An 89,207-nucleotide genomic window follows, 5' to 3' on the forward strand; every position below is an offset into this window, starting at 1 on the left:
ATTCCTTCATCTATTACATGAATGATGACACCATCATCATTTATTTCTTTTATGTGAATTGAAATTTCCCCACCATTTGGCATAGCTTCGATTGAATTTTGCAAAATATTAATAAATACTTGTTTCAATTGATTTTCTGAGCATTCAATAATTATATCTTTGTCATCCGTAAATAGTTCAACTTGAATATTTGTCATAATTGCTTTTGTATTCATTAACGATACGACATTTTTAAAAATTTGATAAATATTTTTCTTTTCTGTATTTATCTCATCTGTTTTAGCGATTGATAGAAATTCTTGTAGGATTGCTTCTATCCTTTCAATTTCAGAAAGCATAAGATCAAAATATCTTTCTTGATCTTCTTTATTAATTTGGAATAACTGTATAAAACCTTTAATTACAGTTAAAGGATTTCTTACTTCATGAGCCACGCCAGCTGCTAATTGACCAATTGCTGCAAGCGTATCTGATTTGTTTAACAATTCTTCTGTCTTTTTTCGCTCTGTAATGTCGCGTACAATAATCATAATTTTATCACGTAATAATGGTAAGCACCTAGCTTCAAAGAAATCAATACTTCCATTAAGTGTGAGTGGATATTCTACAATTACATTCGTTCCTTTTTCCTTCACTTGATTAATGGCTTCCTGAAACTGCTGCGCTACTGAAGATGGTAATACTTCGTAAAACTTTTTTCCCATAAAAGCTTCTGCGGGTACGTAAAACTTCGTAGGAGATCCTGCCTTGTAATCAATAATCGTGCCATCATCTTCTGTTAAGAAACATAAATCTGGTAAAGCTTTAAAAATTAATTCCAGTTCAGATGTTTGTTGTTTTAACTGCTCTTCTATCGCTTTTAAATGCGTAATATCTACACCAACAGCCCAATAACTATATCCTGTTACAGGAAACTGTTCTGATATATTCGACCACATTATTGTTTTGATTTCACCATTTTTACATGTTAAGTGCATTTCCCAATCTCTGAAATTTTTTCCACAAGTTAAAAATTTCTTTTGTATTTGATGGCGATAATTATGATCAGGATACAATAATTGCAGTGCATTTGGATTTCCAATTATTTCTTCAGCGGTATAACCTGTTACGATTTCACATTCTCGGTTCCACAAAACAAAATCTCCATTATAATCAAGCGCATCGACCATAACAGGCATATTTTGTAAAATCGTATGTAGTTCCTCCTCTTTCCGAGAAAGCAACGTTGTATTTTTACTTTGAAATACCTTTATTGCACCATCTAAAATTAAACTTGAGAGCATTTCAAAGTATTTTTGACAACTGAAAATTTCACTTTTTTTGGACCATACAACAAAAGATCCTAAATGTTGATTGTATAAGAAAATGGGGATTTCAATCTTTGGAAGTTTACTCTTTTTTATCTCATTCATTCCGAATGAAAAAACACACTCTTTTTCAGCATCAAGAAGTTGATGTGATATGTTAGTTAATTTATAAAATTGTTCTGCCATGGTTTCTATTGTACTCACATCAATAAGTTCCATTAGCCGCGAATTCATTCTTTGTTCACCTCAATATGTAAAATTAATACAAATCTAAAATTCATACTTCTCCATTATACGAAGAAAGCTAGTGTAGGTATATAGCTGTAGAATAATTATTCGAACAAATTTTATTTTTCAATTAAAACAAGAAAAGAATATATTTCGTTCATTCCTCATTTATTGTCTAGGTAACTTGAATTCCTCCTTACATTCACTGAATTTTCACTTGAGAGTCATACGCGTTACTAATAGCGGTATAAACATGCAATAAGTATAAAGTTCATAAAATATTCACAATTTTTATGAAAAATATACACATTTATTCCAATATATTCTATATAATGAAATGTAATAAGGCTTCTATGAATCTCATAGAATACCTTACCCCTAATAAAAAAGAAAAAAGAATCCATTTGGATTCTTTTTTCTTTTTTTTAATTACATTACATATTTATATAAAGCATGTGCCACACCATGTTCTTCATTTGATAACGTTTCGTATTTACACATTTCTTTTATTTCTTCAACTGCATTTCCCATTGCAATTGATATATTCGCTTTTTCCATCATAGAAACATCGTTTAGTCCATCACCTATCGCTACAGTGTTTTCAACCGGAATATTAAGATGTTCTGCTAAAGTATATAATCCATTCCCTTTTTGAGCATCTCGATGATTAATCTCTAAATTGTGCCAATATGAAGATGTAATTGCTAAATCCGTATTATGAAGAAATGTTTCTTTTAGTTTTTTTAATTTCTCAATATCATAAGAAAATGGTAATAGTTTATGCACATGTATATCTGTTTCTACAATTGGTTTACAACTTTCCGCACTATGAAACGCTGTATGCTCAAGATATAATGCTGCGATTGTTTCTAACTCTTTCAAGTCGAAATTTTCTTTTGAATTCTTCACATACTCAATTTCATTACGTACACTCTCTACTCCATAATCCGGTACATACACACCTTTATCAGTATAAAGCTGATAGTATAAACCATTCTCTTCAAGATATTCTACGATTTCAAGTGCCTGCATATTTTGAATTGGATATCTCTTCATCATTTTTTTATCTTTATATATAAGAGCCCCATTTTCCGCAATGATTGGACACTCTAAATTAACTTCTAACAATAATCGCTCAATGTCAACAATAGAACGTCCTGTACAAATTGCTACAACATGGCCAGCTTCTTGACATGTTCGAATTGCTTCTGCATTTTCTTTACTTATCATTTTATTCCCCGAAAGAAGAGTTCCATCTAAATCAATTGCGATTAATTTCATTATTTCTTCACCACTTTCTATAAATACACGAGTTCTAATTAATTATTAGGTATCGTTTTCATACAATCCTCGTGAGGTACTTCTTATTTATAATTTATGAAAAGCGTTTCAGGTCAGGAAATAATTAAAAATAAAATCCAAAGCTTTTCTTTTTAAAAAAGCTTTGGATTTTAAACTATGAATTATAACTAATGTATTTTGTCTCACACATGTACACATTTTTTTCTTCAGTTGGGATATATACTTTAAACTTTTCTAACCGTTTTCCATAGACATGAATCGTAATAACGCTTTCATTTTTGCTAATTTCAAGAATATGACAATCCGCTGGTGGAATTACTTTATCTGTTTCTCCTTCTCCCAAATAAAGATTTCCTGTATGTGTTAAATAAACAAGTGAATTTCCAAGTTGTTTCGTTTGTATAAAGTTCTGCACCATAACCCTTCCTGAAAAAACGCCTTCTACTCCCCATGAGCCGTCATGATCATGTAAAGGTGTAGATTGTCCATCTTTCCATACGAGAGCTAGTACTTCAAAACGTTTGAGCGGATCTTCATACAATAAATGTCGTGCATATTGAGTCAAATTGGCCTTCTGTTTATCTAACGGAAGCCATGTTTTCTTTTCTAAAAGTTCTTCTAGTAACTTTTCAATGCCACACACTATTTCTTCTTCAAATAAACCGTTTTCCATAAGATCTGTAACACCTTTAATAAACTTTTGAAATGATTTACTTCTATTACAAGTCAACATAAGAATCCTCCTCTACGTTTTATACAATTCCATATTAAGGTGATTACCGAAAACTCACAATTGAGAAACAAAAAACAAGATGCAAATGTATGCACCTTGTTAAGATTTTTATTTGGCTTTCAATCGAATAGGTAAGTATTTTAATGTTTGTTCATTTTCTAATATACATTTTTCTAAACAGAAAGATGGAGATAGCTCTATTTTTTCAAAAACATTTATAAAGGTAGTTAATGCAATCTCAGCTTCTAAACGTGCAAGTGGTGCTCCTAAGCAAAAGTGAGGGCCTTTCCCAAAGGTTAAATGCTTTTCATTTCCTGTTCGATGTACATTAAATTGAGAGGCTTGTGAAAATTTTTTCTCATCTAAATTCGCTGCACTAACCCACGCAACAATCATCTGATCCTTTTTCATTAAAGGACCAAATATATTTGTATCCTCTGTAATCCTCCGGGCCAATGTAACAGGAAAGCGATAGCGTAATACTTCCTCAATCGCTTTTGAAATTAAGTTAGGTTCTTTTCTTAACTCTTCATAAATTCCAGGTGAATCTACTAAAAAGCAATAAAAGCTATTAATAATTAAATTTGTAGTGGTTTCATTCCCAGCCGCTAGTAAACCTAATGAAAAGGTTACAATTTCCTCATCGGTTAATCTTTCGCCTTCATATTCAGCTCGAATTAAATCAGATATGATATCATCGGTTAAATGATATCTCTTTTCCTGAACAATCGGTAAAAGGTATGCTTTGAATTCATTTAATGCTATCCCTTTCTCGGCATCCAGATCATTAAACTTTTCTTTACTATACGGCATAAATAAAATATCAGACCATTCTTTAATTTTTTTACGATCTGTTGTTGGGACTCCTAATAAATCAGAAATAACAGTAACAGGTAAAGGTGCAGCAAATTGTTCAACGATATTAACTTCACTACATTTTTCGATATGTTGTACAAGTTCATCTGCGATAGCCTGTATTTGAGGTTTCCACTGTTCTAAACTTCTTGGAGTAAATGCCTTAGAAACAATGGAACGTACATTGCGATGTTCTGGTGGATCTGTAGAGTTTATATTTATTCTAGTTTCTAAAGGAGGGATTGAGAATTGTCTGCGCTCCCTTCTACTTGAAAATAAGCGATAATCTGATAAAACACGATTTACATCATCATATAAAAAAACATTCCATACATCCTGCTCTTCATCATAATGAACTGGGTGATTATCCCTCATCAAACGATACCATTCATATGGATTCCATAATTCTTCTTTTGTTTTCAGCTTTGAAATTTCGTGAACTAAAATAACATTTTCAGGTGAAGCCATAGTTCTTTCCTCCCTTTTCTTTTACAATAAAAGTGATAGGTCGGCAGTCCAAAGTTGTATAAACTATCATATGTTATTTTAACATATACCAAAGGGGATTTTTCATTAGAGAACTTGAGAAATATATAAGGGGGATTTTTATGTACGTTGACATTTTACTACTAGCAGAATTAACGACAGGACCAAAACATGGATATGAAATTAAAAAAAATGTTCAAAATCGTTTAGGTGAAAATTTCGAATTAAATCACAACATGCTTTATCCAGCCCTTCGGCGCTTTGAAAATATGGGTGCTATAACGAAAAAAATACATAAACAAGTCGGAAAACCAAACCGAAATATGTACGATATAACAGAAACAGGAGAAGAAATTTTTTCTGAAATGTTACGAGAGTTTCCCGAAAAACTTGCGACAAACAATACAGAATTTCTTGTTCGTATTGCGCTATTTGAAAAACTTGACTATGAGGATAGAAAAGAGATTTTGACTGTACGTCAAAACGTACTACATAATCAGCTTACTGCTATTCAGTCTCTAGATGTTACCTCATCTTTTATTACTGAAGTCATTGAATTTAGTAAATCACGAATTGAACATGAATTGAGTTGGATTACATCACTTATGAAAAAAATATGAAAAAATAACAAGAAAAGTTAAAAACAATGAATGAAAATGATATTTATTATCAATACTATAATTAATAAAAGGGCAACCACGATTTGGCTACCCTTCAAACATTTACACTTCTGGATCGAAAGTTTTGCAATCTGTTTCTTCCGTTGTAGATGCATGTTTACCTTTATGACTTACTACGTAAATTGCCTCTGCACTACATTTATTACCGTTCGCCCAAAATTTACAGTTATTCACTTCACATAAAACGTCTTGTGCCATAGTATCACACCTCCTTATTCTATTATCATTAACAAAATTCGGAGGTATGATACTCTTTGTCATCCATTTTTTATTCCCTTTTTAGCTTTCTTAATGGTTCAATATCTCCTCGTACAATCACATCTATATTTTCAGTTATTTTTTCAATGTCAAAATGCCACCATTGAATTTGTAATAATTCTTCTATTATTTCATTTGAAAATCTCTCTTTTATTTTATTTGCTGGATTTCCACCAACAATTGTATATGGTGCGACGTCTCTAGTCACAACAGATTTAGCTGCAATAATTGCACCATCTCCTATTTTTATTCCGGGCATAATAGTTGTGTCCATACCAATCCAAACGTCATTTCCTATAACCGTATCGCCTTTGTAAGGTAAATCAGACAAACTAGGTGTATACTTCTCCCACCCATTTCCAAAGATATTAAATGGATATGCCGAAAATCCATCCATCCGATGATTCGCTCCGTTCATAATAAAGTTAACTCCAGATGCAATACAACAAAACTTTCCAATAGTAAGGCGATCCCCAAGAAATTCATAATGATGTAATATTCGATTTTCAAATGTTTCTCCATCTTTCGCATCATAATAAGAATAGTCACCAACAAGTATATTAGCCTTTGTTATTGTATTTTTTATAAATTGAACGTTTTGATTTCCTTCAATAGGGTATTTAACATTTGGATTAGGATTCATTTTGTACAGCACTTCCTTTACCACTTATTTCACTTTCTACCGCTATTACTGGCTTTAAATTGTATATAGGTAAAATAAACAATAATCCAATTATAAAAAGTAAAGCCGTCCCTTCATACATCATACTTAATGAAAACATCTCTTTTAATGAGCCAGCTATACTCATCGTTACTACCATTGAACCGGTAAATAGCGGACTTAAAATACCATTTACACGACCTATAAAATCGGTATCGCTATTTTGAATAATAAGCGTATTAATACCAATTTGGATACAAGGAAGAGCTAAGCCACTAAAAAGCTGAGCTGTAAGTGTCACCCATAAATTTGTAGAATATCCTATAATGCCAATACCAATTGCTTGACCAAGCATACCGATAATTAACATCTTTTGCGGAGCAACGTTTTTCGCAAATACCATTGCTAATGCTCCGCCAACAATCATACCCGCACCATTTACTGTTAGTAGCCACTGTAAACTCTCTTTTGATAATCCTAGCTGCTCAGTCACAATAAATATACCTAATGGTTGAATTAATCCTATACCTAGTCCTGCAGCCATAAAGCAAAGCCCTAGCAAAGTTAATGCTTTTTTCTTTTTGACATACTTAATACCATCCTTCATCTCCTGCAGCAGAGTGATATCTTTCTTTTCTACGTCGTTTTCAAGATCTTTCGGAAGAAATAACAATACAACTGCCGCAAGTAAAAACGAGATACCTGTTATGATGATTGAAATATAAATTCCAAAACTATGAAAGATAAATGTCCCTAGAATTGGTCCTAATACCATAAATATTGCAAATATCGTTTGATATATAGACATCGCTAATTGAATTTGTTCCGTTGATAAATGTTGTTTAAACAACTTCATTCCAGATGGTTGTGAAAACTGTGAAAGGATTGCAGAGATGAGTGTCACAAAAAACACAATTTTCCACGTTCCAAACATAAGCGTAATTAAGACAGCGAATACTGAAATGGAACTTAACGTTTCACACCATATCATTGTCTTCTTTGGCTTCCACCTATCAGCAAAGGTACCGCCAATAAATGAAAAAATAAAAATTGGAGCGAATTCAGCAACTGAAATCATGGAAATAGCAAAAGCATCACCTTTTGTCATTTCCATTACATATAGTAATACCGCAAAGTTTCGAACCCATATTCCTATTTGTAAAAATAATGCTGATGCTAAAATCCCTTGTACAAACCGATTTTTTAATACTTGTGATACCCCATTATTTTGTTTCGTTACTACATTTGTCGACATAAAAAAGCCTCCTATTTCATGTTCTGAACAGGAGGCAGCACAAATCATATAAAAAGACTATATATTCGCAGAGCGAAATACATCCCTTTTCTATAAATGTACAGACTAATCCTATTCAGAAGAATATTTCGTTTTTTAACGAAGATCTCTTACAAATAGAATTAGTTGATCATTGGGATGTCTTCACCCTTCCGTTTCGAATTTAAATAACACATACATACTCTATGTAAATCATTTTCGATGTATGCATGTCTACTTTTAACTATTCTAGAAAGTTAAAGGCAATTCCTCTAAAGAACGCATTAAATAATTACCTTGCCATTTAATTTCTTCACGATTCCCTTTTATTTTTAGTTCAGGCATTCGATTAAACAAAGTAGTAATAGCAATCTTTGCTTCTAACCTCGCAAGTGGAGCTCCTAAGCAGAAATGGCTACCATGACCAAAGGCAATGTGACGGTTGTTCTCCCGTGTAATATCAAATATTTCTGGATTTTCAAATACTGTTTCATCACGGTTCGCTGAAGCCAATGCAATAATAACCATATCTCCTTTCTGTATTGTTTGATGGTGAATTTGAAAAGGTTCCGCTGCCCATCTTGCAGTTGTAACCTCAACTGGAGAATAATAACGCAATCCTTCCTCAATAGCCGAATCAATTAGTTTTGGATTATCTTTTAATAACTGTAATTGATTTGGATTTTCAAGAAGTGCTAATACCGTATTTGTAATTAAATTCACTGTCGTCTCATGTCCTGCGACAATTAATAGCATTATCATTGAATATAGTTCCCGAGCGCTAAGTTTATGCCCTTCACTCTCTGCAAGTATTAAAGCACTCACCAAGTCTTCTTTTGGCTCTTTTCGTTTAATATCAACTAAATATTGAAGATATGTAATAAACTCAGATAGTTGTTTTTCGGTCTCTTTTATTTCTTCAGGTGTTTCTGGTGATGCAATAACAGCATGAGACCAAATTCTAAATTTCGCTTGATCTTCTTTTGGAATACCGAGCATCTCACTTATTACAATAATTGGTAATGGAAATGAATAATCATCCACAAGATTTAATGTACCTTTTCGCTCTATATCACTTATCAAATCATCTGCTATTCTCTCAATTCTTCCGTCTAATTGTGCAATCATCTTCGGTGTAAAAGCTTTTTGAACTAAAGATCGTAAACGACTGTGGTTAGGTGGATCTGAATTTAGCATATGTGTTGTTAAGTGGTCACTATTATCAACGGAAAGATACATGTTCTTTATATCTTGAGAAAACACATTTGTCCAATCTTTTTTTAAACGATTATCTTTTAAAAGTGGCAGAGCATCTTCATATCTAGTAATGAGCCATTCTTTACCGATTTCAACTTGGTTTACAAATAATATAGGTTGTTTTTTTCGCGATTCTTTATAAATTTCATACGCATCTTCTTTAAACTGAGCTGAAGCTAAATTAATGCCATCCTCTATGCTTAACCCAACTTTGTTTTTCATTGACATTGTATCCCCTCACTCTCATTTGTTTTTGAAAACCAACCAACATATGCATTATACTCTAATAAAAACGTGAAAATTGTAAATTTTTAATCAAAATCTTACTTCGTATATTGAAAAATAAAAAAGTGAGAGAGTACAATCGTTTTACTCTCCCACTTCTCTTTATGCGAAGCACATAAAATTACTAATTTGTTGATAGCGATAACTTACTTTACGACGACGACCACCTTGCCAAGTGTAACCTGATACTCCGCTTCTTCTCACTTCAGTCGGAAAGAACCATAAATCCCTTCCAAAAGGTCCAGGACGATGTAAACGTAAATAGCCCCATCTTCCTAAACAGTTACACATCCATGATTTCATATTGCCTGGTTGTGCTGGAGAAGCAAATGTAGACGGTAACGATGGCGCTTGTGACGGTGGTGGTGACGTTGGAGCATCCTCCGCATCATCTGGTCTGTAATCTTCTTGTTCAATATCTCTCACTTCATTTGTAGGTTCATACCCGTAGTTTTGTGGATTATAATACATCGCTTGATCATATGGATAATTTTGTTGGTTATACATATTAATAAATCACCTTCTTTTCATTCATTACCTTTAACATTCATATGTGATATGCCCTCTCTGGGAAGCTTATGTATAGCCCAAATTCAACTTAAAAAGCTCGTATTATTAAAAATACGAGCCTTTCAAAAATAGAATTTGTTTATTGTTTCCTTAACTTCACACTATAAAAACGCATTTCATCTAACGAACCTTCAAATTCAAATACTTCTTGTTTAATTAATTGTTTCAAGCGATATTCTAAGAAAGTATCTCCAACCAATTGTTCAACAAGACCAAGTGCTTCACCAATTACTCTAGGAGCTTTGAGGAACTCTCGATTAGCACCCACACTTTTCGCACATTCAATTATAAATTGATCAAAATAATCTTCTTGTACAGAATGCACTTCATTTTCTTCCCACACTCTTAAACATTCTATGCTTTTCGATAATCTATCCCACTCATGTTCAAAATTCATTCGCTTCTCTTCAGTTAAATAAAGTAACTTTGCAAAACTTTTTTGGAATAGAGCTAAACTTTCAGGTGGTAATTCTCCCGTTCCACGAATATCATACTCTTGTTTCAATATTTCTCTACTTGCTTCAGACGTATTAATAACTCGAATGTTTTTCTTATCCTTTAATTGTGCCATCACAAAATTTAGGCCTACATGTTCATGTGCATTATCAGCCTTCCAAATTGTAATAGGCGTTTCAACAGGAATAGTATGTAGTTCTTCTATAGTTGCTATAAATCTTGATAAATATTCTTCTTCAAAATAACTATCATAAGCAGTTAAGTTATTTATTAACCACTTCTGTCTTGCTAGTTGCCCCTCATTCGTATGCAACCTATATATCGGTCCAATTGAAAAGAATTCCGAAAAAGCAACAACACTCTCTTCAAATAATTCTTCTTGACTTAACATATATTTTAAGCAACCAGCCGTTGAATCATCAAAAGCAATATGTACGTGCGTACTTTCTTTTACATTCCTTTTATAAGTAGGATTACTTGTTAATTGTTTCGGAATATCCATCAAATTTTTAATTGTATCTTCACTATAGTTTTCTTCTAATAAATTTAACTGTATGAGAATACTTTGAAGTAAATCTTTAGCCTCATCTTCGTACATATCCTCTACAGCATTTTTAATTTTATCTATCACACAAATCCCTCTATTCATTTCAAAAATAACGTAGATTATAGTGTATCATTTTAGTATAGTTCTTTAAAGTCAAATCCAGATTGCTACAGCAATCTGGATTTTCAACAAAAGCTCTCCTTATATTTTTGAATTGCTAAATATTTTTTCTTTGAAAATCCTTGTATCTAAATGTATAATTATATAAAAACAAAAATATAGGAGCTATATTTATGGATAAAGTACTTACAAATTATAAACATTACTTAAAAAATTGGAGATTTATATTTATTTGCATACTACCTGCTATTGCCTTATTCGTTACTTTCGATGTCATCTTTGAACTACTGTTTCATCAAAATTTCTACTTATCTAACTTAATTTCTGCTATCATATTATTTTTAATATTTATTAACGTTAAAGATAAATTTAAAATTAAAGGCTAAAAAAACACTATTTCAAAATAGCCCTTTATTATTGCATCCTACTATAAAATAAGGCTCGTAGTAGATTTTCATAAAAAATAAGAGCACCCTGCAATTGGATGCTCTTATGTGATTAGAGGTTTTTTCTGAGTATTAAGTAGGACACGAAGATCTTGTCCTACTACATAATATATGCTTGTACTTATTATTTCGTGCATGTATTAAGCACCATGTTCAGGTACTTAATATATGCATAGTCATTGCTAAAAAATCTACTCAAAAATTCACTGCAGAATTTCATAATTATAAATTAAAAAACATCCTCAATGGATGTTTTTTATCTAACGATTTTAAGCTTCCATAAACTTAGCCGGTACACCAATTTTTTCAACTACAGAAGATATATTAGTAGGATTAATCATTACATTTTCAATACATACTAATTTATTTTCTAATATCCCATTCTCTGTAGTAATAAGTTCTTCAAACCGATCTAAAGTCATTAAGAATTTGTGTTCACTTCCACCATTCATACTAACTTTTACATACTTCATAGTGTCACCGCCTTTCATAATAATTTACATTTCGACAAGAAGGCGCTTACATCCTTTTTATTTACTCTTAGATTTCTAACGTTTACATATATTTTGAGAAAAGAAACTACTATTATTTACTCACAAAATTATTGCTAATAAGAAAGATAAAGATAACAATACACAAAGTGGAATATATAAACCGGTATCCATTCTAGCAAAGTGCGTATCTTTTTGTCGTTTAAAGATACCAAAATAATTAAACTCACCAATTACTCTAATAGAAAAGACGATCATACAAATCCAGGAACCGACTTGAATAATAACACTAGGAACTGCAAAATGAACAATTTTTGCTTGTTGCAACAAAATTATTGCTGCCATACTTAATAATAATGCAATGAACAATGTCATTCCGGCGCGAGGTGTAAACGCCTTTTCCCCTGATTTAGTTGGAATAACACTATTTGTCCCCCAATTACCTCCGAAAGCCCAATATACATGTAAAAAGCTAACTAAGAATAATATACAAGCAGATATATATGTAATGATAAGCATTTTATCCTCCCCTTATTTCATTTTGGTTCCCACCTATAAAATATGCTGTTCCCCCCACATTAGCAACCTTCATTTAATTACATAAAAAAAACCGTAATGCTTTATCAATATTAAGATAAGTCATTACGGGGCTATTAAACTTCATTATGCATTATACCTATTTCTTCGGCGTTCCATCCTTGTTTGACCTTGAACTGCATTTTCTTTGTATGGATCTATTTGCTCTGTCATTTCATATGTTGCAACTGGTTCTTCGTACTTATACTCATGGTTCTTTTCTGCCATTTTACTTTTAGATTCTTTCCCACCAAACTTAACTAGTTTCATCTTTAATTTCGGCAATCTTGGAAGTCGAATCTTAATTGATAATCTTTTGCGTTTCTTTTTTGGTCCAAGTAGACTTATATTTTCTTTATTATTATCTTTCTCTTTGCGGTGAATGAACATCGCAAGTAATCCTCCTAATACAAGTCCTCCAATTAATAGTAATATATATACATAATGGCTTGTCATTAAACTCGTTATGCGTTCAAGTATGACTAACGACTGTACTTCTTTTATATCCCATAGTAAAGCGGCCCATAATGAGAATAAGCCCAAAGTCAGTCCATATGTACGAAAACGGAATAAACATGGAATTAACGCGACACATGCAGCAATTTTTGCATTTGTTATGATTGAACTTGTTGAAATATCCTGATGCCAAATAACTAACAGTAATGTTATAAATGGCGCATACGCTATCCAGCTGCATATACGTGAATACATCTTTTTAGCAAAATAACTACCGAAACTAGTAAAAAATAATAGCCCTCCAATATATATAGATTGTTCTAGAGGGATTTGCTTTGTAAGTCCTGCAATTGGAAAGAGGCTGCTCAATAGCATTAAGAGCACATCTAATTTCTTCACAATTCCCCATTCCTTTCAAATTTTTTCAATTAATAAAAATCTTTTTTCCATATGATATAGTTTTTGTATTTCTAAAAAACATATTAATCCTGTCTGCACATAAAGTAAATATGCAAACGAAAAGATACTTGACAAAGGATATCCTTATTTACATAAAAAAATGACAAATCCTGATCGATATAACGAGCAGGATTTGTTTACTAGTATTTAAAGTAGAGTAATTGAATCTTTCTTTTCTACCTTTACTACATCTACATCCAATTCATCATCAAATTCTTTAAACTCTCTTGCATCTATGTCAGTAATATAAGCCTTTATTACTTTTTCCATATGTACGGAATATGTCATGTGTACATTCTTTTTCGAAAGCATACTAGAATTACAGCACATGTAATGTATCATTTTAGCGATATAATCCCTTTCTACAGGTTTTACACCCAATGGTAAAATTTCAAGTATATATCGCTGAAAAATCCCACTACAATTAAGTGGATATTCACCAGTGCTATAATACATCCCTTTTTGATCTGCATATAAGCCAATGCTATCTAGAGCATCATCAGATTCTATTACACCGTAACTTGGTACATCAAAACCTGTATTTATTCTAATAATATTTAAATTTGGAACCTTTAACACCTCTGGAACAATATCAGGTAAAATATCTATATTAATTTCTTTATTTTGTAACTCTTTTATCCAATATTTTCTCAAATTTGCATCTACAATGAAGTAAACTTGTTCATTTTGTTCTTTTGCATATTGTACAATTTCCATTAATGTTTCGAAAACATATTGTTTAAAAAGAGCCCCCATATCATTTCTCTTTGATGGTTGTGGTAAAAATGCATTATGTTTATTTATATTTAATAATACGTAATCAATCGTTTGCCACTCTGTACTCCCATATAATTTATATAAAATTTCTTTTCCTTTTATTTTTGAAAAAATAGGTAAGAAATCGAATTTCGATATTCGTTCAATTGATAAACTAACATATGTACAAGGTAAATTTATCTTATTCCAACTACGCCTCAAAAATCCTTTTTGTTCTAATAGACTAAAAATACTATTTACAATTGTTTTACGAGATACATTTTGTCCTATAAATAAATTAATAAATGTTGAAATACGGTTTGTTCGTGCAAATCCCTCTCTAATGATTTGTTTTGGATCAATTTTTTCGCGTCCATCACAATTCTTCATCGCGATTAATGCTAATGTCGCATCACTGCGCTTACCCGCGGTAGCATAGACAGCTTTCTTAACATCATCTACAAGATTTGTTTTATATTTTTGGCAATATTGCATTTTATATGGATTTTGTAACACCTTTTCAATATTGTATCTCACAATCTTTAATAACACTGGAAAATCTGTATTCAATACATAAGAATTTTCACCAACTTTAGTCAAAACAATTTTGCTATCAAGTAATGCTTGTTCTATTTCCAGCGCTATATTTTCAGACCAAACTTCTAATGTTAATGTCTCTAATCCTTTTGGTGCAAATAAAGGAAATAATTCATTTTTGTTATTTGTTGCTACCTTTTTACATTCTGGAAGTATTGTGAAATAAGAGAATTTACACTGAAATTCTTTAAATAAATACTCTCTTTCCTTTACTGTTATACCCGGTTCTATTTTAGTACCTTGAACTTTATAAATTCTCTCATTGTATGGAAATAACACCCTTTTATTTTCTCCTACAATATAATCTTTCGGATATTGGAGAATATGGTCTAAATCCACCTCTCCTCCTATTTGAAAATCATCTTTTAAATTTCTAAATATCTTAATCCATTTCATGCCGGTTGTAGCTTGTTGTATTTTTAGTTTTACAAACCGTATTTTTTTATTATTTGACGCAAACTCTGAGGTAGAAATCAATATCATGCCTCGTTTCCGTCTTAAAAGTAAAGGAATATCTGGGTGATTATATTCTTGATAAAATCTTCGAATCCCTATTGAAATATTTAATAATGGAGCGTTCTCACCACCGCGGGTTATGCATTCGAATCGATATACATAGGAGAAAAAATCTTGTGTTTTTTCATCTTTTATCGGCCCTGACATCGCCTCACAAATATTTTGTGATCTAAGAGGGGAAAAATAGATTTCTTCTTCATTTGTATTTTTTAAATATATAGGACGCTCACAAAAAATATGTGAGATTAAAGCGGGCACCCACTTAGAATACGTTTCTTTATCATGTAGTACTGGCAAATTAGAAATCAAATCGGATTGCCATTCATATTTTGGTGGTTCTACTAATCTATTTGGTTTCCAATCATGAATAATCTCATACCAACTTTGAAAAATATAATCGAGCTGATCTTGTCTAATAGGTTCTTTCGATACAATCCATGGTGTATTTTCATTTAATACGTACGGGTTATGCTGAATAAACAATATATCCGAAAACATATCATACAATCTTTCATTCAAACGTTTCAACTTACTCGTTAATAAAAATGTCTTATAATGTATCTCTACGATGTCCAGCCATTCAATAGGAAAGTATATAAATGATACCTTTTCATTTAAAAGGGGTTCTACTATATTTTCAAATGTTAGCAGCCTTAATTTTTTCATAAAATGATTCCTTCCTTTCTTCAGTTGTATTGATTATCAAAAAGCTAGAACAATAGTTACTTAATCTAATCCATTTAAACCAAGTATTTAAAAGAAACGTAAAAACTGTTTATCTACATAAATTATTATCAAACCGACTCTTTTAAAAATTCAAAGTAATTATCATGTATAACACCTCTATTATATTTGTATTTCAATACATTCGAATTATACATTACATCTAATGCATTGTACTTATCATTTACAATAACTTTACAAAAAAACCAAAAAAGAACACCTTAATTCGGTGCCCTTTTTACAAATATCAACCTTTATGTAATTGAACATATAGATAACAGTAATCCCCAAAATGAAATTGCTCCTAGTAAACCTACTACAACTCCTGTTAAACAAATACAATCAGCAAGACAAATAGAAGACTGCGATAATGGAACAAATGACCTACTTGTACTCGAACCATATTGTTTTATTTTCTCATAATTCTCATCTAACATTAGATGTAAACATGTTACACCATCCTCAATAGTATGTAGAGGTTCTTTTTCTAATCGCTCCAATAATTTACTATCAAAAGCAACTGATAGAGGATACTGCTTATCTAATTTCATATTTTGATAAATTAGTTGCAAACGAGATAATATATTGTTTTTCTTCTTTTCAGATGTTACTGTACATTTCATTTTATTAAATTCATTTAATAACAGTGTCAATTCATCTCTTTTTCCGTATAAATCTTTAGCTATTTTTCTCTTTAGTTTATACGAATGGATAATAGATTTTAGTTCAATCATATTCATACACTTCCTAATTACATATTATTTACCCGATTATTTTATAGATAAACAGTACTTTTTAATCTTATTTAAATTACACTCAAGCAACTTATTTTACTATCGATTAACATTACATTAACCTTACAAGGTTGTAATAAAATCATTAGCTAGAAGGAAGCAATGCCCAAACTAGACAGATATTTAATGATAAAACCATAAGAAAAAAACAATGATTAGATTTTAAATCTAGTCATTGCTTTATCCATCACCTCTTGATTACATCTATATATCTTATTGTTACTCTTTCACTTGAATGATTGAATATATATATCTTATTGTTACTCTTTCACTTGAATGATTGAATATATCCATTAATAATGGCTATATTCTTTGTCGGCAAGTACATATATAAAACTAATGTTTTTTAATTGATAAGGTGAAACTTTAATCAGCTCTCACCAATCGGGCTTTTATGGGCAGTCCGCCACCTAACTTCTCTTTGCTCTCGCTGAATTTTTTTTGGGATGTTACTGCCCGCAACTAGCAAGATAGATGTAATCAATATTCATACGTTACAATAGTATCAGTAGTACCACTAAAACCATCAAAACAGTTAGAGCAACCACCACAGCCGCCACAACCTCCACAACCTCCGCAACCTCCGCAACCAAAACAACCGAAGCAACCAATACAACGGAATCCACCACAACGGAATCCACCACAACGGAATCCGCCACAACGACCTCCACCACAACCTCCACAACGACCACAACCGCCACAGCGACGAGCGGCATCTTCAATATAGTAATATGGATAGTGATTTTGCTGGTCCCAATAGACAATATTTCCAGACCGGTAATCATTAAGACTTAACGCTTGTAGTTCTTGTTGAAACTGATTCATTTTCATAACCTCCGTTTATAAAATACAACCTCATCGATACTTCCCTATATTCCGGTTCGTTACATCTAAGTAGAAATAGCGCTATAAACTAAGTTCAATACGTACACCAACAAAGTATGACTTATCACTAGATGATGCACCTTGTTCATATACCTATTTTTACTATGGGCTTATTTTTATCAATAGAAATTATACAATATGAATTCTAGAGTCATATCTTCATGCTTATTAAGTTCAATTAATTTCTCAATAGCCATGATGCCATATACTTTCTGAGCTCACCATCGGATATTCCTAGCCTTTTATAAACACCCTCTCCCGTCGTAGCGTCAAAACATCTCCTCCTAGTGACAGGATTCAACAATGACGGTTACGAAATTCTTACAAAGAAAAAAGCCCTAATTAGGGCTTTTCATTCTATTTCTCCAGCAAAGCTCTCTATGAAATTGCTAATTGAAAAAAGACACACTTAGATTGATGCGTCTTTTTGTGATGCCTCTTTTGTGAAATCATATAAAGCAATTGCGCCTAAAAGAACAAGTATACCTTGAGGAACATCTAGTAAAATAGTTTTCCAAATTTCCGGAATTACCCATTTAATATCTGCTGCTGTTTCAAGATATGTTTGGAAATAGCTGATTGTAAAATTAATTATCCCTAAAAATACAAACAACGATAAACCAAATCGAATTAATTTCTTATTTGTAAACATATAACACCTCTCAAAATTCATTGGATATTCCTGCTTTTACTTCTTTATATTTCCACATCCCTATATTTGATTTTAACACAAAAAGAACTCAAAAAAACACAATATGCAAATATGCATATTGTGTTAACAGCACTTCATGGTAATTTAGAAATTCCTGCAAAGAAAAAACAACTCCGTTCAGCTAACAGTGCGGGTTTCTTTTCTTATCTAACTTCATACCTCCAAGCTTTACGTTCAAGGTAAAATTTCATCTCATTACGTTGTGCATCTGAAGTTAGCTTAGTAACATATCCGTTTTATTGTAAAATAAATGTGACAGTAGTTTATCCATTTAATGCGTAGAAAACTAAACTAACTTATCGATATGCCATTTCGCTATAACTGCAGTACTATCAACTTTGTACAAATTTGACAAGAAAAAATATATAGATAGATATTATCCATACCTATCTATAACATTACTTCTATTCTTTATCCAATTACGTCTTTTACGTCTGTATCCACTGGCCACTTTTCTAATGTATAAGCCATTTCCCAAAATGAATATTCATATTGACTGCTAATAATAAAATGCTGTTTCATACGTTTGCGGTCTGCCTCTGTTACTTTTTCAGCGATAGTATCTAAACGTGTAATTTGTTCTTCAACTAGCGTACGGAACCAATCAGATCCATAAGCAGAAATCCATTCGTTATAAATTGGCTCTTCCGGCTGGCACTCTTTTAAGTGTTCGCCAATTTCATAATACAACCAATAGCAAGGTAAAATTGCTGCAATGATATCTCCTAAATGCCCTTCATACGCAGCACGATACATATGTGAAGTATACGCATATGCAGTTGGCGCAGGAATAAAATTATCTTTTTCTTCTTTTGTTATCCCTAGCTTTTTAGCAAAATTCTCATGTAAAGATAACTCGGCCTCATATGTATTTTGAGCATGATGTGCCATACGAGCTGTCGTCTCTAATTCAAGAGCTTTTGTAGCTCCTAAAGTTTGTACTCTAGCAAAATGACTCAAATAATATGAATCTTGAAGCACATAATAGCGAAAACTAGCTAAATCTAATGTTCCTTCACCAAGTTTTTTTACAAAAGGATGGTTAAAACTCGCTTCCCAAATTGAATCTACTTCTTTACGTAATGATTGTGAAAAAGTCATTTAAATCCCTCCAATAATGTATAAAATATAAGTATTTATCCACAATTATTAAAGCTGTAAAATAAAAAAACTTTCTTTACAGGCGTAAAGAAAGTGAAATTGACAGTATTTATTTACTCATTAAATAGCAACGTCTTTCCCACTTCCCTACGCTGGCATTAACCAGATCAGGTACTAAGAGTCTCAAAATCACATTTGATCTCAGCCTATAAAAGGCCCCCCTAGTGGATAAATATTTTGTTTTTATAATGTATTCATCATAGCATACTTCGTGAAACTGTCAAAAGAATTAGTTATATAATCTCCTTAAAACCCTTCTTCATTTCTAACTTTTAATGATGTTTCAATAATCATATCTAATAGTTTGCTATAACTAATTCCCGCTGCTTCTGCACTTTTGGGCAATAGGCTTGATTGTGTCATCCCTGGTAATGTATTAATTTCCATTACATATGGAATTCCGTCCTTCACCATCATATCAACTCTTGCATAAACACTACATTTTAATGCTTTATAACAAGCCAGTGAAGCTTTATTTACACGTTCATTAATTTCTGCTGGAAGTTCGATAACTTCCTCAACTGTACTAGTATCATCATATTTTGCATTGTAATCAAAGAACTCGGCTGCATGTCGAATTGAAACTATAGGTAACTGTTTTCCATCCAGAATAGAACATGTAATTTCATCACCTTTTATATACTTCTCAATTACTACTTCAGAATCCCATTCGAATACAGTTTCTAGCATTGAGATCAATTCATTTTTATTGTAAACGATTTTCACCCCGACACTCGATCCGCCAGAGTTTGGTTTTACCACTAATGGAAATCCTAACTTATCTAACTCATCAAGATTTAGATCCTCCATTTTTGTAAGTTCAATCCAATCTGGTGTTTCTACACCTTCATAACGTAAAATCTTTTTCGAAATATTTTTATCCATACATATACTACTAGATAACATATTACTTCCGCTATAAGGAATCCCTAAACTCTCCAGTGTTCCTTGAACTGTCCCATCTTCTCCGTATTTTCCGTGTAATGCGAGCAATGCAAAGTCAATGTCTTTCGCTTTTTCAATTAAATCCATTTTTTCATTTAATGTAATTGGGACTATTTCATACTTATTTTTATCTAAATGAGCAATCATTTCATTCCCGGTCATAATTGAAACTTGTTTTTCAGACGATACCCCGCCCATAATAACACCGATTTTCATTTTCTCAACTCCAATTTTCATTTTTTAATGTATCACCAATTATTTTAATTCCCCGAACTATTTCTTCTTCTTTCAAGCGCGAAAACCCTAATCGGAAAGTGTTCGCTCCTTCTCCATCAGAGTAAAAAACATCTCCAGGTGAAAACGTAACGCCTTTCTCATAACACTTTTGTAAAAGTGTGCGGGCGTTCATATGCTCTTCTAGCTCTATAAATAAATGCAGTCCACCATCTCCAGTCATTCTTTTAAAAGGAATGTACTGGTTACATGCCCCGACAGCTAACTCATATTTTTTCTTATAAACAGATCTTGCCTTTTTTAAATATTTTTCAAAATATCCCTCATGTAAATATTGAAACAGAACAGCTTGATCTAGCGTAGATGTGTGAATCGTTCTTGCTCTTTTTACGCTTTCTAAATAATGAATCAGCTCTTTATCTGCAATAATCCAGCCTACACGTAAACCAGGGAAAAGTACCTTTGAAAAGCTACTAATATAAATCACATTATTGCCAGCTCCCGCAAAAGTTAATAATGGAGCTAAATGTGAACCTGAATAACGTAATTCTTCATTAAATCCGTCCTCTATAATAGGAACCTTGTATTTTGAGAATAACCTCATCAATTCCGTTCTTTTTTCTGAACTCGTAACAATACCGGTTGGATTATGATAAGAAGGAATTAAATAAGCAAAATCAAAATCTTTTTCACGCAAACTTTTTTCAACTTCATTCGTATCAATACCATCCTCATGCATATCAATCCCATGAACTTCAAGTCCATGTAAACGGAAAAGCTTAAGTGCAGCATGGTGAGTTGGATTCTCACAAATGACACGACCGGATTTTTTTGATAAAGAAGAGAGTACAATATCCAATCCTTCTGTAAATCCATTTGTAATTAGAATATCTTTATTCGAAATGTCTACACCTTTCATTTCCATGTAATGAAGTAAATAATTCATTAACGGTCTATATCCCTTTGCATATCCGTAGTTCAATACGATGTCCCCTTCAATGGACATACGAGTAAGAAAAGCTCTTTTGAAATTTTCAACATCAAATAGCTTCTCATCCGGGGCTATACTATTAAAAACAATCATTCCCTTTTCCCAACGAACACCATGTTTCATTAAATCTAATTCATCCGCTAATGCGGTCACTGTATTAAGTTTATTTTTCCAATCTATTTCAACAGACGAAGTGTTAGATATATCCACCTTCGCAACAAAGTTCCCTTTTCCTTTAACTGCATAAATGAGTCCTTCTTGCTCTAAATCTGCATAAGCAGCGAGTACAGTGTTTCTACTCACACTTAGTAATTCACTTAGTTCCCTTGTTGATGGGATTTTTTGATCCCCGAGCAAATGCCCTTTCATAATCATCTTTTTCAAATAGTCTTTTAATTGAATATAAACGGGACGATCTTTAACAACTTTAAAATCCTTAAACAATTCCTTACCCCCTGCAATCATTTTTGCATATTTATTTCATTCTCAAAAGGTCCACGACATATGTATTTTTTATAAAGGGCGGTACGGTCTTACAAATCTTTTCGATATAAGTTAATTACATCTTTTAAAGCTGCAGCTGCTGCGCCTCGTGGATTAGAAGCCCCGCCAATTATAGTAACTAGCCCCATCGTATCTGTAAAGAACGTAATTCCTTTTTCGGTCCCATTTACATTTGCTAACGGATGATCTTTTTCTATTTCGCACGGTTCAACATTTAAATTCACATTGCCACCCTCATCCTTATATATTGATGCTATTAATTTAATAATTTTATGTTGTTTCTTAGCATTTTGTATTTGCTGTTTTGTAACGTGCTCGATTCCTTTTATATGTATATCAGTAAGTGTTTTCTCTGTTTCCATTAAGCTGTTTGTCAAAAGTAACAATTTACACGCACTATCTGAACCACTTATATCTAATATAGGGTTTGTCTCAGCAATTCCTTTATTTTGTGCTTCTTTCAGTGCTTCTTCAAATGTCATATCTTCCTCATACATTTTCGTAAGAATATAATTAGTTGTTCCATTTAATATTCCTTCTATTTTTTCAATACTGCAACCGGCTAAACTAAATTGTCCGATATCTAGTGTCGGTAGTGCAGCGGCTGTTGCACCGCTATATCGAATTCGTATATTTGCACCTTTTGCTGCTTCATTTATTTCTCTCCAGTTTGTAACGAGCGCACCTTTAGAAATTGCTACTATATCCATCTGTTTCTCAATCGCTTGTTTCATATATTGTTTCCCTGGATTTCCATCTTTAAGATTTGTAACCGTTGATTCTACCAATACAGTACCACTTATGCTAGTTATTGCACGTTCCTTTGGATGGTACTCTAAATATTTTTCAATTGCAGCGGTACCGCCACCATACATCAATAAATGATGAAGAGATAAGCCTTCTTCATTATGTATTGCAATATTTCTCCCTAATACGCCACTTACAACTAATTGAATCCCATATGTTTCATATATATATGAATATTTTTCATTTAATAATTTTATAAACTCTCTGCCTACTGTTCCGTATCCTGATAATACAACTTGAATTTTCATAATATCCCCCCATATTTTTCTACCAAATCCCTCTTTCAATATAATATAAAGCGCTCTCGAATTCCATCGAGAGCGCTTTATTACCTATTTCGGTAAACGTGATAGCTTTTCAGCAATTGTTCTATAAAACTCTTGAATGCTAGAAAAACCTAACGAGTCTGAAACACTTAACCCTACCATGTCGAGATGGTCCCAATTCGCTTTCGTTTCGATATGATTCCATTTTCCAACCTGTAATGACTCATTATTATTTACAGTAACATTAGAAGATGGTGCAATCATAGAATTTGTATTTACTACACCATCATTTTGCCACCAAGAAGTATCAACTAGCGGACGGTTTTCTTCATATCTCGCATAAGAACCTAAGAAAAATGCATTTCCCATTAACACTTTATTCATCGTTATATGAGGCAAATGTAAACCTGTTATAGGTGCTGCTTGCGATGCATGTCCACTATAGGATAAATAATACACATCTGGTTGCGTCTTTACCCAATTATTTAACTCCTTTGCACCATCTGTACTTAAATCCCATTGACTTATATCTTTTGTATTTTTCCAAAGTGAACTATTTAGAATACGATTACTATATTGGAAAAAGGACTCTCCAGCATTCTTCTTTATACCCCATTGATCCAATTTAAAATCATATAATGATAAATTATTGTTTCCCCCAAAGCTTGCAGCTGTAATGAGTAAATCTTTAACGAACGGCAGTAGAAGACTACCATCCGCAAGTGTTGTACCGTTGTGAGGGGGTGCTAATGTTGTAACACTATGAACATATGATTTTCCGCCTTCAAATAGTGGTGATATTTTGGTGTCTGGGTGATTTTTCACATAATTCTTTTCTTCAAAACTACCTTCTTTTAATAGCTGTACTAATGTTCTAATCGTTTGTCCACCCATGCTATGTCCAACTAAATGAACTTTATTTGTTTCACTCCAATTCGGCGCAAAACCACTATAAGTTCTGCCAAAACGATTATGTCCATGTTTCTCAGCATGTACTGCACCATAGTCTACTGTCCCACCGCTAATTTGTGCATACAATTCACATGCACGATCCCAGTTACTAGAAACAGGTCCAACAGCTGCGGTATGTACCGTATAACCATTTCGTTTCAAATCTTCCTGTATATCATGAACACCACCCCAATATTTTACGCCAAGCATTTCTTCTCTACCCCATCCAGCAAATCCATTCACCAATATGATAGGATAATTATTTTGTTGCCTCTCTTCAGCGTATGATATTTTCGCTGCGAATGAACATACGGTCACTAATGCAAAAAAACATATTTTTAAAAATAACTTCCCCATACTTTCTCCCCCCTAATAAAACGTTTACATTTTTCTTTTTAACAAATTAACAGAATAATTTAACAACTTAAACATAATGTAAAGTATTTTATATACGTTGTATATATAGAAAACATATACAAATGTTGAAAAATATTAATTCGAGTAAATATTTACTTTTTACAATATAACTTGTAAATCTATTTATTTAGATTTATAATTAGATATAGTTTCCTCATGTTAAAAAGATTTAAAAACCATAAGAAAACTAATCTCATTGCTTGAAAAGGAGGAAAAATCATGCAAATCGGATCAAATATTCATACATTGTCTCAACCTACTAAAATAACTCCATCTAATCTTGAGCATAATACTATCTCTTCTACTAAACTTGAAAGTAAGAAAGTAAATGATCCTATCAAGTTTGATATTCGTTCATCTGAAAAAGAAATGAAACAGCCTGAGCATAAATTTAATGAATTAGATTTATGGAAGATGTTAAAGGATAAAGGCGTTCCTTTATGGATCATCCTTGAAATGCTACAAAAGGCTCGTAAAGAAAAAGAAGCCCAAAATAATTCAGTTCAAAATTCAAATGGGATTGAGGAAACAAACGAGACTCGATTAAATGAAGTAATGTAAAGCATAATAATTGATTTGTCTATAAACTAAAAAGAGTTCGAAGCTGATGAAATTTTTATCAACTCCGAACTCTTTTTTAAGGTTTTTCGCCAATCGTTACAAATTGAAAAGATACTTCTCCTTCCAAACCTTTAATTAGCTTTTTTACTTTGACATTTTCATTAACCATTGTATTATCTGTCGACATTTTAGGTCTTTCATCACCTAGAGATTTCTTTAATTGAAGAAGGTGCATTTTCGTTTCATTTGCTTTTATTTCCTTATATACGCTATTTTTTGCTACAATCACATACGATTGCGTTGGATATTTACGAGTGTTTCCTATCCAAGTGTCACTATCGTATGTAACAGGAATCTCATTTCCTTCTATTTTAATACTTTTCATAGTCTTTTCGTCTTCATTTGTAAACAATAGTGATCCTTCTTTTGGGAATTTTGGTAACGTATCTAAAATATAATTGGAGCCATTACCTCGTTTATGAAAAATTTTTTCTTTAATCAGTGCTAGTGCTGTAGATTCATTTAAAATTAATACATGTCCATTTCCAACTTCACCTTTTTTCACAGAAAACACTTCATTTTCTTTCGTAATTTCCTGATAACGATTAATAATTGGTAAAATATTATTTTCATCTCCAATAATTAATACACCGTTTGCAGGAAATGAGTTATCCTTTTTAGAGCATGAACTAAAGCTTATTAAAAGTATTATAGTTAACATAAAAATAGTTAAAGTTCTTTTCATCACGGTTCCTTTCATAATTCATATCATTTTTTACATGCTTTTCTGTAATTTTATTAGTTGATATCCTTTATTGCTCCATAGTCTTATAAAGCTTTTGTAGGTAACGCCAACGAGTGATAAAGAAATATAAAACTTGTATACATATAAATGAAATTAAAATAAAAATCGAGCTATTTAAAATAGAAAAACTAACTAATTGTTGCAGTGCCGTATACGCTACTACAGTATGAATCACCGCAACAGCAATCGGTAAGAAGAACATTAATAATAACTGTCTCGTTACAACTTTTTTTAACTCTTGTTTACTTAATCCCATTTTCGAAATCATTTTATATTGTTGTTGATCACGATCCAAATCAGTGTATAATCGGAAATAAATAAAACTAGCAGCAAATGTAAAGAAAACGATTCCGACTAAAACACTTGCCATAAGTAATAAACCATTCTTTTGCTTTGCCTCCAACAAGTTTAATGTTAAAGCTTCAAAGTAGAAATCACTGTCCCTAAGATCTTTATCGAATATACTTTTTAATTGATTTGAAATCTCTTTCGTTCTTATCCAATCATCTACAACAAATCCGTAAGTACGATGTTGAATATCTTCATCCTCTGGATTACTCGTCAGAGGAATTTCATCATACACATGATCTTGAACAGCAATATAAATACTACTAGAATCATGTGGTAAAACTAAATTCTCTACAGTTTTCTTCACACGAAATGTCTTTGTCCAATCTCCTTGAATGACTTCAATATTTTTTTTATAGTTACCATTTTTAAATTCTTGCTTTTGTGACACCCTCCCAGGGATTAGTAAAATTTCATCTTCTTTTTCAATCGTTTCATGTTGGTACCCGAGTGCTCTCGTAAGTTCGTTATATTCACTTAATTTCAATACATTTACGTTACTTTCTGTAAATTTACTTGAAGATGAAGCCATTCGATACGGAATATTTGCATCCAAGAGATGTTTTTTTATAATAGAGAGATGTTTATCTACCAATTTGTTGTTTTCAGAGCTTTCATACAGAAATGTATATGGGTTTGTCATCCACACTAAATTTCTATTACCAATAGCAGCTGTTGTACCAATAGCTGTAAATGCAACTGCTGAAATAATAGATACAATAAAAAACATCGTTGCATTATCTTTCATACGGTAAATTAATTCAGAAAACGTTAATATATTTGTTCTTTTTAAAAAGAAAGATTCTCTCCTTTTAGCAAGATGTAATATATAAACGCTACACTGTGTATATAAAAAGTACGTTCCTATAATTACTAGTAAGACACCCATTCCGAGTGTAGTAAAACTGGAACTTGAAATAAAGCGAAATACTGAGAAATATCCATACCCTATACTAATTAAAGAAAGCAGTGATAATAAAATTGAAGATTTCGGTTCAGGTTTTGGTTTTTCCTCTGCTTGAATAAGTTCCACAAGTTCCGTTATTTTTACCATTTTAAATGTAAATAGTGAAACAATGAAAAATAAGAAAAGAAAAGTGATAACTGTTAATAATACAGCCTTCACTGGTGTATAAAAAGGCAAACCATTATTAATCATTAATACACTTGCGCTTATCAATAAAACTAGTTTAGAAAATATGAGTCCAATGAAAATCCCTATACAAATTGAACCAAGTCCAATCAACATATTTTCAATTAATAATAATTTCTTAAACTGTCTCATTGACATACCTTGCATCATTAATATGCCAAATTCTTTCTTACGAGTTTTTAAAAATGAACTAACTGAATATAGAATAAAGAAAAATGAAAATACAAAAATCAAACCTTGCGAAATTGTAAATCCCATCGTACCATATGCACTCATTGTTGCACTTGTTGATTTTAATTCCCCTTGTAAATCAGGATGAAATAATAAAAGAGCATATGTAAAGAAAACCATAATAGAAAATGTACTACTTAAAAAATGGGCAGCATATGTACGCTTATTACGAAAAATATTATTAAATGCGAACTGACGAAAAGTCATGCCTTTTCCCTCCTAACAAAGAAAGAACATCCATAATCTTTTGATAAAAGGCTTGTCTGCTTTCACCACAATAAATTTCGTTATATAGTTGACCATCTTTAATAAATACTACTCTACTGCAAAAACTCGCAGCATACGGATCATGTGTAACTAACATCATCGTTGCTTTTTCTTCTTTATTAAGAGTATCAAGCATCTCCATTACATCATTTGAAGATTTAGAATCCAAGTTCCCTGTTGGTTCATCTGCAAGTAATAATTGCGGCTTATGAACGATCGCACGAGCGATTGCTGTTCTTTGAGCTTGTCCCCCTGATATTTCAAACGTTCTTTTACTCAATATATCAGTAATGTTTAACTTCTCTGCAATCTCTTCCACTCGTTTATTCATTTCTTGGACGGAAACACCATCTAAAGTCATCGGCAATACGATGTTTTCTTTTACAGTAAGTGTGCTAAGAAGATTAAATGATTGAAATACAAATCCTAATTGTTTTCTACGGAATAACGCTAATTCTTCTGATGATAATTGGAAAGGATTTGTGCCATTTATTAAAATTTCTCCCGATGATGGAGAATCAATAGTAGATACCATATTTAATAACGTTGTTTTTCCACTACCTGACGGGCCCATAATTCCTACAAATTCACCTTCTTGAATTGATAAATCAATATCTACTAATGCTTTATAAGGTACTTTCCCTTTATATACTTTACTAATACTATTTGCCTGCAAAATTTCCATTTATATTCTCCCTTCATTTCCACTGCTCACTATAGAGTGTAAATGAATTGTCTTACAGCTCATATTGATTCATCTTTCATTTATCTTACACGCTTGTAAGATTTCTGAAAAAAATGATAATAAAACTATTTTCAAACTAAAATTAACGCATAACTATCTTATAATAATTGTATAGTAGTAGGAAATACAATGTATAATAAATCTTTATTATATAAATGAGTAAAAGACCGATTGCTATCGGTCTTTTACTACCCAACGTTATATTTTTATCCACTCAGATTTTCTCAATATATAATGATTATATATTTGATCTTCTATCCTCTGTTGGCTTTTATAAATAAACCCGCATTTTTCAATAACTTTATTTGATGCTACATTGTTAATTAAAGCAATTGCGTTAAGGACATTTAAATTTGTTTCTTTAAACAAAAATTCAATTAAACCTTTAGTCGCTTTTGTGGCATAGCCATGATTTTGATGTTCATTTGAGATAGCATACATTATCTCTCTATTTGGTGAAGGGAGTTCTTCTTTCATACCTGTGCAGCACCATCCAATGAGTTCATTTGTAGCTTTCTTAAATATTCCTAGCTTTAACATATGATTATCTATGTTATTCGTAGTTTTCACTGCCTCAAGAAATGCTTTGTTTGCTGGTATTTCGTAATTTGCAATCCAATTCATCCTTTGTTCTTTTGTTGATTTCCAGTCTGGTAAAAACTTTTCTATTTCCGGTTGATTTGCTATTTTATAAATACTCTCTGCATCTTTAGTGGAAAACTCTTGTAAGTAAATTTCACCACAATCTAGCCTAAATAACTTAGCCGAATTTTCTATTTCCATGACCATCCCCCATTGCCATCAACCTAAGCTTTTGAGATACCCCCATACCGAAATTCTCAGCTTTTTACAGTTATTTATGAGAATTCAGCTCATTTTTTCGTTTTCGGGAACAATCAATTTCTTAAGTTGATGGGTATCTGATAATGCATCCATTTGAACAAATTTTCCTTTTCCATACCGATCACACACCTTTTGTAGAGTAATAGTATCAGCATATCCCAGTTTAAGAGGTTGATTACTAAATATTCAGAATTTTTTTGCAAGAATTCTCCGAAATGTAATACGGACTTTAAATATTTTCATTTATAATTCTCTATTTGTCTATACTTTTCATACCGCTGTTGTATAAGCTCTTCCGAGGATAATAGTATCAATTTTTTCAGAGATGATTCGATTACAGATTCAATCACTTTTGCCTGTGATTTTATATCATTTTGTGCTCCACCTTTAATTTCAGGAATGATTTCATCAATAATTCCTAAATGTTTTAAATCTTTTGCTGAAATTTTCATATGTTCAGCAGCTTCTGGAGCATACTTAGCGTCCTTCCATAGGATAGATGCTGCTCCTTCTGGCGAAATTACCGAGTACCATGAATACTCTAACATATGGATATGGTTACCGACACTAATGCCAAGAGCTCCACCACTTGATGCCTCTCCAATTACAATACAAACAATTGGCACTTTAAGTGTAGCCATTTCAAATAGATTTCGAGCTATCGCTTCAGAAATTCCACGTTCTTCAGACCCTTTCCCTGGATAGGCGCCTATTGTATCAATAAATGTAATAATAGGGCGATTAAATTTATCAGCTTGTTTCATAAGTCTTAGCGCTTTTCTATAACCTTCTGGATGTGCCATTCAAAAATTTCTTTCTATATTTTCCTTTGTATTTCTACCTCTTTGATGACCAATAACCGTAACGGGCATCCCTTTAAATTTTGCAATACCACCTATCATTGCTTTATCATCACCATATAATCGATCACCATGAAGTTCGAGAAAGTTTGTAAACAATAAAGGTATATAGTCCAATGTCGTGGGCCGGTTACGTAGCCTTGCAATTTGAACTCGTTGAAAAGGTGTAATATTAGAATGAATTTTATCTTGCATTTTATTTAAACGTTTTTCTAATACATGAATTTCTGGCGATAAATCTACATTATTTTCTTTCATAATTTTCTTTAATTCATCAAATTTCTCTTTTAATTCAATAATAGGACGTTCAAAATCCAAACTCATTTTACCCTCCAAATGTTATGATTTACCTCACTCTAATCAAAAGACTTAGAAATAGAATCAATAAATAATTCAAAACCATCCACAACTATTTTTTGTTCTGATTCCGATAAATTATTGAGAATACTTTGATAAAATGTAATGGATTGCTCTCTTAAGCAATTAACAGTTATGTGACCTTTTTCTGTGAGGTGCAGAAAAAGTTCTCTTCTATTTTTTTCATTTACTTCACGATAAATAAGCCCCTTTTTTACTAACTTATCTACCAATCTACTTACAGTTGAAGTCTCTAATCTAAGTTTATTGGATAGTTGCCAAACAGTTAATTTTTCCACCTCTAGTTCCTCTAACGCCATCATTTGAGAAGTTGGTAAAGGTTTTTCAAATGGCCCATTGGGCAAATTTTGAGATTCAAAAACCCCAGTTATTATAATCATTTTCTTAATATCTGTTCTTAGTTTTAAGGCATCTTCTCTTTTCAAATAGGTCAACCTCCTACAACTAATGTATCATACATCAATTGTATTATACATGAATATGTTTTTTTCACAAGCTTAACGTAAGCCAATATTACAACATGGACGAGATATTTCTTCTTGTTAAAATGGTATAAGTGGATTGTTTTCTACAAATGGCAGAACATCAATTATGTATCAGGGGCCTTTATGGGGTACCCCCCATCGCCATCAAGCTAAAAAATTGTATCCATAAAACGTAAAAAACGCTATTCTTTTTGTAGTAATATACAGAAAGGATGGCGTTTTTGTATGAATCTATCGATTCAAGATGAGTTTCATTTATTCGCTGAAGAACTACAGAGATTTCTATCTCCAAGTATCCTTCAACAGCTCGCACAGGAGACGGGTTTCGTAAAACGTAAAAGTAAGTATGGCGCACGAGATTTGGCCGCTTTATGTATTTGGATCAGTCAACACGTAGCAAGATTATGTAGTCAGCTTTATGCAAATACAGCTACACTAATAAGTCCTGAGGGGCTGAAGGGCTGAATCAGTGTTTTAATCCAGCAGCTGTCGCATTTCTTCGAGAAGTCTTTACTTCTCTTCTCACACAAAAACTCTGTTCAAATCAATCACTTTCTGCACATATAATCTCGACTTTTAATCGTATCCGCATTCTAGATGCAACAGTGTTTCAACTACCTAATCAATTCGCCACTAACTATCAAGGTTCAGATGGGAGTAGTAATACCGCAGGCGTGAAAATCCAATTGGAATATGATTTACTTAGTGGCCAATTTCTTAACGTGCAGCTTGGACCAGGAAAGAATAATGACAAAACATACGGTACCATCTGCCTTGAAACCGTAGAGGCAGACGATTTGTGTTTACGTGATCTTGGTTACTTCGATTTAGGAGACTTACAAACGATTCATGATAGAGAGGCTTACTATATCTCGCGGTTGAAGTTGAATACGCGCATTTATATCAAGAACCCTGAACCAGAATATTTCAACAATGGTACGTTAAAAAAGCAAACGGAATACATCCAGCTTAATATGACACAAATGCTGTCTGGTCTAATCCCTGGTGAAAAGATGGAAATCCCCGAGGCATACATTGGTCAAAATCAGAAACTTCCAGCACGTGTTATTATCCATCGTTTAACCGATGATCAAACGCAAATACGTCTGAAAAACCAAGCAATACGTGAAAAGAAGAAAGGCATTGTCATGAAGGATAAAAGTAAACGTTTAATGAGCATGAATGTATATATCACGAACACGTCGCTAGAAGAAGTACCGACGAACTACGTGCATTCATTATATTCACTTCGTTGGCAGATTGAAATTTTGTTTAAAACGTAGAAGTCATTCTTTGAAATTGATGAATGTAAAAATATAAAAAGAGAACGCCTAGAGTGTCATTTATATGGACAACTCATCGGCATTCTCCTCTGTTCTTCTACAATGTTTCAAATGCGGCAGTTTCTGCTTGAAAAGAAAAAGCAGGAGCTGAGTGAATACAAAGCGATTTATATGATTAAAGATTATTTTCCATTACTGTTTCAAGCGATAACCGTTGGAACAGAGGAACTTTTGAAAATTCTGTATCGCCTTTATCAACTGCTTAAAAAGAACGGTCGTAAATGTCATAGACATAAGAAGATGACCGTCTTTGATATTCTAGGGATTGTGTATAACACGACGGTGAAGCATAGACAAGCTGCCTAGCGAAAAATCACTTTTTAATAGGCTTCTTTAGCATGCCTACTTTTTTATCACTTACTAGTTTTGAAACAAGAAGCATTTCGTATCTAGTAATTTACTTGATTAGCTTGATAGGAATGTGACCATCCCCCTTAATCACGCTTACAAATACATTATAGTGCCTTTATCTGCTTCGTAAGTTCTATAAATCGTTCATCAAGTTCTTTATATTCTTTGTCGTTAGAAGTTAAAAAGCTTAATTTCCCTAATACTTCTTGTCTCGCTGTTTCTAACGTTAAACGTAGCTCTTCAATCTCATCTCTTGTTTTAGTAGGTTCTTCTAGCTGCTTTTGTATCGTATTGTTTGAAAACACGAGTTTTATGTTAGTGGTTTTCTCCAGAAAATATCGATCGTGAGATACAATTACTAATGTTCCGTTATACTCAGCTAATGTATTTTCAAGTTGTTCACGTGAAGGTAGATCCAAGTGATTCGTCGGTTCGTCTAAAATGAGTACATCTTTTTCATCTAAAATATAAGCCATTAGCTTACATTTTACTCTTTCTCCCATACTCATATGCTCAATCGGCTCTTTCCATTGAGACGCTTGGAATCCTAAATGTTTCATTAAATTTTGGACTTTTCCCCTTTCTTCAAACGTCTCTTTAAAAAAGAAATTTTCTGGTGTTTTATCAAGCGGTAAATCAAAAACTTCTTGTGTTAAATAGCCGATGTTTGCAGAAGGTGAAATCCATATTTCTCCTTCTGCAGTTTCGTTTCCCATAATCATCTTCAGTAATGTTGTTTTCCCACTACCGTTTGGTCCAACAATCGCAACTTTCTCACCGTGCTGAATTGTAAAATTAACGTTTTCAAATAATACTTTCCCATGAAAGTCTTTTTTTAATTGCTTCACTTCTAAAAAGCGTTTTCCTACTTTTTTGTTCGCTTGAATAGAAAACTCAACTGAATATTCTTCTTTCACACGTTCTACTTTCGTTTTCCCCAGCTCTTTTTCGAGTCGTTTTCGTTTTGACTTCACTTGTGCATCCATTCGCTTCGCTTTTACACGATAGAATTCTTTCACTCCTTCTTGTTTTGTAGACTGCGCGTGTGCCTTTTGTGACCATGAACTCAATTCTTTTATATGTGTTTCTACTTGTTCTATCTTTTTTTGCTGCTTTTCATATTCACGCTGCTGCGACTTCCTTCTTTGCTCACGTACTTTCATGTAGCTCGTATAATTACCACTATGCTCAATTAATTTTTTGTCCTCAATTGACCATATTTTTGTTGCGACAACATCTAAAAAATATCGGTCATGCGATACAACAATAACAGTACCTTTCATCTTTTTTATTTGTTTAATGAGAAATCCCGTACTGATCTCATCTAAATGATTTGTCGGTTCGTCTAATATTAAGACATTAGGATTTTCGGCAAATCCTTTTGCTAATCGAATTTTCAGCTTTTCACCACCACTTAAAGTATGAAAATCGTTCGTTGGCACGCCCCATTTCGCAAGAAGTTCTGCTTCTTGCGAAATCACATCATTACTAATAAAAGATTCTATTTCTTGCTCAACATATGCGGTTGTCATATTCATTTGCTGCCATTCAACAATCCCTTTTGAAGGCTCAATCTTTCCATTTATTAATTGAAGTAACGTTGATTTACCAGCACCATTTTTACCAATTAATCCGATAACATCCCCTTGTTTTACTGTCACATTTAATTTCTCTAACAACATATTTTCCTTTATTTCAACGTAAACATCATTTAATTTTAATAGTTCTTTCATAATACCGATCCCTTTCATTAAGGGAGAATAAAAAATCCTCCCAAATAAATTTGGCAGGATTAGTCATTATATTATTTATACCCAAATAAGCTATTACGCAAATCAAATAGCAAAACCGTTGTTTGGAATTGGGCAGACTAATCCTATTTTTTAGAAATTGAAATTTATTGAATTTCAACATTTAAAAATAAGATTAGTTAATCATCGTCCACCCATCATTCCTTTCCGTCGTTAGTAACCATATTGTACCATGATAGTACTGTATGAGTAAATGCAATTATTTGTGCTACTAAAAAGATTGATTTATTTTAGGTTTATTTATCATTCCTTAACTTCATGTTGAATAAGCACAAATTACATTGATTGTAATACGTCCTTTAGATTTCCCCAGTAGTAAACTTCTAAGCACTCTCTCTTATATAAAGTGAAACTTTAATCAGTGGGGTTTTCTTCATCCCCACTGATTATTAGTTGAACCAATCGGACTTTTATGGGCAGTTGATCCCCACCTAATTTCTTTGCTTTCGCTGAATTTTGAGGTGGGGGTCTTACTGCCCATTAAAGCGGGATAAATTTTATATAAAAACAAAATGTTATTCATTATCCAATAATCACTTATTGTTTCTCGATAAAATTTTATTGATTATTCCCTTGTAATAAGCTATTATATCTTTACAGAAAATATTAATGTAAGGATTGAATTTATGGACAGGACATTAAAAATCACAAAGTTAAATATGTTTTTAAGGATTTTTCTCGTCCCGATTATAGTAGGGATAATTGTTGGTATACTAACTAAATTGGGGCAAGGTATACTTCCTGGACATTGGAATTCATTAGCTAATCTAGGAAGCGTTTGGTTAGTTCCATCCTTTTTTGTGGCTAGCTTTAGTTATTCTAAGCGTACAGCTATACTTTCTGGTATCCTTGCACTACTCGGTATGGTATTAGGCTACTATGGTTATGCAATAGTTATTAAAAATGTAGCTCACTCTATTTATTTTATATCCGTATGGATTGTATGTGCATGTATAGGAGGAACTATCTTTGGAGTTGCAGGTTTTCTATGGAAAGATACTACAAATCCACTTCATAAATTCGGAAGCGCGCTTATTAGTGGCGTTTTTGTAACGGATGGACTTCACATTCTTTTAAATTTTGAAGACTATAGTCACATGTTACCTGTTGGATATACCGAAGTCATAGTCGGGATTATCTTGATTCTTGTATTAGAACGCTCTAATGCTAATCGAATTTCTTCTTTCTTAATGATGGTTCCTATCACTATTTTAGGATTAATTGGATATAAATTATTAAGTTTGTTTACTTAATTAAAATTCATGAAGCTAGCTCTTTCAAAGGGCGAGCTTTTTTCTTACAAAAAACTATTTAAATATTAATAAATTATTAAAAACCTCTCATTTAACAGCCTTATTTATTATTGTGTCATTACACATACTTACACGACCTTTTATTAGAATCATACCAGTCTTTTATATCATTTTATTTAATCCATATAAAGTAAGGCTAAAAAACTTATTTCAAAAGTTCTTTAGCCTGAGTCATTTTTACACATTTAAAATTTAATACGTACAACGGTACCTTTACCAACTTCTGAATGGATTTCTACACTATGTCCTAATTGCTTCGTAATTTCATATACGAGATATAGCCCCATTCCAGTTGATTCTTTAAAATCTCTACCATTTTCTCCTGTAAAGAAAGGTTTAAACACTCTTGGTAAATCTTGATTCGGTATTCCTACACCATTATCAGCAATTTCAAGTATAACATTATTACCTTCCTTACACGCTTTCACTTTAATCTTCTCTCTACTACCAGATGAATATTTAATCGCATTCGATAGTATTTGTCCAATTAAAAATTGTAACCATTTCGCATCACTTTCTACTGTAATGTCCTTATCAATTTCAAGCTCTGGATATACAAAATTCCGGATAAAGAACCGTTTATGCTCATGTACCGAATCATTCACTATTTTATGTAGTTGTACTCTTTCTACATAAAAATCTTGTGTAAATGCTTCTAAACGTGCGACATACAGAGCCATTTCTAATCCCTTTTTTAATCGATCAGTTTCCTCATTTATACTTTCAAAACGTGAATCTACTTCATCCTGTGTAATTAATTCTATTACAGATAAAGGTGTTTTCATTTGATGAATCCACTGATTCATAAAGGTTAAATGGTCATTATTTTTTCTCTCTTGCATTTGCAGCTGATTTTGATAATGTCGATATTGCACCTCAAGTAGTTCTTGAAGAGCAGCCGATACAGCTGCAAAATCAGATTTTTGAACAGATTCATCCAAAGATTGCATCGGGTTTGCTAGGCGCTCATAAAAAGAACGATGTGTAAAATAACGAAACACTAAATAACTTCCCATAAAGAAAACACCTAGAAACATTGCATATAACGCCGTAGTAATATGATTATGCCCATCAAACCAATATACGAGAAATATAGCTAGTAGTTGAATTATGGTAAAGCAAATAAGTGGTATATGATCACGTATAAACAACCTTATCATTTTTCTATACCATTATCCCAAGTAATATGAAATCTATATCCAACACTACGAATTGTTTCAATCGCACCTTCTATATGCAACATTTGTAACTTTTTACGCACACGTGTTGTATTTACACTTAATGTATTATCATCAACATAAGATTCACTATCCCATAATTTATTAAGTAACACTTCTCTACTCACAACACGCGGATAATTTTTCATTAATGTCTCTAATAAAATAGCTTCGTTTCTCGTTATATCAATCTCGTCATTTCTAAGTTTCAATACAAGTCTTTCAGGATATAAACAAAGGCCTTGTTGCTCAATCATTCGCTCTTCTAGTTTCGGTGCATAATCTCCATATGCACGTCTTAAATAACTACGAATTTTCGCCACTACAACTTCATAATGAAAAGGCTTCGGAATAAAATCATCGCCACCGTTTTCTAACGCCATAACTTGATCCATCGTACCTTCACGAGCCGAAATAAATAGTATCGGACATGTAGAAACACCACGAATTTGACGACACCAAAAGTAACCATCAAAACTCGGTAAATTAATATCTAATAAAACTAACTCTGGTTGTTCATCTAAAAAAATGTCTAATACATTTTGAAAGTCCGATACAATAACTCCTTGATAACCATATTTCGCAACATATGTTGATAATAGTTCTGCAATTTTCATATCGTCTTCTACAATCATAATTTTGACCATTATTGAACTCCTTTTTAATCCACAATCTCAAATATACTTATATAAAATAAATACTACCTCTTTTCACAAAATCCGTAAATTAAAAAAAGGATGCTTTTATACAAAAGTATCCTTTTTCGTCCCTTATCTATTTAATATGAAATTTACTAAAAGTAAATCCTAGTTTCTCCACATAATCCATCCCTAATTCCATACGCGCCGTTTTCAACGGATCCACAACTTGGCAAACTTTTAAATTACCTGCTGCCGATAATAAAAGAGTTGCATCAGCTTTAGACACTGCTAATTCTTCATGTAAAAATGTTACCATATTATGTACAGCACGACTTGCTGCATCATCTAACAATTTCTCTGAAGCAATCGTCATCATTTTTCCTTTTTGAATAGCCATTGGTAGTGGCCATTTCTTTCCTTTTATAATCTGAACTGTTACCGTCACCTCACCAGCAACCTCTACTCCACTAACACCAATTTCACCATCACCCATCGCTGCGTGTAAATCACCTAACGCTAATAGTGCTCCTGGGACATTAACTGGTAGTAGTAATGTTGTTCCTTCTTTAATTTCTTTACAGTCCATATTCCCGCCGTGATCATGCGGTGTGCCACATGAAACGCTCTCTTCTTTCGGTGCAGTACCAATTACCCCAATCATTGGATTAATCGGGATTTGTAGTTCACTTGAAAACAAAACATATTCATTATGTATTGGGACAATTTTCACTGTATTTTCATTTAACTCATCACCCATTACACCAAGGTTTGCACCTGTAGTTAAAACGCCCTGCTCTGCAATTTCAATTTTTTCAATCGTTACGACTAATATATCGCCAGGTTCTGCTCCTTTAACATATACAGGTCCAGTCGCTGGATTAATTCGGTTCCAATCTAATTCTTGAAACACAACATTTTCAGAATCGATTTGATTTTCAAAGCAATCATATGTTTCAAATACAAGACTGCTCCCAATTTCTACTTCCATACACGGCTTATTTTCTGGTGACATTGAGTAAATGATATGGTCTTTATGAATTCGATACATAATACCTCTCCCTTTTATATTTATCTACTATTACTAATTAGCTTTTTTTATACAAGCTCCTCTTAAAATTAAATGTTATTTTTATGTAAAAAAGCACGCAGATTGTTTTATAACATACACTCTTTACTATAACAGAAAGGTGGTATCACTATGCCCCTTATTCCATACAACGAAAGTGATGTTGATTTACTAGCTCGTTTAATTCGTGCTGAAGCTGAAGGCGAAGGTCGCCAAGGTGAGGAATTAGTTGGATGCGTTGTAGTAAACCGTGTATTTTGTGATTGCTTAGATTTTAAACAACTCCGTACCATACGAGACGCTGTATATCAAAGCCCCGGCGGATTTGAAGCAGTACAATATGGATATTTTTATCAACGCGCTCGTGAATCAGAAAAAGAAATCGCACGAAAAGTTTTACAAGGTCAATGGCGCTGGCCTGCACGATGGGCTCTTTGGTATTTCCGTCCAGTTGGAGCTTGTCCGCCTGAATGGTATAATCAGCCATTTGTAGGACAGTTTAAAAGCCATTGTTTTTATGAACCAAGTGGTGATGAATGTCCGAAAATGTATTCACGATAGTAAAATTTGCAACGCAAGTACTTAGAATTTTGGTACTTGCGTTGCTTTTAACTGTGTTTTAGAAATCTAATAGTGTGATGAATTTTTCTATGCCTACTACATGTATTAATAATGGTATACGAGGACCATTTGATTGATTCATAATGAGCTTATATATAATAGTGAATAATTGTTTTTGATTTTCTTTCATTATTTTTTTATTTTCATGATGACAAATCGCATATAATTGCTCCATTAAGTTAGAGTAATCTTTAATAGAACGAAGTATTTTACAAACTTCTACTAGCCATTCTTTCTGCCTTTCATCTAATGTGTAGTAAAACTCTGCATTTTTCTCCCGATTTACCGCAATTAATTTTTCAGATTGAAAGTTTCTTATCCAATACTCTGCGCGATTACTTATCGCTCTCATTTCATCTAATGCATAGCTCCTATCTATTTTCTTTAATATCCCCTGTAAAATAGTTGAATCAAAATTTAATAATGGTAACGTTCCTGCTACTTGATTAAATTTCGGATATTCTTTAAACTCGCTATCAACTTTAGAGATTTTAATTGCATCAAATAAATCTTCATTTTTGAGCATTTTATTTTCATAACTATCTTTCAATCGTTCATATTCTGTATAATTGCGAATCACATCTTCATCCAACCCAATATGAAAAGCAGCGCCTGGTTTGTATTTTGCAAACATAAAGAGAATTACTTCTGGTATATACACTTTCAATATATCGCTTGGTGTAATACTATTCCCTGAAGAACTAGACATTTTTTCATGATTCCCTTTAATACCAATGAAATCGTAAGCAACGTAATGAGGCGCTTCACGATTGAATATTTTCCTTGCAATTTCTTTTGATACATTATAACTACCCGTTTCCGATGAATGATCTCTTCCACCTGGTTCAAAAATTACATCCTCTATCATCCATCTCATCGGCCAATCGATTTTCCAGTTTAGTTTCATTTTATTTGTATTTAATACGGATAACTCTTTTTCATTTCCGCATTCACATTCATACCGCACTGTTTTTAATACTTCATCAAAATGTGTAATAATTGTTGTATCTTTTCCGCACCTCTCACAATATAATGTAGCTGGATAAAAGCTCTCTCGCTTTTCTTCACTACACTCTCCAGTTTTAAAATCCATTAAAATATCATATATTTCTTTTCGTTTATACAAAGCCTCTAAAATATTTTCATTATACCTTCCACTTCTATATTCATCATGTTGATAAATAAATTCTACTTCAATTCCAAATGCTTGAAGCGATTTTTCAAACTCTTTTTCAAAATGCTCCGCATACGAGTTATGACATCCATACGGATCTGGAATATCACAGTATGGCATACCAATATACTTTGCAAAAGATGGATCAATATTTTTTGGAACTTTTCTAAACCTATCATAATCATCCCACGAAAATATAAAACGAGTCTTTTTCCCTAAATCTTGAAGTGCTCTTACTACGAAATAAGTCGTTACGATTTCACGAAAGTTCCCAATATGAACAGAACCTGACGGACTAATTCCAGATGCACAAACAAACGTTTCTTTATTTGGATGTTTCCTAATTAATTCATGTGCTACTTCATACGCCCAATGCATATATTACTCACCTCAATTATTTTTTGTTTCTCATTTCCAGTTTTATGCAACAAAAAAAACTCCCACCCCCAAGATTATTCATCTTGAGGACGAGAGTTGTTAGCTTCGCGGTACCACCTCAGTTTGTTAATATGTCACCATATTAACCTCTTCAGGTACGGCAAAATATGCTTATACCCTATCTCTATAACGGGAGAACCCGTCGCACCATCCCTAAATAAATTAGTTCCTTGCGCAGCTCCAAGTCTTTTTTCATTAAGATGTATACCGCTCTTTCTCAGCTACCAGAGCTCTCTGTACGTATTCTTTCTTAACTACTCTTCTCTTCTATGCCTTAAATATTAGTTTTTTAATATGATAATTTATAACACTTTTATTGTCAAACTTTTCCGAATCGAAATCGTAAAATTATCTAAAAAAATTCTTTATCGCCTCTAATTGAATTTTGTGGCTACACTCATCACAACAATATGCCCCTTTTGGTTTCTCTTTAAATCGCTTATATTTTTCACTACCTTCGTAAACACGAAATATATTCTTACAAGAAAAGCAAACAATCTCATAAAACATCATATGCATTTTCCTCTCCGTGTTTATAAACCTTTTAATCACTTGAGAAGATTAGTTTTCTAGAGCACAAATCATAATATCCTCTGACTAAAAGGTTTACCTCTATTCTTATCGAATTATATTAATATCTTATAACGCGAGGTGAACATCTTGTTCAGTAATATAAACTTAGTTTTAAATGTTAAAGCGAGTTTAGCTGAAGGACCATGTTGGAATGAAAAAAAGCAACTTTTATATTGGGTTGATATTATGGAGAAAAAATTATGCATATATAATCCTACTACTAATACGAACCGAGTAATCGCTCTCAATCAACAAATTGGCTGTGTTGTTCCATATTTAGAGGACATATTACTCTTAGCTATGGAAAACGGCTTTTATTCTATTAATGTAAATACAGAAAAACTGACACATATTTTTGACCCCGAACCACATTTAATAGAAAATCGTTTTAATGATGGAAAATGTGATCCCGATGGTCGTTTCTGGGCAGGTACTACAGATACATACGGTATGAATGCTGCAGGTTCCTTATATTGTTTACATAATAATTTGAGTGTAGAGAAAAAAGTTTCACATGTAAATACTTCAAACGGAATCGCTTGGTCACCTGATCATACATACCTTTACTTTATAGATACACCTACTAAAAAAGTGGTTCGATATCAATATAATATACGTACTGGAGAAATTCATAATCCAAGTGATGTAATCATTTTCTCTGAAAATGATGGTCTACCTGATGGTATGACAATTGACGAAGAAGGTTGTTTATGGATTGCACATTGGGGAGGTTCAAAAATTACTAGATGGAATCCCTCTACTGGAGAACAAATATTAAGTATTCCAATTCCTGCGTTATATGTAACATCATGTACATTTGGTGGTTCTAACTTAACTGATTTATATGTTACAACAGCCAGAACAAGAATGACGGATGACGAATTAAAAGAGTATCCACATGCTGGTGGTATTTTTCGAATTCAAACAAATGTTAAAGGCTGCCCCACCTATTCATTTTGCAATAAAAATATTGAAGCTGAAACAATATGAACCGTATCGATTACATAAGACAAGAAGAAAAGAACTATCACGAACAATATAAACTGTTTGAAGCTGGCTCTTGGCTTTTCAAACCAGTTAAAACGGTTATGGACTTGATGAACCACTTTGACGGACAAAACAACTTGCAAGTACTTGACCTTGGATCTGGCGTTGGGAGAAATAGCATTCCAATTGCAAAAAAATAAAAAATACTAGCGGCACTGTTACATGTGTTGATTTACTTAATTCCGCTTTAACAAAACTACAAATTTATAGCAAAGAACATGATGTATTCGAGGTTATAAAAACAGAAGAAGCAGCAATTGAAAACTATTATATTGACTCTAACGCTTATGATTATATCGTTGCAGTATCAAGTTTAGAACATGTCAGATCAGAAGAAGATTTTAAAAATGTACTCCACTCTATGAAAAGAGGTACAAAAAACGGCGGTATTAATTGTTTAATTATTAACTCTAACATACAAGAAATTGATCCAATAACGAATGAAGAATTAGAAGCTTTAATTGAAATTAATCTTTCAACCGAAGAAATGATAAGTACTTTAAAAAGCATCTATAAAGAATGGAAAGAACTAAAAGTTGAAATAAAAGAATTAGCTTATGATATTGTTCGAAATGAAAGACACATTCAATTAAAAACAAGTGCCATTACGTTTGTCGTTCAGAAATAACACTATAAAAGGTAAGGATATTTCCTCATATATTCATAGGAACACCCTTACCTTTTATTTTCATAAAATTATTTTGTTATTAGTTTTCGCATCATCTAAAACATGATTTTCATTCGAAATACTACTCAGCTATTAATTGAATACATTAACTGGAAGAAATATTCAGGTTCATGAGTCTCATTCAATTTATACCATGAATGAAGTGTATCCGGCGCAAATACATCTAATTTTTTCAGTACTTCCATTGCAAATTCTAGCGGGGCTACACCCGATGCAGTAATAAGATTTTCACTGGATGCTACAGGTCCCATTTCATAAAAATTTTCTCCATTATAATTAGAACAAACCATTTTCATATAATCTAAACTATTACTTGTATGCTTTCTAGAATTTAAGTAACCGTAATTTGCAAGACCTATAGTTGCACCGCAAATTGCCGCTACAATTGTACCAAGTTTTAAAGCTTCACCAACTGTTTTCAAAATAGGTTTATGTATTTCTTCACTCCAAGTATTCCCTCCAGGTAAAATTAATAAATCGTTATTCTCAAGGATACATTCATCTAGGGAAATATCAGGCTTTATATTCAAGCCCCCCATTGAAATAATCGTTTCTTTATTTATTCCAACTGTTACTACTTTAAAAGGCGCTACATCTTTTTTGAAATATCTCCCTGTATTAAGTTCAGCAATTAAATGTCCGTATTCCCAATCAGACATCGTGTCAAATACATATAGATAGGCTTTTCTTGTTTGCATTCAATAACACTCCATTCATATACTACAGTTTTAATTACAAAAATTTCTCTTTTCAGTTTAACATTTTATTCAATATTTATGGTTTAAAATCCCAAATAAAAGAGCACTTGTTTCCGCAAGTGCTCTTTTTGGGGATTTTGAGATATCCTATTAAAGAAAGTTAAGGTTACTTAAAGTTAATAGGTACTTCTATTATATGCTTGTCCTTTTTATTTGTGCATAATCAATATATAAACATCTTTAATAATTCTTAATAACTTTTAATTATAGTTCTCTCTTATATTTTATCGTTAAAAAATTGATTGAAGGTTTATTTGCCATGTTCTTATTTGGTTCATCAATTTCCGAAACTTGTACTAATCCATATTGATTAAAATCTCGTTTTATAGATTCAGAATCATAGAAGAACATTTTTACGCCTTCCATTATTTCATAATAATCTTTATCCAACTGTTTTCCTTTTCCGTACATGGGAGCTTTTTTAGAAACAGTTGTAAAAACCATATATCCGCCTGGTTTTAACTGATTATAACAATCTTCAATAAATTTCTCTCTTTCCTGTTCATTCAACAAATGAAGAAGTGCATGACTAAATATCCCATCATACAGTTTATTATCAAAAGGCATTTCGTTTACTGAACCGTGATACATACTAACATCTTCTAGTCCGTTTTCTCTTGCTAAATCGATCGCTGTTTTCGAAATTTCAATACCTGTTACATTTATACTATTTTCGATAAATACCTTTGCGTTTCTACCATATCCAATACCTGGAACTAATATGTCCTTAATGTTCTTTTCTAGAAAAAAATCTTTTGTCAAAATTGCAGATTCTGTAGGCTCAAATCCCCACATTGTTTGTTTCTCAATAAAACTTGATTCCCAAAATTCCATTATGTATCTATCTCCTTGTTTTCATCTCATTTTTAGTATCACATTAAAAACTTATCAACTTTTACACTGCGGCTACCTATGCCAAATTAATTTTTTACCACATTCACTTTAGGTCCATTGAATATAGCATAATTATAAGTCTACATCTATTATAATGATTGGTTTAAAATTCACCCTATTTTATTAATCCCTACGTTTGTAGAAAAATAAAGAAGCCAATACTTCCGTTGTAGTATTGGCTTTTCTCGAAAGAAATTATCTTTTTGTATTGTACTGATTTATTACTTTTTCTAACACTTCTAAAGTTATTGGTTGAGCTTTCTCTATTAGTTGATAACCAATACGCCCATTCGGTTCAGCTGTAACTTTTTGTAAAATCTTCAAATCATGAATTCCTTTTTCTCTTAATTGCATATATAGTTGTTGCTCCGACATTTTTGCCTGCATCAAATTCTCTTTTACAATCTCTCCGTTTTCAACAATTATAATGCTACTTCCATTTAGAAATTGTTCCACCTTCCTTGATTTCAATTCAAAGAAATGAATGATAAGTAGTATGCTCGCAAATATGATAGCTGCAAATACAGATGGGACTACTTTTCTACTTAATACAGGTTCTACAATAATGCGGCCAATTGATACAACTATAATTATCTCAGCTCTTGTCATTTGGCTGACAGATGTACTACCTGTCATTTTTAAAACAATTATTCCAGTAAGAGTTAATATAATACTTTCCCAAATTATGTTCATAATAGTCCAATCCTTTAATGGTGAATATTACTATCATTCCCATTAAAGGTCTATTTTACTTACCTATTAAGTTGTTAAACCCTTCAGACCATGATGGAAATAAAGGTGTCCATCCATACTCTTTACGTGCCTTATTATTTGAAGCTCCTCTTTTCCACCTATTTTTCCCATCTTGAACTTTAGGCTTAGGTGCTCCTATCGCTGCTGCATATATTGGTAGCCATTCTTTACTAGTTGCTGGATCATTATCTACAATATTTACGATTCCTGAAGGCCAATTAAGAGCTAGCATAGTAGCTCTTGCAGCATCCTTAACATGTATAAACGAACTTATCCCATCTGTTGCAGTAATTTCATTATTAAGAACTTGATTTGCAATGAAGCCGTTTTCCGCATACCATGTTCCTGGTCCGTATAGCGTACCGTAACGAAGTATAACCGATTCAGGCAACTCATTAACAGCTTCTTCTAATTTCAATATGCCATTAACAGTAACTTGCCGGGGCATAGAAGCAGTAATATGTAGTGAATCTTTTTCGGTCGCAAATGTATCCCCTGGTTCATACGCCCATGAAATACTTTGAGCGATTATTTTCTTTACTCCTACATTTTTAGCGGCATCGACAAGATTACGAGTGCCCTCTATTCTAATTTTTGCATTATCCTTAAAATCCCATGAAGACAACGAAGTTAACTGATGAATAACTACATCAGGATTTGTTTCTTCTAATATAGAAAATACAGCCTGTCGATTAAATACATCGGCGGTTACTGGTATAGCACCAAATTTCTTTATCGCCTCTACTTGTGAAGTATTACGAATCATCGCAAACACCGTATGCCCATTTTTTATTAACATTGGCAATAAAGAACGTCCTATTACACCAGTTGCACCTGCTACAAATATTTTCATATATGTTCCTCCTCATTAAGTAATCATAAGTGTGACGAAACAAATGTGAGGTATGTGACAAATATTTGTTCAATTTTTTCGTTATTCATATGAAACATATACTTTTAGTGGTTTAATTATCCCTAAACTCAATTCTTCAAAGGATTGTATGAGTGAAGTATACTGTATTTCATGTTGAAAGATTTCTTCTATAAATGGTGTTTTTCTTATTTCCTTAAAAAACCAATCTGCATGTTTTTGATAATCGTATCCGTCACTTGATCCAATGATTTGCAATTCTTTCTGATAAAAGTTAGCAATTAATGTTAGTTCTTCAATATTACCATCAGACAGTATACATATTTCACCATTAGTTTTAAGAGTTTTTTGCAAAGTATGGAACCCACTATTTGTAGCAGAACATTCAAAACCATAATTATATGTTTCTATTATTTTCTCTTCTGAATCATATATGTTTTTCGCACCAAAATTCTTTGCAAAATCTCTTCTATTTTTATTAGGCTCAACAACATCCACGTGCTCAACGCCTACATAGTATTTTAAGAAATAACAAGCGAGTAAACCAATAACTCCCATTCCAGTTATAAGTACTTTTTCATCCTGTCGCGGGTTTAGTTTCAATACTCCTTTAGCGGCATCACACGAAAGAATAGATAATAAAGCAACTTTAGGTTGTATAGAACTAGGCACTCGAATTACTTTATGCGCCTTAACTATCCCTATCGTTTCATGTCCATAAAAAGAAACTACTTTATCACCTACGTTTACATGTGTTACTTTATTACCAACTTCAATCACTTCACCATAACTTTCATATCCAGTTTTTCTTGGATAAAAAGGATGCGGATCTGTAACATCGGATCCATTATACTGTGGTAACTCGGCCCCAATGCTTATCGCTCCTGCGATTGTTTTAACGATAATTTCATCGTCCTGTATGTCCTTAATTTCATTTGTTTCCCACTCAAGTTGTTTAGGCCCTTTTACAATTAACTTATATTGTTCCATTTATATCCTCTCTTTTTATAAAGATGTTATAAGTAATATTGTTATCCATCTATATTTCGACTAAATTTATTTACCTAATAGATAATAAATTACCCTTGCCCAAGTTTATACCTTTAATGCTCCTGTACATTTCTGTTCAGCGTCTAATACTTTAAAATTACTATTCTGATAACATTTTAAGAAAAGTTGTTGCCGCCCAAATGAAATACGCAAGTTGTGTCACGATATACATCGTAATTTCAAAACCTGTAAGCTTTCTTTCCCTTTTTATTTTCTTTAAATATCTATAAAAACAAAATGAACATAAAATCAGTAAAACAATAGACATTTGATATAGATTTTCCACTAAAAGAACTGCCATTTATTTCATCACCTTTCCAATAAAGTGAAACTTTAATCAGTGGGGGTTTTGTTCATCCTTCACTTATTATCAGCCCTCACCAGTCGGGATTTAACGGGATAAAAAATATATAGTTCAAGCATATCATTTTAACGGAACGAATTACCACAATTTTCAAATCGAATAAACTTCCTAAGTAAAAGAAGTAACTTTTTGGAAATGTTTCAATACAATATTATGTAATTCAATACTCACTATATAATATTAGATTAGGTTTTCTTTTACTGTACATGCTTAGGAGGAAGTTTTACATGCAATTGATTCATAACATATAAAAAACGTTTAATAACCTATGTAACTACGATACGTTCAATTTAATACACGCTATTCAATCATTAAATATTTCACTTCATAAAATATCTCCTTTTATTACTTCACCAGTTAATCTTGAATACGGAAGGAACGTTATCTATCAGTCTGAATTTGTAGAGATTTTAGTATTAAAATTCCCCAGCAAAGCAAAGACTTTTGTGCACGATCACGGAATATCTGTAGGATGTATACTAATAGTCAATGGTACGCTACAAAATATAACGTACGAAAATAATAGCGAGCGGATTGAAGAGTTTACAGAGGGAAATATTTTCACAGTAAAAAAAGATACTGTGCATAAAATGTATAACGCTACAGATTCAACAGCAATAACATTTCACGTATATTCCCCACCATTAAAAGATGTACAAATATATGAGTAGCCTTTAAAAGGAGGAAATATGCAAAATTTGAAGGATTACTATATAAAGAGCTTACAAGATGGTCGTAACGTTTGGCTCTATGGACAAAAAGTAGATGTAACTACAGACAAACATTTTGCAGGTACATTAAGTACCATTTCTAATTTATTTACATTGTTTGATGACCCCATACGAAGAGATTCTATTGGATATGTGAGCCCAAAAACGAAAGAATTTGTTCATACTGCATTTTTAGTTCCGAATTCCTATAATGAATTATTAATGAGAAGAACTGCATTTGAAACGTGGAGTTATGCTACAGACGGTGTAATGAGTAGATTATCTGATTATGCAAGATCGAGACTTACTGGCTGGTACGTATCAAGATATTTTTATAAAAAATTCGATGCACAGTTTCCAGATAAAATTACATCTTATTATGAAAAAGCGAGAGATAATCACTTGTTCTTAAGTGTAGTTCAACGTGACCCACAAATAAATCGTTCTACAGAATCAATATTGAATGCAAAAAATTTAGGGTTACTAAGAGTTACGAAGGAAACTTCTGATGGAATTTATTTAAATGGTGCAAAAATGGTAGGTACTGCTTCTCCTTATTCAAATGATTTATTAATCTATCCATTAGCAAAACTGACTGATACTCAAAAAGATTTAGCTCACTTTCTCATTGTGGCAGCCAATTCCCCTGGATTACATATGGTTTGTAGAGAACCATTTGCGAATGCAAACTCAAGTACAGTTGATTCCCCTCTTAGCTCACAGTACGATGAAATGGATGCACTATTAATCTTTGATAATGTATTTGTACCATGGGAACGTGTCTTACTGTATAACAACCCTGAAGCATTATGGAAATTAAAGTCAGATATAGCTTCTAGTAGTTTAGCTTATCATCAAGCAATTGTACGATTAGTAGTAAAACTAGAATTTATAACTGCAATTGCTTGTGAAATTGCTGAAGCGATCGGTGCTACTACTTATTTGCATGTTCAAGAGAAGCTTGGGGAATTAATTATGCAAATCGAAACAATTCGCGCACTTTTAATTGCTGCTGAAGTTGAAGGTACTACAAATGAAACGAAAACTTATTTGCCGAATTTTAAATATATCGAAACTGCAAGGAATCTTGGTTCCAAATATTATCCCCGTGCAATAGAAATTTTACAATTAATTGGAGCAGGTGGATTCATTCAACTTCCTTCGAGCTCAAATGACTTCCAGAGTCCTATAGCTGATTTATTGAAAAAGTACTTTAAAGGAACTAATATAGATGCCGAACAACGCACAAAATTATTTAAGTTAGCCTGGGATATCATCGGAAGCCCCTTAGGATCTAGACACGAATTGTATGAAAGATTTTATGCTGGAGATCCAATACGAAATACAGCTATACAATATGTAAATTATGATAAAAATCACTTTAAAAAGATGATAAGTAAATATTTACATTGATGAAAAAGAGCACTCTTTACTAAGAGTGCTCTTAAAAAAATATATAATTATCCAATTACATATATAATTGCTCCGGCCACAACTGCTATTTTTCTCCGTAATGGTTTCATCTTATTCACTTTTATTTTTATAATTCAGCTTTATTACTTCTGGTATATACTTCCTATCATATTTTCTCGTATAGATTTCTCCATCAGGAGTAACTAATTGTAAAACAATCTCACCACAAACCCCATCTAGTATTTCAAATTCACCTTGTGCATTTGAAATACTGTGTTCCTTACTTTCAATTGAATCTTCATATATTTTCACATTAAATATAGGTTCGTTATTTTGATCTACGATAATACCTCTTGAATACTTAGCAACTGCTATGCATTGATCCTCTTTTTTATAATATGTAATCACAACAATTGCACCTGCCACTATAGCGATACATACAAACAAGAGAATTACTTTGCGTCTCACAACAAACCTCCTAATTCAAATTATTCTTTTCTAAACTGAAAATTAAACTGTCTTAATTGCTTGATTTCCTCAATTACTTTACGAATACCTTCTTCAATCTTATCTTCTTTTACATTCGAAACATTTAACTTTAACAGTTTTTCTTTAGGAAAATTCCTCATATAATTCTTATCAATAGTATCGACACTTATTTGCATGTCACCTAATTTTTGTATAAGTGTGTCTGTAACTGTGTTTTTCTGCATTTCTAAACAAGTGTGTATTCCAAATGTGTTTTGTCTATTATATGTAAATAATGATGGATTTTCATTTTGCACTTTTTCTAATGTTTTTGCTAGTTTTATCGATCTATTGTAGTAGGAAGAATTAATTTTACTTTTATGACGTTCAAACATACCGCTCTTTATATAAATTTCTAAAGCCGCTTGAGAAATCATCGGACTATCAATATCTAGTATCTTTTTGTATGTATAGAACGCATTTGCAATGGACGGTGGAATGACCGCAACTCCAACCCGTAAACCAGGAAAATTAATCTTCGAATAACTTTTCAAATATATGACATGACTACAATTATCCAAGCTATATAACGGATCTGCTTTTGAATCAGTTTCTAAATCTGCTAAATAATCATCTTCCACTATAAATACATTGTATTTCTTAGCCAATAGTACGATTTTTTCTTTCTCATCTTTAGAATAAGAAGTTCCAAGCGGATGATGATATCTCGGTATCGTATAAAAGAATTTTATTTTTCCAGTTTGAAATATTTGCTCCAATTCATTTAAATCAATACCTTCATTCGTACGTTTAATACCGATTACAGGAACTTTATTTATTTCTAGATAATCAATATATAGATGATATGTTGGCTGTTCAATTAATACAGTTTCATTTCCATTTGGAAATGGTATAGAAGTTAATATAGCAAGCGCCTGCTGAACACCTGACGTTATAAAAATATTTTCTTCTTTTGTAAAGACTTGATAATTTGCTAGTTGTTTTTGAATAACTGGTATTAAAGATGGTAACCCTTTCGGCGTTCCATATACAAACAAATCATTTTTATACGTATCAATAGCCTTATTAATACAATGTTGAAAATCTAAATACGGAAAAACATCTGGATCTGGTGCTGAGGAAGCAAAATCAATTATCTCGTTATTCTCTATAGTATTCTCTGATTTTTTAACAACGTAGTATCCACTTTGAGGGACAGAATATATAATGTGACGCTTTTCTAATTCATGAAGAGCACGTATAACTGTTGCCTTATTACATTCATATTGCGTAACGAGTGACCGTATAGACGGTAATTTCTTTCCTTCTCTTATTTCTCCATTTTGAATCATATTTTCTATGTCGTTTAAAATATTTAAATACTTATACATCTTACACCTCCTTCAGTAATTCCATATTTAATTATATCGATTTTTCATTCATATAGCATTCATTCCTCAATTAGTTAATTTTCCGATCATCTATATCGTAAATCCCAATAGCATATGAATCATTTTCAATCCATTTCTTTACTGTTTCTGTTTTAAGTACACCTTCAACTTCTTTTTCTATTTTCTGTCCAAGTTCTCTCGCCCCTACTTCATCATCGCTAATCTTAGTTTTTATATCAATGGTAACAGGTTGATTCTTTTTATAATTTATTTGCTGAATACCAAACCCTTCATATCCATTTTTTCTGAATACGCCATCAAATATCTGTCCAAAAACTAACTCCCATCTATGTTCTGCATTTACAATCTCCTTGTTTCTTTGAGATACATTTACTTTATAGGACATAACGCCTTGAATTTGCAATCTTTTATTAATTTCTTTTTTTATTTCGTTAGCATTTTCGCTATCAGCAATCTCTAAATCTAATATTCTTTCTTTTTCATCTCTTATAGTAGCACTAAAAAAATATTCCTCCTTTACCGCGGCTGTAGCAATATTCATCACTATAGATTCTTCACTTTTAGCATCTTCAATGTCATTCTCACAGGCACATAATAAAGCAAGTGGAAATAAAAATACAAGTAACTTCTTTCCCGTTCTCATGCAGCACCCCTCCATATATTTTCATTTACGATAAACTTTTTACTTTGACATATAAATACCTTCTTTAATTATTAAATTTAACATTATTTCACATTTACCCCACTTAACAAGGGAATTACAATTAATAAATAGAATATCTCTATGAATAAATAAAAAGTGAGGGATATATAATGCAACGTGTAAATACGATTGATATTAGTAATGTACTACAATTGGAAAAAACTCTTTCGACTTTATTAAATAAAATGATTTCTTCAAAACTAGACCTTGAAAATTGGTTAAAAGAGCAGTCAAAAGTAATTTGGGACATCGAAGAACAATTAAGATCACATTACATCGCCTTTCAATGTAATACGGATGTTGAAGAAATAAAGGATACTTTTGAACATGATCAACAATTTGTAAAGCCACTTTTAAAGCGGTACCAAAATTTATTGGATAATAAATATTTAGAGTCACCTTTTCGAATGGAATTAGATTCTAACGTATATGGTTTATTAGATACAAAAATAAAAAATGCTCAAAAGTTATTTTGTGAGGAAAATATCGAATTAGAAATAAAGGAAGACAAATTAATCACAGAGTACTTTGAAATCACTGGAGGATTAAGTGGAATTTGGGACGGAGAAGAAAAAACGATAACAGAATTACAATCCTATTTACAAGATTCGAATCGTGACACCCGTAAAAAGGCAAAAACCATTATTTCTGAACAATTTTTATCTGTTGAAAAAGAACTCCAAAACATATTAAATCAATTAATTGAAATTCGCCATCAAAAAGCAAAAAATATTCAACTAGAGAATTATCGCGATTATATGTTCAAAAAATACGAGCGTTTTGATTATTCAGCGAAAGATTGCTATGAACTAGCTGAATCCATACGTAAGTATGTTGTGCCTCTTAAAGATAAAATATTGCTAGAGAAAAAAGATAAACTGCAAATTGATACGCTTCGCCCGTGGGATGTATCAGCTGTAACTCCAGATCAAAAAGTACTTAAACCTATTGCAAATGAAAATGATTTAATTGAAAAGAGCACTCATATCTTTAATAAACTAGATGTTGAATTTTCAGCACTTTTAAACCGAATGTATAAACACAATTGTCTTGATTTAACAAGCCGCAAAGGAAAAGCAGCTGGTGGCTTTTGTGAGTACTTACCAGCTTCACAATTATCTTATATTTTTATGAACTTAAATTATACACAAGATGATATTGTCACTTTTATACATGAAATGGGTCATAGTATTCATAACGAACTCATAAAACCATTAAAATTACGACAGTATATAGAAATTCCAGCTGAAACAGCTGAGCTAGCCAGTATGACAATGGAGTTATTCTCGCTTAATTATTGGGATACCTTCTATACAGACAAAAAAGATTTAAAACAAGCAAAAATTAACTTCTTTAAAGATGTTATTTCATATTTACCTATTATGCTTATTGTCGATCAATTTCAACACTGGCTGTATGAAAATCCAAGTCATACTTCTGAAGAAAGAAATGAAAAATACTTACAACTTCAAAAACATTATCAGTCTAGCGTCATACATATTGATGGCTACGAAAACTGGATAGCAACGAGTTGGCTACCTGTACTCCATATTTTTGAAGTACCATTTTATTATATTGAATATGCGATTGCCCAACTTGGTGCATTACAAATGTATAAACAATATAAAGAGGATCCTAAGCAAGCGCTAGAAAATTATAAAAAGGCATTATCACTAGGAAGCTCGCAATCTATAAAAGAAGTGTATGATGCAGCCGGTATTCGTTTTGATTTTTCTGGTGAAACAATTAAAGAACTAATGCTATTTGTAGAAAAAGAATTAGAATTACTTGAGCAATTATAAGAAGAACGCTGCACCTATATTTTTGGTGTAGCTTTCTTCTTTATTTTATTAATCAGCTCTATGTACTGAGTATCTCCATATCCGATTGTTGGAAAAAGATAAAACAACTTTATTAATAATTCACGAGTTGATAAATCTTTATTTTTAGAGATGAATTTCATTACTGCATTATCGTCTGTTAACATTTCTAAAAATAAGTCTATAGCCTGATACATTACAGGTGGTACCTTATGAGAGGTCTTTTTATGGTTTACTAATACTTCATTGTATATAGAAGAATAATTCCCCAATTCAAGTTCAATTTGATTTACTTTAAATTCATCCTCTCTAAAGCTATTTAAGTATACCTTCCCTTCATAAGCAGACTGTTCAAGATGAGAAAGTATGGTAAGTAGGTTCATTTGGCAAAACATATCTTCACCAAACCATAGAACAATACATTTATACTTTTTCGTAAAAAGGTTTTCTAACGGATCTATAACCTTTTTTATATAACTTTCTACTGAACTGTTATGTCCTTTCGCTCTTGTTTTAATAAACTCTTCATTAAAAACTTGAGTAGTAGCCGAGTTCACACACATTGCCTCATTAAATGGGGCATAATCAGAATCACCCATTAGCTTTTCGTTTTTAAATTCTTCATACATAACTTGACCATTTAATATGTTAAGTACCTCTTTATCAAATAGCTCACTCTTCCTATCTCGTAACTGTTCAACCTCTATTTTTCTAGAAATATTCATTTTAAACGCCCCTTCTTTATTTAAATTTAGTTTAACAAATGATTGAATAGGCATTTTGTTAAGTTGGTATTCTCTTGGATTCATTCCAAAAACATTTTTAAAACTTCTACTATAAGCCTCTTGGGAAGAGTAATCGTAATCCAATGCGACCTCAATTATCTTCCTACCATTCTTTAAATCTTCCGTAGATAAATACAACCTTCTAAGAAGAATATAACGTCTAATACTGAAACCCGTTACTTGATGAAATTTAAAAGAGCAATAATAAGGAGAATACCCCATGTAACGAGATAATTCATCTAATGAAAATCTCTTTTTTAAATTGCTCTCAATCCAATTAATCATCTGCTGTATATGTTCATTCATTTCCTTCACTCCTTATTTAAAAGTATAGGAGAAGTGCGTTTCTTTCTTTTGATATTTCTTGTGTTTTATAACATGAGCCTTTCTCTAAAGTCTTTATAATCTATATATAAGTATTAATTTTATATTTTTTCATCTATCTTATTTTGTCATACCTTCTATTCATTTTTCAATTTAGCGTTAATGAGTATGCTGGCAACACCTTACTAATTATTAAAGGTCAATTTACATCATATTTCATTTTAAAGGATTTCAAAAATTAAACACGAATTTTATAAAATAAAATTCGTGTTTAATTCCCAAGTTAAAAAATTAAGGTTTGGAAAGGACGTTTCAATGAACAAGCTAGAAAAAGAAATACTTCAATTCATAAATGAACAGTATCCGTTGAATTTTATTAACATTAAGCCAATAACAAATGAGATGTATGAATGTCTTACAGAACAAGGTACATACTTCAGTAGAATTACAAACTACAAAACATATGAAGAACAGATAGAAGAAGTTATATATACGAATTTTTTATATCAAAATGGTTTAGGTGTTCCACCAATAATCCCTTCATTACAAGGGAATTTTGTAGAAAAATTCACATTAGATAAGGAGATTTTTGCTGTATTATATAAAGCTGCTCCTGGTATACATTTACCAAGGTCTGAATGGAATTCTAATATATTTAAAAAACTTGGTAAACAAATTGGAAAATTACATCGTATATCTAAAAGCTTTGAAAAGATTAAACCAGTAAAACATATAAACGATTGGTATGAAAATGAAGAATATAATTTTCTTAAATATATCCCTAAAGAAGAAAATACAATAAGAGAAATTGCATCTGACGTTTTAACTTCCATAAAAGAGCTACCAAAATCCCCTTCAAATTACGGCTTAATACACGGAGATTTATGGTTAGAAAACATTTTAGTCGAAAATAATTCAAACTTAACAATGATAGATTTTCAAGACTGCGAAAAACATTTTTACATATTCGATTTAGCCGTTCCTATTTATAGTGCGATAGAATATTCATTTGCTGGAAATGGGAATATCGTTGACTATGAGTATTCTATTACAAAAGCACTATTTGAAGGCTACCAAGAGGAAAATGAGCTACCAAAAGAGATGAAAGACAAGTTTCCGTTATTTATTAAATGAAAGGAGATTTTTGAATATAGCTTAATGCATATGTATTGGGATAAAGAAGAATTAACGGAGGAACAAGTACGGATTATGAACCTTTATAGGATGAAGATCGAAAATAATAATACCTATATCAATATTTAAGAATGCTGTTGTTTAACTGCAAGGAAACTTTGGTTAAACAACAGCATTTATTAATTAGCTGACAACCTTTTTTATGACTTATAAATACTGATTCAATAATCTTCTCAAATACACTTCATTTTGCGGTGATACTTTTTCAGAAAATCTAGCTGCAATAATAATAGGGCCCATTGAAAAACTTCATCTCTTGATATGCCGGTACGACTGCAATATATATGTAAATACATCTCAGCTAATTCTACCGAAGATTGTGAGTACAACAAGTATGTTCGAAATACATCTGCGCGAATATCACCTGAACTAGCATCTACCCAATCTATAACTTTCACTTTCTCTTCCTTATTCAAAATCAAATTAAATGGATGAAAATCTCCATGACATAGCCTAAAATCAAATGTAATAAAATCTAATTTTTGTAATATATCCTTCTTTTTGCGTTCATCCAATTTATGCACAGATTTAATTTGACGCTCTAACCTCTCCCTCATTAACTCCATTTCATCTGTATTCACATGTATAGCATGGATCTTTTTTTGCTCATTAACACAAGGGCTGATATAACGCTCTGCCTCATTTAAATTATTAAGCAGAAGATCACCAATGTTGTCCCCTTTTACATGTTCCATAATAATTGCCTGTCTATTTTGTATCTTTTTCACTTCAAATACGTTTGGAACTGGCAACCCGCATGAATACGCATATTTTTGTTTTTTTGCTTCATTCATAGACTCTGTATCTGGGAGGTAATCTTTAAATAATTTTACAACCTTATCATCAGTTAAATAAATTTCTGCTGTATTCCCTTTTGCAATTGGATTACCTAAAACCACTTTATTTCCCCCCTTAACATAAATTAGAATAACACCTTATACCTCTCTTTAAATTCACTATAATCCTAGCTAAAACCTTCTTCACGAATATACAAAAAACTTACCGCTTTCCATCCTTAAATAGAAAGCGGTAAGTTTAATTGTTTAGGAATATCCGAATGAAACTCTGATGTATGCACAATTGAAAATGTATATCCTTGCTCAATAAATGATACTTCATTACGTTTACATTCAAATGATACACTATTTTTCTTAAAATTATTTTGAATTCGCTGTAAAAATGCGACGTCTGGTGTTCCGAAAGAAACGTATACTTTCGGTGATAGAGCTTTCATCGCGATTGGAATCCAAGGTCGCTGCCACCAAGTCGCGACGATATATGCAGTGCCACCTATAACAAAGTTAAAAATATCCCCATCTTCCATCGTTTTCATATTTAGATTTGATTTTAACCATTCCGTAAAAACAGGTACACTTTTAACAGGAAGACCAATTTCCCTTACGTATAAAATGTTTAAAGGTGGGTGTGGTACTAATACATCCTCTTTAACATAACTATGTGCGATAATTTCGAGTAGATTTCCATCTCCGTCTTTAAAGTATAAATTGAATAGACCATTCTCTTCACCAATTACATTTCCATTTTACAATGAGTAATCCAGAGTCCTTTAACCATTTTGCTGTTTCATGGAATTTTGAATATGGGATTTCAAAAGCAAAATGTGCAGGTGCGATTGGTTCATACACTTCTTGAAAACTAATTGTTGTATAAGGTGTTACTTCAAATTGAATGAAGGATGCTGTTTCTTTTTTTATTTGAAAAGATAATATGTCCTTATAAACTTGTTTTACCCCTTCTATGGAAACCGTTTGTAGTTTTATATCTGATATATGTGTAATCACTTTACATTCCCCCTCATTTCTTATTATCTATTCGTATTGTATTACACTTATAAATAGATAAAATCAAACGGAAGGATGGATTTTTCATATAGAAACTACAACTTTAGTATGAATATGTTAGCTCCAATTATTTTTTATTTCCGCTATAACAATTTCTGGTTTATCCCAGTGCAACATGTGTGTAGTATCAGGAATTACTTTTACTATACTGTCCGTATTCTCTTTAAAAACATTTGCTGTCTTATCTCTATAATCCGCCCAAACTTGTGGGACTGTAGCTCGAAGTAATACAATATTAGCCGGTAGCTTCTCATATATATCTATTGTTTCATCTTTATGCATACCTTATTATATTACTAGCTGTATTTCCCCTGGCATGCCACCATACTTTATTATCCATTTCGATCCCTAGATCCTTTACAGCAACTTCTAACAATGAAGACCACCTAGTATAAGCTGCTTTTTCACTTTTGAAAAATTCGTCCCAATTATTAAAAACGTATTCATCAAAGTCCTTTTCATAATAAGCAATTTCTTCTTCCAACGTTTCTTCTTTAAGCCTTTTTGTTTGATATCCACCATCAATAAGAATACTTCCTTGTACTTTTTCTGGATGATTTAACAAATAAAATAACGCTACAAAACTTCCCCATGAATGTGATAGAAAATAGAAGTATTCGATTCTCAATTCATTTATTATTTCATTTAACCAATTTGCTAAATTGTGCATCTCATAAACTTCTGTTCTTTCAAATGGGGGTGTTTTACCATGTCCAGGTGCATCAACGGAGATAAATCTATACTCTTCTTTTAATTCCTCAGCAATTTCTATAAAACTTAAACTCGTACTACCTAATCCATGTAAACAAAAGATAACGGGCTTCTCATTATTCCCCCATTCAGTAATATGTACATTTATTTTTTCATTGCTAATATAGTAACGTTTCAAAACATTTATCCTCCATATTTTGATTTTTTAATTTAAACTTTATTTATTTCTATTATTTTCAAGTATTTCCTGTATTCTTTTCCACACAAAAAGCTGCTTTTCTTTAAATGAAAAGCAGCTTTTACACTAAAATACATTATAATTTAACAGCAATAATCATAAATCTTTTTGAATTAGTACGAATCCCTTTTTCAGAACTATACGTATCAATGAACTTTTGTAAAATAGTAAAATCCTCTTCCTGTTCTCCGAATCTAGGAATAATAGGGGTATGTTTTAATAAGAAAATGAGATCTTCAGACCTACTGTAATAATCGGTAACATCATATTCACGTACTTGCACGAGATCAAATCCTGCACTAATAAGTTCATTCATATACTTTTCTTTTAAAGTACCATCCCGTTCACCTAAGCATTGTCCTCTACCAAATGCTTCTTTCAGGTTTAATTTATCATTCTCACTTACTTGTTGTGTTAAGAAAAAGGCACCCTTTTTCATTACTTTCGCTAACTCAGATGCCAGAAACGGGGCATGACAACTTGAAGCAATATCAAAATGTGCATGTGGAAATGTTAAAGCTTCAGAACCCATTTGAAGAAACTCAACATTTTGTACACCTGATTTTTTCAAGTTAGAATGTGCCGTTGCAATCATGCCGTTAGAATTATCAATTCCAATCAACAATTTAGCTGATGATGCTATGTTAAGTACATTTTCTCCTCCGCCTGTACCAACATCAAGTAAAATATGTGATGGTTTACACCTTTCTTTTACCTCACTATAAAAGTCCCATGTATCTCCTACAGTTTCACATTTTATTTTGCTAAAATCCCATCCATTTAATCTTCCTACTTTATCATAGAAGCTTTTATACTCTAATTCGTTCATCTTATTACTTCCCCTTTGTAAAAATAAATTAAATATGTATAATAACCTACGACACTCCTTAATTATATATTATAAAATACAAATTATTAAAACAATATTTCCCTTCACACTACAATAAGTTTACATAACATTTTTATGGTTTATCTTTATCTATATATTCTAAATGCCCTCTTCCCCAACTACACATACTATCCAAAACAGTACTGACTGTTTTTCCATGTTCAGTTAAGCTATATTCTACTTTAGGTGGTATTTCTTGATAAATTTCGCGTTTTATTAGTTGATCTTGCTCTAATTCACGTAATTGCTTCGCTAACGTCCCTTGAGATATATCAGGTATCAATCGCTTTAATTCACCAAAACGTTTCATTCCATCTGTTAGCAAAATAAACAAAATGAGTGACTTCCATTTCCCACCGATTATTTGTAATGTTGCTATTACCCCTTTTAACTTCGGTTCTTGTAAATCCATTTTTCTCACCTCTCCTCAGATATCATAAAGTGAAACTTTAATCCGTGAGGGTTTTGTTCATCCCACACTGATTATTAGTTGAACCAATCGGGCTTTTACAGGCAGTTGATCTCTCACCTAACTTCCTTGCATTTTCCTAACTTTGAGGTGAGAGTTTTACTGCCCGTTAATGGGGGATAAACCATATTTAGAAATTTTTCCCATTACTTATCCGCATGTATAGCAATTAGTACGAAATTTGCGACTATGTACATATAAAGTGCGTACTTTTCACTTGCTCCCTTTTAGCGAATAATAAAAGCATAGCACAGTTAGTTATATTCTAAATTTTTTATTAAAGGAGTGGCTAAAATATGTCTATTACTACATTAGAAAATAGCCGTATTGTTATCATTGGCGGGAGTTCTGGTATTGGATTAGCAACAGCAACACAAGCAATTAAACAAGGCGCACATGTTATTATTGCCGGACGCTCGGAAGAAAAATTAAAAGTTGCTCGAGAAGTAATAAATAACAATCATCTTCAAACTTATATATTGGATAATCAAAATAAAGAGCAATTACAAAATTTTTTCAAGACAGTTGGGAACTTTGATCATTTATTCACACCGGGAGCCTCTTACACACTTGGACCGATTACCTCTACAGAGGAAATTGCTGAAAGTAGCTTCATCGGAAAGTTTTGGCCTCAATATTATGCCGTAAAATATGCAATTCCTTTTCTTTCAAACTCTGGATCGATTGTGTTAATGTCTGGTGCATTTAGTCAAAGACCACTTAAAGGGGCACCTGCTTATGGAGCTTGCAATGGTGCTATTGAAAGTTTAGGGAAAGCTTTAGCTGTTGAATTAGCTCCTATAAGAGTTAATGTTGTTTCTCCTGGAACGATACAAAGAGAGAATGAACAAAACGAAAATAGACTAGCTGCTTATGAATCTTATAAATCTCTTTCTCTTGTAAAAAGGCCTGGCCATAATAATGAAATTGCACATACTGTTCTATATTTAATGCAAAATAGTTTTACTACGGGTAATGTATTATTTCCAGATGGAGGGTACACATATCATTAATTATTAAAAATTTAATGCCTCCTTGTATTAACTAGTATTAAGGAGGCTATTATTAACTAAAAAAGGGATATATTAATGTAGGATCTTCTTTCAAAAGTTCTGCTAACAACAATAATTGTGGAAAAAGTCATAAGATTAACTCTTTATCCAGCAACCCCTTTTGTTCTCGAATCATTCCGCCTCCTCGCATAAAAACCGCCCTAATTTCTATTCCCTACAATTTTATATAAAATCAATATTATAAAGTAGGATTCAACAACTTCTTACAGAATTCTATATTTAATACGTATTGGAAGGCTTATTTTAAAATTCCTCTTTACTAAAGGTGGTTCATACAATTGTGAAATTTGTACAAGAACGAAGATTAACTGTCGAGACAATTTTTTCAAAAGAATACAAGATTTTTATTTTTGGTTTACTCATTTCACGAATCGGGGATTCACTATATACTTTTGCACTGCCTTGGATTGCCTATCAATTAACTGGTTCAGCTGTAATTATGAGTTCTTTATTTGCTGTTAACGTATTGCCAATCGTTTTATTTGGCCCTTTAGTTGGTGTACTAGTTGATCGATATGATCGAAAAAAGTTACTTTTGATATCAGATATTACCAATATTATTTTAGTAAGTCTCATACCAATTCTACATGCATTACATCTATTAGAAGTCTGGCATTTATACGTAATTACTTTTATCTTAGCAGTTATGTCCATGCTTTTTGATGTAACAACTGTTACAGTCATTCCACACATCGCAGGTGCATCATTAACGAAGGCTAATTCTTTATATCAAATGGCTAGTTTGTTTGGTCCAATCATAGCTGGGCTTTTCATATCTTTTATTGGTGGCTTTCAAGTACTTTGGATTAATGTTCTTTCATTTATTGCTACATTAATTGCTGTGATTATATTACCTTCTATGAAAAACTTAAATAAAAAGAATACTGATAAAAATACATTGCAAAATGTACTAAATGATTTGTTTGATGGATTTAAATGGCTCAAAAATGATCGGTTAAATATAGCTTTGTCACTTCAAGCAATGGTAGGTAACTTTGGAGCAAGTGCTGTTTTAGGTATACTTATGTATTATTTATTGTCGACATTAAATCTTACCTCCGCACAAAGTGGCTATAATTATACTTTAATAGGAATAGGTGGGCTTTTAGGAAGCTTAATTGCCGTTCCTTTAGAAAAGAAATTTCGACGTGGTGTACTTATTCCTTTACTCCTATTTTTGGGAGCGCTTGGGTTAACATTTGCTTTGTGGAGTACATATTGGCTTGCTCCCGGAATTGCTTTCGGAATCGCGATGACATGTAATATCACATGGAATACGATTGTTACATCAATTCGGCAGGAAACTGTTCCATCCAATTTGCAAGGACGTGTTTTAGGTTTTTCTCGTGTACTTACACGATTATCTATGCCATTGGGGGCATTAGTAGGTGGAATTATTTCAGCCTACAATCCTGTATTTATATTTGCTTTAGCTGCTTTTACTAAAATAATTGAAGTCTTTATTGCCTTATATAGTCCGATACGAAAATTGTAAAGAGGAAAAATTATATATTTTGAGATATTAATAAAATAAAAAAGGCATAAAACATGCCTTTTTTTATTACTTATTTGTTTATTGGATAACAAACTTCTGTAACCCACTTATTAGGATCGGATTCCATCGCTGGGCTCACATGATAAATATTAAACATCGGGCCTGCTAATTTGTAACCCTCTGTCTCAATCCATTTTGCTGCAGCCTCATTTACAGCTGTCATCTGTTCATAACTTCCATTAACTGTTATAGAAGCTACATTAGTTGATTTCATATTTTTAAATGTAACGTCTTTTGTATTTTCGTGCTTACCTAGAATACTTAGCTGTATTTCTATATCTACATCATTTTCTTTGTATTCACGATCATGGAAAACCGCAATACTATAACTCGGTTGGGCAATACTAATATTTTTCATTTGAATTTCTTGCATTAATACACTCCATAAATCACCTTCGCAATTATACGATGGAATAACCTTTCTAACACTAGCTACAGTTCTTTCTGGAATTTCTTTTATTGAAACATGATAATTCATCTCAACAACATCCTCTCTCATCGTTTTCATTGAGTCTTCGAGAAGACGTAATTGTTTTTGGAGGTTATTCATGTCTTCTTTAATTTGAGCACTACGATTTAAAAATTGCTCTTTTATGGTGTCTATATTATCGCATTCTATTATTTCTTTGATGGTAGCAATATTAAACCCCATAGCTTTTAATGTTTGAATTTGATTTACTTTTTTTAATTGGTCAGCTGAATAAAATCGATATCCACTCTGCTCATCGACTTTTACTGGTTGTAATAATTCCACTTTATCGTAGTGTCTCAACATACGTATACTAATGGAAGATAGTTTCGAAAAATCCCCTATTTTAAACATGATTTCCTCCTATAAGTTACATCTACTTTGAAGCTCAACTTCATCATAAACAATGACATTATGTGAGGGTCAACTATTTTTAATGGTTTAAATAACAATTTAACATGTTATATTTACATAATTAAAACCCTACTGTTTTTATGACTACTGCAATTAACAATCCACTAGTTATTTTTCTCAAGACATTCATAAACCGCCATCATATCTCGTTTATTCAACTCACGTATGCGATTAAAAATTGGTATTTGTCCAACAGCTTCTGTTAATAAGCTTTCATTCACAACATCACTTACTTTTCCAGTAAACCACGTTTGTACATCCACGCCCTCGACAACTTCTTTTAACCCTTCGTCATTAATACCACTTGCATTACAAGTTACACATGGAATTGTTAGTTTAAAGACACCATCATGTAGATTATCTTCGGTTATCACTTTCTTACCTTTACAAAATGGACATGGATTACTTTTTTTAATTTTATTAATTTGGGTAACTAATTTTTTGTATCCAAATGCTTCATATACATACGTAAGTTTTTTATATTTACCATTTGTGAAATACTTATCTATAATGGTTTCTCTCGTTTCATAAACATTAGGGAAATCACAAACAGTTACCTGATTATTAACACTAATGGATTCGATATTTCCTTTTATTTCGCCCCAGAATGGTAAGACATTTTGTAACACCATTTCATAGTTTGAAAAGCTTGCTTGTTCTAATTCGAACATTTTCAATGCAACTTGTGCTTTTCTTGGCAATAAAGAAGCATCTTCCGTCAATACCATATCGCCACCAACAATAGACTTCAATTTAACAAGTGCCGGTAAATCACCAACTGTTTTCAATACTTTATTAATAGGCTGATTGATTATTTCACGAATATCTATATTACCAAATTTAAGTGGTTTATGATGATTTAAAACCGTCCCCTCACAAATTGGACATTTCATCATTTTTTTTGAACTCTTAATTTCTTCTTTAATAGGTGCTTTTGAAATAACAATATATCCACCAATAATTGTATTAAATCCTACCCATGTTCTGCGTGTCTTTCCTTTTTTATCATAAAATGATTTTTCAAAATATCCGTACCAAAACGTATGCTTTTCTTCTTCTGACATATCATTATAGCTCTTTGACAAATCGTGACCAATCTCATTTTTTATTTCTTCGAATAGAAATTCTATTTTTTCATGCTGATAAAATTTTAATACCTTCATGATTTCTGGATCGAATAGCCCATCCCAAAATGGAACACTTTTATCTTGAATGGCAATATCTTTATCAAAAACTTCAATTTGAAGACGTCCAGAACAAGATGGACAATGATTGTCCTGTGAATAGAAATCAAAACTTCTCGTATCTTTATTAATTGGATGAGCAGCTACAATATGATTAATTAATCCACCAATCTCATATAAGAAACTATATTGACTATATAAATGTCTTTCAAGATCAATAGCAATAACAGATGCGATTGTATTAGATTCATATTCACCATAAATTAACCTAGCCATTGATGATAAACTTTTTAAAATACCGCCCTTATAAATATTTTCGGCATTTTTAAAATAGTTAATATGATTTTCTTCTAAATAGTGAACCCCTTTTTTCTGCTTAAGCATTGAAGAGATGTGTATTTTCTCTGTTCTATTCACATTACTTTTTTGACGATAGTAATCCTCATGATTGACAACATCCAAATGCTCTATAGATTCATTCTGCCTTTTTCCAAAATCAACTATATAATCAGAACTTTCTAACATGTAACGATTATGCTCAATCATAATGATCGAAACTGATTCATCTTGCAGAATACCTCTAATACTATCGATAAATTGATTTAAAATATTTTGTGATAAACCTTTTGAAGGCTCATCAAAAATAAATAATGTATGTGGATTTCTAGTGTTTGCAAATAATTCCGAAACTAAATGAACACATTGAAACTCACCTGTCGATAATGTTTGTGTTTTTCTCTCTAATGTTAAATAGCCAAGCCCTAATTTAATTAGTAGACTCAAACGTTTATAAGCGATATCTTCATTTGGAAGTTCATCAATAATATCCTCAATCGAGCGCTCAAAAATATCATCAATGTCTTCACTATACTTTGTGAGTTTCTTTTTAATATCTAGGAAAGTTGCTACAGTTGATCGACTTGTAATCGATTGATTTCGGTCTTGTCCTACCATAACTAATTTATCTTTTGGATATCGTTTCAAAAAATCTGTAGCTAGACATTCATTGACAAGTGTAGATTTCCCACATCCCGATTCTCCTGTAACTGTTACAAGCCTGTTTTTAGGAATTTGAAACTCAGCCATTTGGATATTACGGCAATATAAATCATAGAATGTATAATATTCTGTTGGTATTTCTTTATTTCGATCCCACAGTATTGACTTTGGTCTTGGTGATTCTTTCACAATTTTCCCGCCATATTTTCCGCTACCAGGTCCAAAGAACAATTGCTCATCAGTTGTATCTAGTACCGTATCTGAATGATCAATAAGCCAAATTTGATTTTTACACCCTAGTCGTTTAATCTCTTCTAAAATTTGTAATAAAGTTTCATGATCAAGTCCAACTGAAATCTCATCAATAATAATTACAGCATTTTCACTTACTGCCATGAATTCAGCCAAATAAAGTCGTGTTAACTCTCCACCTGACAACGTACCCATAATTCGATTTAATGTTAAATAACCAATGTTCATATTAATAATATTTTGCAGTATATGCTGTTTTTCTTCACTAATATTTAATTCTTTTGCTAGTGAAAGAATAGATTCAACACTTAAATCATTAATATTTGAGATTGAATGTGGCTTGTCCAACAAATCAATTTCATACTGTTCAATTTCTTCACTATAACGTTTTCCCTTACATTTTTTACACTCAACATTTTTTGTAGTACCACGGCCTTTACAACTAGTACACCAGCCTAATTGATTATTAAATGAAAAGACCTCTGGAGAAAGATTAAATACTTCAGCAAGTTTTTCCCGAACCGCTGTAAAAACACCAGTATGAGTACCAATCGTTGAACGCGGATTAGACGAAATCGATGATTTTCCTAGAAAAAGTACTAAAGGCATTTCTTCCATCTTAATAGCACTAAAATTTGTTTCCATAATGTTAGGAAATAAATATTGATATTCAGCCTTTGGCAATAAAGAAACTAATCGTTTTTTTGACTCTTCACCAATTGTTTGGCAAAAAGTTGTTTTACCCGATCCAGATAACCCAGCAATTCCAAATGATTTATTAAACGGTATAGTTGCATCTAATTGATTTATGTTATTAGCAATTAATTGATTTACTTTCATATTAACCTCTATCCTTATTTATTCACAAAAGCATTTTTATAATATAATAATCATATAATAAATATCACCCATTACACAATTATCCTCTCACTTCATGAATCTTACCTTGTATATTTCAAACCATTGTTGCCATTCATCTTTAGAAAATTCTTTCTCTTCTCCCTCTAAAACGGAAGAAAAAAGATTTAAACAAACATGCCAACCAGCTATATCTCTCGGTGTATGATCTGTTAATTCATGAATGTATTCTTTAAGAAGTAAAAGAGTACCATTTTCCTCTTTATGTATTTCAAATCGGACACGATCTTTATCCTAAGTAAATTCAAGTACTGAGTTTAATTGACACTCTAAAATATCAATGTTTATGAATGAACCGTCCATCATGTCGAACTTTATTATTCCACCCGTATTAAGGCTCTCAATCTGTAAATTGGACATCCATTTTTTCAGCTTACTGTTTTCTGTTAATACAGACCAAACTTCTTCTGCCGTATATGGAAATTGGCGTTCAAATTTTACAATATATCCATCAGTTAGTTTCCTAATTTCAGCTATCATTTTGATTGCCTCCTTATATAGAATATATGTTCTCATTCCATTTTACACGAATATAAATATAAAATAAATATTTATGTCAACGAAGTGTTAATTTAAAGTGAATGGTGCTGAGAAAAACTTAAATATTTTCTAAATCGAGTTATATAATATTGAAAATTAAATATAGATTTACGTACAAATAAAAAAGCCGCATTTGCGACTTATGAAATCATAGGATTAACTCCTTTTTTTGTTGAATGATTAGCGCTTAATCGCATCGACAATTAGCGATGGAAAACCAAGTTTATCGCCTTTATTTCTAGAATCATACCTTTTCGAACGGAAAATAACACCGTCGTTTGCATCCCATTCGTTGTAATAAAACCGACCATTTTCGTCACAATATTCAAGTAAAACTACCTCGAATCCAGCAGTTTCAAACATTTTCGTTAATGTTGTATAATTATGAACGATTTTATGACTTGCTGCTGGATGATCTTTCGGACCGGGGCCCCCTATTTGAACTATATTTTGATATGCCTCATCCTGAAAGAATGCATCAGGGACTCCGCACCGAATATGACCAGATGGTTTTAAAAATTCATAACAAATTTCAGCTGCTCTTACACCTTCTTCAAAAGTAAGGTGTTCCCATACATGCTCAGCTAAAATAGCTGAAATAGAGTTGTATTCAAATCTTTTTTCCCACGTAGCTTTATCTAGTAAGTTAAGTTCATCTTCTTGCGTTTGAATCCAACCTGGATTATTATTAAACACTCCAGCTCCGACAACTACTTTAATTTCGTCTTGTTTTATCGCCACCATGTTCACCTCTTAAATATTTTAATTCATTAATATATTCTATGTTTACTATTATCCTTCCTCCTTCAACAAATTTAGTAACATGAGTCCAGTACAATACCGAACTCATGTCCTAAAAACTCTCTAACGCAACGATCTGTCTAACTCTATAAAATTAGTTCATAATATACGATTTTTCTTACAGAAATATAGCACAGCAAACATTAGCATAATACCAATTACGTAAAAAATTGTTGTTCCGCTCCCACCAGTATTAGGAATTACCCAATTATTCTTCGTATTTTTCACTGTTATTTTTTGTGTCTTTACTGCTTCTGTAATTTCTATTTCTATTGGATCTCTAAGTAACGTGTATCCGTTCGGTGCTTTCATTTCTTTAATCGTATACTTTCCAATTGCTAATTGGTTGGAAATTACCTTTCCTTTTTCATCCGTTATTAATCTACTACCTTCTTTCCCTTCTTTATCTAACACTTGAAATACAGCGCCTTTTAGCTTTAATTCACTATCCTTATCATCAACTTTTTCAATTTCAAATTGCCCAGTCGGATCTGGCAATTTCTTATTTCCTATTTTAATTTCTACTACTGTATCTTTTTCTATTTTTACAGCTATTTTATCTTTTAATAATTCATAACCTTTAGGCGCTTCTATTTCCACTACGATATATTTTCCTATTGGTAAGTCTTTTGATATTACTTCTCCTTCTTCATTTGTTACTAGTTCTCCAACTATTTTTCCTTTTGAATCTTCAATTTTAAACTTTGCTCCTGCTAGCTTTTTATTTTTATCACTTATGTCTACTTTCACAAGCTTCATTTTCCCCATTGGATCTGGCAATTTCTTATTTCCTATTTTAATTTCTACTACTGCATCTTTTTCTATTTTTACAGTTATTTTTTCTTTTAATAATTCGTAACCTTTAGGTGCTTCTACTTCCACTAAGGTATAGTTTCCTATTGGTAAGTCCTTTGATATCATTTCTCCTTTTTCATCTGTTATTAACTCTCCAACTACTTTTCCTTTTGAATCTTCTATATGAAACTTTGCTCCCACCAATTTTTTATTATCATTATTACTATCAACTTTTTTTATTTTTACTTTTCCAGTACTAGGCTTGTTCCAATGTTGCCAGTTAAATTTAAAATTGTGAAATTCAAATCCACCAGTTTGTTGTACCGCGCCGACAAATGCTTGTCCATTAATCGAGCCGCCTTTTGTTTCTAATACAGCATTTGGGGCAAACACACTCCCAACGACACCATATCCCTCTGTTGTAATTTTTTTCGCATTTGGAAAAACCCAAATCACTTTCCCGTATAGCTCAGTAAACGGGGAATTAGGAGAATATGGTTGTGATGTAGGAACTATATCTGTAGCCCTTCCAATATTGTTCGTGTCATATAGAATAGACCCATTTTTAAATGTAACCTCTGTTACATCCGAATACATAACAATAAAATCTTTGTCCTTAGCATTTGGTAAAAATACATCTCTTATATCTAAATTAATTTCCCCTGTCAATTCTGATGAAACATAAATATTAGGATTGTTTATATCTTTTCCGATTCCATGACTCATATTTGGAATTGGGGTATTCGTTTTATATTGACCTGCATTTTTACTGACTTGGTTCACTATATTGCGAAATTCATTAAATTTCGCGTCAATTTCTAGTTTTTCTTTATAAACGATACGATCATAAGAGGATTGTATGATGCGATCTGGATCACTCTCTTTTGTCATTACGACTATTCCGTTTTGAATGATAAAAGATTCTTCTCTTGATTTCTTAAATTTTCCAGACAATAACAAGGACGGATATCCCTCATCAACCCATTTTTCACCTACTATATTAGATGTTCCCGCTGCAGCACCTACAATCGTATACCCCGATGCATCCATATCACCTTGAACTGCAATTGCTCCTTCAATGTCGCCACCTATTGCTTTATGGTTACCAAAGACAACAGCATTATAACGCGATATATCACCTAGACCTTCTAAGTTTGTCGTGGATCCATATGCTTCTTTTGGTACATATACGACAAAACTTACACTTAACATTAACAAAACAATAAAATGAATACTTACCAGCTTTAATCGTAGCCTCAATTCCTTTGTTCCCACCTTTATCGTATTTTTTCTATAGTCGAATAAAATGACATATTCATCAATGAGAATTTACTTCATCTTTTATATACTTTATATACTTTCTTTACTTATCTCTGAATTTCCGGTCCCACTTCCCATTAATGCAGGATAAATAAATACATTCTATCGAGTTAACCTTTTCTTATAAATTACGACTAGAAACACACATAACAATAGGATTGGAACTATTACAGTCCACTTATTAAATATAAATATCTCTGTACTCACTTTTTGTTTTTCTTTCTCGTTTAACTCCACACGCACACCTCGAACTAGCAATCTATTGGTGTTTACTCCATAAGGCGTACACGTAATTAAAGTTGTATAATCTTTATTTTCTACAATTTGTAGATCGTCCGTTTCGTGTGGTAACACTACTTTAATTTGATCTACTTTATAAGCAAGAACTTTGTCTAAAGAATGAATATAAAAGAGATCTCCTTCGCTCAACTTATCTAAATCTGTAAATAATTTTGCTGATGGTAAACCACGATGACCTGTTAAAATAGTGTGCGTATTTTCTCCACCTATCGGGAGCGAAGAAAAATCTAAATGACCTATCCCACGGCTCAATACTTCCTCAGATGTCCCTTGATAGATTGGCAGTTTTATATTAATTTTCGATATTTCAATATACCCCATTACATCTCCTAAATTTAACGCATCAGCATATGCTTGATGATTACTTTTTTTTTCAGAATATGGATCAGTAAATGTTTTCGTGGAAGTGTGAACTTGTTTATTATATTCGGCTGCTTCTTTTTCCCTACGTTCGACTTCTTTCTTTTGTAGCGCTTTGATCTTCTTATCGTAAGAGCTAATCTCAGAATAATGTGCACGAGTCGCCAACCAATTACTAATAGTAGGATATAAAAAAACACCTAATCCAAATAAAAAAATACCTCCCAAAACAAGATTTCGTTTCATATTTCCACCTCTGTATATGCTTAAATATCGAAAAGAGGGAAGCATTTTGCTTCTCCCCTTTTCCCATAGTTACATGTTCCTAAAATCTTAATTATTAGCAAACTTTTTTCTAAAGAAAACAAATGCCGCTGTAACCATTAACGTAAGACCTATTACAGTAAAAAGAGTCGTTCCTATGCCACCCGTTACCGGAAGAACCCATCCACTTTTATTATTTTCAATCGTTAATTTAACCGTTTGATTATTTTCGCTAATCTTTACATCAATGGGATCTTTTAATAATTGATAAGAAGCTTTTGTACCATCTTCTTTTGTATATGTTGGAGCTTTCGTTTCGAAAATTTGATAGTCTCCATATGGAATGTTAGACCATTTAATAACACCATTTTCATCTGATACACCTGTTACTTCTTTTCCTGCTACAACAACTATTTTTCCATTTTTATCTTTAAGTACAAACTCTGCACCTTTTAATTTATTCTTATTAGCAACATCAATTTTTGTTAACTCAATTATTCCAGTTGTTGGAACAACAACTACAGGTTTAGATTCCTTTTCTCCAATTACATCATTTTTATTTGTAAAATCAATTTTTGCTGTATTTAAAATTTCCGAACCAGATGGTACTCCTTCTTTTACTTGAGATTTAATTTGCAAATGAAATTCTTTTTTACCATCTAATTTTGTGAAATCTTTTACTGTAGCTGTTACTTTTTGACCTTCTATAGCTACCTCTACAATGCTTGTATTTACTTCTGCTCCATCAATTTTCACGATTGGCTTTCCTTGAATCACTAAACGATTATCCAAAGTATCTGTTACCACATATTTTTTGTATTCCTTAATGTCTTCTGGAATTAATGTTTTAATATCATAATTATAATTAGTTAACGGATTGATTGGTAACGCTTCCAATTTTCCGTTAATCTTTTTATCAATTGTTGGTTCTTCATAGTTTTTCACTTCTAATTTAACTACTGTACCAGAAGTAATAGTTCCATCTTCATTAATTGTTCCGGAGTTCTTAACAAAAAACTCACGTTTAGTTGGATCTATTACATAGCCTTTCGGAGCTTTTGTTTCTTGGAAATAGTATTCTCCATACTCCAATCCTTGCACGCGAATATGACCATTAGCATCTGTTGCTAACTCTTTTTTCACTTCTGTACCGTCTTTTTTAAATAAAGAGAATACTGCACCTGCTAATGCTTTTTCATTTACACCATTTTTTATTAAATCCACTGCACCACGTTTAATCTCATTTTTTGGATACATGTGAACATCATAGTTTAGCACCTTACCCTCTTTATTCATTAATGGAATATCCACTGTATACGTATTGGGATTTAGATTCACATGTGGAGGTCCTGCCACTTCTTTCACCTCATAACGTCCTAGCGGAAGATCTTTTAATACAGCTTGTCCGTTATCATCTGTTACTACTTGATTTGGAGTGGCTCCCATTACAGGTTTCACGTCTTCTTTTACGATTTTCCCATCGTTTGAAATTTTTTCAAAAGAAGCAACCCTTTTTACTTCAAACGTTACACCTTTTAATGGTTTCGCATCTTTTGGCACCTCTTGATTTGCAGAACCGTCACCTTCTAGTCCCTGCGCTCCATCTTTTTCTTGTTCATACTTATGAATCGTTAAAGTACCTTTAGATGGTGAATCCGCCTTTACTAATACACTAGACCATGTAGAAAATGTTAAGACAAACACTAAAAGCACACTAAATATTTTTTTCATTTCTCTTATCCCCTTTACTACTTCTATCATTTTAAAAATCTCTTTATTACTATTACCTTCTTAAAAGCAATAGTGTGCCAAGTATCAGATTTAAACGAATAACATAAAACATAGTCGTCCAACAATCCATTGTTTACAATCACTTATTCACTTTTCTTATCTTCTATTATTACGTTGTCTCTCCACATGATATATGTAATTTTCTCCCCTAAATTACACTTATATCCCTATTTCAAGAATCATTACATTTGTTACATAATAGCTTTCACTACTAATTTCGACTAGTCACTTATTGTCAATCTATTAACTTCTCACTTCCTATCCCTATTTAAAATCCAATCTTAATCATTTTTTAATACATATAAGTAATAACCAACAAATAAGTGTGACGAATCATATTTTACGCTACTGTCCAAAACTATTACCTGTATATTCAAATAATATGTGCTATTCATGTTAAATTATGGTATTATTCTTAGAAGTTTATAACTTTTATTTATATTTTTATTAATAAAGGTTTTCCGTTTCTACTTATGAAAAAAGGAATATATGTTTATTTAACTATTACGCATAACTGTAAGGAGGAAGAATATGACTAAAAAGCTCAGTCTAGTTGAGATAGAGTACATTTGCAATATGTTTTTCCAATCTTTTGAAATTCCAGTTTGTTTTTTAGATTGTAACAAAAATATTCTTTTAGAATTCACATCAAAAAATGATTCACATTCGTTGTATACATCAAAAATAGAACAGTTACATGTGCTTTTTCAGAGAAATGATACATATAATTCCCCCATCTTCAGAACTCACGAACATCTAGGGCACTTTATTTTAATTCACATAAAGAGCGATTATATGGTGAACGGTACTGTTATTATTGGGCCCTTGGCACATGTAAATTTTTCTACAAGTAAAGCGGATAGTAAACTTAATTTTATTCCAAATTATAAAAGAACAAGAGACCATTATTTTTCATTGTCAGTCAAAGATCAAAATTTCTTTGTAAATATAGCAATATTGTTCTATAACATTCTCTATAAAAAAAATTCAGATGTAAGCACATTTTCAAATAACAGTGACTCACTTCATATAAGTCATAGCAGAATCTTAAACGAAGATGTATATATTTCAATGCAAAAAGACGAATCCATTTATCATAATTTATATATAGAGCAGCAACTACTTGGTTCTATAGAAAACGGGGATAAAGAAACCGTACTCAAATATTATTACGAATTCCAACAAGAGACTCTTTCATCTTTATCTTCATTCCATCAATTAAGACGTCATAAAAACATTTGTATTTCATCCATCACGCTCGCTACTAGATATGCGATAAAAGGGGGACTTCCATCTGGGATTGCTTACAAAATTTATGATTTACATATTCAAAGAACAGAAGATTTAAAAGACAAAGAATCTGTTTGGGATTTATTAAAAAATGCTTTTTGTACCTTTGCAGACCGTGTAAAGGTACAAAAAACACAGCAACATTCACAGACTATTGCTATTTGCAAAAACTACATTTTTAAAAACATTTACAATCCAATATCTGTTAAACAACTTGCTAAATTTGCAAATGTGAATTCAGATTATTTATCTATATTATTTAAAAAAGAAGTCGGTATTTCATTAATTGAGTACATTCAACGTGAACGAATCGAGGAAGCAAAGAAATTATTAACTTTCACTACCTATCCCTTATCAGACATATGCGCTTCGCTTAATTTTAGCGATCAAAGTTATTTCACTAAAATTTTTAAAAAATTCACCAATGAAACACCTGGTAAATACCGAAAATCTCATGTTGTCATTTAGAGTGACACTTCCATTAAAACAAAGTGTTTTCAGTAACTTATCAATGGCAAATTAGAAGTACTCCTATATTCATGAGCTATAGGATTTATGCTATTTTCAAATCAAAAAACACGTTACTATTCTCATTAAAATAAAAGAATAGTAACGTGTTTTATATGTAATATAGTTCTGTAGACAGAATAGTATCCAACTGCAAATTTTTATAAAAGCCAAATGTACCGCTTAACTATTAAAATCTTAATAAGTAAAAAATCCATATTTCGTTTTATTTACTTTCTACTTTATTTCTTTTGAATACTCAACTCTTTTCTTCAAACGAATAATCCCTACTATTATTTTTGTATCTTTCTAAATTTGCGAATCAAAGTGAGTACTGTACCTGCAATAATCATCAATATGCCGATTGCTGCACTGTTAGTTGTACTTACACCCGTCTTTGGCAGCTCCTTATATGTATATTCTTTTTTATCGGTATTACTGTTATTTGAGATATTATTGTTATTTGTCTTATTAGCAAGACCATTAGGTTTGCTAGTTTCTTTATCTTTCACTAATACTTTTTGTATTGTATTTACCTCATTACCCACGGAATCTCTTACACTATATATTATTTCATAAGTACCAGCTTTAGTTGTATCTATAGTTCCTTCATACGCTACTTTAGAAGTAAGGTCACCGTCTTCTTTGTCAGTAGCTGATACTCCTACCAACGGATCAAATTGATCACCCTCAGTAATTGAAGTTGTAGCAGGTACTTTTAGTATTGGTTTATCATTTTTAACTTCTTCTCTAACTTTGACCGTTACAGTTTGCTTCGCCGTTACTTCATGACCTTTAGAATCTGTAACCGTGTACGTTAATATGTAAGTACCGGCTTTAGATGTATCTACTTCACCATCAACTTTGATTTTAGAAGTGAGATCACCGTCTTCTTTATCGATAGCTAATACTTCTGCCATTGGAACAAATGAATCTCCTACATGAATTGTCGCTCCAACAGGCACTGTTAATTTAGGTTCTAAATCTGATGTTTCTCCATTTTTCTCTACAATTACAGTCTGTGTTGCTGTTGCATTCCGCCCTTGAGAATCAACAACCATGTATTCCATAATGTATGTACCTGATTTTGAAGTATCTACATCGCCTTTATGCTTTACTTTATTTGTTAAATCACCATCTTCCTTATCAACAGCTTTTACATTTCTCATTGGATCAAACGTATCTCCTACACGTAGTGTAATGGTAATCGGTACAGTTAACTCTGGAGCTTGGTTTTCTACTGCTTTTTCGTTTTCTTTCACTGTTCCTGTAATTTTTGCCGCATCAAAAGCATTTTGGATTGCTTGAACTTCAATTGAGTTCGTTCCATATTTATTAGCTGCGACTTTAAGGCATGCCAATCTCAATTCAGAGAAATTAGAAGTCATGTTTAATTCATCAGTATTTGCATAATAGAAAATATCAAACATTTTATCTTCACCAATACCATTTACATTTACACCGTTATGAGTACCACCTTGTGCAATTAAATACGCAACTTTATTAATAATACTTGAGTTAAAATGAACGCCTCCATAATCCTCTCCATTTAAATCATTATATTTACTATAATCATCAGGATACGGTAGTCCTTCTGAAAAATTAATTGCAGTTGGATTTTTCATATTACGAAAAGTCAATCCAGTTTGTTCTCCTATTGTCCAGTTAAATTCCCCATTATTTATGTATTTCTCTATAGCCGTTCCCATAATATCAGATAATGCCTCGTTAATCGCCCCAGATTCTCCTGAAAATTCAAGGTTAGATTCGCTTGATGTAACTGCATGTGTAAATTCATGACCCGCTATATCGAATGCTTTTACCATAGGATCTCCATATAAAAGCATACTAATGTTATTAATATTAGTACTAAATGCATTCTCCCAATTTTCAGGATCATTTGTTCCTCCAGAATCCCATGCATGTACAACTGAAACTACTTTTTTTCCTTTATTATCAAAACTATTACGCTTATATTTTTCTTTATAAAAATCGTATACCTTTGTTGCTAAGAAATGAGCGCTTACCGCCTTTGGATCATTAAATGTTGTTGAAACACTAGTTGCTAGTATACCAGGATAATAACTTTCTTCATTTGTAATATCTCTATAATTTACATCATATGTCTCAATTCCTTGTCCTCTTGTGTAATCAGTAAGCGCATAATTCCCACTGGTCTGTTTAGAAATACCAAATGTACGAGTTACGCCTAAATCATCTTTTCCTGTTCCAGTTAATGATGTAAAATTGCTAGTTTTATTTTCCTTAACGGATTCAACATACTCTTCACTTATTTTCAAACTTGATTCTTGTACCATATCTTTTAACATTTCACCATTATGAGCATTCACTAAATAAGTTCCAGATACATAATTTGGTGTTGTAGCAGCAAATGTAACTTGATATGCATTGCTAGCCTGCCCATGATTTTCATCAACAAAAATAACTGCCTTAACTTCTGGCTCAGAAATAAATTTAGTATCGTTTCCGTACTTTTTATAAATATATTGTTTTGCTTCTTCTTTTGATAAATTAATAGGTTTCTTTAAATCTTCTTGTGTTAAATTTTGTGCGCTAGCTCCTGAAATGCTTTTAATAATACCTTTTTTATCTACGTGAGCAGTCAACTGGTGGCCATATACTTCTTTTCCTTCATATATTTGTTGCATGCGCACAAGTGTAGTTCCATCATAAGAACCACGTTTTTGAAGAACCTTGTAATCTACTCCTGTTTCTGCACTAACTTGTTTTGGAGACAAAGCATGCTCCGTATTTTCCTTAAGTGCATCTTTCACTACATTCTCTGGTGCCTTTTTTGATGGTTGTGTCAGATCACCTGTACGGAACGAACCCTCTTGAATTTCAACTTGCATTTGACCAGGTTCCTCTGCATGACCTACTCCATATGGTGTTACACTTGTTAAAACGAATCCTGTTGTTAATGCAACTATAGCTATTTCTTTTTTATTTCCCATGATATTTACCTCGTATAAATTTCTATTATTTATATGAAACTGCTAAAATGTATACAATCTATTCCTAACATAAAAAGATGACTTTTGTAATCTACAAAAGCCACCTCTTCAATATGTAATATCCCTAAAATGTTTTTAATACATAATTTCTATACAAAAAGAAAAAAGCATTCATTAACGAGCATTTTGCAATACTTTTATTAGGTCATTTATATTTTCAACTTTCTGCTGAAACTGATCAAGTCTGCTATGTAGCGATGAAGGATTTTTATCTTCAGTTGAAATAACTTGTTTTAATTCGTTTTCTAATTTATCATACATATCAAAGAAATTATCAAATTCTACACTTACAAGCTCTTCATTTTCGCGATAGAATCTTTTTGCTTCTATATAAGTCATATATGATTTATTTAAAAATCCTAATGAAATTAAATATTTAGAAGTGTTTTCTTGATAAATAGCAATATCACATGCCATTTTAATATCAGAATAAGTCTTTTGAACGAGACAATGCAATTCAAAAATCTTAAACTTTAATCCATTATTCATTTCATCCCCTCCCATCGTATCTATTCTACATAAAATTAGAATATTATACAAAGAAAATTATTAGTATGAAATTGACAATTAAAAAAATAACTTAAGGATAAACAAACTCCCTCGCATTATAAATTATAGTTACGGAGCATTTACCAACATAACAGCAAAATAAAAAGCAAAAAGAATAAATCTTTCCGCTCTTAGAGTAATAAATACATTTCATATTGTGCTAAAGAATTCTTTTCAAATCTACATTTCTTTAAAAAACCCTCCAGTAAATTATTGTTAGGAAACCCAATTGATAAACTTGATAAATGTAATTCTTCTCTTGCTACTTCTAATAATTTCATCCCAACACCAATATTTCTATAATCTTTATCTACGAAAATAAAACTAATTTTACCTTGTTCATTTACACATAGAGAGCCTTTTAAGTCATTAGTGACATATGCACCATAAAATACATTATTTGTTTTTTCGATATAATCAACATCATTTTGCCAATTTATATGGAAGTTTAACCATTTCTGAATTTCATCTTTAAAAGTTGGAAATTCTAATTGTTTTACTTCAATATCCTTACAATCTTTATTCATTATTTTAGTCAAATCATTTAAATTATAATAAGAAAGATCGTACACTTTTTCATAGCCCAACTTATTATAAAAATGAATCGCTCGGTCGTTTCCTACAATGACTTCGAGAAAAAGTTGCTTACATCCATGTTGAATCGCCTCTTCTTTATGCAGTTCAAATAATTTTTGACTCACACCAATACCGCGGTAATTAGGATGAACCGCTAATGTTCCACAGCGCATAGTCTTTATACTTTCATAATCCTTTATACCACCTAATATTACGCCAACTGATTTGTCACCGTCTAAAGCAAGAAAAGAATGTTCTAGCAAATTACCTTCTGGTCCCAAAAAACGGTGTATAAAATCACCTTTTGAAACTTCCATCTTAATAATATAATCGGAAAATCCATCTTTAAAAGCTTCATATACTAAATCAATATTTACTTCACTACATCTTTTATATTGAATCATATAAAATTGCCCTCCAATTGCTTGTATTAACCGCAACATGTACCCATATAATATATTCCATCTATTATAAATTTCAGCTCTTAATTTGAAATGAACGAACATTTCCCTACATATAACCCACTATTAATTTGTTTTATAACAAACTATCTATTATTTACTACATTAATCTCATAAACACGCAAAAAAGCAATTAAATGCTCACATGCTCTTTCGCATGCTAGCATTTTAAAGATTTTTTGTTCTTCTTTCGTTTTATCATTTGCTTGATCTGAAGCAGCTTTTAAACATAGAAATGGTTTTTTATTTATTTGGCATACATAGGCGAAAGCTGCCACTTCTTGATCAACTGCCAATGCTCCATATACGGTATGGAGTAAATATCTCATTTCTGAACTACGAATACGTTGATCTCCGGATAAAAATGTACCGAAATGTATTGGATCATATGATCGTATTTTTTTTATTCTTCTTACAAGTGATTTTGTTGTTTCAATAGGTGCTGTTCTACCGTTATATAAATTAAAAACATCTTCCCCTGAGCCAGCCGCAGTAACATCGTGTTGTATTGCGTTTAGTGCCACTACAATATGACCGTTTTTCACCTTGTTTGATAAACTTCCGCATATTCCTGTCATAAACAACTCATCTGGCTGAAACTCACTAATTAACAATTGTACACAACTAGCGCAGCTTACTTTACCAACACCAGTAACAACTGATATAATTTCCAGCTCATTAATAGTATGAAAATGAAATTCCCAAGCTGCTCTTTTTTCAACACGTTCACTCGGATAATGTTGATGCAAATACGTCAGTTCTGGTTCCCATGCAGATACTATTGCAATACGTTTCATTACACGCTTCACTTCCCCTATTGTCATTTAAATAAGTTATCTATACTTTCTCGTTCATAATCTGGAATCCATTCTTTGTATTTCTTATATAAATCTCGTATTATTTCTTTATTCTTCGCAATTACTTCACATCCTCTATCATCACACATAAACATGACAATATCTTTCGTTGCATTTATGAGAAATACATCTGGATAAGAAATTTCTTTTTTTCGTCCAAATCGAGGATACAGAGCAGAGAAATCCTCGTGATTAGCAGCTTGTATAAGCAATTCATACTTAATATCTTCCGCAAGACATTTTAAAGAAAAATGATATGTACAATATAAATCTGCTTCTTCATCTTCAAATAGAAACGGTAACGTTTCTTGTCTTATATGAAATCTTAAATCTCTTTTCTTAATATATTTATTGTATACATTTATTTTCTGTGGAGTTTTTATGTTTTCCTTTTTAAATCTATAAACATTTGTCACTACAAACACTACATCTTCTTTTGAAAATATGTCTTCAAATAAGAATTTATTATATGTATATAGTTGAGAAAAGTATTCCATATTTAAATCGTTGGTTCCTTCTACAATTTGATATTTATCTTTTCCGAAATCAAAATGTAAATGATTTCCCCACTGAGAATATAAGTAGGGTCCTAATGTAACTCCTGGAAATGTTTGATTCATATATTCTTTTAATTGCATTTCCTTGTCCTTTCTACTGTAAAATTCCTTTTAAATCCCAGTATGCTTCTTCTAGCCACGGATGTATAACTTTCAATGTATCTTTCCTTTCCCACAAATATGAAATATATACAAAAGCTGCTTTTTCCAAAGATTTTTCCAATCCTTTTTTTATTTCTATTAAATATGGTGGTGTCCCGTTTTGATCCCATTCTATTTTATCTGCAACAAATAATACTAAATCCATTTTCGTTGCATGTTTACGCAACGTTGTATGGCAACAAATTGCATTTAAAATTTCTTCATCTTCTACTTTAAATATTTCTTTTGCGATTACTCTCGATAATTTTTGATGAATAATCATAGGAAATTTTCTTTCTGCTTCCACTATTTCTACCCCAAATTCTTCAGCAACTGCAATCCGCTCCTCGTTCGGAAAGATGCCACTAATATCATGTAAATATCCTGCAATTGCTGCTTTTTCTTTATCTACGTGAAACTTTTCTGCAATCTTTTTTGCCTCATTTGCCACACGAATTGAATGTTTATATGTAAACTCTTTATTATATTTTAGTAGAAAAGCTTTAATATCATTGTCTATTTTTCCAGTTGGAGTAAATAAATATATATCATTACATAACATAGAAAATCCCCCTTATAACTAACTTCCATTATAATGTAGAATTTAAATATCCTTTTTATTTTATATTCGATATTAATCTTTTTACTCCTTTTTAATACGTTACATGAAATTTTATACAGAATCATCGCTACAAGTACATAAATGTTTGATATTATAGTAATGTTGATGATTTGTAAGGAAAGGAACTACACAATGAATAAAAACATATTAATTATTGATGATGATAAAGAAATTGTTGAATTACTTGCTGTTTATTTGCGAAATGAAGGCTATAACATTTATAAAGCTTATGATGGCGATGAAGCATTGCAAAAGGTTTCTACATATGAAGTTGACCTTATGATTTTGGATATTATGATGCCAAAACGAAACGGATTAGAAGTTTGTCAGGAAGTACGTGAAAATAATACTGTACCAATTCTAATGCTGAGTGCAAAAGCAGAAGATATGGATAAAATATTAGGCCTTATGACAGGTGCCGATGATTATATGATCAAACCATTCAATCCATTAGAATTAGTAGCTAGAGTGAAAGCTTTATTACGAAGATCCTCTTTCCAAAATGCTACTTCGCAAAAGAATGAAGATGGTATTATTCGTATTCGCTCTGTTGAAATACACAAACATAATCATACAGTTAAAGTAAATGGAGAGTATATTAAACTAACCTCTATTGAATTCGATATTTTATATTTACTTGCGAGTAATACAGGAAGAGTATTTAGTTCAGAAGAAATTTTCGAACGCGTTTGGAATGAAGATGGTTATGGTTCAAATAAGACGGTAATGGTCCATATTAGCAACTTACGAGATAAACTTGAAACAGTAATGAATGGAGAAAAATTGATTCATACTGTTTGGGGAGTTGGCTATAAAATTGAGAAATGAAGCATTTGATATATTAAAAGATATTCCTAAATGGAAACTTATTTTTTGGCTTTTATTAGCTATCACACTCACTCCTATTACTGAACTAATTATTTATCGCCTCGTTACGAGTGTAATTGAGAGTTCACTTACTCTAACTGAACTCGGTAAAGAATTCATTCGAATTTTTGGTTATGAAAAGTATAAAGGGATTAAAGAGTCTTTATGGATGATGATTGTATCTTATTTGTTTTTATTTTCTATTTTTTCATCCTATCTTTACATTTTTTATCGTCACGAGAAAAAACTTTATTATGAAACTTGTATAAAAAAAATGATAGAAGAAATTCGTTATATTGCAAATGGAAACTTCAATCATAAAGTTTCTATTGTAAATCATAATTATCTAGAAGAATTAGCAATCGGGGTCAATGAAATTGTTGAACAATTAAAAGTCTCCATTGATGAAGAAAGACAAGCGGAACAAGCAAAAAGTGAACTTATTACAAATGTATCACATGACTTACGCACCCCCCTTACTTCTATAGTTGGATACGTAAATTTAATCCATCATGATAATTATAGAGATGAAGTGGAATTGCGATACTATATTCAAGTCATTTACGATAAAGTAACTCGTCTTAATGCATTAATGAATGACTTGTTCGAATATACACGTGTTCAAAATAAAGAATTAAGCTTGTATTCTGTTCCTATTGATATTGTAGAGTTACTTGGACAATTAACTGTTCAATTCCGCATACAGGTTCAAGAAGCTAATATAGAATGTCGGCCTTCTTTCCCGTCTCAAAAGCTTATGGTATTAGCTGATGGTGACAAATTAGTGCGTGTGTTTGAAAATCTTATTATAAACGCTATCGCTTATGGAAGCGAAGGTCGCTATATTGACCTTACTGCTTATGAAAGCAATAATATGATTACAATTGATATAACAAATTACGGACAACCTATTCCTAGTACGGATTTACCTCATATTTTTGAACGTTTTTACCGCGTTGAGAAATCTCGCTCTACAAACACTGGTGGATCTGGACTTGGATTAGCAATTGCAAAAAGTATAGTCGAGTTGCATAAAGGAACAATTGAAGTATATAGTGATGACGAAAAAACAACATTCACTGTAAAACTACTTCCATACAAATGTTAATATTACAAATAAAAAGTTCAATTTCTTATCATATAAGAAATTGAACTTTTTCTATTATTTCCCTAAATTTAATAATCCTTTATAATTCTTTAGAAATTCTTTACCTTTTCTTTCTTCCTAATTAAGCATTCCTTTTTACAATACTATTATTGATGTCATAATAGGAGGATCACTTATGCAATTCTTAAAAAAATTCGCTATTTTATTATTATCTTTTTTCATTACTGCACTTATCGTTTTATATTTTTATCTTTATGTAAATGGTCCGATTATTCAAGCTAAATCAGCTATTTTAATAAATGCTAATTCAGGTGAAATTGTTTATAAAAAAAATGAAGAAACCCCAGTACAATCAGCTACTTTATCTAAATTAATGACGGAATATATCGTATTGGAACAACTAAATGATAGAAAAATACAGTTAGATGACTTCGTACAAATAAGTAACGAAGTTTTCCGAGTAGAAACAAGCCCTATACAAGTAACATCGAATGATAAAACAACGGTTCGTGATTTACTTCATGCATTGCTACTGGCAGGGAATAATCGTTCTGCACTCGCCCTAGCAGAACACATTGCTGGAAATGAAGATAACTTTACAGTATTAATGAATAAAAAAGCAAAAGAACTAAAGTTATTACAACCATCTCCATTTCTAAACTCTACTGGAATTAATCATGATACAAATAAACAATCAACTACAACAGCAATAGACGCAGCTAAACTAGCAGCACGATTAGTAAAAGATTTTCCAGATGTATTGAATATTACGAAACTAACCTCTTACCAATTTACCTTCAAAGATTCCCAGGTTTTCAATACGAATAAAATGATATATTCCCTTAATGAAAACATTAAACTTCAAGGTGTTGATGGCTTACAAACTAGTTTTTCAACTAACGGTAATTATAGTTTCGTCAGTACAGCAAAACTTGGAGATACTAGACTAATTTCAGTAATATTAGATGCAGATGAAGAAAACATTTCATTTATTGAAACAAAAAAGTTGCTCCAGTATGGTTTTGATCCTTCCTCGTACTCTGCACTCCAAGCTTTTAAAGACGCCCTTACATCTTGGACAATATTGCTTCAGTTTAAAAATTTAATTATACAAACTATAATGATTTTTTTAATCATTACCACCTTAATGTTTTTACATATACGTCAAAAAAAATCCGAGGATTTCAATTAAGAAATCTTCTTATATATATAACCGACTTGCGCTTGAGATGCAAGTCGGTTTTTAATTCTATCATCCTCTTCCAAGTAAATTTGCTGAAACTGGTTGCAAGTTTAACTCTCTCGCCCATATAGATAGCTGACCAATATGATAAATTTCATATCATATTACATGTCTTAAAACCTATGTTTTTTGAGGCATACATCCATCTCTGTTTCCTTTCGTTGTGTTCGTTTGTTTAGTTTAAATAGGTTAATCTATTAATTCTATTAAATCCAACAATTGAACTATTACACTTTAAAGTTCTACTCATATACTATAGTAGATTACTAGAAAGGAGGCTTAACTATGGATAGTTGCGTTATATTTGTAAACGGACAACCTTTTTTAGTTCTTTCAGTAGCTGGTATTGAAATTGCTAGATTAGAGATTTCCCTTCAAGTAGCATTAGCTCTAAGAGTGCTTGGGATACCAATCTGTGATTAATTACCAAATTAAAAGAAAAAGCGGGCATTAGCCCTCTTTTTCTATTTTTTTCTCATCTTTTTTTTAACAACTAACAAAATTTTAATTTTTATATTGTAATGAAAATCCGAAAAATCAATCCATTTTATTCAATAAAAAAGATCAACACCCATACCTCATTATCCGTTTCTAAAAAATTAGAATTCGATTAATTACAAGAAAATTTAAATATACGAACGTTACATAAAATACTTGTTAGAATAGCTGTCCTTCACACTATTTATTTCGCCGACATTATATAATCAAAGCACCAATGATTAACTTTTTATACGGCTTATTTTAAGTGTGCTAGCATTCTAGGCTAGATGATTATGACTGCAAAAAAACTTCAAGTTCTCATTTATATAAATCAGATAACGCTTTCACTTTTTGAATCGATTGATAATCTTTAAATTGCGGTTCTCTATCTTCTTATCCTTGAAGAACACTAATCCAACTATACTCTACATCTACAATATGAAATCATGTTTTTAACATACCCCCAGTTTGCAAAGTAAATCTTCCTCTGAAAGTTGTTCACACCACTTAAACCAATCATCTCTTACTTGCCAATTATATTGAAATAAAGTGTACACATTTATCTCTCTCTTACTTCAATTATCCACCTAACAGCATCTATTATACATTTAACCATTGACAATCACTTCTCTTCGGCCAAGTTCCTCTACAGCGTGATTAATTATTTCACTTACAGATAAAGAACCATCCAATATGATATCTGAATTCGGCTTAACAGTATGAATTGCCTCTAAATAAGCTTTTCTCGCATATGTCATGTAATGTTCCAAATCATTATGTATTTCATCTATTGTACCTTCCTTAAAATCTCGCAAAATCCTTCTAGCCATCGCAATATCTAAAGGCGTATCAATAAATATAGTTACATCAATGAATTTTCGCATCTCACTATTTAAGTATGCAAAAGGATAATCTACAATAATATAGTCTAAGGTATTATTTTGTATAAGTTGCTCAATATCATGAATTAATGGTGTTAATACCCACTCGTCGTAATTCGCCCCATCATCAATCCATTTACAAATATCAGCAGGAGAGTTATCAAATGTATAACTATCAAAATATAGAGCTTTTGAGTTTTTAAACTTATGCTTTAATCTTTCTGTAATTGTAGTTTTACCTCCCCCCGAAACAGCTGCAATTGAAATTATTTTTGTTTTATTATCCACTATACCCACCAAGCCCCTTTGTTAACATAATATAATTATAAATTACTATCGCTGCTACTTCTTCCATTCATATTCTAATATACTCATTTCCCATAAATTCCAATACGTTTCTCCTACTCTTTTTGACTCTCTTAATAAGCCTTCTTTTACAAACCCTATTTTTTCGTAACATGAAATGGCCGATGTATTAAAATCATACACACCAAGAGTTACTCTATGTAGTTTTAATTCGTCAAAAGCAATATGAAGTACTGCTTTCATCATATGTTTTCCTATAGAACGTCCTCTCATCTTCGTATTACCAACTAATACTTTTCCAATTCTAGCGGACTTATTAATATTATCTATTTGCCCAAGCGAAATATGTCCAATAACGTCTGAAGTCTCTTCATCTACCACTTTGAAAGCGAGTGTATTTGCACTTTCTATATACTTCTCTAATTGCTGTTCGTCTAAAGGAAATGTGAATGCATTTCCTGACCATTGTATTAGAAATTCTTCGGAATTAATCCAATTTATTAATTGTTTAAAATCAGATTTCTTAAAGCTTTCTAGTTTAATCACTTCCTTGCTCCTTTCGTACATCATGCTTTATAACCTCAAACTTATTTCTATATAAAGAATATATTCTCCTTTTATATAAAATTAAAATAAAGCCATTCATGTGAATGGCTTTACAAAAAAGCAGCATAATTATGCTTTGTTTGCTACATCAATACCATTAAAATCAAAGTCAGCAGTAACCGTTGTAACCGGTGGGAAAATTGCTTCAATTTTGCAAATGGAAATAATTACTCCAACCGATCCAGGAATAGCCGCAAGCCTAACTACATCACAACTTACAGACGAAACAGTACCTACATAAGTACGTCCCTCTGTATTAATTTGAACTGTTCGATTAATTAATTTCTTAAGTTCATCTCTAATTCCTTGTACACAAGAATTATCACATTTCTCATGCTGTTCTTTTTTACACTCTTCGAATACTTCCCAACAATCATCTTGTTTACATGTACACTTCTTTTTACAATTATTAAATCGAGAACCCAATACCTCACCCCCTAATCCTTTCTATTAGTAAAGTATGTCCACTAGCTTAAAAGGGTACGAGGCAAACACATAAAAAGAAAAAAACAAACAATTGTACCAAACTTTCTTTTCATTATTCATTATAAAAACAGACTTCTCCTAATTAAAAGCTTTTTAATGAGCGGCCGTGAATTTAGTCCTACTCCATTTAATGTTTAGACACCACTTTCTAAAACAAACCTTTTTTCTTTTAAGAGGGTGTTGCAAAACTAAAATAAATATGCAATGTTATGAATCAGAAAAACTAGCTGAACATGCAATAGATAGCG

75 protein-coding genes, 12 pseudogenes, 1 riboswitch and 1 other annotated feature (1 of these 89 only partly in view) are annotated in these 89,207 nt (G+C 31.9%); of the genes and pseudogenes, 19 read left to right on the forward strand and 68 right to left on the reverse strand.

Annotated elements, in window-relative coordinates:
* The 4 genes from ACQRBL_RS13515 to ACQRBL_RS13530 all read right to left on the reverse strand — a co-directional run.
* On the reverse strand, positions 1 to 1,541 hold the 5' portion of the coding sequence (locus tag ACQRBL_RS13515) for an ATP-binding protein (protein WP_411995528.1). 247 nt of this gene lie to the left of the window's left edge; the window shows 1,541 of its 1,788 coding nt (coding positions 1-1,541); its start codon is at positions 1,539 to 1,541; the stop codon falls past the left edge of the window.
* Between the two features lie 423 nt (positions 1,542 to 1,964).
* On the reverse strand, positions 1,965 to 2,816 hold the full coding sequence (locus tag ACQRBL_RS13520) for a Cof-type HAD-IIB family hydrolase (RefSeq protein WP_097960824.1): 852 nt from the start codon (positions 2,814 to 2,816) through the stop codon (positions 1,965 to 1,967).
* Between the two features lie 175 nt (positions 2,817 to 2,991).
* The gene (locus ACQRBL_RS13525) at positions 2,992 to 3,570 is read right to left on the reverse strand and encodes a cysteine dioxygenase (RefSeq protein ID WP_411995527.1); all 579 of its coding nucleotides are present in this window, start codon (positions 3,568 to 3,570) and stop codon (positions 2,992 to 2,994) included.
* A gap of 108 nt (positions 3,571 to 3,678) precedes the next feature.
* Entirely contained in the window at positions 3,679 to 4,893 is a 1,215-nt protein-coding gene (locus ACQRBL_RS13530) for a cytochrome P450 (protein WP_098564260.1), read from the reverse strand.
* A 140-nt stretch (positions 4,894 to 5,033) separates the two neighbouring features.
* Here ACQRBL_RS13530 and ACQRBL_RS13535 point away from each other — a divergent pair, with 140 nt between their 5' ends.
* Positions 5,034 to 5,531 carry a PadR family transcriptional regulator gene (locus ACQRBL_RS13535; RefSeq protein WP_000289124.1) on the forward strand — a complete coding sequence of 166 codons (498 nt, stop codon included), beginning with the start codon at positions 5,034 to 5,036 and terminating at the stop codon, positions 5,529 to 5,531.
* 102 nt (positions 5,532 to 5,633) lie between these two features.
* On the opposite strand, the gene ACQRBL_RS13540 is transcribed toward ACQRBL_RS13535, so the two are convergent.
* From ACQRBL_RS13540 to ACQRBL_RS13565, 6 genes are all read right to left on the reverse strand, one after another.
* Complete coding sequence (locus ACQRBL_RS13540; RefSeq protein WP_000046095.1) at positions 5,634 to 5,789, reverse strand: DUF1540 domain-containing protein; 156 nt, start codon at positions 5,787 to 5,789, stop codon at positions 5,634 to 5,636.
* Between the two features lie 70 nt (positions 5,790 to 5,859).
* Positions 5,860 to 6,492, reverse strand: coding sequence for a Vat family streptogramin A O-acetyltransferase (locus ACQRBL_RS13545; protein WP_097987292.1), 633 nt, complete (start codon positions 6,490 to 6,492; stop codon positions 5,860 to 5,862).
* Complete coding sequence (locus ACQRBL_RS13550) at positions 6,482 to 7,765, reverse strand: MFS transporter (RefSeq protein WP_000106396.1); 1,284 nt, start codon at positions 7,763 to 7,765, stop codon at positions 6,482 to 6,484. Before ACQRBL_RS13550 ends, ACQRBL_RS13545 begins: the two co-directional genes overlap by 11 nt.
* Before the next feature lie 267 nt (positions 7,766 to 8,032).
* On the reverse strand, positions 8,033 to 9,268 hold the full coding sequence (locus tag ACQRBL_RS13555) for a cytochrome P450 family protein (RefSeq protein WP_000062121.1): 1,236 nt from the start codon (positions 9,266 to 9,268) through the stop codon (positions 8,033 to 8,035).
* A 159-nt stretch (positions 9,269 to 9,427) separates the two neighbouring features.
* Positions 9,428 to 9,832 (reverse strand): hypothetical protein, encoded by a 405-nt coding sequence (locus ACQRBL_RS13560; RefSeq protein WP_000282689.1) that lies wholly within the window; start codon positions 9,830 to 9,832, stop codon positions 9,428 to 9,430.
* A gap of 142 nt (positions 9,833 to 9,974) precedes the next feature.
* Positions 9,975 to 10,982, reverse strand: a complete 1,008-nt coding sequence (locus tag ACQRBL_RS13565) for a DUF1835 domain-containing protein (protein ID WP_411995526.1) — start codon at positions 10,980 to 10,982, stop codon at positions 9,975 to 9,977.
* Between the two features lie 209 nt (positions 10,983 to 11,191).
* Between ACQRBL_RS13565 and ACQRBL_RS13570 the strand changes: the two genes are divergently transcribed.
* A complete protein-coding gene (locus ACQRBL_RS13570; RefSeq protein ID WP_000362067.1) occupies positions 11,192 to 11,404 on the forward strand; it encodes a hypothetical protein in 213 nt (70 codons plus the stop codon).
* Between the two features lie 329 nt (positions 11,405 to 11,733).
* Here ACQRBL_RS13570 and ACQRBL_RS13575 read toward each other — a convergent pair whose 3' ends face one another.
* The 13 genes and pseudogenes from ACQRBL_RS13575 to ACQRBL_RS13635 all read right to left on the reverse strand — a co-directional run bounded on the left by ACQRBL_RS13575 (position 11,734) and on the right by ACQRBL_RS13635 (position 24,645).
* Positions 11,734 to 11,937: a hypothetical protein gene (locus ACQRBL_RS13575; protein ID WP_065483774.1), complete on the reverse strand. Its 204-nt coding sequence runs from the start codon at positions 11,935 to 11,937 to the stop codon at positions 11,734 to 11,736.
* Between the two features lie 120 nt (positions 11,938 to 12,057).
* On the reverse strand, positions 12,058 to 12,474 hold the full coding sequence (locus ACQRBL_RS13580) for a DUF3995 domain-containing protein (protein ID WP_065483771.1): 417 nt from the start codon (positions 12,472 to 12,474) through the stop codon (positions 12,058 to 12,060).
* Between the two features lie 144 nt (positions 12,475 to 12,618).
* Positions 12,619 to 13,386, reverse strand: coding sequence for a DUF3959 family protein (locus ACQRBL_RS13585; RefSeq protein WP_065483768.1), 768 nt, complete (start codon positions 13,384 to 13,386; stop codon positions 12,619 to 12,621).
* A 207-nt stretch (positions 13,387 to 13,593) separates the two neighbouring features.
* A complete protein-coding gene (locus tag ACQRBL_RS13590; protein WP_427734711.1) occupies positions 13,594 to 15,981 on the reverse strand; it encodes an RNaseH domain-containing protein in 2,388 nt (795 codons plus the stop codon).
* A gap of 311 nt (positions 15,982 to 16,292) precedes the next feature.
* Positions 16,293 to 16,778, reverse strand: coding sequence for a homoserine dehydrogenase (locus ACQRBL_RS13595; protein ID WP_065483761.1), 486 nt, complete (start codon positions 16,776 to 16,778; stop codon positions 16,293 to 16,295).
* A 209-nt stretch (positions 16,779 to 16,987) separates the two neighbouring features.
* Positions 16,988 to 17,079: pseudogene (locus ACQRBL_RS13600) on the reverse strand (site-specific integrase); the annotation flags it as partial.
* Positions 17,080 to 17,312: 233 nt separating this feature from the next.
* Positions 17,313 to 17,657 carry a heterocycloanthracin/sonorensin family bacteriocin gene (locus tag ACQRBL_RS13605; protein WP_411995524.1) on the reverse strand — a complete coding sequence of 115 codons (345 nt, stop codon included), beginning with the start codon at positions 17,655 to 17,657 and terminating at the stop codon, positions 17,313 to 17,315.
* A gap of 469 nt (positions 17,658 to 18,126) precedes the next feature.
* Positions 18,127 to 18,390: a DUF3937 domain-containing protein gene (locus ACQRBL_RS13610; protein ID WP_002082716.1), complete on the reverse strand. Its 264-nt coding sequence runs from the start codon at positions 18,388 to 18,390 to the stop codon at positions 18,127 to 18,129.
* Between the two features lie 450 nt (positions 18,391 to 18,840).
* The gene (gene tenA / locus ACQRBL_RS13615) at positions 18,841 to 19,530 is read right to left on the reverse strand and encodes a thiaminase II (protein ID WP_098564051.1); all 690 of its coding nucleotides are present in this window, start codon (positions 19,528 to 19,530) and stop codon (positions 18,841 to 18,843) included.
* A 127-nt stretch (positions 19,531 to 19,657) separates the two neighbouring features.
* Positions 19,658 to 19,763: riboswitch (TPP riboswitch) on the reverse strand.
* A 73-nt stretch (positions 19,764 to 19,836) separates the two neighbouring features.
* The gene (locus ACQRBL_RS13620) at positions 19,837 to 20,751 is read right to left on the reverse strand and encodes a D-alanine--D-alanine ligase (protein WP_003270605.1); all 915 of its coding nucleotides are present in this window, start codon (positions 20,749 to 20,751) and stop codon (positions 19,837 to 19,839) included.
* 4 nt (positions 20,752 to 20,755) lie between these two features.
* Positions 20,756 to 22,204 carry a PLP-dependent aminotransferase family protein gene (locus tag ACQRBL_RS13625; protein ID WP_095690842.1) on the reverse strand — a complete coding sequence of 483 codons (1,449 nt, stop codon included), beginning with the start codon at positions 22,202 to 22,204 and terminating at the stop codon, positions 20,756 to 20,758.
* Positions 22,205 to 22,293: 89 nt separating this feature from the next.
* Positions 22,294 to 23,319, reverse strand: a complete 1,026-nt coding sequence (locus ACQRBL_RS13630; RefSeq protein WP_411995523.1) for a homoserine dehydrogenase — start codon at positions 23,317 to 23,319, stop codon at positions 22,294 to 22,296.
* An 84-nt stretch (positions 23,320 to 23,403) separates the two neighbouring features.
* Positions 23,404 to 24,645: an esterase/lipase family protein gene (locus ACQRBL_RS13635; protein ID WP_411995522.1), complete on the reverse strand. Its 1,242-nt coding sequence runs from the start codon at positions 24,643 to 24,645 to the stop codon at positions 23,404 to 23,406.
* Between the two features lie 279 nt (positions 24,646 to 24,924).
* Here ACQRBL_RS13635 and ACQRBL_RS13640 point away from each other — a divergent pair, with 279 nt between their 5' ends.
* Positions 24,925 to 25,266: a DUF3914 domain-containing protein gene (locus ACQRBL_RS13640; RefSeq protein ID WP_023522047.1), complete on the forward strand. Its 342-nt coding sequence runs from the start codon at positions 24,925 to 24,927 to the stop codon at positions 25,264 to 25,266.
* 76 nt (positions 25,267 to 25,342) lie between these two features.
* Here ACQRBL_RS13640 and ACQRBL_RS13645 read toward each other — a convergent pair whose 3' ends face one another.
* The 6 genes and pseudogenes from ACQRBL_RS13645 to ACQRBL_RS13670 all read right to left on the reverse strand — a co-directional run bounded on the left by ACQRBL_RS13645 (position 25,343) and on the right by ACQRBL_RS13670 (position 31,321).
* Positions 25,343 to 26,011, reverse strand: coding sequence for a lipoprotein BA_5634 family protein (locus ACQRBL_RS13645; RefSeq protein WP_411995521.1), 669 nt, complete (start codon positions 26,009 to 26,011; stop codon positions 25,343 to 25,345).
* A 67-nt stretch (positions 26,012 to 26,078) separates the two neighbouring features.
* A complete protein-coding gene (locus ACQRBL_RS13650) occupies positions 26,079 to 28,010 on the reverse strand; it encodes an ABC transporter permease (protein WP_411995520.1) in 1,932 nt (643 codons plus the stop codon).
* Positions 27,985 to 28,755 (reverse strand): ABC transporter ATP-binding protein, encoded by a 771-nt coding sequence (locus ACQRBL_RS13655; RefSeq protein ID WP_411995519.1) that lies wholly within the window; start codon positions 28,753 to 28,755, stop codon positions 27,985 to 27,987. Before ACQRBL_RS13655 ends, ACQRBL_RS13650 begins: the two co-directional genes overlap by 26 nt.
* A gap of 258 nt (positions 28,756 to 29,013) precedes the next feature.
* Positions 29,014 to 29,598, reverse strand: coding sequence for a GNAT family N-acetyltransferase (locus ACQRBL_RS13660; RefSeq protein WP_120460065.1), 585 nt, complete (start codon positions 29,596 to 29,598; stop codon positions 29,014 to 29,016).
* A 299-nt stretch (positions 29,599 to 29,897) separates the two neighbouring features.
* Positions 29,898 to 30,842, reverse strand: a pseudogene (locus ACQRBL_RS13665) (acetyl-CoA carboxylase carboxyltransferase subunit alpha).
* 32 nt (positions 30,843 to 30,874) lie between these two features.
* Positions 30,875 to 31,321 (reverse strand): MarR family winged helix-turn-helix transcriptional regulator, encoded by a 447-nt coding sequence (locus ACQRBL_RS13670; RefSeq protein WP_016122572.1) that lies wholly within the window; start codon positions 31,319 to 31,321, stop codon positions 30,875 to 30,877.
* 285 nt (positions 31,322 to 31,606) lie between these two features.
* Here ACQRBL_RS13670 and ACQRBL_RS13675 point away from each other — a divergent pair.
* A pseudogene (locus ACQRBL_RS13675) lies at positions 31,607 to 33,030 on the forward strand (IS4 family transposase).
* A gap of 149 nt (positions 33,031 to 33,179) precedes the next feature.
* Here ACQRBL_RS13675 and abc-f read toward each other — a convergent pair.
* Positions 33,180 to 34,808: a ribosomal protection-like ABC-F family protein gene (abc-f, locus tag ACQRBL_RS13680; RefSeq protein WP_411995518.1), complete on the reverse strand. Its 1,629-nt coding sequence runs from the start codon at positions 34,806 to 34,808 to the stop codon at positions 33,180 to 33,182.
* Positions 34,809 to 35,512: 704 nt separating this feature from the next.
* Between abc-f and ACQRBL_RS13685 the strand changes: the two genes are divergently transcribed.
* Complete coding sequence (locus ACQRBL_RS13685; RefSeq protein WP_120460063.1) at positions 35,513 to 36,139, forward strand: DUF6518 family protein; 627 nt, start codon at positions 35,513 to 35,515, stop codon at positions 36,137 to 36,139.
* 245 nt (positions 36,140 to 36,384) lie between these two features.
* Here the strand turns inward: ACQRBL_RS13685 and ACQRBL_RS13690 are convergent, their stop codons facing one another.
* The 3 genes from ACQRBL_RS13690 to ACQRBL_RS13700 form a co-directional block, all read right to left on the reverse strand.
* Positions 36,385 to 37,359 (reverse strand): sensor histidine kinase, encoded by a 975-nt coding sequence (locus ACQRBL_RS13690; RefSeq protein WP_411995517.1) that lies wholly within the window; start codon positions 37,357 to 37,359, stop codon positions 36,385 to 36,387.
* Positions 37,356 to 38,063, reverse strand: a complete 708-nt coding sequence (locus ACQRBL_RS13695; RefSeq protein ID WP_411995516.1) for a response regulator transcription factor — start codon at positions 38,061 to 38,063, stop codon at positions 37,356 to 37,358. Before ACQRBL_RS13695 ends, ACQRBL_RS13690 begins: the two co-directional genes overlap by 4 nt.
* 127 nt (positions 38,064 to 38,190) lie before the next feature.
* Entirely contained in the window at positions 38,191 to 39,105 is a 915-nt protein-coding gene (locus ACQRBL_RS13700; RefSeq protein WP_411995515.1) for an acetamidase/formamidase family protein, read from the reverse strand.
* 150 nt (positions 39,106 to 39,255) lie between these two features.
* Here ACQRBL_RS13700 and ACQRBL_RS13705 point away from each other — a divergent pair, with 150 nt between their 5' ends.
* On the forward strand, positions 39,256 to 39,684 hold the full coding sequence (locus ACQRBL_RS13705; RefSeq protein ID WP_120460058.1) for a cell wall hydrolase: 429 nt from the start codon (positions 39,256 to 39,258) through the stop codon (positions 39,682 to 39,684).
* Positions 39,685 to 39,742: 58 nt separating this feature from the next.
* Here ACQRBL_RS13705 and lysS read toward each other — a convergent pair whose 3' ends face one another.
* The gene (gene lysS / locus ACQRBL_RS13710; RefSeq protein WP_411995514.1) at positions 39,743 to 41,296 is read right to left on the reverse strand and encodes a lysine--tRNA ligase; all 1,554 of its coding nucleotides are present in this window, start codon (positions 41,294 to 41,296) and stop codon (positions 39,743 to 39,745) included.
* 82 nt (positions 41,297 to 41,378) lie between these two features.
* Positions 41,379 to 41,635 (reverse strand) — a binding site (T-box leader).
* Positions 41,636 to 41,704: 69 nt separating this feature from the next.
* On the reverse strand, positions 41,705 to 41,875 hold the full coding sequence (locus ACQRBL_RS13715) for a DUF2197 domain-containing protein (protein ID WP_000551042.1): 171 nt from the start codon (positions 41,873 to 41,875) through the stop codon (positions 41,705 to 41,707).
* Between the two features lie 141 nt (positions 41,876 to 42,016).
* Between ACQRBL_RS13715 and ACQRBL_RS13720 the strand changes: the two genes are divergently transcribed.
* Both ACQRBL_RS13720 and ACQRBL_RS13725 read left to right on the forward strand, forming a co-directional pair.
* Positions 42,017 to 42,919 carry an SMP-30/gluconolactonase/LRE family protein gene (locus tag ACQRBL_RS13720; RefSeq protein ID WP_411995513.1) on the forward strand — a complete coding sequence of 301 codons (903 nt, stop codon included), beginning with the start codon at positions 42,017 to 42,019 and terminating at the stop codon, positions 42,917 to 42,919.
* Positions 42,916 to 43,604, forward strand: a pseudogene (locus ACQRBL_RS13725) (class I SAM-dependent methyltransferase). The gene ACQRBL_RS13720 and the pseudogene ACQRBL_RS13725 overlap by 4 nt, the downstream one beginning before the upstream one ends.
* 125 nt (positions 43,605 to 43,729) lie before the next feature.
* Here the strand turns inward: ACQRBL_RS13725 and ACQRBL_RS13730 are convergent.
* The 6 genes from ACQRBL_RS13730 to ACQRBL_RS13755 all read right to left on the reverse strand — a co-directional run bounded on the left by ACQRBL_RS13730 (position 43,730) and on the right by ACQRBL_RS13755 (position 48,291).
* Positions 43,730 to 44,362, reverse strand: a complete 633-nt coding sequence (locus ACQRBL_RS13730; protein WP_411995512.1) for a type 1 glutamine amidotransferase family protein — start codon at positions 44,360 to 44,362, stop codon at positions 43,730 to 43,732.
* A gap of 264 nt (positions 44,363 to 44,626) precedes the next feature.
* A complete protein-coding gene (locus ACQRBL_RS13735) occupies positions 44,627 to 45,256 on the reverse strand; it encodes a class I SAM-dependent methyltransferase (protein ID WP_377856805.1) in 630 nt (209 codons plus the stop codon).
* A gap of 255 nt (positions 45,257 to 45,511) precedes the next feature.
* The gene (locus ACQRBL_RS13740; RefSeq protein WP_213745199.1) at positions 45,512 to 46,009 is read right to left on the reverse strand and encodes a DUF421 domain-containing protein; all 498 of its coding nucleotides are present in this window, start codon (positions 46,007 to 46,009) and stop codon (positions 45,512 to 45,514) included.
* A gap of 55 nt (positions 46,010 to 46,064) precedes the next feature.
* Positions 46,065 to 46,922 (reverse strand): NAD-dependent epimerase/dehydratase family protein, encoded by an 858-nt coding sequence (locus tag ACQRBL_RS13745; protein ID WP_411995511.1) that lies wholly within the window; start codon positions 46,920 to 46,922, stop codon positions 46,065 to 46,067.
* An 81-nt stretch (positions 46,923 to 47,003) separates the two neighbouring features.
* Positions 47,004 to 47,930 carry a zinc-dependent alcohol dehydrogenase gene (locus ACQRBL_RS13750; RefSeq protein ID WP_411995510.1) on the reverse strand — a complete coding sequence of 309 codons (927 nt, stop codon included), beginning with the start codon at positions 47,928 to 47,930 and terminating at the stop codon, positions 47,004 to 47,006.
* 160 nt (positions 47,931 to 48,090) lie between these two features.
* Positions 48,091 to 48,291, reverse strand: coding sequence for a hypothetical protein (locus tag ACQRBL_RS13755; protein WP_000279697.1), 201 nt, complete (start codon positions 48,289 to 48,291; stop codon positions 48,091 to 48,093).
* Between the two features lie 290 nt (positions 48,292 to 48,581).
* On the opposite strand from ACQRBL_RS13755, the pseudogene ACQRBL_RS13760 reads away from it, so the two are divergent.
* Both ACQRBL_RS13760 and ACQRBL_RS13765 read left to right on the forward strand, forming a co-directional pair.
* Positions 48,582 to 49,025 (forward strand): annotated as a pseudogene (locus ACQRBL_RS13760) (cysteine dioxygenase).
* A gap of 18 nt (positions 49,026 to 49,043) precedes the next feature.
* Positions 49,044 to 50,477 (forward strand): 4-hydroxyphenylacetate 3-hydroxylase family protein, encoded by a 1,434-nt coding sequence (locus ACQRBL_RS13765; protein WP_097983953.1) that lies wholly within the window; start codon positions 49,044 to 49,046, stop codon positions 50,475 to 50,477.
* Between the two features lie 111 nt (positions 50,478 to 50,588).
* On the opposite strand, the gene ACQRBL_RS13770 is transcribed toward ACQRBL_RS13765, so the two are convergent.
* From ACQRBL_RS13770 to ACQRBL_RS13780, 3 genes are all read right to left on the reverse strand, one after another.
* Positions 50,589 to 50,945 (reverse strand): carboxypeptidase regulatory-like domain-containing protein, encoded by a 357-nt coding sequence (locus ACQRBL_RS13770; protein WP_411995509.1) that lies wholly within the window; start codon positions 50,943 to 50,945, stop codon positions 50,589 to 50,591.
* A gap of 20 nt (positions 50,946 to 50,965) precedes the next feature.
* A complete protein-coding gene (locus tag ACQRBL_RS13775; RefSeq protein WP_411995508.1) occupies positions 50,966 to 52,336 on the reverse strand; it encodes a PLP-dependent aminotransferase family protein in 1,371 nt (456 codons plus the stop codon).
* 70 nt (positions 52,337 to 52,406) lie between these two features.
* Positions 52,407 to 53,000 (reverse strand): DUF4030 domain-containing protein, encoded by a 594-nt coding sequence (locus tag ACQRBL_RS13780; RefSeq protein WP_411995507.1) that lies wholly within the window; start codon positions 52,998 to 53,000, stop codon positions 52,407 to 52,409.
* A gap of 170 nt (positions 53,001 to 53,170) precedes the next feature.
* Between ACQRBL_RS13780 and ACQRBL_RS13785 the strand changes: the two genes are divergently transcribed.
* Complete coding sequence (locus ACQRBL_RS13785) at positions 53,171 to 54,862, forward strand: M3 family oligoendopeptidase (RefSeq protein ID WP_411995506.1); 1,692 nt, start codon at positions 53,171 to 53,173, stop codon at positions 54,860 to 54,862.
* Between the two features lie 14 nt (positions 54,863 to 54,876).
* Here the strand turns inward: ACQRBL_RS13785 and ACQRBL_RS13790 are convergent, their stop codons facing one another.
* A complete protein-coding gene (locus ACQRBL_RS13790) occupies positions 54,877 to 55,971 on the reverse strand; it encodes a helix-turn-helix domain-containing protein (RefSeq protein ID WP_411995505.1) in 1,095 nt (364 codons plus the stop codon).
* A gap of 333 nt (positions 55,972 to 56,304) precedes the next feature.
* Between ACQRBL_RS13790 and ACQRBL_RS13795 the strand changes: the two are divergent.
* Positions 56,305 to 57,252 (forward strand): annotated as a pseudogene (locus ACQRBL_RS13795) (phosphotransferase enzyme family protein).
* A gap of 78 nt (positions 57,253 to 57,330) precedes the next feature.
* Here ACQRBL_RS13795 and ACQRBL_RS13800 read toward each other — a convergent pair.
* From ACQRBL_RS13800 to ACQRBL_RS13820, 5 genes and pseudogenes are all read right to left on the reverse strand, one after another.
* A pseudogene (locus ACQRBL_RS13800) lies at positions 57,331 to 58,082 on the reverse strand (aminoglycoside phosphotransferase family protein).
* Between the two features lie 116 nt (positions 58,083 to 58,198).
* Positions 58,199 to 58,985: pseudogene (locus ACQRBL_RS13805) on the reverse strand (VOC family protein).
* 117 nt (positions 58,986 to 59,102) lie between these two features.
* A pseudogene (locus ACQRBL_RS13810) lies at positions 59,103 to 59,934 on the reverse strand (alpha/beta fold hydrolase).
* Between the two features lie 136 nt (positions 59,935 to 60,070).
* The gene (locus tag ACQRBL_RS13815) at positions 60,071 to 60,823 is read right to left on the reverse strand and encodes a class I SAM-dependent methyltransferase (protein ID WP_053564430.1); all 753 of its coding nucleotides are present in this window, start codon (positions 60,821 to 60,823) and stop codon (positions 60,071 to 60,073) included.
* A 133-nt stretch (positions 60,824 to 60,956) separates the two neighbouring features.
* Positions 60,957 to 61,295, reverse strand: a complete 339-nt coding sequence (locus ACQRBL_RS13820; RefSeq protein ID WP_000365537.1) for a winged helix-turn-helix transcriptional regulator — start codon at positions 61,293 to 61,295, stop codon at positions 60,957 to 60,959.
* Between the two features lie 353 nt (positions 61,296 to 61,648).
* Between ACQRBL_RS13820 and ACQRBL_RS13825 the strand changes: the two genes are divergently transcribed.
* Both ACQRBL_RS13825 and ACQRBL_RS13830 read left to right on the forward strand, forming a co-directional pair.
* Positions 61,649 to 62,365 carry an SDR family oxidoreductase gene (locus ACQRBL_RS13825; protein ID WP_043937915.1) on the forward strand — a complete coding sequence of 239 codons (717 nt, stop codon included), beginning with the start codon at positions 61,649 to 61,651 and terminating at the stop codon, positions 62,363 to 62,365.
* Positions 62,366 to 62,705: 340 nt separating this feature from the next.
* A complete protein-coding gene (locus tag ACQRBL_RS13830) occupies positions 62,706 to 63,920 on the forward strand; it encodes an MFS transporter (protein ID WP_411995504.1) in 1,215 nt (404 codons plus the stop codon).
* 70 nt (positions 63,921 to 63,990) lie between these two features.
* Here ACQRBL_RS13830 and ACQRBL_RS13835 read toward each other — a convergent pair whose 3' ends face one another.
* The 7 genes and pseudogenes from ACQRBL_RS13835 to ACQRBL_RS13865 all read right to left on the reverse strand — a co-directional run bounded on the left by ACQRBL_RS13835 (position 63,991) and on the right by ACQRBL_RS13865 (position 74,327).
* On the reverse strand, positions 63,991 to 64,803 hold the full coding sequence (locus ACQRBL_RS13835) for a MerR family transcriptional regulator (RefSeq protein ID WP_097961651.1): 813 nt from the start codon (positions 64,801 to 64,803) through the stop codon (positions 63,991 to 63,993).
* Positions 64,804 to 64,967: 164 nt separating this feature from the next.
* The gene (locus tag ACQRBL_RS13840) at positions 64,968 to 68,138 is read right to left on the reverse strand and encodes an ATP-binding cassette domain-containing protein (RefSeq protein ID WP_411995503.1); all 3,171 of its coding nucleotides are present in this window, start codon (positions 68,136 to 68,138) and stop codon (positions 64,968 to 64,970) included.
* A 79-nt stretch (positions 68,139 to 68,217) separates the two neighbouring features.
* Positions 68,218 to 68,696: pseudogene (locus ACQRBL_RS13845) on the reverse strand (SRPBCC family protein).
* Between the two features lie 240 nt (positions 68,697 to 68,936).
* Complete coding sequence (locus ACQRBL_RS13850; RefSeq protein WP_140157204.1) at positions 68,937 to 69,500, reverse strand: class I SAM-dependent methyltransferase; 564 nt, start codon at positions 69,498 to 69,500, stop codon at positions 68,937 to 68,939.
* Positions 69,501 to 69,656: 156 nt separating this feature from the next.
* Positions 69,657 to 71,612: a SpaA isopeptide-forming pilin-related protein gene (locus tag ACQRBL_RS13855; protein ID WP_427734732.1), complete on the reverse strand. Its 1,956-nt coding sequence runs from the start codon at positions 71,610 to 71,612 to the stop codon at positions 69,657 to 69,659.
* Positions 71,613 to 71,774: 162 nt separating this feature from the next.
* On the reverse strand, positions 71,775 to 72,578 hold the full coding sequence (locus ACQRBL_RS13860; protein WP_098564069.1) for a class C sortase: 804 nt from the start codon (positions 72,576 to 72,578) through the stop codon (positions 71,775 to 71,777).
* Positions 72,579 to 72,665: 87 nt separating this feature from the next.
* Positions 72,666 to 74,327, reverse strand: coding sequence for a SpaA isopeptide-forming pilin-related protein (locus ACQRBL_RS13865; RefSeq protein ID WP_411995501.1), 1,662 nt, complete (start codon positions 74,325 to 74,327; stop codon positions 72,666 to 72,668).
* 591 nt (positions 74,328 to 74,918) lie between these two features.
* Here ACQRBL_RS13865 and ACQRBL_RS13870 point away from each other — a divergent pair.
* On the forward strand, positions 74,919 to 76,145 hold the full coding sequence (locus ACQRBL_RS13870; protein ID WP_411995500.1) for a helix-turn-helix transcriptional regulator: 1,227 nt from the start codon (positions 74,919 to 74,921) through the stop codon (positions 76,143 to 76,145).
* A gap of 332 nt (positions 76,146 to 76,477) precedes the next feature.
* Here the strand turns inward: ACQRBL_RS13870 and ACQRBL_RS13875 are convergent, their stop codons facing one another.
* The 6 genes from ACQRBL_RS13875 to yqeK form a co-directional block, all read right to left on the reverse strand.
* Entirely contained in the window at positions 76,478 to 79,159 is a 2,682-nt protein-coding gene (locus tag ACQRBL_RS13875) for a M4 family metallopeptidase (RefSeq protein ID WP_411995499.1), read from the reverse strand.
* 174 nt (positions 79,160 to 79,333) lie between these two features.
* Positions 79,334 to 79,708: a hypothetical protein gene (locus ACQRBL_RS13880; protein ID WP_001059026.1), complete on the reverse strand. Its 375-nt coding sequence runs from the start codon at positions 79,706 to 79,708 to the stop codon at positions 79,334 to 79,336.
* 191 nt (positions 79,709 to 79,899) lie between these two features.
* The gene (locus ACQRBL_RS13885; protein ID WP_000617068.1) at positions 79,900 to 80,748 is read right to left on the reverse strand and encodes a GNAT family N-acetyltransferase; all 849 of its coding nucleotides are present in this window, start codon (positions 80,746 to 80,748) and stop codon (positions 79,900 to 79,902) included.
* Positions 80,749 to 80,891: 143 nt separating this feature from the next.
* On the reverse strand, positions 80,892 to 81,629 hold the full coding sequence (gene mtnN, locus ACQRBL_RS13890) for a 5'-methylthioadenosine/S-adenosylhomocysteine nucleosidase (RefSeq protein ID WP_000151939.1): 738 nt from the start codon (positions 81,627 to 81,629) through the stop codon (positions 80,892 to 80,894).
* Positions 81,626 to 82,300 carry a DUF3885 domain-containing protein gene (locus ACQRBL_RS13895; protein WP_043924663.1) on the reverse strand — a complete coding sequence of 225 codons (675 nt, stop codon included), beginning with the start codon at positions 82,298 to 82,300 and terminating at the stop codon, positions 81,626 to 81,628. Before ACQRBL_RS13895 ends, mtnN begins: the two co-directional genes overlap by 4 nt.
* Before the next feature lie 13 nt (positions 82,301 to 82,313).
* On the reverse strand, positions 82,314 to 82,922 hold the full coding sequence (gene yqeK, locus ACQRBL_RS13900; protein ID WP_023522010.1) for a bis(5'-nucleosyl)-tetraphosphatase (symmetrical) YqeK: 609 nt from the start codon (positions 82,920 to 82,922) through the stop codon (positions 82,314 to 82,316).
* A gap of 192 nt (positions 82,923 to 83,114) precedes the next feature.
* Between yqeK and ACQRBL_RS13905 the strand changes: the two genes are divergently transcribed.
* The 3 genes from ACQRBL_RS13905 to ACQRBL_RS13915 all read left to right on the forward strand — a co-directional run bounded on the left by ACQRBL_RS13905 (position 83,115) and on the right by ACQRBL_RS13915 (position 86,149).
* Complete coding sequence (locus tag ACQRBL_RS13905; protein WP_001038809.1) at positions 83,115 to 83,810, forward strand: response regulator transcription factor; 696 nt, start codon at positions 83,115 to 83,117, stop codon at positions 83,808 to 83,810.
* Positions 83,800 to 84,957: a sensor histidine kinase gene (locus ACQRBL_RS13910; protein WP_001243312.1), complete on the forward strand. Its 1,158-nt coding sequence runs from the start codon at positions 83,800 to 83,802 to the stop codon at positions 84,955 to 84,957. The genes ACQRBL_RS13905 and ACQRBL_RS13910 overlap by 11 nt, the downstream gene beginning before the upstream one ends.
* Before the next feature lie 175 nt (positions 84,958 to 85,132).
* Positions 85,133 to 86,149 (forward strand): D-alanyl-D-alanine carboxypeptidase family protein, encoded by a 1,017-nt coding sequence (locus ACQRBL_RS13915; RefSeq protein WP_023522009.1) that lies wholly within the window; start codon positions 85,133 to 85,135, stop codon positions 86,147 to 86,149.
* A gap of 60 nt (positions 86,150 to 86,209) precedes the next feature.
* On the opposite strand, the pseudogene ACQRBL_RS13920 reads toward ACQRBL_RS13915, so the two are convergent.
* Positions 86,210 to 86,320, reverse strand: a pseudogene (locus ACQRBL_RS13920) (DinB family protein); the annotation flags it as partial.
* Positions 86,321 to 86,485: 165 nt separating this feature from the next.
* On the opposite strand from ACQRBL_RS13920, the gene ACQRBL_RS13925 reads away from it, so the two are divergent.
* Entirely contained in the window at positions 86,486 to 86,623 is a 138-nt protein-coding gene (locus ACQRBL_RS13925) for a DUF3956 domain-containing protein (protein WP_411995498.1), read from the forward strand.
* Positions 86,624 to 87,001: 378 nt separating this feature from the next.
* Here the strand turns inward: ACQRBL_RS13925 and ACQRBL_RS13930 are convergent.
* From ACQRBL_RS13930 to ACQRBL_RS13945, 4 genes and pseudogenes are all read right to left on the reverse strand, one after another.
* Positions 87,002 to 87,237: pseudogene (locus ACQRBL_RS13930) on the reverse strand (DinB family protein); the annotation flags it as partial.
* A 51-nt stretch (positions 87,238 to 87,288) separates the two neighbouring features.
* Positions 87,289 to 87,858, reverse strand: coding sequence for an AAA family ATPase (locus ACQRBL_RS13935; protein WP_000513268.1), 570 nt, complete (start codon positions 87,856 to 87,858; stop codon positions 87,289 to 87,291).
* 45 nt (positions 87,859 to 87,903) lie between these two features.
* Positions 87,904 to 88,437 carry a GNAT family N-acetyltransferase gene (locus tag ACQRBL_RS13940; protein WP_141520797.1) on the reverse strand — a complete coding sequence of 178 codons (534 nt, stop codon included), beginning with the start codon at positions 88,435 to 88,437 and terminating at the stop codon, positions 87,904 to 87,906.
* Positions 88,438 to 88,542: 105 nt separating this feature from the next.
* A complete protein-coding gene (locus tag ACQRBL_RS13945) occupies positions 88,543 to 88,899 on the reverse strand; it encodes a hypothetical protein (protein WP_000535577.1) in 357 nt (118 codons plus the stop codon).
* Between the last annotated feature and the right edge of the window lie 308 nt (positions 88,900 to 89,207).

Source organism: Bacillus sp. AF62 (assembly GCF_050312695.1).
Taxonomy (GTDB): Bacteria; Bacillota; Bacilli; order Bacillales; family Bacillaceae_G; genus Bacillus_A; species Bacillus_A cereus.

What these genes read in the sequence shown, in the direction of transcription:
- ACQRBL_RS13815 (WP_053564430.1), bottom strand. Translation starts at nt 60,823, where the DNA reads ATGAACGAATTAGAGTATAAAAGCTTCTATGATAAAGTAGGAAGATTA.
- ACQRBL_RS13905 (WP_001038809.1), top strand. Translation starts at nt 83,115, where the DNA reads ATGAATAAAAACATATTAATTATTGATGATGATAAAGAAATTGTTGAA.
- ACQRBL_RS13850 (WP_140157204.1), bottom strand. Translation starts at nt 69,500, where the DNA reads ATGGTGGCGATAAAACAAGACGAAATTAAAGTAGTTGTCGGAGCTGGA.
- ACQRBL_RS13740 (WP_213745199.1), bottom strand. Translation starts at nt 46,009, where the DNA reads ATGAACATAATTTGGGAAAGTATTATATTAACTCTTACTGGAATAATT.
- ACQRBL_RS13820 (WP_000365537.1), bottom strand. Translation starts at nt 61,295, where the DNA reads ATGGATTTACAAGAACCGAAGTTAAAAGGGGTAATAGCAACATTACAA.
- ACQRBL_RS13605 (WP_411995524.1), bottom strand. Translation starts at nt 17,657, where the DNA reads ATGAATCAGTTTCAACAAGAACTACAAGCGTTAAGTCTTAATGATTAC.
- ACQRBL_RS13745 (WP_411995511.1), bottom strand. Translation starts at nt 46,922, where the DNA reads ATGAAAATATTTGTAGCAGGTGCAACTGGTGTAATAGGACGTTCTTTA.
- ACQRBL_RS13595 (WP_065483761.1), bottom strand. Translation starts at nt 16,778, where the DNA reads ATGAATATGATTGAACTAAAATCTATTATCCATTCGTATAAACTAAAG.
- ACQRBL_RS13685 (WP_120460063.1), top strand. Translation starts at nt 35,513, where the DNA reads ATGGACAGGACATTAAAAATCACAAAGTTAAATATGTTTTTAAGGATT.
- mtnN (WP_000151939.1), bottom strand. Translation starts at nt 81,629, where the DNA reads ATGACAATAGGGGAAGTGAAGCGTGTAATGAAACGTATTGCAATAGTA.
- ACQRBL_RS13825 (WP_043937915.1), top strand. Translation starts at nt 61,649, where the DNA reads ATGTCTATTACTACATTAGAAAATAGCCGTATTGTTATCATTGGCGGG.
- ACQRBL_RS13690 (WP_411995517.1), bottom strand. Translation starts at nt 37,359, where the DNA reads ATGATAAGGTTGTTTATACGTGATCATATACCACTTATTTGCTTTACC.
- ACQRBL_RS13635 (WP_411995522.1), bottom strand. Translation starts at nt 24,645, where the DNA reads ATGGGGAAGTTATTTTTAAAAATATGTTTTTTTGCATTAGTGACCGTA.
- ACQRBL_RS13840 (WP_411995503.1), bottom strand. Translation starts at nt 68,138, where the DNA reads ATGAAAGTAAATCAATTAATTGCTAATAACATAAATCAATTAGATGCA.
- ACQRBL_RS13570 (WP_000362067.1), top strand. Translation starts at nt 11,192, where the DNA reads ATGGATAAAGTACTTACAAATTATAAACATTACTTAAAAAATTGGAGA.
- ACQRBL_RS13755 (WP_000279697.1), bottom strand. Translation starts at nt 48,291, where the DNA reads ATGGCAGTTCTTTTAGTGGAAAATCTATATCAAATGTCTATTGTTTTA.
- ACQRBL_RS13535 (WP_000289124.1), top strand. Translation starts at nt 5,034, where the DNA reads ATGTACGTTGACATTTTACTACTAGCAGAATTAACGACAGGACCAAAA.
- ACQRBL_RS13895 (WP_043924663.1), bottom strand. Translation starts at nt 82,300, where the DNA reads ATGCAATTAAAAGAATATATGAATCAAACATTTCCAGGAGTTACATTA.
- ACQRBL_RS13580 (WP_065483771.1), bottom strand. Translation starts at nt 12,474, where the DNA reads ATGCTTATCATTACATATATATCTGCTTGTATATTATTCTTAGTTAGC.
- ACQRBL_RS13940 (WP_141520797.1), bottom strand. Translation starts at nt 88,437, where the DNA reads ATGATGTACGAAAGGAGCAAGGAAGTGATTAAACTAGAAAGCTTTAAG.
- ACQRBL_RS13645 (WP_411995521.1), bottom strand. Translation starts at nt 26,011, where the DNA reads ATGAAAAGAACTTTAACTATTTTTATGTTAACTATAATACTTTTAATA.
- ACQRBL_RS13880 (WP_001059026.1), bottom strand. Translation starts at nt 79,708, where the DNA reads ATGAATAATGGATTAAAGTTTAAGATTTTTGAATTGCATTGTCTCGTT.
- ACQRBL_RS13780 (WP_411995507.1), bottom strand. Translation starts at nt 53,000, where the DNA reads ATGAGAACGGGAAAGAAGTTACTTGTATTTTTATTTCCACTTGCTTTA.
- ACQRBL_RS13785 (WP_411995506.1), top strand. Translation starts at nt 53,171, where the DNA reads ATGCAACGTGTAAATACGATTGATATTAGTAATGTACTACAATTGGAA.
- ACQRBL_RS13775 (WP_411995508.1), bottom strand. Translation starts at nt 52,336, where the DNA reads ATGTATAAGTATTTAAATATTTTAAACGACATAGAAAATATGATTCAA.
- ACQRBL_RS13620 (WP_003270605.1), bottom strand. Translation starts at nt 20,751, where the DNA reads ATGAAAATCGGTGTTATTATGGGCGGGGTATCGTCTGAAAAACAAGTT.
- ACQRBL_RS13765 (WP_097983953.1), top strand. Translation starts at nt 49,044, where the DNA reads ATGCAAAATTTGAAGGATTACTATATAAAGAGCTTACAAGATGGTCGT.
- yqeK (WP_023522010.1), bottom strand. Translation starts at nt 82,922, where the DNA reads ATGTTATGTAATGATATATATTTATTTACTCCAACTGGAAAAATAGAC.
- ACQRBL_RS13705 (WP_120460058.1), top strand. Translation starts at nt 39,256, where the DNA reads ATGCCCCTTATTCCATACAACGAAAGTGATGTTGATTTACTAGCTCGT.
- ACQRBL_RS13550 (WP_000106396.1), bottom strand. Translation starts at nt 7,765, where the DNA reads ATGTCGACAAATGTAGTAACGAAACAAAATAATGGGGTATCACAAGTA.
- ACQRBL_RS13520 (WP_097960824.1), bottom strand. Translation starts at nt 2,816, where the DNA reads ATGAAATTAATCGCAATTGATTTAGATGGAACTCTTCTTTCGGGGAAT.
- ACQRBL_RS13915 (WP_023522009.1), top strand. Translation starts at nt 85,133, where the DNA reads ATGCAATTCTTAAAAAAATTCGCTATTTTATTATTATCTTTTTTCATT.
- ACQRBL_RS13610 (WP_002082716.1), bottom strand. Translation starts at nt 18,390, where the DNA reads ATGAATTTTGAGAGGTGTTATATGTTTACAAATAAGAAATTAATTCGA.
- ACQRBL_RS13590 (WP_427734711.1), bottom strand. Translation starts at nt 15,981, where the DNA reads ATGAAAAAATTAAGGCTGCTAACATTTGAAAATATAGTAGAACCCCTT.
- ACQRBL_RS13655 (WP_411995519.1), bottom strand. Translation starts at nt 28,755, where the DNA reads ATGGAAATTTTGCAGGCAAATAGTATTAGTAAAGTATATAAAGGGAAA.
- ACQRBL_RS13630 (WP_411995523.1), bottom strand. Translation starts at nt 23,319, where the DNA reads ATGAAAATTCAAGTTGTATTATCAGGATACGGAACAGTAGGCAGAGAG.
- ACQRBL_RS13530 (WP_098564260.1), bottom strand. Translation starts at nt 4,893, where the DNA reads ATGGCTTCACCTGAAAATGTTATTTTAGTTCACGAAATTTCAAAGCTG.
- ACQRBL_RS13650 (WP_411995520.1), bottom strand. Translation starts at nt 28,010, where the DNA reads ATGACTTTTCGTCAGTTCGCATTTAATAATATTTTTCGTAATAAGCGT.
- ACQRBL_RS13885 (WP_000617068.1), bottom strand. Translation starts at nt 80,748, where the DNA reads ATGATTCAATATAAAAGATGTAGTGAAGTAAATATTGATTTAGTATAT.
- ACQRBL_RS13715 (WP_000551042.1), bottom strand. Translation starts at nt 41,875, where the DNA reads ATGCATATGATGTTTTATGAGATTGTTTGCTTTTCTTGTAAGAATATA.
- ACQRBL_RS13700 (WP_411995515.1), bottom strand. Translation starts at nt 39,105, where the DNA reads ATGTATCGAATTCATAAAGACCATATCATTTACTCAATGTCACCAGAA.
- ACQRBL_RS13575 (WP_065483774.1), bottom strand. Translation starts at nt 11,937, where the DNA reads ATGAAGTATGTAAAAGTTAGTATGAATGGTGGAAGTGAACACAAATTC.
- ACQRBL_RS13925 (WP_411995498.1), top strand. Translation starts at nt 86,486, where the DNA reads ATGGATAGTTGCGTTATATTTGTAAACGGACAACCTTTTTTAGTTCTT.
- ACQRBL_RS13640 (WP_023522047.1), top strand. Translation starts at nt 24,925, where the DNA reads ATGCAAATCGGATCAAATATTCATACATTGTCTCAACCTACTAAAATA.
- ACQRBL_RS13790 (WP_411995505.1), bottom strand. Translation starts at nt 55,971, where the DNA reads ATGAATGAACATATACAGCAGATGATTAATTGGATTGAGAGCAATTTA.
- ACQRBL_RS13695 (WP_411995516.1), bottom strand. Translation starts at nt 38,063, where the DNA reads ATGGTCAAAATTATGATTGTAGAAGACGATATGAAAATTGCAGAACTA.
- ACQRBL_RS13860 (WP_098564069.1), bottom strand. Translation starts at nt 72,578, where the DNA reads ATGAAACGAAATCTTGTTTTGGGAGGTATTTTTTTATTTGGATTAGGT.
- ACQRBL_RS13525 (WP_411995527.1), bottom strand. Translation starts at nt 3,570, where the DNA reads ATGTTGACTTGTAATAGAAGTAAATCATTTCAAAAGTTTATTAAAGGT.
- ACQRBL_RS13540 (WP_000046095.1), bottom strand. Translation starts at nt 5,789, where the DNA reads ATGGCACAAGACGTTTTATGTGAAGTGAATAACTGTAAATTTTGGGCG.
- ACQRBL_RS13870 (WP_411995500.1), top strand. Translation starts at nt 74,919, where the DNA reads ATGACTAAAAAGCTCAGTCTAGTTGAGATAGAGTACATTTGCAATATG.
- ACQRBL_RS13730 (WP_411995512.1), bottom strand. Translation starts at nt 44,362, where the DNA reads ATGCAAACAAGAAAAGCCTATCTATATGTATTTGACACGATGTCTGAT.
- ACQRBL_RS13735 (WP_377856805.1), bottom strand. Translation starts at nt 45,256, where the DNA reads ATGGAATTTTGGGAATCAAGTTTTATTGAGAAACAAACAATGTGGGGA.
- abc-f (WP_411995518.1), bottom strand. Translation starts at nt 34,808, where the DNA reads ATGAAAGAACTATTAAAATTAAATGATGTTTACGTTGAAATAAAGGAA.
- ACQRBL_RS13555 (WP_000062121.1), bottom strand. Translation starts at nt 9,268, where the DNA reads ATGTCAATGAAAAACAAAGTTGGGTTAAGCATAGAGGATGGCATTAAT.
- ACQRBL_RS13875 (WP_411995499.1), bottom strand. Translation starts at nt 79,159, where the DNA reads ATGGGAAATAAAAAAGAAATAGCTATAGTTGCATTAACAACAGGATTC.
- tenA (WP_098564051.1), bottom strand. Translation starts at nt 19,530, where the DNA reads ATGACTTTTTCACAATCATTACGTAAAGAAGTAGATTCAATTTGGGAA.
- ACQRBL_RS13660 (WP_120460065.1), bottom strand. Translation starts at nt 29,598, where the DNA reads ATGGAAATAGAAAATTCGGCTAAGTTATTTAGGCTAGATTGTGGTGAA.
- ACQRBL_RS13750 (WP_411995510.1), bottom strand. Translation starts at nt 47,930, where the DNA reads ATGGAACAATATAAGTTAATTGTAAAAGGGCCTAAACAACTTGAGTGG.
- ACQRBL_RS13560 (WP_000282689.1), bottom strand. Translation starts at nt 9,832, where the DNA reads ATGTATAACCAACAAAATTATCCATATGATCAAGCGATGTATTATAAT.
- ACQRBL_RS13835 (WP_097961651.1), bottom strand. Translation starts at nt 64,803, where the DNA reads ATGTTTAAAATAGGGGATTTTTCGAAACTATCTTCCATTAGTATACGT.
- ACQRBL_RS13865 (WP_411995501.1), bottom strand. Translation starts at nt 74,327, where the DNA reads ATGAAAAAAATATTTAGTGTGCTTTTAGTGTTTGTCTTAACATTTTCT.
- ACQRBL_RS13545 (WP_097987292.1), bottom strand. Translation starts at nt 6,492, where the DNA reads ATGAATCCTAATCCAAATGTTAAATACCCTATTGAAGGAAATCAAAAC.
- lysS (WP_411995514.1), bottom strand. Translation starts at nt 41,296, where the DNA reads ATGCATTGGGCGTATGAAGTAGCACATGAATTAATTAGGAAACATCCA.